At 69.8% G+C, this 115,343-nt stretch carries 95 protein-coding genes and 1 pseudogene (1 of these 96 running past the window's edge); 44 read left to right on the forward strand and 52 right to left on the reverse strand.

What is annotated here, in order from left to right:
• Positions 1-466, reverse strand: a 466-nt coding sequence (locus V1634_RS35530) for a TetR/AcrR family transcriptional regulator (RefSeq protein WP_407951857.1), incomplete at its 3' end; no start/stop codon positions are given.
• On the opposite strand from V1634_RS35530, the gene V1634_RS26325 reads away from it, so the two are divergent.
• From V1634_RS26325 to V1634_RS26350, 6 genes are all read left to right on the forward strand, one after another.
• On the forward strand, positions 363-1,676 hold the full coding sequence (locus V1634_RS26325; protein ID WP_331210581.1) for a glycosyltransferase: 1,314 nt from the start codon (positions 363-365) through the stop codon (positions 1,674-1,676). The genes V1634_RS35530 and V1634_RS26325 overlap by 104 nt on opposite strands.
• Before the next feature lie 171 nt (positions 1,677-1,847).
• Positions 1,848-2,561, forward strand: coding sequence for a hypothetical protein (locus V1634_RS26330; RefSeq protein WP_331210582.1), 714 nt, complete (start codon positions 1,848-1,850; stop codon positions 2,559-2,561).
• A 522-nt stretch (positions 2,562-3,083) separates the two neighbouring features.
• Positions 3,084-5,387 carry a sensor histidine kinase gene (locus tag V1634_RS26335; protein WP_331210583.1) on the forward strand — a complete coding sequence of 768 codons (2,304 nt, stop codon included), beginning with the start codon at positions 3,084-3,086 and terminating at the stop codon, positions 5,385-5,387.
• Positions 5,384-5,815 carry a roadblock/LC7 domain-containing protein gene (locus V1634_RS26340; RefSeq protein ID WP_331210584.1) on the forward strand — a complete coding sequence of 144 codons (432 nt, stop codon included), beginning with the start codon at positions 5,384-5,386 and terminating at the stop codon, positions 5,813-5,815. The genes V1634_RS26335 and V1634_RS26340 overlap by 4 nt, the downstream gene beginning before the upstream one ends.
• Positions 5,808-6,170, forward strand: coding sequence for a DUF742 domain-containing protein (locus V1634_RS26345; RefSeq protein WP_331210585.1), 363 nt, complete (start codon positions 5,808-5,810; stop codon positions 6,168-6,170). Before V1634_RS26340 ends, V1634_RS26345 begins: the two co-directional genes overlap by 8 nt.
• Positions 6,167-6,745, forward strand: coding sequence for a GTP-binding protein (locus V1634_RS26350; RefSeq protein ID WP_407951858.1), 579 nt, complete (start codon positions 6,167-6,169; stop codon positions 6,743-6,745). Before V1634_RS26345 ends, V1634_RS26350 begins: the two co-directional genes overlap by 4 nt.
• 154 nt (positions 6,746-6,899) lie before the next feature.
• On the opposite strand, the gene V1634_RS26355 is transcribed toward V1634_RS26350, so the two are convergent.
• From V1634_RS26355 to V1634_RS26385, 7 genes are all read right to left on the reverse strand, one after another.
• Positions 6,900-8,261, reverse strand: a complete 1,362-nt coding sequence (locus tag V1634_RS26355; RefSeq protein WP_331210587.1) for an FAD-dependent oxidoreductase — start codon at positions 8,259-8,261, stop codon at positions 6,900-6,902.
• A gap of 394 nt (positions 8,262-8,655) precedes the next feature.
• Entirely contained in the window at positions 8,656-10,560 is a 1,905-nt protein-coding gene (locus tag V1634_RS26360) for an Hsp70 family protein (protein WP_331210588.1), read from the reverse strand.
• 256 nt (positions 10,561-10,816) lie between these two features.
• Positions 10,817-11,236, reverse strand: coding sequence for a peptidase inhibitor family I36 protein (locus V1634_RS26365; protein ID WP_331210589.1), 420 nt, complete (start codon positions 11,234-11,236; stop codon positions 10,817-10,819).
• Between the two features lie 358 nt (positions 11,237-11,594).
• The gene (locus V1634_RS26370) at positions 11,595-12,563 is read right to left on the reverse strand and encodes an SLAC1 family transporter (RefSeq protein WP_331210590.1); all 969 of its coding nucleotides are present in this window, start codon (positions 12,561-12,563) and stop codon (positions 11,595-11,597) included.
• 344 nt (positions 12,564-12,907) lie between these two features.
• Positions 12,908-13,156, reverse strand: coding sequence for a zinc-ribbon domain-containing protein (locus V1634_RS26375; RefSeq protein WP_331210591.1), 249 nt, complete (start codon positions 13,154-13,156; stop codon positions 12,908-12,910).
• 383 nt (positions 13,157-13,539) lie between these two features.
• The gene (locus V1634_RS26380; protein WP_331210592.1) at positions 13,540-14,832 is read right to left on the reverse strand and encodes a serpin family protein; all 1,293 of its coding nucleotides are present in this window, start codon (positions 14,830-14,832) and stop codon (positions 13,540-13,542) included.
• Positions 14,833-15,178: 346 nt separating this feature from the next.
• The gene (locus tag V1634_RS26385; protein ID WP_331210593.1) at positions 15,179-15,781 is read right to left on the reverse strand and encodes a hypothetical protein; all 603 of its coding nucleotides are present in this window, start codon (positions 15,779-15,781) and stop codon (positions 15,179-15,181) included.
• Between the two features lie 311 nt (positions 15,782-16,092).
• Between V1634_RS26385 and V1634_RS26390 the strand changes: the two genes are divergently transcribed.
• A complete protein-coding gene (locus V1634_RS26390) occupies positions 16,093-17,469 on the forward strand; it encodes a CoA transferase (RefSeq protein WP_331210594.1) in 1,377 nt (458 codons plus the stop codon).
• Between the two features lie 223 nt (positions 17,470-17,692).
• Here V1634_RS26390 and V1634_RS26395 read toward each other — a convergent pair whose 3' ends face one another.
• Positions 17,693-18,040 carry a VOC family protein gene (locus tag V1634_RS26395; RefSeq protein WP_331210595.1) on the reverse strand — a complete coding sequence of 116 codons (348 nt, stop codon included), beginning with the start codon at positions 18,038-18,040 and terminating at the stop codon, positions 17,693-17,695.
• Between the two features lie 444 nt (positions 18,041-18,484).
• Between V1634_RS26395 and V1634_RS26400 the strand changes: the two genes are divergently transcribed.
• Together V1634_RS26400 and V1634_RS26405 are read left to right on the forward strand one after the other, a co-directional pair.
• Positions 18,485-19,144 (forward strand): GOLPH3/VPS74 family protein, encoded by a 660-nt coding sequence (locus tag V1634_RS26400; protein ID WP_331210596.1) that lies wholly within the window; start codon positions 18,485-18,487, stop codon positions 19,142-19,144.
• 180 nt (positions 19,145-19,324) lie between these two features.
• Positions 19,325-19,819 (forward strand): DinB family protein, encoded by a 495-nt coding sequence (locus V1634_RS26405; protein WP_331210597.1) that lies wholly within the window; start codon positions 19,325-19,327, stop codon positions 19,817-19,819.
• A gap of 241 nt (positions 19,820-20,060) precedes the next feature.
• Here V1634_RS26405 and V1634_RS26410 read toward each other — a convergent pair whose 3' ends face one another.
• Positions 20,061-20,930, reverse strand: a complete 870-nt coding sequence (locus tag V1634_RS26410) for a LysR family transcriptional regulator (RefSeq protein WP_331210598.1) — start codon at positions 20,928-20,930, stop codon at positions 20,061-20,063.
• Between the two features lie 79 nt (positions 20,931-21,009).
• Between V1634_RS26410 and V1634_RS26415 the strand changes: the two genes are divergently transcribed.
• The 5 genes from V1634_RS26415 to V1634_RS26435 all read left to right on the forward strand — a co-directional run bounded on the left by V1634_RS26415 (position 21,010) and on the right by V1634_RS26435 (position 27,225).
• The gene (locus tag V1634_RS26415) at positions 21,010-21,999 is read left to right on the forward strand and encodes an EamA family transporter (RefSeq protein ID WP_331210599.1); all 990 of its coding nucleotides are present in this window, start codon (positions 21,010-21,012) and stop codon (positions 21,997-21,999) included.
• A gap of 94 nt (positions 22,000-22,093) precedes the next feature.
• Positions 22,094-23,026 (forward strand): DMT family transporter, encoded by a 933-nt coding sequence (locus V1634_RS26420; protein ID WP_331210600.1) that lies wholly within the window; start codon positions 22,094-22,096, stop codon positions 23,024-23,026.
• A 133-nt stretch (positions 23,027-23,159) separates the two neighbouring features.
• Entirely contained in the window at positions 23,160-23,744 is a 585-nt protein-coding gene (locus V1634_RS26425; RefSeq protein ID WP_331210601.1) for a PadR family transcriptional regulator, read from the forward strand.
• Positions 23,741-24,457, forward strand: a complete 717-nt coding sequence (locus V1634_RS26430; protein WP_331210602.1) for an ABC transporter ATP-binding protein — start codon at positions 23,741-23,743, stop codon at positions 24,455-24,457. The genes V1634_RS26425 and V1634_RS26430 overlap by 4 nt, the downstream gene beginning before the upstream one ends.
• Positions 24,451-27,225, forward strand: coding sequence for an FtsX-like permease family protein (locus tag V1634_RS26435; RefSeq protein WP_331210603.1), 2,775 nt, complete (start codon positions 24,451-24,453; stop codon positions 27,223-27,225). Before V1634_RS26430 ends, V1634_RS26435 begins: the two co-directional genes overlap by 7 nt.
• Before the next feature lie 75 nt (positions 27,226-27,300).
• Here the strand turns inward: V1634_RS26435 and V1634_RS26440 are convergent, their stop codons facing one another.
• Positions 27,301-31,023 (reverse strand): rhamnogalacturonan lyase family protein, encoded by a 3,723-nt coding sequence (locus tag V1634_RS26440; RefSeq protein ID WP_331210604.1) that lies wholly within the window; start codon positions 31,021-31,023, stop codon positions 27,301-27,303.
• Positions 31,024-31,575: 552 nt separating this feature from the next.
• On the opposite strand from V1634_RS26440, the gene V1634_RS26445 reads away from it, so the two are divergent.
• The 3 genes from V1634_RS26445 to V1634_RS26455 all read left to right on the forward strand — a co-directional run bounded on the left by V1634_RS26445 (position 31,576) and on the right by V1634_RS26455 (position 34,744).
• Positions 31,576-32,832, forward strand: coding sequence for an ABC transporter substrate-binding protein (locus V1634_RS26445; RefSeq protein ID WP_331210605.1), 1,257 nt, complete (start codon positions 31,576-31,578; stop codon positions 32,830-32,832).
• Between the two features lie 62 nt (positions 32,833-32,894).
• The gene (locus V1634_RS26450; protein ID WP_331210606.1) at positions 32,895-33,857 is read left to right on the forward strand and encodes a carbohydrate ABC transporter permease; all 963 of its coding nucleotides are present in this window, start codon (positions 32,895-32,897) and stop codon (positions 33,855-33,857) included.
• Positions 33,854-34,744, forward strand: a complete 891-nt coding sequence (locus V1634_RS26455; RefSeq protein ID WP_331210607.1) for a carbohydrate ABC transporter permease — start codon at positions 33,854-33,856, stop codon at positions 34,742-34,744. The genes V1634_RS26450 and V1634_RS26455 overlap by 4 nt, the downstream gene beginning before the upstream one ends.
• Before the next feature lie 209 nt (positions 34,745-34,953).
• Here the strand turns inward: V1634_RS26455 and V1634_RS26460 are convergent, their stop codons facing one another.
• The 8 genes from V1634_RS26460 to V1634_RS26495 all read right to left on the reverse strand — a co-directional run bounded on the left by V1634_RS26460 (position 34,954) and on the right by V1634_RS26495 (position 46,801).
• Positions 34,954-36,297, reverse strand: coding sequence for a glycoside hydrolase family 43 protein (locus tag V1634_RS26460; protein WP_331210608.1), 1,344 nt, complete (start codon positions 36,295-36,297; stop codon positions 34,954-34,956).
• A 297-nt stretch (positions 36,298-36,594) separates the two neighbouring features.
• Positions 36,595-38,079, reverse strand: coding sequence for an endo-1,4-beta-xylanase (locus tag V1634_RS26465; protein WP_407951859.1), 1,485 nt, complete (start codon positions 38,077-38,079; stop codon positions 36,595-36,597).
• Between the two features lie 449 nt (positions 38,080-38,528).
• On the reverse strand, positions 38,529-40,922 hold the full coding sequence (locus tag V1634_RS26470) for an RICIN domain-containing protein (protein ID WP_331210609.1): 2,394 nt from the start codon (positions 40,920-40,922) through the stop codon (positions 38,529-38,531).
• A 297-nt stretch (positions 40,923-41,219) separates the two neighbouring features.
• Entirely contained in the window at positions 41,220-42,071 is an 852-nt protein-coding gene (locus V1634_RS26475; RefSeq protein WP_331210610.1) for a sugar phosphate isomerase/epimerase family protein, read from the reverse strand.
• 6 nt (positions 42,072-42,077) lie between these two features.
• Complete coding sequence (locus V1634_RS26480) at positions 42,078-43,262, reverse strand: substrate-binding domain-containing protein (protein ID WP_331210611.1); 1,185 nt, start codon at positions 43,260-43,262, stop codon at positions 42,078-42,080.
• Between the two features lie 11 nt (positions 43,263-43,273).
• Entirely contained in the window at positions 43,274-44,257 is a 984-nt protein-coding gene (locus tag V1634_RS26485; protein ID WP_331210612.1) for an ABC transporter permease, read from the reverse strand.
• A gap of 2 nt (positions 44,258-44,259) precedes the next feature.
• Complete coding sequence (locus V1634_RS26490; protein ID WP_331210613.1) at positions 44,260-45,234, reverse strand: ABC transporter permease; 975 nt, start codon at positions 45,232-45,234, stop codon at positions 44,260-44,262.
• A gap of 55 nt (positions 45,235-45,289) precedes the next feature.
• Positions 45,290-46,801, reverse strand: coding sequence for a sugar ABC transporter ATP-binding protein (locus V1634_RS26495; RefSeq protein ID WP_331210614.1), 1,512 nt, complete (start codon positions 46,799-46,801; stop codon positions 45,290-45,292).
• Between the two features lie 516 nt (positions 46,802-47,317).
• Here V1634_RS26495 and V1634_RS26500 point away from each other — a divergent pair.
• Entirely contained in the window at positions 47,318-50,866 is a 3,549-nt protein-coding gene (locus V1634_RS26500) for a ThuA domain-containing protein (RefSeq protein WP_331210615.1), read from the forward strand.
• A gap of 105 nt (positions 50,867-50,971) precedes the next feature.
• On the opposite strand, the gene V1634_RS26505 is transcribed toward V1634_RS26500, so the two are convergent.
• The 6 genes from V1634_RS26505 to V1634_RS26530 form a co-directional block, all read right to left on the reverse strand.
• A complete protein-coding gene (locus V1634_RS26505; RefSeq protein WP_331210616.1) occupies positions 50,972-51,733 on the reverse strand; it encodes an SDR family oxidoreductase in 762 nt (253 codons plus the stop codon).
• The gene (locus V1634_RS26510) at positions 51,730-52,755 is read right to left on the reverse strand and encodes a zinc-dependent alcohol dehydrogenase (RefSeq protein ID WP_331210617.1); all 1,026 of its coding nucleotides are present in this window, start codon (positions 52,753-52,755) and stop codon (positions 51,730-51,732) included. Before V1634_RS26510 ends, V1634_RS26505 begins: the two co-directional genes overlap by 4 nt.
• Positions 52,756-52,945: 190 nt before the next feature.
• Positions 52,946-54,169, reverse strand: a complete 1,224-nt coding sequence (locus V1634_RS26515) for a mandelate racemase/muconate lactonizing enzyme family protein (RefSeq protein ID WP_331210618.1) — start codon at positions 54,167-54,169, stop codon at positions 52,946-52,948.
• Between the two features lies 1 nt (position 54,170).
• Positions 54,171-54,998, reverse strand: coding sequence for a carbohydrate ABC transporter permease (locus V1634_RS26520; protein ID WP_331210619.1), 828 nt, complete (start codon positions 54,996-54,998; stop codon positions 54,171-54,173).
• Positions 54,998-55,972: a carbohydrate ABC transporter permease gene (locus V1634_RS26525; protein WP_331210620.1), complete on the reverse strand. Its 975-nt coding sequence runs from the start codon at positions 55,970-55,972 to the stop codon at positions 54,998-55,000. The genes V1634_RS26520 and V1634_RS26525 overlap by 1 nt, the downstream gene beginning before the upstream one ends.
• A gap of 100 nt (positions 55,973-56,072) precedes the next feature.
• Entirely contained in the window at positions 56,073-57,338 is a 1,266-nt protein-coding gene (locus V1634_RS26530) for an ABC transporter substrate-binding protein (RefSeq protein ID WP_331210621.1), read from the reverse strand.
• Between the two features lie 183 nt (positions 57,339-57,521).
• On the opposite strand from V1634_RS26530, the gene V1634_RS26535 reads away from it, so the two are divergent.
• Positions 57,522-58,268, forward strand: a complete 747-nt coding sequence (locus V1634_RS26535; protein WP_331210622.1) for a FadR/GntR family transcriptional regulator — start codon at positions 57,522-57,524, stop codon at positions 58,266-58,268.
• A gap of 90 nt (positions 58,269-58,358) precedes the next feature.
• Here V1634_RS26535 and V1634_RS26540 read toward each other — a convergent pair whose 3' ends face one another.
• The 6 genes from V1634_RS26540 to V1634_RS26565 all read right to left on the reverse strand — a co-directional run bounded on the left by V1634_RS26540 (position 58,359) and on the right by V1634_RS26565 (position 64,323).
• Complete coding sequence (locus V1634_RS26540; RefSeq protein WP_331210623.1) at positions 58,359-59,741, reverse strand: RICIN domain-containing protein; 1,383 nt, start codon at positions 59,739-59,741, stop codon at positions 58,359-58,361.
• A gap of 143 nt (positions 59,742-59,884) precedes the next feature.
• A complete protein-coding gene (locus V1634_RS26545) occupies positions 59,885-60,853 on the reverse strand; it encodes a branched-chain amino acid ABC transporter permease (protein ID WP_331210624.1) in 969 nt (322 codons plus the stop codon).
• The gene (locus tag V1634_RS26550; protein WP_331210625.1) at positions 60,853-61,713 is read right to left on the reverse strand and encodes a branched-chain amino acid ABC transporter permease; all 861 of its coding nucleotides are present in this window, start codon (positions 61,711-61,713) and stop codon (positions 60,853-60,855) included. The genes V1634_RS26545 and V1634_RS26550 overlap by 1 nt, the downstream gene beginning before the upstream one ends.
• On the reverse strand, positions 61,710-62,366 hold the full coding sequence (locus V1634_RS26555; RefSeq protein ID WP_331210626.1) for an ABC transporter ATP-binding protein: 657 nt from the start codon (positions 62,364-62,366) through the stop codon (positions 61,710-61,712). Before V1634_RS26555 ends, V1634_RS26550 begins: the two co-directional genes overlap by 4 nt.
• Positions 62,363-63,136 (reverse strand): ABC transporter ATP-binding protein, encoded by a 774-nt coding sequence (locus V1634_RS26560; RefSeq protein WP_331210627.1) that lies wholly within the window; start codon positions 63,134-63,136, stop codon positions 62,363-62,365. The genes V1634_RS26555 and V1634_RS26560 overlap by 4 nt, the downstream gene beginning before the upstream one ends.
• A complete protein-coding gene (locus V1634_RS26565) occupies positions 63,133-64,323 on the reverse strand; it encodes an ABC transporter substrate-binding protein (RefSeq protein ID WP_331210628.1) in 1,191 nt (396 codons plus the stop codon). The genes V1634_RS26560 and V1634_RS26565 overlap by 4 nt, the downstream gene beginning before the upstream one ends.
• Before the next feature lie 195 nt (positions 64,324-64,518).
• On the opposite strand from V1634_RS26565, the gene V1634_RS26570 reads away from it, so the two are divergent.
• The 6 genes from V1634_RS26570 to V1634_RS26595 all read left to right on the forward strand — a co-directional run bounded on the left by V1634_RS26570 (position 64,519) and on the right by V1634_RS26595 (position 70,613).
• Complete coding sequence (locus V1634_RS26570) at positions 64,519-65,433, forward strand: PaaX family transcriptional regulator (protein WP_331210629.1); 915 nt, start codon at positions 64,519-64,521, stop codon at positions 65,431-65,433.
• Between the two features lie 136 nt (positions 65,434-65,569).
• Positions 65,570-65,980: an acyl-CoA thioesterase gene (locus V1634_RS26575; RefSeq protein WP_331210630.1), complete on the forward strand. Its 411-nt coding sequence runs from the start codon at positions 65,570-65,572 to the stop codon at positions 65,978-65,980.
• A gap of 24 nt (positions 65,981-66,004) precedes the next feature.
• On the forward strand, positions 66,005-67,621 hold the full coding sequence (locus tag V1634_RS26580; protein WP_331210631.1) for a long-chain-fatty-acid--CoA ligase: 1,617 nt from the start codon (positions 66,005-66,007) through the stop codon (positions 67,619-67,621).
• Positions 67,622-67,768: 147 nt separating this feature from the next.
• Positions 67,769-68,596: an SDR family NAD(P)-dependent oxidoreductase gene (locus V1634_RS26585; RefSeq protein ID WP_331210632.1), complete on the forward strand. Its 828-nt coding sequence runs from the start codon at positions 67,769-67,771 to the stop codon at positions 68,594-68,596.
• A 44-nt stretch (positions 68,597-68,640) separates the two neighbouring features.
• Positions 68,641-69,819, forward strand: a complete 1,179-nt coding sequence (locus V1634_RS26590) for a thiolase family protein (protein ID WP_331210633.1) — start codon at positions 68,641-68,643, stop codon at positions 69,817-69,819.
• Entirely contained in the window at positions 69,819-70,613 is a 795-nt protein-coding gene (locus V1634_RS26595; RefSeq protein WP_331210634.1) for a MaoC/PaaZ C-terminal domain-containing protein, read from the forward strand. The genes V1634_RS26590 and V1634_RS26595 overlap by 1 nt, the downstream gene beginning before the upstream one ends.
• 33 nt (positions 70,614-70,646) lie before the next feature.
• On the opposite strand, the gene V1634_RS26600 is transcribed toward V1634_RS26595, so the two are convergent.
• Positions 70,647-72,017 (reverse strand): extracellular catalytic domain type 1 short-chain-length polyhydroxyalkanoate depolymerase, encoded by a 1,371-nt coding sequence (locus tag V1634_RS26600; RefSeq protein ID WP_331210715.1) that lies wholly within the window; start codon positions 72,015-72,017, stop codon positions 70,647-70,649.
• 846 nt (positions 72,018-72,863) lie between these two features.
• Between V1634_RS26600 and V1634_RS26605 the strand changes: the two genes are divergently transcribed.
• From V1634_RS26605 to V1634_RS26615, 3 genes are all read left to right on the forward strand, one after another.
• Positions 72,864-74,147, forward strand: coding sequence for a cellulose binding domain-containing protein (locus V1634_RS26605; RefSeq protein WP_407951862.1), 1,284 nt, complete (start codon positions 72,864-72,866; stop codon positions 74,145-74,147).
• A 232-nt stretch (positions 74,148-74,379) separates the two neighbouring features.
• Positions 74,380-74,601: a hypothetical protein gene (locus V1634_RS26610; protein ID WP_331210636.1), complete on the forward strand. Its 222-nt coding sequence runs from the start codon at positions 74,380-74,382 to the stop codon at positions 74,599-74,601.
• A gap of 79 nt (positions 74,602-74,680) precedes the next feature.
• On the forward strand, positions 74,681-75,406 hold the full coding sequence (locus V1634_RS26615; RefSeq protein WP_331210637.1) for a hypothetical protein: 726 nt from the start codon (positions 74,681-74,683) through the stop codon (positions 75,404-75,406).
• A gap of 259 nt (positions 75,407-75,665) precedes the next feature.
• On the opposite strand, the gene V1634_RS26620 is transcribed toward V1634_RS26615, so the two are convergent.
• Both V1634_RS26620 and V1634_RS26625 read right to left on the reverse strand, forming a co-directional pair.
• Positions 75,666-77,147, reverse strand: a complete 1,482-nt coding sequence (locus V1634_RS26620; protein WP_331210638.1) for a gluconokinase — start codon at positions 77,145-77,147, stop codon at positions 75,666-75,668.
• Positions 77,148-77,241: 94 nt separating this feature from the next.
• Positions 77,242-78,195: a cyclase family protein gene (locus tag V1634_RS26625; protein ID WP_331210639.1), complete on the reverse strand. Its 954-nt coding sequence runs from the start codon at positions 78,193-78,195 to the stop codon at positions 77,242-77,244.
• Between the two features lie 431 nt (positions 78,196-78,626).
• Here V1634_RS26625 and V1634_RS26630 point away from each other — a divergent pair, with 431 nt between their 5' ends.
• Both V1634_RS26630 and V1634_RS26635 read left to right on the forward strand, forming a co-directional pair.
• Positions 78,627-79,595: a fibronectin type III domain-containing protein gene (locus V1634_RS26630; RefSeq protein WP_331210640.1), complete on the forward strand. Its 969-nt coding sequence runs from the start codon at positions 78,627-78,629 to the stop codon at positions 79,593-79,595.
• Between the two features lie 455 nt (positions 79,596-80,050).
• Positions 80,051-80,722 carry a hypothetical protein gene (locus tag V1634_RS26635; protein WP_331210641.1) on the forward strand — a complete coding sequence of 224 codons (672 nt, stop codon included), beginning with the start codon at positions 80,051-80,053 and terminating at the stop codon, positions 80,720-80,722.
• Between the two features lie 369 nt (positions 80,723-81,091).
• Here V1634_RS26635 and V1634_RS26640 read toward each other — a convergent pair whose 3' ends face one another.
• Together V1634_RS26640 and V1634_RS26645 are read right to left on the reverse strand one after the other, a co-directional pair.
• Complete coding sequence (locus V1634_RS26640) at positions 81,092-81,646, reverse strand: RBBP9/YdeN family alpha/beta hydrolase (RefSeq protein WP_331210642.1); 555 nt, start codon at positions 81,644-81,646, stop codon at positions 81,092-81,094.
• A 189-nt stretch (positions 81,647-81,835) separates the two neighbouring features.
• Positions 81,836-82,009 carry a hypothetical protein gene (locus tag V1634_RS26645; protein WP_331210643.1) on the reverse strand — a complete coding sequence of 58 codons (174 nt, stop codon included), beginning with the start codon at positions 82,007-82,009 and terminating at the stop codon, positions 81,836-81,838.
• A gap of 454 nt (positions 82,010-82,463) precedes the next feature.
• Between V1634_RS26645 and V1634_RS26650 the strand changes: the two genes are divergently transcribed.
• The 4 genes from V1634_RS26650 to V1634_RS26665 all read left to right on the forward strand — a co-directional run bounded on the left by V1634_RS26650 (position 82,464) and on the right by V1634_RS26665 (position 85,958).
• Entirely contained in the window at positions 82,464-83,180 is a 717-nt protein-coding gene (locus V1634_RS26650; protein ID WP_331210644.1) for a hypothetical protein, read from the forward strand.
• A complete protein-coding gene (locus V1634_RS26655) occupies positions 83,168-83,539 on the forward strand; it encodes a transcriptional regulator (protein WP_407951860.1) in 372 nt (123 codons plus the stop codon). Before V1634_RS26650 ends, V1634_RS26655 begins: the two co-directional genes overlap by 13 nt.
• On the forward strand, positions 83,536-84,717 hold the full coding sequence (locus V1634_RS26660) for an alpha/beta hydrolase family protein (protein ID WP_331210646.1): 1,182 nt from the start codon (positions 83,536-83,538) through the stop codon (positions 84,715-84,717). The genes V1634_RS26655 and V1634_RS26660 overlap by 4 nt, the downstream gene beginning before the upstream one ends.
• A gap of 710 nt (positions 84,718-85,427) precedes the next feature.
• Positions 85,428-85,958 carry a pyridoxamine 5'-phosphate oxidase family protein gene (locus V1634_RS26665; protein WP_331210647.1) on the forward strand — a complete coding sequence of 177 codons (531 nt, stop codon included), beginning with the start codon at positions 85,428-85,430 and terminating at the stop codon, positions 85,956-85,958.
• Here the strand turns inward: V1634_RS26665 and V1634_RS26670 are convergent.
• Positions 85,913-86,197, reverse strand: coding sequence for a hypothetical protein (locus V1634_RS26670; RefSeq protein WP_331210648.1), 285 nt, complete (start codon positions 86,195-86,197; stop codon positions 85,913-85,915). The genes V1634_RS26665 and V1634_RS26670 overlap by 46 nt on opposite strands.
• Before the next feature lie 217 nt (positions 86,198-86,414).
• On the opposite strand from V1634_RS26670, the gene V1634_RS26675 reads away from it, so the two are divergent.
• Positions 86,415-87,017 carry a YdeI/OmpD-associated family protein gene (locus tag V1634_RS26675; RefSeq protein ID WP_331210649.1) on the forward strand — a complete coding sequence of 201 codons (603 nt, stop codon included), beginning with the start codon at positions 86,415-86,417 and terminating at the stop codon, positions 87,015-87,017.
• A gap of 760 nt (positions 87,018-87,777) precedes the next feature.
• Here V1634_RS26675 and V1634_RS26680 read toward each other — a convergent pair.
• Both V1634_RS26680 and V1634_RS26685 read right to left on the reverse strand, forming a co-directional pair.
• A complete protein-coding gene (locus V1634_RS26680) occupies positions 87,778-88,584 on the reverse strand; it encodes an SAM-dependent methyltransferase (RefSeq protein ID WP_331210650.1) in 807 nt (268 codons plus the stop codon).
• A gap of 143 nt (positions 88,585-88,727) precedes the next feature.
• Positions 88,728-89,447 carry a VOC family protein gene (locus V1634_RS26685; RefSeq protein ID WP_331210651.1) on the reverse strand — a complete coding sequence of 240 codons (720 nt, stop codon included), beginning with the start codon at positions 89,445-89,447 and terminating at the stop codon, positions 88,728-88,730.
• A 474-nt stretch (positions 89,448-89,921) separates the two neighbouring features.
• Between V1634_RS26685 and V1634_RS26690 the strand changes: the two genes are divergently transcribed.
• Positions 89,922-90,533: an alpha/beta hydrolase gene (locus V1634_RS26690; RefSeq protein WP_331210652.1), complete on the forward strand. Its 612-nt coding sequence runs from the start codon at positions 89,922-89,924 to the stop codon at positions 90,531-90,533.
• A gap of 114 nt (positions 90,534-90,647) precedes the next feature.
• Here the strand turns inward: V1634_RS26690 and V1634_RS26695 are convergent, their stop codons facing one another.
• Positions 90,648-91,073: an integrase gene (locus V1634_RS26695; RefSeq protein ID WP_331210653.1), complete on the reverse strand. Its 426-nt coding sequence runs from the start codon at positions 91,071-91,073 to the stop codon at positions 90,648-90,650.
• Between the two features lie 608 nt (positions 91,074-91,681).
• On the reverse strand, positions 91,682-91,867 hold the full coding sequence (locus tag V1634_RS26700) for a hypothetical protein (RefSeq protein ID WP_331210654.1): 186 nt from the start codon (positions 91,865-91,867) through the stop codon (positions 91,682-91,684).
• 271 nt (positions 91,868-92,138) lie between these two features.
• Between V1634_RS26700 and V1634_RS26705 the strand changes: the two genes are divergently transcribed.
• Together V1634_RS26705 and V1634_RS26710 are read left to right on the forward strand one after the other, a co-directional pair.
• The gene (locus V1634_RS26705) at positions 92,139-92,810 is read left to right on the forward strand and encodes a hypothetical protein (protein ID WP_331210655.1); all 672 of its coding nucleotides are present in this window, start codon (positions 92,139-92,141) and stop codon (positions 92,808-92,810) included.
• Between the two features lie 89 nt (positions 92,811-92,899).
• Complete coding sequence (locus tag V1634_RS26710; protein ID WP_331210656.1) at positions 92,900-93,418, forward strand: HAD domain-containing protein; 519 nt, start codon at positions 92,900-92,902, stop codon at positions 93,416-93,418.
• Positions 93,419-93,550: 132 nt separating this feature from the next.
• On the opposite strand, the gene V1634_RS26715 is transcribed toward V1634_RS26710, so the two are convergent.
• The gene (locus tag V1634_RS26715) at positions 93,551-93,898 is read right to left on the reverse strand and encodes a cupin domain-containing protein (RefSeq protein WP_331210657.1); all 348 of its coding nucleotides are present in this window, start codon (positions 93,896-93,898) and stop codon (positions 93,551-93,553) included.
• Between the two features lie 417 nt (positions 93,899-94,315).
• Positions 94,316-95,374 (reverse strand): LacI family DNA-binding transcriptional regulator, encoded by a 1,059-nt coding sequence (locus V1634_RS26720; RefSeq protein WP_331210658.1) that lies wholly within the window; start codon positions 95,372-95,374, stop codon positions 94,316-94,318.
• A gap of 334 nt (positions 95,375-95,708) precedes the next feature.
• Here V1634_RS26720 and V1634_RS26725 point away from each other — a divergent pair, with 334 nt between their 5' ends.
• The gene (locus tag V1634_RS26725) at positions 95,709-97,862 is read left to right on the forward strand and encodes a carbohydrate-binding protein (protein WP_331210659.1); all 2,154 of its coding nucleotides are present in this window, start codon (positions 95,709-95,711) and stop codon (positions 97,860-97,862) included.
• A gap of 184 nt (positions 97,863-98,046) precedes the next feature.
• Here V1634_RS26725 and V1634_RS26730 read toward each other — a convergent pair whose 3' ends face one another.
• On the reverse strand, positions 98,047-99,411 hold the full coding sequence (locus tag V1634_RS26730; protein WP_331210660.1) for a beta-xylosidase: 1,365 nt from the start codon (positions 99,409-99,411) through the stop codon (positions 98,047-98,049).
• A gap of 545 nt (positions 99,412-99,956) precedes the next feature.
• On the opposite strand from V1634_RS26730, the gene V1634_RS26735 reads away from it, so the two are divergent.
• Positions 99,957-100,976, forward strand: coding sequence for a LacI family DNA-binding transcriptional regulator (locus V1634_RS26735; protein WP_331210661.1), 1,020 nt, complete (start codon positions 99,957-99,959; stop codon positions 100,974-100,976).
• 91 nt (positions 100,977-101,067) lie between these two features.
• Positions 101,068-101,196, forward strand: a pseudogene (locus tag V1634_RS26740) (LacI family DNA-binding transcriptional regulator); the annotation flags it as partial.
• A 174-nt stretch (positions 101,197-101,370) separates the two neighbouring features.
• On the opposite strand, the gene V1634_RS26745 reads toward V1634_RS26740, so the two are convergent.
• Genes V1634_RS26745 through V1634_RS26765 form a run of 5 tightly spaced genes read right to left on the reverse strand, consistent with a single transcriptional unit; the run spans position 101,371 to position 106,785 of the window.
• Complete coding sequence (locus tag V1634_RS26745; protein WP_331210662.1) at positions 101,371-102,201, reverse strand: carbohydrate ABC transporter permease; 831 nt, start codon at positions 102,199-102,201, stop codon at positions 101,371-101,373.
• Complete coding sequence (locus V1634_RS26750; protein WP_331210663.1) at positions 102,198-103,148, reverse strand: carbohydrate ABC transporter permease; 951 nt, start codon at positions 103,146-103,148, stop codon at positions 102,198-102,200. The genes V1634_RS26745 and V1634_RS26750 overlap by 4 nt, the downstream gene beginning before the upstream one ends.
• Complete coding sequence (locus V1634_RS26755) at positions 103,148-104,455, reverse strand: ABC transporter substrate-binding protein (protein ID WP_331210664.1); 1,308 nt, start codon at positions 104,453-104,455, stop codon at positions 103,148-103,150. The genes V1634_RS26750 and V1634_RS26755 overlap by 1 nt, the downstream gene beginning before the upstream one ends.
• Before the next feature lie 5 nt (positions 104,456-104,460).
• Complete coding sequence (locus V1634_RS26760; protein ID WP_331210665.1) at positions 104,461-106,554, reverse strand: glycoside hydrolase family 36 protein; 2,094 nt, start codon at positions 106,552-106,554, stop codon at positions 104,461-104,463.
• Positions 106,555-106,563: 9 nt separating this feature from the next.
• Positions 106,564-106,785 carry a hypothetical protein gene (locus V1634_RS26765; protein WP_331210666.1) on the reverse strand — a complete coding sequence of 74 codons (222 nt, stop codon included), beginning with the start codon at positions 106,783-106,785 and terminating at the stop codon, positions 106,564-106,566.
• Between the two features lie 434 nt (positions 106,786-107,219).
• Between V1634_RS26765 and V1634_RS26770 the strand changes: the two genes are divergently transcribed.
• Positions 107,220-108,005: a GH12 family glycosyl hydrolase domain-containing protein gene (locus V1634_RS26770; protein ID WP_331210667.1), complete on the forward strand. Its 786-nt coding sequence runs from the start codon at positions 107,220-107,222 to the stop codon at positions 108,003-108,005.
• A gap of 446 nt (positions 108,006-108,451) precedes the next feature.
• Here the strand turns inward: V1634_RS26770 and V1634_RS26775 are convergent, their stop codons facing one another.
• Together V1634_RS26775 and V1634_RS26780 are read right to left on the reverse strand one after the other, a co-directional pair.
• Positions 108,452-109,759 (reverse strand): pectate lyase family protein, encoded by a 1,308-nt coding sequence (locus tag V1634_RS26775; protein ID WP_331210668.1) that lies wholly within the window; start codon positions 109,757-109,759, stop codon positions 108,452-108,454.
• A 153-nt stretch (positions 109,760-109,912) separates the two neighbouring features.
• A complete protein-coding gene (locus V1634_RS26780; RefSeq protein ID WP_331210669.1) occupies positions 109,913-110,494 on the reverse strand; it encodes a hypothetical protein in 582 nt (193 codons plus the stop codon).
• 178 nt (positions 110,495-110,672) lie between these two features.
• On the opposite strand from V1634_RS26780, the gene V1634_RS26785 reads away from it, so the two are divergent.
• Positions 110,673-113,765, forward strand: a complete 3,093-nt coding sequence (locus V1634_RS26785; RefSeq protein ID WP_331210670.1) for an ATP-binding protein — start codon at positions 110,673-110,675, stop codon at positions 113,763-113,765.
• Between the two features lie 170 nt (positions 113,766-113,935).
• Here V1634_RS26785 and V1634_RS26790 read toward each other — a convergent pair whose 3' ends face one another.
• Positions 113,936-114,502 carry an AAA family ATPase gene (locus tag V1634_RS26790; protein WP_331210671.1) on the reverse strand — a complete coding sequence of 189 codons (567 nt, stop codon included), beginning with the start codon at positions 114,500-114,502 and terminating at the stop codon, positions 113,936-113,938.
• A 250-nt stretch (positions 114,503-114,752) separates the two neighbouring features.
• On the opposite strand from V1634_RS26790, the gene V1634_RS26795 reads away from it, so the two are divergent.
• A protein-coding gene (locus V1634_RS26795; RefSeq protein WP_331210672.1) for an AfsR/SARP family transcriptional regulator crosses the window boundary here: on the forward strand, positions 114,753-115,343 show its 5' end (the start). It continues 2,262 nt past the right edge of the window; only the first 591 of its 2,853 coding nucleotides appear in the window; its start codon is at positions 114,753-114,755; its stop codon lies beyond the right edge, outside the window.

A 115,343-nucleotide genomic window follows, 5' to 3' on the forward strand; every position in this document is an offset into this window, starting at 1 on the left:
CCGGGGGGGGGGGGGTCAGGGGGGGGGCCCGCCTTACACACCGCGCCCCCCCCCCCTCGACCGCGGCCCACATGATCGCCGCCTTCGGACCGTGCCTGCGCACCGTCTCGACGGAGACGCCGGCCCGCCTCGCGATCTGCGCGAAGGTGGCGGCCTGGTAGCCGTGCTGACCGAACACCTCGATGGCGGCCTCGACGACGCGCCGCCTAGTCTCCGCCGCCTGCCGATCCCGTAGCTCCGACCGGTAGGTACGGGTACGGCCGTCAGCAGCCGTCATATTGACTACCACGCCATGAAGATGAATACTGCTCCATGGTTCCCAATAGTATCCTCCACCCTGGAGCCCAGAGCGGGGTGCCGCCATGGCGTCGATCATCATCGCCACGATGCCCATCCACGGGCACGTCACACCGCTGCTCGCGGTCGCGCGGCACTTCGCCGGGCGGGGAGACCGGGTCCGGTTCATCACCGGAGCCAGATTCGCCGAGACCGTCCAGGCCACCGGCGCCACCCACCTGCCACTGCCGGCCGAGGCCGACTTCGACGACCGGCAGGACTGGAACGAAACCTTTCCCGAGCGCGCCGCCCTGCGGGGCACCAAGGCGCTCGCCCACGACATCGAGCACATCTTCGTACGCCCCGGGTTGCCCCAGCACGACGCCGTGATGGCGGCGCACGCCGCCGAGCCAGCCGACGCGGTGCTGGCCGACCCGGCCTTCGTGGGCGGGGCGTTCCTGCTCGGCCACCCCCTCGGCGTACGGCCGCCGGTCGTGATGTGCGGCATCTGTCCACTGATGATCTCCAGCCGTGACACCGCGCCGTTCGGCACCGGGCTCACCCCGCTGCGCGGCCCGCTGGGCCGACTCCGCGACGCCACCCTGGCCACCGTGACCCGCAGGGTCGTGTTCCCGCCGTTCGAACGGATCGCCGAGCAGATCTTCCAGCGGTTGCACGGGCGTTCGATCCCGTTCCCGGTGCTCGACTGGCCGCGCCACGCCGAGGCGATCGTGCAGTTCACCGTGCCCGAGTTCGAGTACCCCCGGTCCGACGCCCCCGCCACCCTGCACTTCACCGGACCGATCTCCGCCTCCGGGTCGCGGGCGCCGCTTCCGCCCTGGTGGCCGGAGCTGGACGGCGCGCGCCCCGTCGTCCACCTCACCCAGGGCACGATCGCGAACAGCGACTACGGACAACTCATCGGGCCGGCGCTCGACGGTCTCGCCGACGAGAACGTGCTGATTGCCGTGGCGACCGGTGGACGCCCGGTCGATTCGCTGCCGCCGCTGCCCGCGAACGCCCGGGCGGCCGAGTTCCTGCCCTACGACGATCTCCTGCCGAGGACCGACGTCTACGTGACGAATGGCGGATACGGCGGTGTGCAGTACGCCCTGCGCTACGGGGTGCCGATCGTCGCCGCCGGCAGCCACGAGGACAAGCCCGAGGTCATCGCCCGGGTCGCCTGGGCCGGTGTCGGCCGCCGTCTCAGGACCGAGACCCCGACACCGTCCGCCATCCGCCGTGCCGTCCGCGCCGTGCTCGACGACCACCGGTACCGAGACGCCGCGCGGCGGATCGCCGACCGGATGGCCAGCACTCGGGGGGTGCACCGACTCGCCGAGATCGTCGACGACGTGATCGAGGAAAGCCGGCGGAGCAGCCTCCCGGGACAACGATGAATGCCCGGCGCCCGGGCCGGAACCAGATTCCAGTTCGGAATCGAATCACCCGGAACCCACCCTCGCGTGACCGAACTGGGACAGCTGCGGCAATGATCGGTGCGGCGTACCGGCCGATCGGTTGGTCCTTTCCGCGACCGGCCGAACGCCATGGATTGATCATGCAAGCCGATGCGACGATTCCTCCGCACTGCTACTGCGGAGGTTCTGATGTCGGCGAGCGAACGGGCGCAGGCTGAGGCGTTCGAGGCCCAACGCGGCTGGGCCGCGATGAATGCATTGGTCGAAATGGTGAACAGAGGCAATCGTCCACGACCGATCAGGCCGACCATCATGACCCGGCCGGGCGAGTCACAGTTCGCCGCGCTCACGGTCGACGTCAGCATATTCCACGGAATGGACGTCGAGTACACCACCGGCGGTTACGGATTCCACGGCGGCCTGCTGTTCGTCGCGGCGGGAATGGCGGTCGGTGCCGCCAGCGACGCGCGGAAGCGGCGACGTGCGGAGGAACAGGCGAGGCCGCAGTGGCGCTTCATGGGCAGGGCGCCGGCGGTGGTCACCGACCAACGGCTCCTCGTGATGATCGACAACAAGTGGAACTCCCTCCACCTGGGCTCGCTGGTCTCCATCCACCCCGATCTGCGCAGCTGGGCGCTGGTCATGCAGTTCGAGGGCGCACCGCCGCTGATGCTGCGCGGTCCGTGGGTGCCCTGGCTGACCGTGCTCATCTCGGCCGTGATGTTCGGTCAGCCGTTCCCGCCGGGATGTCAACCGCCGATGGCGGGCCGCCCACAGGTGCAGGGGCCGCCGCAGCAACACCGGGCCGTCGCGCCGTCGCAGGCGCCTGCCGCGCTGCCGCCGGGATCCACGGACCGGCAGTGACCGTGCATCCCGTGGCCCTGCGGCCGGTCTCGCGGTCCGGGTCCGAAACGGACTGACGCGCCTCGCCTGAACGGCCGGCACGGCGGGCGATTCCGATACCGCCCGCAGGCGCGAAACCGACGCCGCCGTCCGCTTTGGAGCGTCGCCGGGCACCGAACCGATGGTGGCCGCCGACACGTCGCGCCGGCACCGGTCCGGGAGTACCCGGCAGAAGCCCCGGCCGTCCGGTCGTCCAGCCGTAGCGCCGTCCAGCCGAGACGTGCCGACGGTCTGACGCAGCCTCTTGCACGTCCGTCCGGGCGGCTGTGGGCAACCGTCCTTCGTAGGCGTTAGGCAGGGTTGCGCCCGCATCGGCGTTGGTCGTAACGTTCGCCCTGCTGGTCCCATTGAGCCATGATTGGATGAAAGTTGACGCATTCACAGGCCGACCGTGCGGGTGGGCCGGAGACCCGTGGTCAGTCAACGACGTCGGCTCGACGCCGTGGCGGGCAGAAGTCCATCAGGCGGCACGTCATTCGACTGGTGCTCGCCCCCAGCATCGTCGTCGTGGTCCTCTGGCTCGTGGCGTCCGGGTACCTCGTCTTCCAGGGCTTCTATACCAGAGCGGTCGCCGACTCGGTTCGGAGCGTGTCGATCCCGGCAGTTTCCGCGTTGACCTCGATCATGCAGGAGCGGCGGCTGAGCATCACCCACCTGGCACAGCGGTCCGGTGATCTGCAACCCCTCGTCGACCAGCGGAAACTGACCGACGATCGGCTCTCCGAGCTGCGCGCCGTGGCGACTGAAGCGCTCGGCAACGCCCCCGACTCTATCGTGACGCGGTGGCAGGCGCTGACCGAGTTCCTCGACCAGCTGCCGAGCGTACGCAGCACAGTGGACTCCCGTTCGATCGACGGGCAGCGGGCCTTCAGCTTCTACAACAACCTGCTCGATGCCGCGACCACCCTCTTCGACACCCAGGCCCGGGTCGTCCCGGACGTGACCGCGACGCAGGGCGGCATCACGGCCACCGATGCGTTCCGGGCCAGCGACCTGATGTCCCGGGCGGCATCGAGGATGGATGGCGCGTTCGGCGCGCGGGCCCTCGGCCAGCAGGACTATCTGGAGTTCGTCAGCCTGGTCGGCTCGTACCACGCCGGCCTGACCACCGTCACCCCGCACCTGCGGCCGGGCCCGGGTGAGCGCCTTGAGCAGCTCACGGGCAGCGACGTGTGGCGGGATCTGGTGGCCGCAGAGCAAGCGATCATCACGGGCGGTGCGTGGCAGGACGGCGTCCCCCGCAGCCTCGCCGCCACCAGGTCGCGCTGGGAGGCGCTGACCGGGCAGGTCTCGGAGCGGCTGATCGAGATGACCGTCCAGCAGGCCGACGAGGTCTCCGCAGAGGCCCTGCGCACCGGCAACAACCAGTTGCTGATGGCGTCGCTGGCGAGCCTGGTCGCGGCGTCCATCGCGGGCGCCGCGATCCTCTGGGCGTGGCGGAAGTCGCGTGAGCTGCCGGTACGGCTGGCGAACCTGGGCGACGACGCCGCGACAATGGTGGACCAGCGGCTGCCGGCGATGATGGAGCGGCTGCGCCGGCACGAAAAGGTCGATCCCGAGGCCGAGCTGTCGTTCCGGGACTACGGCAGCGACGAGATCGGCCAACTGGCCGAGGTCATCAACAGGTCGTTGCGGGCCGCGGCGGCTGCGGCGATCGACGAGGCGACGACCCGGGCCGCCAGTACCGCGATGCTGATGGGGGTCGCGCGCCGTCCGCAGCGGCCGCTGCAACGGGGCCTGAAGGTCATCGAGGGAGTTCAGCACCGGGTCGGCGACGAGAAGCTGTTGAGTGAGCTGTTCGACATCAACCACCAGCTGACGCAGGCCCGGCGGTTCCTGGAAAACCTCCTCATCCTGGCCGGTGGCCAGATCGGCCGACGCTTCCAGAGTCCGGTACCGGTCCGTCGGGTGCTGCTGGCGGCGTTCGCGGAGGCACAGCACTACCAGCGCATCACCCTGCGCGGAGCGCCCGACGTGGCGATCGTCGGTCAGGCGGTCGCCGGCACCATCCACCTGCTCTCCGAACTCCTGGACAACGCGCTCGCGTTCAGCCCGCCCGGCACCACCGTCTGGGTGACCGCCAACGAGGTCGCGAACGGCCTCGCCGTGGAGGTCGAGGACTCCGGGGTCGGGATGCGCTCCGACGCCCTGGACCGGGCCAACGAGCTGCTCAGGACCGCACCCACACCGGACGTGACGGCCCTCAAGGACGGCGCGCAGATCGGTCTGCACGTGGTCACGGAGCTGGCCAAGCGGCACGGCATCCAGGTGACCCTGCGCCCCTCGGCGTACGGAGGGCTGCTGGCGGTCGTACTCCTGCCGAAGCGGGTCATCGCCGTCGGTGACGCCGCCGACCGTCCCGAGCCGACCGCCCAGTCACCGGCCACGGCCGGCCCGGCGGCCCCGAAGCCGGAGAAGGTGACCCGGCGCGAGCCGCGTCCCGCCGCGTCCCCCGCGCCCGCCCCGGTCGCGGCGTCGCCGAACGGTACCGCCCGGTCGGGTTCCGGTGCCGGACCGGGCGCACCGCCCGTGCCCAGCGGGGTCGGTGGCGGCTCGCCGGGCCCACAGGCGGCCAGCCGGCCGCCGCTGCCGCAGCGGGATCCACAACAGCACATCGCGCCCGGACTGCGCGCCGACCCCACCTCCGCCGCCGCACCGAGGGCGGCCGGGCCCGCGCGCCCGGCCGAGCAGGCTCGGGACCGGCTCGCCGGCTACCAACGAGGGTGGGCCGCCGGCCGGGCCGCGGGGATCCAGAAGCCCAATGACGATCAAGGCAGGAAAGCGTGACCAACTCGACCTCACAGGACCTGACCTGGATGTTGGACGACCTGTTGAAGGTCCCCAACGTCATCGACGCCCTGGTGCTGTCGACCGACGGGCTGACGATCCAGCGATCGGCGTCGCTGCCGCAGGACGGCGCGGAGCTGCTGGCTGCCGGCGCCTCGTCGCTGTACAGCGTCGCCGCGGGCATGGGCCGACGCTTCGACAGTGGGTACGTACAGCAGGTCATCGTCGAATACGACAATCAGACGTTGTTCGTCGCCGCCGCCGGGCAGAACGCCCGGCTGGCCGTACTCTGCGACCAGGCCGTCGACATGGGCACGGTCGCCTACGAGATGGGCCGCCTGGTGACGCGCATCGGCGAGCATCTCAGCACCGAGACGCGACCCGCCCCGATGCGACCAACCGGTGGCCCAGGCACAGGCCATGGCTGAGTCCTGGACCGGCGGCGACGACGAGGCCGAAGAGAGCGGGCTTGTTCCGCTCTACGTCCTGGTGCGCGGACGGACACGTCCCCGCAACAGCGACCTGGACCTGGCGACCCAGGTCATCGCGGTGCCGGTCAACACCCGGTTGGATCCGGAGTTGCAGGACATCATCAACCAGTGCACGGACTGGATGTCGGTGGCCGAGATCGGCGCCCACCTGCACCGGCCGCTCACCATCGTCAAGGTGATGGTCGACGTGCTGGTGGAGCAGCGGCTCCTTAAGATCGGCTCTCCGGCGCAGCAGAGGGTCACCGACATGCGACTGCTGGAAGCGGTACTCGCCGGCCTCGAACGACTATGAAAAAGGGACTGGGCAACGTGGATCGTAGATCGGTCAAGCTCGTCGTGGCCGGTGGGTTCGGCGTCGGCAAAACCACCTTCGTCGGTTCGGTCAGCGAGATCGCGCCGTTGACCACAGAGGAGGTTCTGACCCAGGCCGGCGCCGGTGTCGACGACGTCACCGGCGTGGACAACAAGACGCGTACCACGGTCGCGCTGGACTTCGGGCGCATCACCATCGCGTCCGAAGTCGTGCTCTACCTGTTCGGCACGCCTGGACAGGACCGGTTCTGGTTCATGTGGGACGAGTTGGCGCAGGGTGCGATCGGCGCCATCGTGCTGGTGGACACCAGGAGGCTCAACAGCAGCTTCCCCGCCATCGACTACTTCGAGCGACGGCAGATTCCCTTCGTCGCCGCCGTCAACCGCTTCTTCGGGGAGTGTCTCTACACGGAGCGGGAGATCCGCGCGGCGTTGAAACTCCCGCCGACCGTCCCGCTGCTGTGGTGCGACGCGAGGGATCGCGAGTCCAGCAAGCAGGCCCTGATCCAGCTCGTCCGGCATGCCATGACGCTCCTGCCGGTCGGCGGCGGCTGAGCCGAAAACGCCGACCGCGGCCCGGCCACACCGAGAACCTCGAGTGTGGCCGGGCCACACCGCCTCCGGCCGCACGCCGCCACGTGCGGCCGGAGGACCGACCGCTACCGCACGGACAGGGTGGCCGGCACCGCCGACGGTCAGGTCCGGGCTCCTACCCGGCGCGGCGACGGGTAGGAGCCTGGACCGCCCGCCGTGCTCGGGCCCGACGGGTTCCCCGGAACACCCTGACGAGGTGTCCCGGTGCCACCATCGCGGTGGCGGGCGCCAACATCTGCGCGACTCCGAGGAACGTCCTGGCGAGCGTGGGATCTACGGTGGCGGCCAGCCGGTACCGGTCCAGATAGCGGGCCAGCATCCGATCGACTGCGCTGCGGTGCCCGGCGATCTCGGGGAACCTCAGATCACCGCCGACCGAGAGCGCCCACGCCGCGTCGATGGCCTTCGCCGCCGCCCGGTAGAACCGACCCGGCAGTCCGGCGGTACCGGCTCGGGTCAGGTCGCGGAGGATCAGCGCCTCCATCGCCGCGACGGACATCCCCTGTCCGTAGGTCGGGTTGAAGCTGCACAGCGCGTCACCCACCACGACGAAGCCGTCGGGGCGGCGACGCGCCTTCTCGAAGTGCCAACGTTCGCTCGCCGGGTACCGCATCTTGACCGGGTCGTCGAGCGGCTTCGCCTCGCGTAGCAGGTCGGCCAGATCAGGGACCGGCAGCGACTCCGCGAACGCCAGCATGCCTTCGTCGTCCACCGGTGGGGTGTCGCCGGCCAGTCCGAAGAGGGCCACCACCCAACGGTCGCCCTCCACGTGCACGGCGGCGCCGCCACGGGGGGTGCCGGGCATCGGGACGATGAGCAGACCGTGCCGTCCGTCGAGATGACCCGGCTCCCAGCGGTAACTTCTCGTCACGTACACGACATCGACATCGACCCGGGAGCTGTCCGGCTCCGCGACTCCCACCTCACGCAGCCAGGCCAGCGCCCGTGACCCACGGCCTGCGGCGTCCACGACGAGGTCGGCGGGCTCGGGAGTGTCGCTACCGGTGGTCCGTACCCCGGTCACCGCCGCGCCGTCCGGGCCGGTGAGCAGTCCCACCGCCTCGACGCCGGGCCGCACCACCACGTTCGGGAGCCGCTCCACGCGTTGCCGCACGTGGTACTCCACCAGCGGTCGGGTCACGCCGAGCACGGAGAAGCCGGACGGTGCCGATGCGATGGCCCGGCCGTCGAGATAGTACGTGGTTTCCACCTGGGGATCGAGGCGAAGGGCTCCAGCCGCGACCAGGTCGTCCGTGACTCCGGGGAAGAACTCCTCGAGGATCTGCGCCCCCCGGGTGAGCAGGACGTGCAGTTGGCGGCTCTGAGGTACGCCCCGGCGAGGCGTCGGCTGATCCGGCAGGTCATCGCGGTCCAGGACGGTCACCCGGTCGTAGGCTTCGCTCAGAGCGCGCGCGGCCAACAGACCGGCAATGCTCGCACCGATGACGACAGCATGCCCGTTACCCTTGGCGTCCATGGTCGGAGATCATTCCAGACAATAGGTCGGCTCGAAAGATCGACCGGAGAGTCAGCGGCATGCGCTCGATAGCCACTACCGCTGATTCCGCCGAGCCGAGGCGAGCCCTCAGTACCACCCCGGGTGGCCTCCGTAAAGGGTGCGTCCTTGGCGGGTTGATAACGGCAGAGCCGCCGCGCCGTCATTTCTCGCTGCACACTCCAACCGCGACCTTGCGATTGTGGTGGCGACCACAATGCCGATGACCCAGGCCCGGTCTAAATTGCACGAGTCCCGGGCGGGAGTGACACCATCGGTCAGGCCGGATGCGATGGCACCGCCGGTTCGCCCGGGCCGCACCGATGCGCGGCCGGCTCTCCGGAGCCCCCGACCCGGTGCCGTCCTACCGGCAGTCCTACCGGGCCGGACGCCCGGCGAGCGCCGCGGCGGGCCAGGCCAGCAACAGCACGAAGGGGTACGCGAACAGCGTGTCGACCACCAGCCGGGAGGACTCCGGTCGGTACTCCCAGTCGAAGATCCAGAGCAGTAGCAGGTTCGGCAGCATCCCGGCAGCGGAGACGGCGGCGACGGCCAGGCCACGGTTGCCGAGCCGCGCGGTCGCGGCGAGGGCCACTTCGAGAATGAGCCCGGCGACGAGGCAACCGCCGACCAGGGTCAGGAACCAGACGTCAGGATGGTGGTCCCAGTAGTAGAACTCGACCGGAATGCCCCACGGCAGGCGGAAGATGTTCCGGCCGGCCTGTACCACCAGGAGCCCGACGAGCCCGGCGACGACACCGGAGACCGCCTGCGCCGCGAACGCGACTCCACGGCGGCGAGCCCAGGTCCCGGCCAGCAGGCCCGCAACGGGTATGAGCTGCCAGGCGTACCGGTCCGTCCAGTACGGCATCGGACCGTCGTATCCGGCCAGCACCGGGTAGGCGGTCATCGCCGCGCCGACCACCGCGCCGAGCAGCACCGCGACGGCGAAGGCGGCGGCTGCCGGACGCGGTGACGCGGCCGGCTCGCCCGGGATCGGCCGTTGCGCGAGCGGACCGGCCGCACTCGTCGGCGTCGGTGCCGCTGTCGATGTCGGTGTGGGTGCCGGGGGTGCCGGGGGTGTGGGTGCCGCTGGTGTGGGTGCCGGGGGTGCCGGGGGTGTGGGTGCCGCTGGTGTGGGTGCCGGTGTTGGCGGTGGTGTGACGGCCTGTGTCGGGCGGGCCCGGACCGGTGGTGCCGGGTCGGCCGGGACCTGTCCGCCGGACGGCGGTGCGTGCAGAGTGCCGTGGGCGACGACCAGCTCCGGCTGGTCGATGACCGTCGGCGCCACGCCGAGCGCCCGGTGCAGCATGGTGGCGACCAGCGGGATCCGGCTGGACCCACCGACCAGGAAGACCCCGGCCAGCCGGTCGGCGGTGACCCCGCCGGCGAACAGCGTCGACGTGGTCAGCACTGCCGTCCGCTCCAGTAACGGCCGGGCCAGCTCGTCGAACTCCGTACGGGTGAGATGGACCTCGCGGTCCAGCCCGGGCAGGACGATCGGCGCCGTGACGAAGCGGCTGAGCTGTTCCTTGGCCGCCCGCGCCTCCTGCTGCGCCTGCTGCCGGTGACGCCCTTCGACGAGGCCGACCCGCGCCCCGGTGGCGTCGGCACCGGCGTGGCTCACCGTCCAGTCGACGATCGCGGCGTCGATGTCCACTCCACCCACGTCGTCCAACCCCGCGGTAGCGCGTACCTCCCAGCCGCCGTCGGACCGCCGCCGGACCGCGCTGATGTCGAAGGTGCCGCCCCCGAGGTCGTACACCACGAGCGTCCCGCCCGGCTCCACCCGGTGGCCGAGCACCTCGGTGAAGTAGAACGCGGCCGCGACCGGCTCGGCCATCAGCCGGACCGCGCCCAGCCCAGCGCCGGCCGCAGCCCGCGCCAGTACCGCGCGCCGCTGGGCGCCCCAACTGGCCGGATGGGTCAGCACCACCGGGGTGGGTGTGGTGCCGAGCGCGCGCCGCGCGGTCTGGGCCACCCGGGACAGTACCGCCCGTACCGCCTCTTCCACCGATGTCTCGACATCGCCGAGCAGCAGCGTCCCGTCGGTCATGTGGCGCTTCGGATTGGGTTCGCAGCGGCCGGGATCGAGCCGGGAACTGCGGAGTGCGTCGTGCCCCACCAGCAGTTGACCAGTTGCCGGCGCGAACACCGCGGAGGGCAGCAGCGGCGACGCGTCGAACAACAGCGACTCGGTCCGGCCGCTCGGCATGCGTACTGCGGCGACGGTGTGCGAGGTGCCGAAGTCGACGCCGAGGAGGGCTGGCGTGGTGAGCACGGAACGGACCGTATCAATGGTCGTCGAGCTTCAGGGTCCGTCGCCGGCGCACCCCGGTACCGGCGGTCGGAGCAGGGCCCTACCGGCCCCGACCCGGAAGTAGCCCACTGGGTCGGAAGCGGAAGGTCCGTTGAGCGCTGGCGACGACCGGGTGATGGGAACTGCCACCCCGAGTCGCGAGAGCCGGGAGGGGTGTCCCCTCCCGGCTACCTGGCAGACGGGATCCTCGCCGCCGCCGTGACTCGCCGACGAGGGGTCAGAGGAACTTGTGCGAGGCGTTGTCGAGCAGGAGGGTGCTGTTGAGGTTGCGACCCGCGCCCGGTGCGAAGGCGTCGTAGGGGCCACCGTAGTCGCTGTTGTAGTGGACGCGGACCGTCACGCTGCTGCGATTCCAGGCCGACGCCGCGTTGTTCTTGATGCACTGGTACCGCCCGGTGCCCGCTGACTTGAATTCGAAGCAGGTCGGCTGCGTCGTTCCGTAGTTGTTTTCCGAGGCCGTGAAGTCGGACAGTGAGCCCGTACGGTTGAAGCCCCAGTAGTAGCAGAACTCCCCACTCTCGCAGACCCCGTTCCGCGCGGTAGCCGCCGAGGCGGTTGTCGAGCCGGCCGCCAGGAACATTGCCGCCCCGACGGTGGCGAGCAGCGCATGAACAATGAGCTTTCTGGGCGTGACCATGGTGTGGTCCTTTCTGGATGGATCGTGCATGAGATGTCACGGTGTCTTGAACCGCTGCGCTTCCTACTCTCGGGGTACCTCCGATCATTTCCGGCAGGCTCGCCAAGAGTCATCTGTCAGATTTCTGCCGGTTGGCTTGTGGTCTCGCCCCAGCAACAGGCGCCGCCTCTGCTCATGGCTCGGCGGCAGCAGATCAGGGTGTCCTCGGCACACTGCGGCGAACTCGAACGGGACATCCGTTCGGATTCGTACGGCAGTTGTTCGAACCGGCTCTGCGTACTCTCACCCGGGCGGCTCGGCGAGCCGGGCGCCGGAGTAATCGGATGGCCGGCCGGATCGGGTGGTGATGAGGTCCGCCTCAGGGCGTCGCCGGTGGGGCCGGCGGCGGCAGGAAGCGTCCGCGCGCCGCGGCCACGATCGACCGTACGGCGATTCCGCCGATCAGGGCCGAGATGGCCGCCAGTACGAGGTACGTGTAGACGCGGTGACCCGGGGGTTCCCCCTCGGCGACCCAATGCAGGGCGGCCGTCGCCACCGCCGACCAGGAGAACGTGAATGCCCAGAAGCTGGGGGCGAAGCGCAGCCGCAGGTAGAGCGGAAGCAGACGGATCTGGGCGAGGACCAGCAGCAGCCCGTACCCGGAGACCAGCGTCACCCAGACGTCGAGCCGGCCGCCGTTGAGGGCGAAGAGCGCGATCCCGGCCACGGCGGAGGGGGCCACCTCGATCGCGAGGGTCGGTATGAGCGGCGTCGGCAGCGGCGGCCGCACGAAGAGGCGGCTCAGGATCAGCGAGCCGAGGACCAGCCAGCAGACGAGGCCGAGCCCGAGCATGATCTCCGCCAGGGTGCGCTGCCCGACCGCGGAGGCGGCGGCCGAGGCGATGAACCCGCCGGCCACGGTGGGCAGGAAGTAGCCGGGGTGGATCTGGTCGATGTCGATCCTGCCGTAGATCCACTGCCCTGTTATCCATCCGCCGAAGAGGAGCGTGAGGACCAGGAACACGTCGACGAGGATCCGCCCGACGTGCAGGTTGTGCGGGGCGACGCCCTGCGCGACGAGCAACATGGGCGTGATGACGGCGAGCGAGACGAACGGGCCGGTGACCGGATCCACCGAGTCGCCGACGAGGGTACTCGGCCGGGGCAGCGCGTAGCCGGCGTACGCCGCCACCACGGCGAGCCAGGTCAGCGCGGCGAGCGCCAGCAGGCCGTTGCCGATCCAGGTCGGTACGTCGCCGCCGCGTCCGGCCACCATCCAGGTGTTGCCCAGGCCGGCGAGGCCGAAGGGGATGCCGAAGAGGCTCGGCGGAATCCGGACGGCGACCACCTGACACCTCCCGTGACGGGGCGGTCCCCCTCGGTTGATCCGGTTACATCCTGCCCAGAGACGATCCGTCGCGTGGCCGAAACGGTCAATCGCCGAGGCGAATCAGGCGGATTCGCGGCGAGCCGGTCAGGCCGATCTCCGCTCCGGCGTCGAGCGACGAGTCCGGGCACCGGTGATGGTGCGGGAATCGAGTTGGCCCTCACCTTCCGACGCGTCAAACGCGAAGAAGCCCATCGCCTCGCCCGCCCCCCGTGCGGAACGTGTCGCCGGTCCCTCGCCCCGCGCGGACTGTCGCGGCCCTCGTCCTGGCTCTGGCCGGCCGGGGTGGGCCGCCGCGTAGCCGGTCAGCGCGGCGCTGCGGCAAGCAGCCGGCGCGCCTCGCCCGCTCCGATGTCGGTACGCGCGCCGCAGAGCGGGTTGGTGCAGTAGAGCACGTGCTTCGTCCGGACCCGGAACAGCGGTACGAAGAAGAGGCTGAACCGGGTTGTCTCACGCACCAGCAGCATGCTGCCGGACTGCCCGCAGACCCGGCAGGCCGTCGGGACCAGCCCCAGCCGCTCCGACTTGGTACGCAGACCGAAGATCAGAAACATGCGGTACCCCTGTTCGCCTGGATCGCGTCCGGTGTGGGTCGCCGAACTCTTCCACCCTGATACCCCGATGACAGCCGGCTCAGCCCCGGATCGTGATCCGGGTCGCTCGGATGATGTTGGGCGTATCCGGTGGACGTGAGGTTCGTTCTGTCCGAGAGTGTCTCTGACGGGCTGCTGTGCGGGATCCTGTTCGTTCTCGGTCCGCGATTCGTGGGTGCACCTGGCGGAAGAGTTAGGAGTTCTTGGGTCCAGGCACTGGAAGATGGGACCGATGACCGAGGTCAGGGGCAGGGATCTGTCGCGATCCCCTCACCACGCAATCCTACGATCCTTTCCCGGCTCACAGTGCGATCAACCGAAGATCTCGGCTTGTCCCGGTCCGGTCAGGCTGGGTCGGTGATCAGCGGGTCGTGGACCCGGCCGAGGAACAACGGTACGCCAGTGAGCTGGTCGTGGATGACATATAGGAATGGCCGGTTGACGAAGAACTGCGGCCCGTGCGGGACCGACGGCGGCGGGATGATGACGGCCGACGCGGCTGCGGCCTCGGTACCCTTCTCGTCCACCGCGATGAACGTCTCGTGTACCACGTCGTCGATGTACAGGGCCGGCTCGGTGCTCATGGCGGTGAAGTCGGCCTGCGACGTGAACGCCGTGGGCATGCCGAGGCTGCTCAGCGTGGCACCCAGCTCGGCCGGCAGGCGGAACGTCCACCGGGGCAGGCGCAGTTGGACATCGACGAACCGGAACCCGGTCAACAACGCGCCCAGCCACGTCACGTCTAGATTCGCCTCGACCGCAGCGAGATCGTCCCGGGTCGGCATGACGATGGCCATGGCCAGCGCGTCGCCCGCGTAAGGCACGTCGACCGCACGCCACCCGTCCCCCTCCAGGTAGCCCATCCTGTCGAACGGCCCGCGCATCATCGGGACGTCGACGACGCTGCCGTCATCCCGGGTGAACGGCTCCACGGCCGTGGCGGTCGCCTTGAACGGGTACCGCCAGGCCGCCATGAGGTAGGTCGTGTTGGTGAGGATCAAGCTGGTGTCGGGGCTCACGGTGCCGGACTGCAACAGCTCCGGGATCTTCGCGTTGGTCCGGTCCGACACCCAGGTGTTGATCTCCTGACGGGCCGCCTCCGGGGCGCCACGGAAGTCGACCGGGTGCGGCGCGGCACCGTAGTAGCCGGCCAGGGTGTCCCGGAATCCTGCTCGCAGGCCCAGATCGGACCGTGTCCACACGGCGTTGGCCGTGGTCAGCCGAGGCTTCCTGGTTCCGTCGCCGTCCTGGTATCGGCCGGCGAGCATCTGGTCAACGGTGTTGAACCCGCTGTGGAGCGCGCCGGGTCGCGGATGCGGTGCGTGGAGCACGGCATCCATCTCGTCCGCCGTGGTCGAGCCGGCGCCCGCCCTGGTCATCGCGAGCGCGAGCCCCACCGAGTACGGCGCGCACACCACGTTGCCGCCTGCACGGGTCGACGCCAGGGTGCGGTAGAGGTCGGCCGTGAAGCCCCGTACCGCGGTCGCGGCGGCCTCCGCCGTAGCCGGGTCAGGAGGTACGCGCGCCGGGTCCGACGACGTGGACGACCCGCCGAGCCAACGGGGATGGCCTGGGGCGGTGGTGAGGGCAGCCGCCGCCAGCGGCACCGCCCGCAGGACCGATCGACGCGAGACCATGCAGCGACGGTAGAGCAGGCTCGCCCAGACGCGCCAGGCACCCGGCCCCAAATTCATCGAAGTTGAACGATTCCCGACGCCCTCCGCGACTGTCTCAGCGGTCGGTTCGGCGCGCGGACACCGTCCCGGCTCGGAGGGCACCACTCGGCCGTCACCCGAAGCATTCGATCATGACCTGCGCCGATAGCTCGTCCGCAAGTGCCGCTGTCCGTGCGCGTTGACTGCCACAACGGGTACGCTCGCGCTTCCTTGACCTCGCCACCGGGAAGCATGCCCAATCGGCGAGCATCGGTACCGGCCGGAGCAGGTGTGCCTGCTCCGTGGCGCGGCTCCACGCGGTGAAGCGTTACGTAGCCACGGCGACAACGAGGCCCAGCACCACAGCCGCGTAGCCCGTGAAGGCCGCCCACCCCGCGAGCACGGCGAGGAACGGGTGGGCCACGCGGAACGGCACGGGCAAGCCCGGGATCGTCGCGCGGACGCCGTCGAGGGTGGTCTCCAGGGGCAGCCCGAACACCCGGACCAGCCCTCCGAAGAACCTGGTCGTACGGTCGACATCCCATCGCGGTTCCCACAGAGACAGTGCGACCGCACCGTCCCGCCCCATGACGATGACAACCCAGGCGGGCACCCCGGCCGGACCGTCGAACGAGAGGACATGGACCGCCCTGATCTCCGTCCGCGGGATCACGGTACGCCGCCGCCATACGTTCACGTGCACCAGGCAATGGTCGTCGAACTCGAGCCGGAGGTTGCACCGGCGCACCGCGGCATAGATCCATCCGGCCAAGGCAGGCGGCCATATGATCGTCAGCACCCCCACGGCGGCCGGAAACCCGACGGTGAGGGCGACCACAATCGCAACCGGAACGCTGAACGCGAGAATCATCGGCTCGGCCACCTGGCCCAGATCGGCCGGACGGGGGCGCAACGTGGCGGTGGCGGTCACCCGACCATTGCAGCCGAACGATGCAACCTGATCGGACACGTGTCAGTGCCGGTTGAATAACCTGGTCAGCCGATGCTGCTGCTGGCCGATCGTAATCGGCCGGTCTGGCGATAGCGTGCCAGACGTCGGGTCATGACGATGATCATGGCCCTCCTCTGCGGTACAGGACCTGGAATCCAATCGGACCAATCACTTTCTGTGACGTTCCTCTACGGCCCTTCCGGCGTTTCCTCTTGCTCCCGCCCGGCGGGTGAGCAACGGCACCCCCAGTAGGTCAATCCGGGCCAGCAGGGGTCGGAAAGGATGTCTGCATGGCGACTCTGTTGGACGGCGTACTGGCAGACCTGGGGTTGCTGGATATCGCCGGGCTCCGGCTGACCGGAGATCCGCAGCCGGCGGTGCTGACGTCACCGCTCGCAGTCGCCGAGTGCGCAATCGTGTCCGTGGCCACCAGTCTCGCCGCTGCCGCTGATCTGGCTTCTGCGCGCACCGGTCGGCGGCCCGACATTGCGCTCGACACGGCGCATGTGGCGGCGGCGATGCGCAGCGAGGTCTGGCTTCGTGACGCAGACGGGCGAGGCATCGACGGCTTCGCTCCACTGTCTCGCTTGTGGCGGGCTGCGGACGGTTGGGTGCGCACCCACGCGAACTATCCGTGGCATCGGACGGCTCTGCTGGCGTCCCTCGGCGTTCCCGACGGTCGAGACACCGAAGTTCAGGCGTTGTTGGCCGACGCCATAGCCGCGCGCCCGGCGTTGGAGGTCGAGCGCGTCGTGTACGCCGCAGGAGGGCTAGCCGTGGCGGCTCGCAGGCAGGCCCAGTGGGAAGCCGACAGCGGATGCAGCGCGGTGGGAACATCGCCGCTCGTGGGCATGGTGCCGCTCAGCCGTGGCTCGCTGCCGCTAGCCGAACTGGGCCCGCTTCCGGCGTCGGGGGTGAAGGTGCTCGATTTGACACGAGTCATCGCCGGCCCCGTTGGTACCCGGATGCTGGGCGCGCTCGGTGCCGACGTGCTACGAGTCGACGATCCGCATCGCCCGGAGTTGGCGCTGCATGCCGTCGACGGAGTGATCGGTAAGGCAAGCACAACCCTGGATGCCAGCACCAAGAACGGTCGTCAAGCTCTGCATCGCCTCGTCGATCAAGCCGACGTTCTCGTGACCGGCTACCGGCCCGGAGCGCTGCGCCGTCACGGTCTGGACCCTGACCAAGTAGCGGACCAGCACCCCGGCACCATCGTCGTCACCCTCTCGGCTTGGGAAACGGACGGAACTTGGGGCACACGGCGCGGGTTCGACAGCCTGGTGCAGATCGCCACCGGCATCGGCTGGGCTACAAGCACGGACGGGATCCAACCCGGCGCGCTGCCCTGTCAGTTACTCGACCACGCCACCGGCTATCTCATCGCTGCTGGTGCACTGGCGGCACTGGGTCGACGCACCCGCAGCGGCGAGGCCACCCACGTCTCTGTATCCCTCGCCAGGACAGCACGATGGCTGCTTGACCAAGGCAGTAGACCAGTCAGGCAGAGCGGGGGCGAGGACCCGAAGCGCCAAGCCGACAGTTACCGGACAGCACTCGGAAACGGGTGGAGCGCGATCAGCCCACCAGGTCGACTCGACGGCCGCCCGCTGAGCTGGCCTCACCTACCACCCGCCTACGCTCAAGCGCCGCCCGGTTGGAGCTGAACTCCCGCGGCCACCCGGCGAGAGGGCTCGAGCTACGCCGTAGCTCCGGCGACGACCGTGAACCGTAAACTGCAGTAACAGCGTCGAGTTCAGGAACGAGGACGCCCGGACGTGCCGACGAGAGTGCCGAACCGCACGCTGCATTGCATCACGATTCGCACGAGTCGCCGGCCCGTCAGACTCGAGGACGCTTGTCGGGGCGTAGCTGCTGGCCCTTTGCCGGTCAGCGGTGACCGACGACGTTTACCACCTTGCCGTCTGGGTCGCGGACGAAAAAGCGCCGGACGCCCCACTGCTCGTCGGTGATCGGATGCACGATCTCCGCACCCGTAGCGCGTACCGCCTCGTAGGCGGCGTCGACGTCATCAACCTCCACGCTGAGGTCCGGGTTCACGGGGGCCGCCGCGTCTTTGGTGATGAGGATGACCTGGGCGGTGGGGTTGGCGGGTGAGACCAGGTTGACCACCCAGCCCAGATTCATCCCCACCCGGAAGCCCAAGAGCTGGTAGAAGTCGCTGCTCGCGACCGGGTCGGTGGTGGTGATATCGGGCACGGCACGGCGAATCGTCATGCCGGATTCTGGCACCCGAAGTGGTGGCTGGTACGGGTAGTTGACATCGCTAACCAGGCGCGCCTGGACGAAAGCTGCGGAGGCACTCGACCGATGGCGTGCCGCGGCATCCGAATCTGTCCGACAGCCCGAACGACTTCGCGCTGGTCACCACGCTCGGCCTCCTCGGCCTGCGGATCTTCGAAGCCTGCGGCGCCGACATCGCCGACATCGGCGAGGAACACGGCCATCGCGTCCTGCGGGTTCCCGGCAGGGGCGGCAAGGGTCGTCCTCGTCCCGCTACCGTCAGCGGTAGCCAGGGTCATAGACCGGGCGGTCGACGGCCGCCGGCTCAAGCACCTGGTCGCCAGCGCCCGGATTCGGATGCCGAGCCGGAACCTGACGACCACGACAAGGGGACAGCTCAGTGCGCGGGTTGTTGACGGCCCTGGCTACGGTTCAGTCATGGCCGACGTGTCACTTGCCGAGCTGATCGCTTTGCTTGCCTACGACAACGACGGCGTGGCCAGAGGCACCGACGCGAACCTCGACTACGGCCTGGCCGGCGCGCTGCTCATGGATCTGGCCCTGGCGGGGCGCATCGACGTTGTGGGTAAGTACGTCGTCGTCACCAACCCGGAGCCGACCGATGTACGGCTGACGGACTTCGCGCTGCACCACCTGCAGCGCGACCGCAGGGCCCGCGAGCCCAGAGACTGGATCATCCGGTTCACCAAGGACGTACGCGCGGCCGTGCTGAGCCAACTCATCGACGCAGGCACACTCCGGCCCGAGACCGACAAGGTGCTGAAGGTGGTTCCCCGTACCCGATACCCCACCCAGGACGGCTCGGAACCACCAGCCAAGACCGAGGCCCGCCAACAGATACGCTCTGCCGCGACGCGTTCGGATCGCGTTGATGCGCGGACGGCCGCACTGTGCGGCCTGGTCAGTGCACTGGACTGGGAACGGCACCTCCTGTCGGATCTACCGACCATGCAGGTGCGCAACCGCTTCGCCGAGTTCCGACGATCGGTGTGGGCGGCAAACGCGGTCCAAAGGATCATCGACGACGCCCGGACAGCCTCAGCAGCGGCGGCAGCCGCCGCCGGCGCGGCAGGCTGACGCGTCTTCCGCGCCAGCCTCCGTCCGCGCGCGCCGCCGCCAGCCGGCGCTGTCACGCTTCGTGGGCGGCCCGCAGTGCAGGCCGGCTTCCCGAACTGCCGATGGGCGGGCGTCTGGCCGGTACGCTCGGATTACATTCCCGCCTGCCTCTCCCGGATGACAGGAACGTAAGGTCGGGGCATGATCGAATCCCAACGCGAAGCCGTGCCACGCAACGACGGTGGCGAACTCGACACCACCCTCGCCTTCTTGTCCTTCGCTCGATCATGCGTGTTGAAGAAGGTCGCCGGCTTGAACGAGGAGCAGCTGCGGCGCCGCTTGGTCGTCTCGGACACCACGCTGCTGGGCCTGGTCCAGCACCTGACCGATGCCGAACGGTACTGGTTCGGCTACACGTTCGCCGGCGACCGGCGCTACGCCGACGTCGACCTCGACATGGTGGTCCAGCCGGACCGGTCCCCGGATCAGATCATCGCCGGTTACCGGACCGCGATCGCCGACAGCGACGCCCACATCAGCGCAGCCGCTGGCCCCGACGTCCTCACCGCGCAGCCGGTCGATGACGCGCCTCGTACGCTTCGCTGGGTGCTCGCCCACATGACGAGCGAGACCGTCCGGCATGCCGGTCACGCCGACATCCTGCGAGAGCTTGTCGACGGTGCCACCGGCCGGTAGCAGATCGAGGCTCGGAGTCGTACCCCACGCAGTGCTACGCAGCCTCGTCGATCGCTCGGAGGCGCAGGGCGGTGTGGTGCCAGTCGTCCAGCCGCAGTACCCGCGGTAGGTCGCTCGGGACGAGTTGCGCAGCTCGGCTTCGATGCCGAGCATCAGCTCACGGTGTTCCGGTACGAGCAGCCGGAACACATCAGGTAGCTGTGGACGCTAGGCAGAAGTCGGCCGAGACGGGGCGAGGAGGCTAGTGCCCCGCCAGCCGGGCGATGAACGCGTTTGCCGCCGGGGTCGGTCCCAGTCGGCTCCAGACCAGGTGCTCCAGGCGGTACGACGTGTTCACGACGGGTACCACGGTGACACCGGGCAGCCGCACCGCATAGGTGGAGGCGAGGAGGGCGACGCCGAGACCTTCGGCCACGAGCCGCGCCATGATGTGCGGGTCGGTGATCTCGAAGGCGACGGTACGTTCCAGACCGGCTGCGGCGAACGCCCGGTCGGCCTGGACGCGTCCGGTGGTCTCGGCGGGGAAGTCGACGAACTCCTCGGCGCAGATCGCCTCCAGCCGGATGCGTTTGCGGCCGGCGAGCCGATGGTCCGGAGCCAGCAACGCGGCCAGCGGGTCGCGGGCGAGCTGCCGGCTGTTGAGGTCCGGGATCTCGACGTCCTCGGCCAGGCCCACGAACGCGATGTCGAGCGCACCGGCCCGGACCCGGTCGGCCAGGTCGTCGCTGCCGGCTGTCAGCAGGCTGATCCGCACCTGCGGGTACTCCTGATGGAAGATCCGCAGCGCGGCCGGCACGTCGACGGCCGCCGCCGTCGGGATCATGCCGACAGCGAGCCGGCCGCGGATCTCGCCGGTCGCCGCGAAGACCTCCGCCTGCGCGCGCTCCGCCGCCGCGAGGCACTCGCGGGCGGCCGGCAGCAGGGCCGCGCCGGCCGGCGTCAACGCCACCGACCTGCTGGTGCGGTGGAAGAGCCGGGCACCCAACTCCTGCTCCAGCTTCGCGATCTGGTGACTCAACGCCGACTGTACGACGAAGCACCGCTCGGCGGCCCGGGTGAAGTTGCCGAGCTCGGCCACCGCGACGACGTACCTGAGTTGCTGAAGGTTCACCCGGCAATCGTTATTCACGATCGAACGCATGACAACAATGCGTTGGACTCATGACTGCGCACACCGCAGGCTGATGGCCATGGCAACCTCCACCGGCGCACGGACACTCGTCACGGCTCTCGCGCCGGCGGTGTGGGGCACGACCTACGTCGTGACGACCGAACTCCTGCCCGCCGGGCATCCGCTCTTCGCCGGCCTGGTCCGATCGCTGCCGGCCGGACTCGTCGTGCTGACGGTGCTCCGCGTGCTACCCCGTGGCGTGTGGTGGTGGCGATCGCTGCTGCTCGGCGCCCTCAACATCGGGTTCTTCTTCCCCCTGCTCTTCGTCTCGGCCGAGCGGCTGCCCGGCGGTGTCGCGGCCACGCTCGGCGCGACCCAGCCGCTGGTCGTGGCAGGCCTGGCGGTCGGCATCCTGCGGGAGCCGCCGTCCTGGTGGCGCATCGGCTGGGGCATCGCCGGAGCTGCTGGAGTCGGTCTCGTCGTCCTCGGCCCGCAGGCGGGTCTCGACCCGGTCGGCCTCCTCGCCGGACTCGCGGGCGCGTTGTCGATGGCCCTCGGTGTGACGCTCACCAAGCACTGGCGTACCGACGAGGTGAGCCCGGTCGTCTTCGCCGGCTGGCAGTTGGCCGCCGGTGGGCTGGTCCTGCTCCCCCTGACCGTGGTGTTCGAAGGTCGCCCTCCCGCCATCGACCTTCCCGGGCTGGGCGGCTACGTATGGCTCGGACTGGTCGGCGGGCTCGCGGCGTACGTCGTGTGGTTCCGCGGCATCGCCACGCTGCCCGTGGCCGCGGTCGCGCTACTCGGATTGATCTCGCCGCTCGTCGCCGCCGCCCTCGGCGCCGTAATCCTCGACCAGAGCTTCGGCCCGATCCAGGCGCTCGGCTTCGGCCTGGCACTCACCGCGCTGGCAGCAGGGCAGGTGTCGGCCGGAGGCAGCGGATCGGGCAGCGCGGATACTCGATCGGCGACGGCGGACGGCGGCGGGTCGCACCATGCCTCCCCGGCCGGGTCCGCAGACCCGACCATCCGCAGCCGAGAAGGGCATGATGAGCGCTGCCTACACCCTTGACGTTCAGGAATTGAGCTATCGGCCCGCCCGGCATGCCTGACCCGCCACACACCCCGCCCCGTCGTCGTCGGCCGGGTTCGCACCAGGAGGAAGAATGACCAACGCAACCCTGGCCCGGTTCGTACTGCTCGCGCTGCTCTGGGGCGCCAGTTTCACCTTCATCAAGGTGTCCCTGGAGGGGCTCACCCCGGCGCAGGTCGTACTCAGCCGGCTCATCCTCGGCGCCCTCGTGCTGCTGGCCATCGCCGCCGTCCGTAAGGTCGCCCTCCCCCGGGGTGGCATGGGCGTCTGGGGACACCTCGCGGGTGCGGCCCTGTTCGGCAACGTCATCCCGTTCCTGTTGTTGTCCTACGGCGAGCAGGGCACCGGCGCGGGTATCGCGGGCGTTCTGGTCGGCAGCACTCCGCTGCTGACCCTGGCCCTGGCTTCGGCCGCACTGCCCAGCGAACGCGCCACCGCGCGCAAGGTCGTCGGCCTGGTCGGCGGGTTCGTCGGTGTCGTGCTCCTGGTCGGACCGTGGCACTCCGAACTCGGCACGCTCAGCGGGCGGCTGGCCTGCCTGGGCGCCGCGGTGAGCTACGCGATCGGCTTCGTCTACGTCCGCAGGTTCCTGTCCCCACGTGGCCTCGCACCGCTGTCGCTGGCCACGGCACAGTTGCTCGCCGCCGCCGTATTGCAGGGCCTGGCCACCCCGTTCCTGGCCTGGCAGACCCCGGAGATCACCGGTCGGGTCGCGGGCAGCGTCCTGTTCCTCGGCCTGTTCAGCACCGGGCTGGCCTACGTACTGTACTTCCGGCTCATCGGCGATGCCGGGGCCACCGCCGCGTCCGCGGTCAACTACCTGGTTCCGGTGTTCGCCGTGCTGATCGGCGCCGTGCTGCTCGGCGAGGCGGTCACCTGGAACCTCATCGTCGGCGGCCTGGTGGTCCTGGTCAGCGTGGCCTACGCGGAGAACCGCATCCGGCCCCGCACCCCGTCACCTGAGCAGACAGGTCAACCCCGACGCCGGCCAGCACGGCGCGGGTGAGCGCAGCCGTCACCGGACCGGGGTGTGCCGACGACGCCGGCGGCCGGCCCGACGGCCTCGGCTTCAGGCAGGAGCACCAGACCCGTCGACAGCGGATTGCCAACAGCATACTGAGTATGCATACTCGGTAGCCATGTCGATTCGCCATGGCCTGCTCGCGTTGCTGGAACGCGGCCCGATGCACGGCTACCAGTTGCGCGCCGCCTTCGAGGAGTCCACGGGGGCCACCTGGCCGCTGAACATCGGGCAGGTCTACACCACACTGTCCAGACTGGAGCGCGACGGCCTCGTACGTCCGCTTCCGGAGAGTGACGGCGGGCAGCAGCCGTACGAGATCACGGAGGTCGGCCGGACGCAGCTGGGCGACTGGTTCGTCACCCCGATCAGCCGGGCCGATCGCCCGCGCGACGAACTGTCCATCAAGCTGGCGTTGGCCATCACCACGCCGGGGGTCGACATCCAGGTCGTACTACAGGCCCAGCGCACCGCGACGATGCGCTCGTTGCAGGAGTACACCCGGCTCAAGGCCCGTGGCTCCGAGCCCAAGCCCGCCGACCTGGCGTGGCGGCTGGTGCTCGACGCGATGATCTTTCAGGCCGAGGCCGAGCTGCGCTGGCTCGACCACTGCGAGTCCAGCCTGGTCCGCCACAACGTCGCCCCGGTGCCACGGTCCAGCACGCCGAACCCGGCGCCCGAGCGCAGCGCGGTGACGTCGTGAGCGTGCTGGAGATACGCGACGCGTACCGGACCCACGGTGCCGGGGAGGCCGCGGTCCACGCACTGCGCGGAGTCACCCTGACCGTTCGGCCCGGTGAGCTGGTCGCCGTGATGGGACCGTCCGGTTCCGGCAAGTCGACCCTGCTGAACCTCGCCGGCGGCCTGGACCGGCCCACCCGGGGTGAGGTGTACGTCGAAGGCCAGCAGCTCCGCAAGCTGTCCAGGCGCCAGTTGGCCGCGCTACGGCGACGATCGATCGGGTACGTCTTCCAGGATCTCAACCTGCTGCCGAGCCTCACCGCCGCGGAGAACGTCGCACTGCCCCTCGAACTGGACGGCACCGGGGTACGACAGGCCCGTCGGCTCGCCGTGGCCGCCCTGAACGACGTGGGGCTGGCCGAACTCGGGCCGCGCTTCCCCGACGAGATGTCCGGGGGCCAGCAGCAGCGGGTCGCGATCGCCCGGGCACTCGTCGGCGAACGTCGGCTCGTGCTGGCGGACGAACCGACCGGGGCGCTCGACTCGCAGACCGGCGAGTCCGTCCTGCGACTGCTGCGCATCCGGGTCGACGCGGGCGCCGCCGGCGTGCTGGTGACCCACGAGGCCCGGCACGCCGCCTGGGCCGACCGGGTGGTCTTCCTGCGTGACGGCGTCGTCGCCGACACCTCCGGCCCGCTGGGCGCCGCCGAGCAGCTCCTGGAGCGGGCGTGCTGAGGACCTGGTTGACCGCGCTGCGTATCGCCCGCCGGGAGGCGCGTCGGGCGAGGGGGCGCTCGGTGCTGGTGATCGCGATGCTCGCGTTGCCGGTACTGGCGCTGAGCGCCGCAGCCGCCAGCTACGACATGTTCCGGCTCACCCCCGAGGAGGAGGCCACCCGCCTGCTCGGTGCCGCCGACGCGAGGATCGAATGGGTCGACACCGAGCCGGTCCGACAGGATCCCACCGGAGACGGCCACTCCTCGAACACCTCCTCGCACGCCGCCACCACCACGGCCGAGGAGCTGCTCGCCGCGCTGCCCGACGGCAGCAGGGTGACCCCGGTCCGCAGCGGTACCGTCCAGCTCCGTACCGAAAGCGGGATAGGCGACCTGACGGCGTACGGCATCGACGTGGCTGATCCGATGGTGACCGGCCTCGTGACGCTGCGCGACGGCCGCGCCCCGGCGACCGATGGCGAGGTGGCGCTCACCGAGCAGGCGGCGGAGCGGCTGGGCAGCCAGATCGGCGACACCGTGCGCAACGCCGACCGGACGGCCTCGTGGACAGTCACCGGGATCGTCGAGTTCCCCGCTGACCTGGCCGAGAAGGTGGTGTTCCGGCCGGATCCGACGAGCCGCGGCGGGTCCGGCTACGACTCCCACCAGTGGCTGTGGGACGCGCCCGCACCGGTCGACTGGGCCGGGGTCAATCGACTCAACGAACGCGGCATGGTCGTCGTCTCGCGGGCGGTCCTGCTGGATCCGCCCGCGCTCGACCCCTCGGACCCGTACTACCGGGACAGCGCCGACGATGTCGACCTGCGAGCCGTCGCCGCCGGTGGGCTCGTCGTCGGGCTGGGCGTGCTCGAGGCGGTGCTGCTCGCCGGGCCGGCGTTCGCGGTCGGCGCCCGCCGCCGCCAGCGCGACCTCGGGCTGGTCGCCGCCAACGGAGGCACACCCGCACACCTGCGTCGCATCGTGCTGGCCGACGGCGTCGTGCTCGGCGTGCTCGGCACCGTCCCGGGGCTGGTACTCGGTGTAATGGCCGCGTTCGCGTTCCGTCCCCTGGTCGAGATGCACCTCGCGCAGCAGCGGGCCGGCGGGTACCGGGTGTTCCCCCTCGCGCTGGCCGCCATCGCCGGTCTCGCCGTCGGCACCGGGGTCCTCGCCGCGCTGCTGCCCGCGTTCGCCGCGGCCCGCAACGACGTCGTCACCGCCCTGACCGGGCGGCGTGGTGTCCGCCGATCCCACCGGGGATGGCTGGTTCTCGGCCTGACCCTCGTCGGCACCGGGAGCGTCGCAGCCGCTTACGGCGCCTGGCAGGTTTCCTCGAACATCCTGCTCACCGGCCTGGTCCTCGCCGAGGTGGGCCTGGTGCTGTGTACGCCCGCGCTGGTGGGCCTGGTCGCCCGGCTCGGCCCGCTACTGCCGCTGGCGCCGCGGATGGCACTGCGCGACACCGCCCGGAACCGGGCCGCGGCCGTGGCCGCCGTGGCGGCGGTCATGGCGGCGGTGGCCGGCAGCGTAGCGCTCGGGGTGGTACTCACCGCCGAGGCGGCCAGGGCAGAGACGCGGTACCGGCCCGGTCTTCCCGACGGACATGCGCTCGTGATCAACAATCCGCTGCCCGGACCGCTCGGCGGCGAGCGGAAGTCCAGCGTCCCGATGCAGCGGGTGGCGGCCGTCGTGCGGAGCACGCTGCCGGCGACCGAGGTCGTCCCGGTCGGCGAGGTGACCTGCCCCGACAGCGACAGGTCACCCAGATCGGTCAAGGCGGGTCGGCCGGTACTGCCGCACTGTGCCCTGCAACCCCAGATCCCGCAGGGCCGGCAGTGCCCCTACGACCCCTTCAGCGGTGTGGTGCTGAGCCGGACCCAGCAGCGGGCGGCGAACGCCGATCCACGGTGCGAGATCGAGCCCCTGCCCAGCAGGACCGGATACGGGGCCCTGGTCGCCGGACCGGCGGCGGTGACCGCGCTGACCAGGGCCTCCGGCGAGGATCTGGACCGGGCCCGTGAGACGCTGGCCGCGGGCGGCGTACTCGTCGGTGACGCGCGGTTCGTGGTCGACGGCCGGGTGACGCTGCAGGCGTACAACGAGGCGATCCAGGGACCGATCACGCCCGAGAAGCTGACCCGAGCACCGACCGTGACCGTTCCCGGATACGCGCCCAGCACCGGCACCCGGTTGTCCGGCACGATCTACTCGGCGGGTGCGGTCAGGGCCGCGAAGCTGGGTGAGCGACCGTACGGACTCGTCGTGGCGACCGACCGGATACCCACCCAGGCCGAGCAGGACCGGCTCTCCGCCGCGCTGCGCGACCTGACCGACGAGGGCGGGTTGGGTGCGACGATCGAACGGCGACCGGCGACCCCGTACGACCCGACCCTGCTGATCCTGGCCGCCGTCGCGGGCCTCGTCACGCTCGGAGCGGCTGGCGTCGCCACCGGCCTCGCCGCCGCCGACGGCCATGCCGACCTGGCCACCCTCTCCGCCGTCGGCGCCAGCCCGGGAGTACGCCGCCAGCTGTCACTGAGCCAGTCCGGCGTGATCGCCGGCCTGGGCACGGCGTTGGGGCTGCTCGCCGGGCTCGGCGCCTCCACCGCGGTGCTGTTCGCCTACAACCGGGCACTCATGTACCAGTGGCCGCGCGAGGCGGCGTACCCGATAACCATGCCGTGGGAGACGCTGGCGGTGATGGTCGCGGTACCGCTGGTGGCGATGCTCGCCACCGGCCTGCTGACCCGGTCACGCCTGCCCGTCGAACGCCGCCGCCTCAGCTGACCCACCAATCGAGGAGGGCCGGCCCCTGCGGACCGGCCCTCCCCTGTCGTCACCTGTCAGTGGTTGCCGAGGTTGTCAGTACGTGCCGAGGTCCTGCCACGGGCCGTTGGGATCGCCCGGCTGCTGGTTGCGGGTCCACCACCTGGCCTTCCAGGTGTGGCCGTTGTGCGCGACCGTCTCGCCGCCGGTGTAGACCCAGGACGGGGTCCAGGCCCGGACGCCGGCCCCGGCCGCCGGGACGAGGACGCCCTGCTCCCGCCACGCGCCGGTCGTGGTGCTACCCGGCTTCTCGTTCTGCGTCCACCACTGGGCGATGTAGATCGCCCCGTTGTAGGACACCTGGTCGCCGCTGTCGTACACCTTCTTCGGGTCCCAGGCCGGAGCGGCCGGCTTCGGCTCGACCAGCGTGAAGGTCACGGTCGTGACATTGCCCGCCACGTCGTACACCCTCAGCTCGTTCGCCCCGAGCGCCGCCCCGAACACACCGGGCTTCACCCCGTTGAGATCGGAGTAGGTGTTGTCGGTCAGGTCCTTCTCCACCCCGTTCAGGGTGAGCCTGTCGACCCGGCCGGCGTCGAAGAGCTTGAACGACACCAGCTCGTACCCGGCCGCAGGCGTACCGACCGTCTCGGTGGCGCCGTCCTTCACCGTCACCGTCGGGCCCGTGACATCCAGTACGAAGGTCAGCGTCGTGACATTGCCCGCCACGTCGTACACCCTCAGCTCGTTGCTGCCGGCCCTGCCGCCGAACCTGCCCGGCTCGACCCCGTTGAGGTCGGAGTAGGTGTCGTCGGTCAGGTCCTTCTCGACTCCGTTCAGGGTGAGCCTGTCGACCTTGCCGGCGTCGAAGAGCTTGAACGAGACGTTGCGGTAGATCCCGTCCCGACCCTTCGACTCCGGCTTCACCGTGATCGTCGGAGCGGTCGTGTCGGGCGCGGCCGGGATGGAGATGTCGGTCCGCATCGGGGGCAGTCCGGCCTCGTCACCCAGATAGAAGCTGGCGAAGCCGAACTGGTCGTAGCCGGTGTTCTTGTTCGCCACCCCGACGCGGTACATCGGGTCGTGCATCAGCGTACGGATGCCGTACTCGGTCGGCGCCAGGGTCGTGACGATGGCCAGCCGGTTGCCGGACGCGCGGAGCACCAGCTCCTCACGCCAGTCGCCCAGCAGGTCGGCCTTGAGCGTGGGAGTGCTCTTGTTGCCCGTCGACGTCAGGCCGGTCGCGAGATAGGGAGAGATCGCGAAGGTCGAATCGTCGACCGTGCTGATGGTCGCGTTGCTGGCGGCCATCGCCGTCAACCCACCGCCGAACCAGATGGCGTACTGGCCGCTGCTCAGGTTGTGGCTGCCGTTCAGGAGTTCGCCGGTGACCATGCTCCGGGCACCGTTCTGCGAGTGTCCCTGCGCGCCGGGCCAGCGGTTGGAGAAGTTGCCGGCTACCGCTCCCTCGGCGTCGGTACCGGCGTAGACGCCGAAGACCATGGAGTTCTCGTGGACGACCTCGCCCCGGTCGTTGCGCCGCTTGCCCTTCATCGGGTCGTGGGCCTCCGGGCCGGGCATCCAGCCGTGTTGCCTACCGGTGCGGATGTCGTCCAGCAGGTTCTCCTCGCTGCCGGACCACATGCGGACGTTGTTGTCCTTGTCGACCGGGAGCAGTGCGTTGCGGTCGCCGTGCCGGAGCGGAGCCCAGGTGTTCAGCGGGTTGTTCCGGACCGCGTCGGTGGCGAACTCGAAGCTGCCGGCAACCGGAGGAACGCTGTTCTGTCCCTCGATCGTGGGCATGGTGTCGCCGTTGATCACCTCGGGCAAGATCTTGGTCCCGTCGGCGTTCAGGTCGAGGACCATGGCCTTCATCACGATCTCATCCCGGCCGTCGCCGTCGAGGTCGCCGGAATCGGTGTGATGGTTGCCGCGGTTCTGGTAGTCGTACGCGGTGCCGCCCAGGGACCAGTACTGCGGGTCGTTCGAGTCGAAGCTGGCCTGGAGGACGACCTTGCCGTCGACGATCCGGAAGGCGGCCATGGTCGTCCGTACGTAGTAGCCGCGCTGCGAGACCGCATAGTTGTGCTTGCCGTCCAGCGCGGCGACGACACCGACGTAGCGGTTGCCGCGGTTGCCCTGCGCGTCGCCCCAGACCGCCGCCTTCCAGGGGTGCTCGAGCCAGTAGGCCTCCGAGGGGGCCATCATCTGCGACTTGTAGTCACCGGGGCCGCTGCCGGCACCGGGGCCGGGGTAGGCCAGGTAGGAGAAGTTGCCGCGCTGGGTGGCCGGCGTCATGGCCCAGTTGTCGCCGTCCACGCTGCCCTCGTAGGGGTGCGGATATTTGGCGCTGTCCAGGAGTACGCCCTTGCCGGCGTCGGCGTCCCACTTGAAGGCCGAGAAGAACTCCTGGTCGTCCTTTGCGGGGCCGATCGGGCCGACGTGGTAGGTCTTGATCCACCGCTTGAGGGCCGGGTCGTTGACTCCGTCGTTGCCACCTCCGGCCACCGGGCTGCGGTAGCTGATGGTGAAGCTGTTGAGCAGCGACCAGTAGGTGTCCAGAGCCGCGGTGTCGCCGCTGGCGAAGTACTCCTGGAACCTGTCCGTGGTGGTCTTCAGGCCGTCCTGGCCGCCCACGACGGTGTCGAGGGTGTTCGGATACACGACGGACTGCGACGCCTCGTCCCAGTTGCCGATGCGGGTGCCCAGCCCGGTCTTGAGCATCAGCTCAGCCTTGCCGTCACCGTCGAAGTCCTCGCTGAACAGGGTGGTCTCGTGGTCGTTGGCCGCTCTCACGTTGTAGCCCATGTCGACGCGGAACAGCATGGTGCCGTCGAGCTTGTACACGTCGATGTACTCGGGTGCGGTGGTGGTGTTGCTGCCGCCGAAGATCGGCTCGGAATACATGGGATCCTGCTGCGTGCTGCGCCACTTGACGACGATCTCGTACTCGCCGTCGCCGTCGAAGTCGCCCACCGTCATGTCGTGGGTGGTGTAGGCGCTGCTCTGCGAGGTGTGTATCGCGCCGGTGCCGGTCTTCGCGTAGGGAAGCGAGGTGCCGGAGTCCAGGTTCTGCACGTACTTGATGAACTCGGCTTCCAGCTCGTCGTAGAGCGCCTTTGTGATCTTGCCGTTCACCAGGGAGTTCGTCAGCGGCCGAGGGGTGGTGTAGGTGGCGACGCCGAGAGCGTTGGGCGTCATGTTGCGCTCGTTGAGCGCGGCGACCCAACCGTCCAGCTGCTCCTGGGTCACGGTCGCCTGGTCGTCGTACGCCACCCGGAACGCGCGCAGCAGATCCATGTCGACGACGTACCAGTTCTGGTTCTCGGTACCCGGGATGACCATGTTGGCCGCGTTCAGGTTGGTACCCGGGCCGAACCGCTGGTTGCGGTAGGTGAAGTGGGCGAGCGGCACGGGGGCCGGCGCGGGCTTGAGCGGGATGTAGGTCGCCGCACCCCGGTTGGCCTGGCCGTCCTGGCCGGCCAGGGCTGACAGCATGGGCACGCTCATGCCCTGCCGCTCACCCTCGACGCCGTTGACGACCGGCGCGACCTCATAGGTGGAGCTGAGAACTCCGTCCGGGTCGGTGTAGTTGGACGGGGTGACGTCTTCCTTGACGATGCCGGGGTTGGTCGCGTAGTCGCTCTCGGGCTGGACATCCCTGGGCGCGATCGTGGTTATCTTTACGAAGTCGGCATTGCCGTCTTTGCGGTAGACGTTCCAGGAGATGCCGTCAGGTTCGTTGCCCAGGAAGCGCCAACTCAGCAATATGCCGTCGGAGGTCTGGGCGGCGACGAGGCCGCGGGTCAGATACTCCATCGGGCGAAGGCTGGGCGCGGGGGCAGCGCTCGCCGCCGGAGAACTGAAGCCGGACAGGGACAGGCTCAGGACCAGCGTCAGGGGCAAGGGTACGAGTGTACGCAATGTCTTTCGCACTTTTTGGTCTCCATCTCGCATCGCCCTACGTTGGGCAAGCGCTTTCCCCGCATCCTGCCCCCTGCCGCCGCATCGCGCAAGATCCAACTCGCCTCGCGGCGGGCGGAGCCACCCACGCCGGGAACCTGTCCGAATAGGTCGGACGCGGCGTCGAACCCGCCGCAGGCAACCTGGATCCAGGCTCCGCACCGACAGGTCGTTGACGAGCTGGGCTGCGGTGAGTACCCTCATACGTCATACGAATGAGATCGAAGTATTTCTAATTTTGGATTCGACTTCGCAGCGAAGTCCCCGCCGGCTGGGCCGTGGCTCGCATCCGAGCCGCAGGTGGAAAAACCCATCCCGCCGCCACACGGTGTGCCGGTCGACATTTGATTCGCCGTGATTCATCGCGGTCAGCCCGGACCGCGGACCGCTCACCGTATGGAGGGCCCTGTGAAGCGCGCCATCACCTCCGCAGCCGTCTTCGCCGCAACCCTGCTGCTGATACCCGGCTGTTCACCAGGATCGGACAGCGACTCGTCGGCCGGGTTCGAGTTCTGGTCGTTCACCGGAATCAACCAGAAGCTCGACGTCGAGAACTACACGAAGAAACATCCGGATGCCCGCATCAAGCTCACCGAGGTCGGCAGCACGACCGAGACGGCCCAGGCCCTCACGGCGGCACTGGCCGGCGGCAAGGTGCCCGACCTCGTGCTGATCCAGGGTGACGACCTGCCGAAGTTCATGCAGTCTCCGGACAACTTCGTTGACCTGACCACGCTCGGCGCCGACAAGATCAAGGGCGACTACCTCGACTGGGTGATGAAGCAGTCGACGACCGGGGACAAGATCGTGGGGATACCGACGGATGTCGGCGGGATGGCGGTCGCGTACCGCACGGACCTGTTCAAGGCCGCCGGTCTGCCCACGGATCGAGAGCAGGTCTCCAAGCTGTGGCCGACCTGGGACGCGTTCACGGAGGTCGGCAAGCAGTACGTCCAGGCCACCGGTAAGCCGTTCCTGGACAACACGCCGACGAGCATCTTCTACCAGGCGGTCAACCAGGGCACGGAACGCTACTACGACGCGGACCATAAGCTGTCGTACGACAAGAACCCGCAGGTCAAAGCGGCATTCGAGCTGACACTAAAGATTTTCGCTGCGGACATCTCCGCCAAGCAGACCTCGTTCTCGACCGGGTGGACCGCGGGCATGAGCAAGGGCGACTTCGCGGTCGTGTCCGCGCCGGCGTGGATGCTCAACTCCATCCGTACCAACGCCCCCGGTACCGCCGGCAAGTGGGACATCGCCACCATCCCCGGCGGCTCGGGGAACTGGGGCGGAAGCTACCTGGCCATCCCCAAGCGGGCGAAGAACCCGAAGGCGGCCTGGAACTACATAGTCGAAATGCAGTCGCCGGCCGGCCAACTGGAGAACTTCCTGGCGAAGGGAAATCTGCCGACGACACCGTCGGTCTACAACGATCCGCAGCTCGTCGGAAGAGCCGAGCCGTTCTTCTCCAACGCACCGATCGGCAAGATCTACACCCAGTCCGTCGTGAACATCAAGCCGTTCTACATCGGCCCAGACGACGCCACGATCGGCAGCGAGCTGCTGAACACCCTGACCAGCGTCGAGCAGGGCAAGGTCGCCCCCGCCGACGCGTGGAACACGGCGCTGAACAACGTCAAGAACGCCCTGGGCGGCTGAACGGACGACTGATGTGCGGCGGCCGGCACCGACCCGGCCGCCGCACGTCGGGAAGGTGACCTGTGACCACCACGCTCAGCCCGGCCCCGACCCCGAAGACCACCGCCCGACCCAGCCGGTACCGGCACATCCACCAGGGCTGGCGCGAGCGGCTGGCGCCGTACGCCTTCGTGGCGCCGTTCTTCCTGCTCTTCCTCGTCTTCGGTCTCTTCCCACTGCTGTTCACGTTCTACGTCGCGCTGTTCGACTGGGACCCGATCGGCGAGCGGCACTTCGTGGGGCTGGCCAACTTCTCCCAGCTCGTGCAGGACCCGAGGTTCTGGGGCGCGCTGCGCAACACGTTCAGCATCTGGGTGCTGTCGACGGTCCCGCAGCTGCTGATCGCGCTCGGCCTGGCGCACCTGCTCAACCACGTACGCCTGCGCGCCGCGACCTTCTTCCGGATGGCGGTACTGGTCCCGTACATCACCTCGGTCGCGGCGACCACGATCGTCTTCGCCCAGCTCTTCGACCGCGACTACGGCATGCTCAACTGGTTCCTGGAGCTGCTGGGCTTCGCGCACGTCGACTTCACCGCGTCGGTCTGGGGCAGCCACTTCATGATCGCTGTGATGGTCGCCTGGCGGTGGACCGGCTACAACACCCTCCTCTACCTGGCCTCGCTCCAGGCGGTTCCCCGCGAGCTGTACGAGGCCGCCGCCGCGGACGGCGCCACCGGCTGGCAGCAGTTCCGGCACATCACCATCCCGTCGCTGCGGCCGATCATCGTGTTCACCGTCGTCACGTCGACGATCGGCGGGTTGCAGATCTTCACCGAGCCGCTGCTGGTCAACCCGGTGGGTGGGCTCACCTGCGGGGCGGCCCGGCAGTGCCAGACGCTCACCCTCTTCCTCTACGAGCAGGGCTTCGGCCGGTTCCACTTCGGCTACGGCGCCGCCATCGCCGTGGCGCTCTTCGTGTTGGTCGTGCTCTTCTCCACGATCAACTACCTGCTGGTCACCCGCGTCCGCCCGGAGCGCCCATGAACCCCACCTCTCCGACCAGCACCGGCTCGCCGACCAGCACCGGGCGGGCGCCCCGCCGCCAACGCGGTGCCACCCGGATCTCGCTCGGGGTGTACACGCTGCTCGGCGCCATGGTGTTCGTCAGCCTCTTCCCGCTGTACTGGATGTTCGTGGTGGCCACCACGGACTCGGCCACCGCGTACAACCTGCCGCCGCGGGTCGTGCCGGGCGACAACTTCTTCTATCTGGCGAACCTGGTCTTCGAGATCGTGCCGTTCGTGCAGGCGCTGGTGAACAGCGTCGTCGTCTCCACCTCGATCGGGGTGGGCCAGGCGGTGCTCTGCGCGCTGGCCGGCTTCGCCTTCGCCAAGCTGCACTTCCGGGGCCGCAACACGCTGTTCCTGATCGTCGTGTTGACCATGACCGTGCCGGCCCAGTTGTCCGTCATCCCGCAGTACCTGATCATGTCGAAGCTGAACTGGGTGGACACCCTGCAAGCCCTGATCATTCCCGGACTGGTGAGCGCGTTCGGCATCTTCTGGATGCGTCAGCACATGGTCGGCACCCTCGACGACGAGTTGCTGCACGCCGCCCGGGTGGACGGCGCGACGACCTGGCAGATCTTCTGGCGGATCGCCTTCCCGCTGGTCCGCCCGGCAGCACTGGTGCTGGGACTGTTCGGCTTCGTCAACGCCTGGAACGACTTCCTGTGGCCGTTCATCGTGCTGAAGTCACCGGAGAAGTACACCGTGCAGATCGCCATCAAGGCGTTGCAGAACAGCCGGGACATCGACCTCGGCCTAGCGATGTCCGGTTCGTTCCTGGCCACGCTGCCGCTGCTGGTGCTCTTCGTCTTCGTCGGGCGGCGCCTGGTGCAGGGCATCATGGAAGGTGCGTTCAAAGGCTGACCAGCGCCAGCGGGCCGGTCCGGTGGCGGCGACGGGCCCCGGCACGGCACCCTCCCGGGTACGCCCTCGTGACGCCCCGGACTGCGGTGCCGGCCGCCGTCGGCACGTCAACGACGTGACCGCGACGGCCGGCCCTGGAGGTCGACGGTGCGTCGGTGGTGTTCACGGGTGGCGTTGTGGCCCGTACCGCCGTGGTCGGCGGAAATCCACTACCGCGGTTGGAACTGCCACCAGTCGACGTTGAACAGGTAGCCGCTGCCACCGGCGAACCGCAGGTACAGGTCGTGGGTGCCGGTCGCGCCGTTCGTCGGGCAGCTGACGGTCGTCCAGGTCTGCCAGCCCCCGGTGCCGGGCACGGTGCAGGTACCCACGAGGGTGCCGTTGGTGCCACCCAGGCGCAGCTCGATGCGGCCACCGCTGGTTCCCGAGGCCACTCTGGCGCTGAGGGAACCGGCACCGGCGCCGAAGGCCACGCCCTTGACCTTGATCCAGTCCCCGTTCTCGATCCAGCCGACGTTCATGCCCCCGCCGCTGGCCGGCTCGGTTTCCACACCGGTCTCCCAGGCGATCGTCTCGGCCTCCTGCCGGACGTAGGGGTTCAGGGTGCCGATCTGGGGTGCGCCCGTCGTGGTCATGTTGATGGTCGGGATCGTCCCGTCGGCGTTGTAGTTGAATTTCTCCACTGCCACCGATCGGGTGAAGCCGCCACCGCCGGGCAGGGCACCGTTGTGGTAGAAGAAGTACGAGCCGCCGTTGAAGTCGATGACTCCGGCGTGGTTGGTGAAACTGCCGCCCTGCCGCGGCATGACCGTCCCACGGTAGGTCCACGGCCCGGTCGGCCCGGGGGCCGTCGAGTAGCCGATGAACTCCGAGCAGCACTCCGCCGCGAAGACGTTGTAGTACAGCCCGTTCCGCTTGTAGACCCAGGGTGCCTCTTCGTAGAGGGTCGGGCGACTCGCGTTCCCACTACGGGCGCCGAACCCCGCCGCGGTCAGCGGGATCTGCGTCGCGCCGCCCGAGAACGAGATCATGTCGGCGTTCAGCCGCACGTACCACAGGTTCGGGTTGCCCCAGTACAGGTACGCCTGCCCGTTGTCGTCGATGAAGGCGGCCGGGTCGATCTCACCGTTCTCCACGAGTGGACGGCCGAGCGCGTCCCGGAACGGCCCGGTAGGGCTCTCCGACACACCGACCCCGATGGCCATCCGGCCGGTTGCCCGGTTCACGACCGGCACGTACCAGTAGAACTTGCCGTTGCGGTGGATGGTGTGGCCGGCCCACGCGTCGGCGCTGGCCCAGCTGAAGGTGGCCAGGCTCATCGGAGAGCCGTGGTCGGTCCAGTTCACCATGTCGGCCGACGACCAGACTCGCCACTCGCGCATCGTGAAGTAGGTCGAGCCGTCCTCGTCGTGACCGGTGTAGAGGTACACCCGGCCGTCGTGGACCAGCGGGGCCGGATCGGCCGTGTAGATGGTCTGCACGATGGGGTTGTCCGCCCGGGCCGTCCCCGGCAGCAGCACCGCGAGACACAGCAGCGCGGACATCAGGGCCATGCCGCGTCTACCCGCCGCACGGATAGAAGTTTCCGACCTCATTCTCATCTCCTCGGGCTGACGATCGCATTGAGAACAATCGGTTCGTATGAGGTGGTAGCCGGCCGGGCCGGCGCGGAGTTTGCCCTCTCCGCGCCGGCCCTCCCAGGACACGGCCGGCAGCGACATGTCGGCGTTGATGCCGCTGCCGGCCGTGCCTGGAGACCGCGCCCCGGCTCTGCCCGGTGCAGGTCGGCTACCGGAGTTGCCGTACGGGCTGTGAGGCTTTCCGGCCAGGTGCTCTCCTGGCCGGGCCGCCTATCCGACGCGTACGAGTTGCCATTGCTGGTTGTTGCCGCTCCAGTCGGTGTACTGCACGACGTTTCCGCCGTCGTTGACATCCGCGCCCTGCACCTCCAGGGCCTTGCCGCTGTTGCGGTTGATCAGGCGGGTGTAGCCGCCCCCCGAGTCGGCGGGCCGGAACTGCTGGTTCGTCCCGTTGTGGTCGGTCCACTGCACCACCGCGGCACCATCCGCGGTGGACGCGTTGGCGACGTCGAGCACCTTGCCCGAGTGCCGGGACCTCAGCCGGTAGTAGCCGCCACCGGAGTCCACGAACTGCCACTGCTGCCACGCGCCGTCGTTACGCGCCCACTGGGTGATCCGCGCCCCGTCGTTGGTTGCCGAGTTGTACACGTCCAGTGCCCTGCCGCTGTTGCGGTTGACCAGCACGTACCATGCCGTCGTGTCGACCTGCCCCGGGTTGGGGACGCTGCCGCTGTTGAGGGCGGTGAGCACCGCGTCGTAGGCGGGCTTCTTGTTGCCGTTGCCGTCGAAGAGCAGCGGGTTCTGCCCGGTACGCCAGGAGTCGGTGTCGCGGATGCCCCAGACCGTGATGCCGGTGCAGCGGGCGACGGCGAGGCAGGCGCGGGTGACGGTGCCGTAGACGCTCGCCTGGTTGGAGCCGGAGATGTCCAGCTCGGTGATCTGCACGTCGACCCCGAGGTCGGCGAAGCGTTGCAGGTTGGCCTGGTAGTCACCGGGCACCGAGTTGCTCAGGTGCGACTGGAACCCGACGCAGTCGATCGGTACACCGCGCGCCTTGAAGTCGCGCACCATGTTGTAGATGCCGGTCGACTTCGCGTTGATCCCGTCGGTGTTGTAGTCGTTGTAGCAGAGTTTGGCGCCCGGGTCGGCGGCGTCGGCGGCCCGGAAGGCGGCCTCGATCCAGTCGTTGCCGGTACGTTGCAGGTTCGAGTCTCGCCGCCCGCCACCGCCGCCGTCGGCGAACGCCTCGTTCACCACGTCCCAGGTGTGGATCTTCCCCCGGTAGTAGCTGGCGACCTGGGTGACATGGTTGATCGCCGCGTTGCGCAGCGCGCCGCCGGACATGCCCTGCGCCCAACCCGGTTGCTGCGCGTGCCACAACAGGGTGTGCCCCCGCACGGACATGCCCCGCGACCGGGCGTGGTTGACGATTCGGTCCGCGTTCGTGTAGCTGAACCGGCCCTGCTGCGGCTCGGTCGCGTCCCACTTCATCTCGTTCTCGGCGGTGACGCTGTTGAACTCGCGGTTCAGGATCGTCATGTACGTGTTGTCGCCCATCCTGCCTGCCGCGACGGCGGCGCCGAAGTAGCGGCCCTTCTCCGCCGCCGAGGCACCCAACGTGGTGCCGGCGCTGGCGGGACTGGCGGCCTGGACCGCCATGCCGGCCCCGAGCAGCCCGGTCGCCAGCAGCGCCAGGACCGTTCTGCTCCACCACCGACGCCGGGGAGGTCTGCTTGGGTATTCGCGCTCGTTCATGGGTCAATAACCTCTCGACACTGATCGGGCAGAGTCCTCTGCCCTATGAATGAAGGCGCACCCCCGTCGGCCCTTCACGTGGACTTGGGCGCCGCTCTGTGAGCGCTAACACCTGAGCAGTACCTAGTCCAGGATCGTGATCCCATAGCCTAGGAGAACGCTAACATCGACATATGGAGATTGCCAGATCGTTTCGGTGCCTTCAAGGGGTGTCGGCGCGGACACCTACACGAAATCCGACGAGCAGGACGCACTCCGCCCTGCTGACTTTCGACGAACGCAGTCGATAACACTTTTCGAGGCGGCACGAAATAGCCGAGGCACAGAACCACGGCAGCTTTCTGTTATGGAAACCGGCGACGGATGGTCCCGAACTGCACACCCACTCGGGCCACCGGATCGGTCCGGTTGGCGGACCGATCCGGCCCGGCCCCTCCCACCCCCCGAGGTCAGCTGGTCACGTTCCACTGCTGGTTGGTGCCACCGTGGCAGGCCCAGAGGTGGACCTTCGTGCCGTTCGCGGTGCCCTGGCCGCTCACGTCGAGGCACAGCCCGGACTGCACGCCGGTGATGGTGCCGTTCGCGTTGACGTTCCACTGCTGGTTGGCCTGGCCGTTGCAGTCCCAGATGATCGCCAGGGTGCCGTTGGTGGCACTCTGGCCGGAGGCGTCGAGGCACTTGTCGCCGTAGACGGTCAGTTGCCGTCCCGAGGTGTACGTCCACCGCTGGTTCGTCCCGCCGGAGCAGTCCCAGAGCTGCGCCTGGGTGCCGTTGGTGGTGACCGACCCGCCGATCTCGAGGCAGCGGCCGGACTGGCCCCCGACGATCTGCACGTTCTGCTGGCCACCGCCGCTCTGCGGCCCGGCGGCCGCCATCACGGCCTGGGCGCCCGCGGGCCAGTTGCCGCCCGTCACCGTGACGTTGCCGGAGACGACGTTGCCCCGGTCGCCGTTGGTGACGTTGGTGCTGCCATTGGTCGACCAGTTGTTGGTGACGGTGAAGTTGCCCATGTTCTCGGCGAACCAGTAGTTCGCGGTGGCCCAGGTGCCGGTGTTCGCGAGGACGTTGTTCCGGGCGGTCCAGTACCGTGAGCCCTCGTCGAAGTAGATCCCGAAGTAGCCGTTGGTCCGCAGGCAGTAGTTGTCGCTGATCAACCCGCCCTGGTTCGCCGACAGCGTGTAGACGCATCCGCCGTCGTTCATCTGCTGCATCACGTCGTGCACGTAGTTGCCGACGAGCCGGTTGTTCGACGCGGTCGTCGGCGTCGAGTACCGCGGCTGGTAGTTGTACAGCCCCCGGTCGGCGTAGTGGTTGCTCCCACCGGCGTCGTTGGCACCCCACCCGTACCCCATCGACATCCCGGTGTACGGCATGTTGTAGACCTCGTTGTACGAGACCGTGGCGTTGGTGACGTAGGTGGTCAGCACCGACACGATGCCCCGGTGCTCCACACCGAGGTCGTGCAACCGGTTGTTGCTGATGGTGATGTCCCGGTTGACCATCCGCTGGTCGCTGGGATGGTGCGCGTCCGCGCGCACGCCGCCGACGACGATGCCGCCGGCCGAGTTGCGGGCGATCTCGGACCTGGTGATGGTGATGTTGCTGGCGCCCAGGCCGACCCCGCTGGCGTGGGCGCTGACGTCGTTGCCGATGCCGATCGCCGTCTGCCCCAGGTTGACGAACCGCGAGTCGGTGAAGGTGACGTTGTTGGCGGCGGAGATCTGCACGGCGGCGGGCGACTGGAGCCAGTTCGGTCGGGCGGCCTCGAACTGCGGGCAGCCGTTGTGGCAGGAGGTGAAGCCGGGCCAGCTCCAGTTGCCCGCGATGTAGGCACCGGTCTGCTGGTCCGGATAGCCCTGGTTGCCGCTGGGCCCGAGCCAGCTGGTGCCGGTGAAGGTGATCCCGCTGAAGGTGAGGTGGTGCGCGGGTGCGTCGTAGCTGCCGCCGAGGTTCACCAGGGACTGGAGTACCGGCAGTTCCACACTGACGTTGCCCAGGTTCTGGCCGCCGAGCGGGATGTAGGACAGGGCGCCGGTCGACGGGTCGAGATACCACTCCCCCGGAGCGTCGAGGAACTCGTACGCGTTGCTGAGGTAGAGCGGACCTGCCCGGTGCGGGCTGGTGAAGGTGTCGTACCCGAAGTTGTTGTTGCTCCAACCGGGCTGCTGCATCGTGATCAGGTTGCCGTTGATGCTCTGCACCGAGACGTACCGGTCGGTGAACGAGCCCACGCTCTCCATCTGGATCCGGCTCTCGTTGGCCAGGTTGTTCAGGTAGCCCAGGGCGCTGTTGGTGAACCTCATCCCGGTGCTGTCCGCGGTGAAGTCGGCCCGGTTGACCTGGGTGCGGGCCCGGGTGGCGATGGCGCCGTCGACGTAGAGCTGCCGGCTGTCGAGCCCGGCGCCGACGTTGGCCCGCCAGATGTTCCTGCCGGAGTCGACGAGGGACCAGCCGGTGACGGCCCGGGCGCCGCTGAGCACCGGACGGGCCGACGGGGCGGCCTGCCACATCACCCGGTAGCCGTTCGTGCCGGAGTCGGCGGCCGTGAGCCGGAGCGGGGAGGTGAGCCGGTAGACCCCGTCGGCCAACTGGACGACGATGTCGCCGGACATCGAGCCGGCGCGGGAGCGGACCGCGGTCTGCGCGCCGGTCACCGAACACGGCGCGGCGGCGGTGCACGCGGTGCCACTGCCCGAGGGGGCGGCGTAGAGGGTGGTGGTCGCCGCGTACGCCGGGGCGGTCGAGGTGGCCACCACTGCCGCGGTGGCCACGGTGGTCAACGCCGCCGCGGCGGCTCCGAGCAGCACCCGCCGCCGGGCAGCGGGAACTGGGGGTACGGACACGGGGGTCTCCTTGCCTGGATGGGGGTGGTGTGGTGTGGCCGACGATCCAGGTGCGACCGGTCGACGCCGCGCGGTTGCCGGCGCTGAGCGTGGGCCGGCAGCGGGCGCGCCCTGGGAGCCCGCCGGAACGAAACGCGGCGCTGCGGCGGCGGCGCCGATGACTCGACTACGAAGAGTTCATCATACGAATGATGTATTTGCAAGGATCGATCGACCGCCCGGGAGCGGTTGTCCCCGATGGACGTACGCCGGACCCTGCCGAGCACGGTCGGATCGACGAACACAGGAGCCGGCGCCTCAGCGGAGGATCCGCCGGAGATAGGCCAGTCCGTCCTGGGCGAGCCGATCCTGCGACGGGGCGAGCGGACGCCAGATCGACGCGGCGGTGGCGATGGTCTCGTTCTCGGCGGTGAACGACTCGATGCAGACCGCGCCCCGGTAACCGGTGGCGTCCAACGCGGCGAAGAAGCGGGGCCAGTCGAAATGGTCCGCACCGGGAGCACCCCGGTTGGTGCCGCTGACCTGGACATGCTTGATGTACGGCCCGGCCAGGGCGAGCGCGGAGTACGGGTCGGCCTCCTCGATGTTCATGTGGTAGGTGTCGATCATGATGCCGACGTTCGGCGGCAGGCCGTCGAGCAACTCCAGCGTCTGCTCGACGGTGTTGGCGACACTCGTCTCGTAGCGGTTGAGCGGCTCCACGCCGATGGAGACGCCCCGCTCCCCGGCGTGGTCGGCGACCGGCGCCAGCGCCCGCCGGAAGTCCGCGTAACATGCCGCGCGGGCCGTCCCGGTCATCCGCCACGTCCGGCCCACGGCGGCATAGACCGGACCCCCGACGCACGGCGCGCCTACCACCGCCGCGCTGTCCACACAGCCTTTCAGGTACGCCACGGTCTCCTCGACGACGGCCGGGGCGGCCTCCACGAGGTCACGCCCGGGTGGGGTGACCGCGCAGACGCCGGCCGCGGTCAGTCCGTGTGCCGCCAGCAGGTCCCGGGTGCGGACCGGATCCCAGTCGCCGGGTTGCTCGATCGGCAACTCGACCGCGTCGAAGCCGAAGGCGGCGATCCGTGGGAGCAGCTCGGCCAGCGCCTCGTCGTCGACCGGGGAGGCCCAGACCCAGGGATTGACACCGATGGTGCGCAACGTCGGCTACTTCCAGCGCTGCGGATAGCCGGGCAGGTCGGTGCAGCCACACATGGCGTAGTGCAGCGGCGGCATGTCCGGGTCGAGGTAGCTGTCCAGGTTATCCCGGGTGATCGTCGGCTGTGGCAGCTTCCACGGGTTGGCGACCTGCTGGCCGTCGAGGATCCGCAGCGCGGCGATGATCGGCGTACGCCACTGGTAGGTCGGGTAGGTCGGCGCGATCGCGGTGAGGTTCCGGTCCTTCCAGATCTTCAGGAAGTCGAGCTGGTCCTCGCCGTTGATCGGCGGCACCGGCTTGCCCGCGTCCTGGAACGCCTCGACTGCCGCCACCGCGACCGCACCGGCGTCCATCCAGACGCCGTCGATCGTGCCGTGCCGCTGGAGGTAGTCGTCGACGATCTTCTTGGTCTTGGCCGGGTCGCCGTCGGTGAACTCGACGCCGACGACGTCGACCTTCGCCCTGTCGAAGGCGACCTTCGCGGCGGACCAGCGGGTCTCCAGCACGTCGACACCGGGCAGGATCCGCAGGGCGAGCAGCTTGCCGCCGGGCTTCATCCGCTGGCTGACGAACTCGGCCCCGACGTGGCCGAACCCGTACCCACCGATGGGGTTGATGAAGGTCACCGGGCACTTCGTGTCCACGCCACGGTCGAAGACGACGACGGGCAGGCCGGCCCGGCAGGCCGCCTCGACCGCCGGGGTGAGCGTGGCGGTGGTGTTCGGCGAGACGATGAGCGCATCGCAGCTCTTGCCGAGCAGGTCGTTGATGTCCGCGATCTGCTTCTGGTCCTTGCCCTCGGCGTCGACGTGGACGAACTCCTTGATCCGGCTCCGTTGCGCCTCGACCTCGGCCTGCATGACCTTGAACCCGACCTGCCGCCACGGGTTGTTCAGGGCGGCGTTGGAGAAGCAGATCTTGTACGGGCCGGTCTTCCTGAACTTCGCGGTCTCCACCATCGTCGGGTTGAGCGCCTGCTCCCACGGCTTGTCGGCCGGCCCGGTCGCAGTGGCGGCGAGCAGCGAGAGTTCGTTGTCGTAGTCGGCCTGCACGAAAAACTTCGACTGCTCCCCCGTGCCCGCCCCCGCGGCCCCGGTGGAGGTACCCGACGGGGTCGCGGCCGGCTCGTCGGTGGCGCAGCCGACGAGCGACAGCAGGGTGACCGCGGCCAGGGCCGCCATGCGACGTCTCACTATGAATCCCCTTATCTGGATGAGAAACGCAGAGCCGAGACCGCCACGGCGCACAGGATGATCGCGCCCTGGACAGTCGATCTGAGGGCGCCGGAGACGCCGTAGAAGTTCATGAGGGCGAAGAGCAGCTCCAGGGTCAACGCGCCGAGCATCGCGCCGACCACCGAACCGCGACCGCCGCCCAGCGCGACGCCGCCGAGAACGACCGCGGTGATCGCCCCGAACTCCAGACCCGCGCCGGCCTGGAACGAGACGCCGCTGTAGCCGCCGAGCAGGATCGCCGCGACCGCCGCCGCGAGTCCGCTGAGGATGAACGCGCCGGTCCGGGTACGCCAGACCCGTACCCCGCTCAGCTCGGCCGTGCGCGGGTTGTCGCCGACGGCGACCAGCGTGCGACCGAAGTCGGAACGCATCAGCAGCACGGCCAACGCCGCGAGAACCAACAGCACCACCAGGGCGTACGGGAGACGACCGAGCAGCGGCACGTCCTCGAACGCGCGCCGGCCGAACTGGCGGAACTCCTCGGAGAGCCCGCCCTTGGGCGCGCCGTCGGACCATAGGTACACCGCGCCGACGAGGATCAGGAACATCCCCAGGGTGGTGATGAACGAGGGCACCCGCAGCCGGGTCGTGACCAGACCGTTGACCAGCCCGACGAGCGCCCCTCCGGCGAGCAGCACCAGTACCACCGGCCAGGTTCGGGACGGATCGCTGTCGATGAGCCGGGCGGCGACGACGACCTGGGCGGTGACCAGGGAACCGACGGAGAGGTCGAACTCGCCGGAGACGATCACGAAGTACTGGCCGGCGGCGAGCAGGATGACCGGCGCCGAGCGGCCGAGGAACGACATCAGCGACGGCGGCGCGAGGAAGTCGGGCTGCCGGACGGCGACGAGCACCAGCAGCACCGCGAGGATCACGAGGATCGGCAGGACACCACCGGCGCGGAACCGCAGGACGCGCAGCGGGAGCGGAGGGCGTTGGACGGTCTGCATGGCTAGGAGTCCGCCTTCCGCAGCGCCCGGCGTGCGTAGACGGCGACCGCGGCGATGATGACGGCGCCCCGGATCACCTGCTTGAAGAAGGCGTCCACCTCGAGCTGGTTGAAGATGGCGTCGATGCTGGCGAGCAGCAGCACCCCGCCGAGGGTGCCGACGACACCGCCGCGTCCGCCGGCGAGGGCGGTGCCACCGATCACCACCGCGGCGATCGACTCCAGGTCGTAGAGACCCTCGGTGCCGACCCGGGGCGCCCCCGAACCGAGCCGGCTGGCGAGGTAGATGCCGGCGAGCCCGGCGCAGAGCCCGCAGAGCACGTGCGCGGTGACGAGAACCCGGTCGGTGCGGACGCCGGAGAGCCGGGCGACCTCCGGGTCACCGCCGACCGCGACGAGGTGGTGGCCGAACCTGGTCCGCGAGAGCGCGAACCAGGCCACCCCGGTCACGGCGACCAGCAGCAGGAAGGACAGCGGTACCGGACCGATGCGCTGGTATCCGAGGCTCCGCACCAGCGCGGGTGCGGTGCTGCCGGCGGGGCCGTCGTAACCGTTGTCGAGGTACCCCTTGAGCAGCAGCCCGACGCCGAGGGTCGCGATGAACGCGTTGATCCGTAGTTTGGTGACGAGCAGCCCGTTGAGCAGCCCGACGCCGGCGCTCACGGTGAGCGCCAGGCCGACCGCCGGCAGCAGCGCGCCGTCGCGGCCCTCCATCGCCTCGGCCGCGACCAGGGTACTGAGGCTGATCACGTACGCCACCGACAGGTCGAGCGAGCCGCCGAGGATGACCAGGGTCTGACCCACGGCGACGAGCCCCAGCCCGGCGGCGACGTGCAGCAGGCTCACCGTCGTCGACTGGTTGAACAGTTGGCCGCCGTCGATGGTCACGACCAACCACCCGATCGCGAGGACGAGGGTCAGGGCCACGAAGACGCCCGGTACGGGCCGTCGGGCCGGCACGAGTGAAAGACCACTCACCGGACCGCCTCTGTTCGCGACTGCGGGGCTCGCAAAACCGGCTCACTCCTCACCCTCACCGGACCGCCTCCGGTACGGTCCCGAGTGCCAGGGCGATGACGTCCTCCTCGGTCGCGTCGGCGGGCAACTCGCCCGCGATCCGGCCGTCGCGCATGACGACGATCCGGTCACTCATGCCCAGCAGCTCCGGCAGGTCGGACGAGATCATCAGAACCGCCGCACCGTCACGGGCGAGGCGGCGGACGAGATCGTGGATCGCCGCCTTCGCTCCCACGTCGATGCCCCGGGTCGGCTCGTCGAAGAGCAGGATCCGCGGGTTGACCGCGAGCCACCGGGCCAGCACCACCTTCTGCTGGTTGCCGCCGGAGAGGAAGCGGATCTCCTGGTCGTCGGCGGCGGCCCGGACGTCGACCGCGGCGAGCAGTTCGCGGACCCGCACGGTACGGGCGGCGCGGCCGGACCGGGCCGCGAAGACGGCTCGGCTGGCGAGCAGCGCGTTGTCCAGTACGGACTGCCGGGCGACGATGCCTTCGCCCTTGCGGTCCTCGGTGACGTAGGCGACGCCGGCCCGCATCGCGGCGCGCGGCGAGCGCAGCCGGATCGGCGTGCCGTCGAGCGTGACCTTGCCGGTCGTGAACGGGGCCGCTCCGAAGAGCGCACGGGCCAACGCGGACCGCCCGGCACCCTGGAGGCCACCGACGCCGAGCACCTCACCCGCGTGCAGTTCCAGGTCCACCCCGCGCAGCTTCCGGTTTCCCCCGCCGCGGACGGTGAGCCGGACCGGACCGCGGTCCTCGGGACCGGCCCGGTCCGGGTAGTAGCTGGACAGTTCCCGGCCGACCATGTGTCGCACCAGTTCGTCGGCGGTGGTGTCCACGGTGTCCACGGTGGTCACCCGGCGGCCGTCCTTCAGGACCGTGATCCGGCCGGACAGGTCGAAGACCTCGGCGAGCCGGTGCGAGACGTACAGCAGGCCGATGCCCCGCTCCTGGAGCCGGCGTACCAGGCCGTACAGCAACTCGACCTCGTGGTCGGCCAGCGCCGCGGTGGGCTCGTCCATGATGAGCAGCCGCGCGTCGAGGGCCAGCGCCTTGGCGATCTCGACGACCTGTTGCTGCGCGACGCCGAGATGTCCCACCCGGGCGTCGGGCGGCAGGGCGGTCTCCCCGATCGAGCCGAGCAGTCGGCCGGTGCGGCCGAGCATCTCCCGGCGGTCGACGAGCCCTCGGCGTACCGGTTCATGGCCCAGGTACACGTTCTCCGCGACGGTGCGCTCCGGCAGCAGGTTGAACTCCTGGTGGATGATGCCGATGCCGGCCCGCTGCGCGTCGCGCGGACCGCGGAACGCGCGGGGTTCACCCGCGAATTCGATGGTGCCCTCGTCCGGGCCGTGTCCGCCCGAGACGATCTTCATGAGGGTGGACTTCCCGGCACCGTTCTCACCGACGACGGCGTGCACCTCGCCCGGCCCGACGTCGAGGTCGACACCGTCGAGGACGCGTACCCCGAGGAAGGACTTTCCGATGCCCCGCAGGGCGAGCAGCGGCGCCGTTCGTGGATCTGACATCGCGGAAGCCCTTACAGGTAGTAGTCAGCGAGGGGTTCTTCGCCGGGCCCGGTTTCGTTCTGTTCGGGCAGCGACGAACTTTCGGGCGCAACGCGGAGGCTTACGTTCTTCCGTCACAAACATTCGCTTGACACGAGCGAAACATCACACGTATGAAGATAGATGTTTGGATGCGGCTCCGCAATCCTCGACTTGAGGCGACTACCGGGCCCGCCACTCGATCGGCAGCGGCGCCGGACCGAGGGGCCAGACATGGCCGCCCACACCTCGGGTCGACGTGAAACGCAAGCGCAGCCATCGATGGTCTTTGATGCGAAGCCCATCCCGACACCCAGCAGGCCATGGGACGAGGAGCACACCTACGTCACGGTCTGTGACGTCCTACGGGGCTGACTGCCGTTGCGGCGAACGGCACGACGCGACCGGCACTCGCGCCCGCAGGCGTGCCCAGGCACAACCTGGCGCGCCGCGGGCCCGTGGCCGCAATCCCGTTGCCCGCCCGAACTAGGAGACGGCATGCGCCGCAACACACTGATCATCGGACTGCTCGCCGGCCTGTTACTGTCGCTCGCGCTCGTACCACCGGCGTCGGCGGCACCCGCCTTCCGCGCCCTGCTCTTCACCAAGACCACCGGCTACCGGCACGACTCGATCCCCGCCGGGATCTCGATGTTCCAGCAACAGGCGGCGGCGAACAACTTCGAGCTGGTGCACAGCGAGGACGCGAACGTCTTCACCCCGGCCAACCTCGCGACCTTCGATGTCCTCATCATGTTCCAGACCTCGGGCATGGTGTGGACCTCGGCGGCCCAGCGCCAGGCGGTGGAGGGCTTCGTCGCCGGTGGCAAGGGCATCGTCGCCGTACACAACGCCACGGACATGGGCATCGAGGGCGAGTACCCGTGGTGGGACCAGACCGTGAACGCCGGTGCGCACATGCCGGAGCACTCCCCCGGGGTGCTGCCCGGCACCGCCATCGTGGCCGACAGGAAGCATCCCTCGACGGCCAGCCTTCCGGACCGGTGGAACCGCAGCGAGGAGTGGTACAACTTCGACAAGAACCCGCGCGGCGACGTACACGTCCTGGTGACCGCCGACGAGCGCACGTACAACCCGGGCTCCCGGGCGATGGGCCCGGACCATCCGATCTCCTGGTGCCGCAACGTCAGCGGCGGCCGGGTCTGGGCGACCGCGATGGGGCACGCCGCCGAGTCCTACAGCGAGACCAACTTCCGCAACCACGTCCTCGGCGGCGTCCGGTGGGCCGCCGGCAACGAGCCCGGCGACTGCGGCGGCACCGTCTGGGGCAACTTCGAGAAGCGCACCCTCGACGACAACACCGTCGACCCAATGGCGCTGGCGGTGGCACCCGACGGTCGGGTGCTCTACGTCCAGCGGGGCGGCCAACTGAAGGTCTTCAAGCCGTCGACCAACACCACCGTCACCGCCGGCACGCTCAGCGTCTACACCGGCGGCGAGGACGGCCTCACCGGGATGGCGCTGGACCCGAACTTCGCCAGCAACGGCCACGTGTACCTGTACCACTCGCCGGCGGGCAGCACGACCGACGTCAACCGGGTCTCCCGGTACACCCTCAGCGGTGACACGCTGAACCTCTCCAGCGAGGTCCGGATCATCGACATCCCCGCGTACCGGGACCGTACGTTCCCCGAGCCCGGCCACACCGGCGGGTACATCGAGTTCGGCCCGGACGGGAACCTCTACATCGGCACCGGCGACGACACGCCGCCGAACCTCGACCCCAACTGGCAGGGCTACGCCCCGCTGGACTGGCGGTCCGGCAAGGCCAACCTCGACGCCGCCCGAACCGCCGGCAACACCAACGACCTGCGCGGGAAGCTGCTGCGCATCCGCCCTTCGGCCAGCGGCGGCTACACCGTGCCGACCGGCAACCTCTACCCGCAGGGGACCGCGCAGACCCGGCCCGAGATCTACGCGATGGGCTTCCGCAACCCGTTCCGCTTCTCGATCGACCCGGCCAACGGCTGGGTCTACCTGGCCGACTACGGGCCCGACCGGAATCCGCCGACCACCAACCGCGGCCCGGAGGGACTCGTCGAACTCAACGTGATCAAGTCCCCGGGCAACTACGGCTGGCCGTTCTGCCACGGCGACAACCAGCCGTACGCGCCGTACAACCCGGACACGGGTGCGGTCGGCGCGAAGTTCAACTGTGCCGCGCCGGTCAACAACTCGCCCAACAACACCGGCCTGACCAGCCTCCGGCCGGTCGTCGCACCCCAGATCTGGTACGGCTACGGCACCTCGCCGACCTTCCCGGAACTCGGCTCCGGCGGCTCGGCGCCGATGGGCGGGCCGGTCTACCGGTACGACCCGGCGAACCCCTCCGCGACGAAGTTCCCGCCGTACTACGACGGGGTGCACTTCTTCTACGAGTGGTCCCGCAACTACGTCAAGGAGGTCCACTTCGACTCGGCCACCACGGTCACCCGGACCAACCCGTTCCTGCCGGCCGGCAACTTCAACAAGCCGATGGACCTGGAGTTCGGCCGGGACGGCTCGCTCTACCTGTTGGAGTGGGGCACCAACTTCGGTGGCGGGAACAGCGACTCCGGGCTCTACCGGATCGACTACATCCAGGGCGGGCGCTCGCCGATCGTCAAGGCGACCGGTACGCCCACCAGCGGCAACGCGCCGCTCACCGTCCAGTTCAGCAGCGCCGGTACAACCGACCCCGATCCCGGCGACACGCTGAGCTACCAGTGGACGTTCGGTGACGGCAGCAGCTCGACCGCCGCCAACCCGTCGCACGTCTACACCGGCAACGGCAACTACACGGCGCAGTTGAAGGTCACCGACAGCTCCGGCAAGAGCAGCTTCGGCAACGTCGGAATCACCGTCGGCAACACCGCCCCGGTGGTCACCATCACGACTCCGCCCAACGGCGGCATGCTCACCTTCGGTGACAAGGTCTCGTACCAGATCAGCGTCTCCGACCCGGGCGGCGCGGCGGTCGACTGCACCAGGGTGGTCCTCAACCCGGCCCTCGGGCACGACGACCACGCGCACGAGACCACCGACTACCCCGGCTGCTCCGGCACGATCTCCACCGACCTGCTCGGCGGACACCCGGACGGCGCCAACCTGTTCTACGTGCTCAACGCGCACTACACCGACAACGGCGGCGCCGGCGGAGCGGCCCCGCTCACCGGCCGCGCGCAGGCGATCCTCCAGCCCAGGCACAAGCAGGCCGAGTACTACAGCAGCCAGTCCGGTACCCGGGTCGTCGACCAGGCCGGCGCGGAGAGTGGCAGACGGGTCGGGGACATCTCCAACAACGACTGGATCGCCTTCACCCCGATGAGCCTGTCCGGCATCACCAGCGTCAGCTACCGGCTGTCGTCGCCGTCCGGCGGTGGCACCATCGAGCTGCGCGCCGACTCGCCGACCGGCACGCTGCTGGCCACCACCCCGGTGCCCAGCACGGGCGGCTGGGACAACTACCAGTCCACCCCGCCGGTGAACGTCGGCGCGCTCGCCGGAACCCACACCCTCTACCTGGTCTTCAAGGGCAGCGCGAACAACTGGTTCGATCTCGACTCGCACACCTTCGGCGGCAACGGCGTCGGCGTACCGAACGCCGACGGCGGCATAGCGGGCCGGACCTGGACGCTCACCGCGCAGCACAGCGGAAAGCTGATGGACGTCAGCGGCGTCTCCACCGCCGACGGCGCCCAGCTCCACCAGTGGGCAGCCACCGGCGGCAACAACCAGAAATGGCAGGCCGTCGACGCCGGTGGCGGCGCGGTCTATCTGAAGGCGGTGCACAGCGGCAAGTGCGTCGAGGTGACCGGTGGCTCCACCGCGCCGGGGGCCTTCCTCCAGCAGGCCACCTGCAACAACGGCAGCCAGCAGAAGTTCACCGCCACCCCGACCGGCACCTCCGGGGTGTACACGGTGAAAAGCGTGCTCAGCGGGCACTGCGTGGACGTCGACGGCGCCGCCACCGCCGACGGCGCCCGGCTGTTGCAGTGGAACTGCCAGAACAGCACCAACCAGCAGTGGCGGTTCACCCTGGCGTGACGCCGACCGCGGCTGCCCCGGGCAGCCGGTGACGGTCCGGTCGGGACCGGTGTCCGGGAAGACGGCACCGGTCCCGACCGGGAGGTCGGTCGCCCAGGGCGTCCGTCATCGGCCCAGCCAGCCGCCGTCGACGGGCAGCACGATCCCGTTGACGTAGTCCGACGCCGCCGACGCCAGGAACACCGTGGCGCCGCCGAGGTCGTCGGCGCGGCCCCACCGGCCCGCCGGGATACGGGCGAGGATGGCCCGGTCGCGATCGGGGTCGTCACGCAACGCCCGGGTGTTGTCGGTGGCGATGTAACCGGGTGCGATGGCGTTGACGTTCACCCCACGGGACGCCCACTCGTTCGCCAGTGCCTTGGTCAGGCCGGCCACGCCGGCCTTCGACGCGGCGTAACCGGGGACGGTGACACCGCCCTGGAAACTCAGTAGCGACGCGGTGAAGATGATTTTCCCTCGACCGCGTTCGACCATCGTCCGGCCGATCTCCCGGCTCAGCACGAACTGGCTGCTCAGGTTCACCTCGATGACGTGGTCCCACATCTCGTCCGGGTGCTCGGCGGCCGGGGTACGGGCGATCGTGCCGCCGTTGTTCACCAGGATGTCGATCGGCCCGAGCGCGGTGAGGTCCCGGGCCAACCGGTGCACGGCGGCCCGGTCGGCGAGGTCGGCCCGCAGCGCGGTGAACCGGCGGCCGGCCGCCCGTACCCGGTGTTCCACCTCGCTTCCGGCCGGTTCCAACTCGGCGGAGACGCCGACGACGTCGGCACCGGCCACGGCCAGGGCCTCGGCCATGGCCAGGCCGATGCCGCGCCGGGCGCCGGTCACCACGGCGGTCCGGCCGGAGAGGTCGAACAGGTCGGTCACCGGTCGTCCTCCCGCCAGTCGACGAGTACCTTCAGCACGCCGCCGCCCTCGAGGGCCGAGAACGCGGCATTCACTGCTTCGACGGGCTCGACCCGGGAGATGAGCCGCCCGACCGGGATCGCGCCGGACGCGACCAACCGGACCGCCTCCGCCATGTCGGCCCGCTGGTACAGGCGGGCGCCGAGCAGCTCCAGTTCGCGCCAGAAGAACCGGTGCAGGTTGACCTCCCGGGGCCGGGGGTGGATCGCCACCATCACCAGCCGGCCGCGGGTGGTCAGCACGTCCACCGCCGTGGTGACGCCGGCCGCCGAGCCGGAGACCTCGAAGGCGATGTCGGCACCCGCGCCGTCGGTACGGTCGTCCACCAGCGTCACCACGTCGGTCGTCCCAGGGTCGACGGCCTCGATCCCCATCCCGTGCACGGCCGCCCGCCGGAACGGGTCCGGCTCGACGAGGAGCACCCGCGCGCCGCAGCCCTTCGCGACGGTGGCGATGAGTACCCCGATCGGCCCGCCGCCGACCACGACCACCTGGTCGTCGGCGGTCACGTTCCCCCGCCGGACGTCGTGCACCGCGACCGCGACCGGTTCGACGAGCGCCGCGTGGTCGAGCGGCAGGTCGTCGGGGAGCGGCAGGACCAGGTCCGCCGGGACGTTCCAGGACGACTGCATGGCGCCCGGCGAGTCGATGCCGAGGAAGTCCATGGCATGGCAGACGTGGGAGTTGCCGCGCCGGCAGGCGGCGCACTCCCCGCACGAGCGGGTCGGCATCACGGTGACGGCCCGGCCGACGGACCAGCCGGTGGTCTCCGCCCCGACGGCCGCGATCCGACCGGACATCTCGTGCCCGATGATCGCCGAGGCGCCGACCCGGGCATCCATGTCCCCGTGGTAGATGTGCAGGTCGGTACCGCAGATCCCGGTGTAGGCCACCGCGATCCGCAGCTGGCCGGGACCGGGCGGTTCCGGGTCACGTTCCTCGACCGCGAGGTGCCGCGCCCCCCGGTAGACGACTGCCTTCATCGATCCTCCGTCTCGGTGGTCGGTACGTCGTTCCTGCCGGCCGGGCACGACCGTGGGTACACCGCCGTGGCGGAGCAGCCACGGTCTCCTGCTCCGGCGGCCAGGAGCCTGGCGAGGGCCGTGGGTCGTCTGAACTGTCTGTGCGAGGAGGGCACCCGGATGTCCTTTCGGTGCGCAGAGGCGGTCTGGGTCAATGGCGTGCGGTGGGCGACACGTCGTTGTGGGAGTGCAGCGGTGCGCCGGAGAACCGCCGTACCGGAGCGACGCCGTCGACCCCGGCCAGCAGTCGCCGTCCGGCCCGCTCCGGCCGGACGTGGGGGCCCTCGGAGGTCTGCGCCTGCGGGCGCCGGGTGGTCGCCCGGATCCGGTCCTCGTCGACCCGGACCCCCAGACCGGGCGAGTCACCGAGCACGAAGGCACCGTCCTCGACGTGCAGGTCGACGGAGATGCCGACCGGTGGCGTCAGGTCCTGCAACTCGCTGGTCAGGTGGTTCGGCACCGAGGTCGCGGCGTGCAGCAGCCCGACCGGGCTGTTACCGATCGGGCTGACCGGCAGGTCATGACCGTGGGCCAGCGCGGACGCCCGCAGGAAATGGGTGACCCCCCAGACGGCGGCCATCTGCACGATGTCGACGGCACCGGCGGCGATCAGTGGACGGTACTGCTCCAGCCCGGTGAGGTTCTCCCCGGTCGCGACCGACGCGCGGATTCCCCGGCCGACGGTGGCGAGACCCTCGGCGTCCCAGCGCCGGACCGGCTCCTCGATCCAGATGAGGTCGAGGGTGCGTTCGAGTTCGCAGACGTGCCGGACGGCCTGCTTGCGGGTCCATGCCTCGTTCACGTCGAGCATCAGGCCCGGCCGCAGCCCGTGCCCGGCCTCGGTCAGCACATCCCTGACCAGGCAGAGGCGATGCCGGTCGCGCTCGATGTCGAGGCCGCCCTTGAGCTTGGCCGCCCGCAGGCCGTACCGGGCGTAGACCTCGTAGGCCGAGACGAGTTCGTCGTCGGACAGCCCGATGTCCAGGCCGGATGCGTAGGCGGGGACCCGGCGGTCGCGTCCGCCCAACAACCGCCACAGTGGCTCGCCGGCCGCCTGTGCCTTGATGTCCCACAGCGCGGTGTCGAGTGCGCCGATGGTGCCGAACACCGGGCCGGCGTGCCCCGCCTTGAAGGTGTGCCGCAGCATGCGGTCGTAGAGGGTCGTCACGGCGCGTGGGTCTTCGCCGTCGATGGCCGCGAAGATCCGCTCGATTTCCACGTGCGGCCCGATGCCGACCCCCGAGATGCCCTCATCGGTCTCGACGACGACGATCGACACCGGAACCACCCCGTCGGCGAAGACACCGTTGGCGTCACCGACGGGCCGCCCCCACTCCTGCACCGTGGTGAGTGTCCGATATCCAGTGATCCGCATGTCAGCCCTTCGTGGAACCGGCGGCGACGCCGTCGGCGATCTGGCGCTGGAGGAACAGGTAGACCACCAGGACGGGAAGAGCGGCGATCAGGACCCCGGAGGCGAAGGTGGGAATGTCGTCGGAGTACTGGCCCCGCAACGAGGTCACGCCGACCATGAGGGTGCGGTGGTCGGCCGACGGCATCATCACCAGCGACATGAGGACGTCGTTCCAGCAGAACAGGGCGTTGAGGATGCCGACCGACAGCAGCGCCGGGGTGCCCAACGGCAGCATGATCCGGCGGTACACCCCGTAGACGTTGTTGCCGTCGATCCGGGCCGCGTCGATGATCTCGGTCGGGATGGTCCGGTAGTAGCTCGTCATCAGGAAGACGGTGAAGGGCAGGAACTGGGCCACGTAGACGAGGATCAGCCCGGGGTAGGTGTCGATGAGACCGTTGTCTGCCATGATCCGGGCGAGCGGCACCATGATCACCTGGAATGGCACGAACAGTCCCGCGAGGCAGCCCAGGAAGAGCGCCCTCGAACCCCGGAACCGCAACCGGCTCAGGGCGAAACCGGCCATCGAGCCGAAGAGCAGCAGCAGGACCACCGACGACGTCACCACGAGCAGGGAGTTGACGAAGTACCGGCCCATGCCGACGCTGCTCCACGCCGTGCCGATGTTCTCCCAGCGCAGGGCGTCGGTCAGGGAGAACCGGTCGAGGATGTAGTCACGCCGGGTCTTCATCGCGACGTTGGCGGTGAAGAGCAGGGGGTAGATCGTCGCGAGCGCGAGCAGCGCCATCGGGATGGCGACCAGCCACCGGCCCAGACGGATCCGAGTCATCAGTCCTCCCTCCCCGCCCGCTCGAGCAGCTTGATCTGGAGTAGCCCGACGACGAGCATGATCACGAAGAGCACCGTCGACGCGGCCGACGCCAGGGCCGGGCGGCTCAGCTGTCCCTGCTGGATCCAGATGTAGTACTCCGGCAGGTACGTCGACCCCTCCGGACCACCGTTCGTCATGACGTAGAGCAGGCCGAACATGGAGGTCAGCATCCCGATCATCGTGGTCACGAAGACGAACTGGATGGTGCGCGACAGCGCTGGGACGATCACGTGCCAGATCACCTGGGGTAGCGACGCCCCGTCCACCCGGGCCGCGTCCAGCAGCGCGGCGTCCAGGGTGGCGAACCCGGCGAGGAACACCACCAGGGCCATTCCGAAGGTCGCCCAGACATGCACGCCGACCACCACGAACATCGCGACGTCCGGGTCCCCGAGCCAGTCCACCGGACCGACGCCGACCGACCCGAGAACGGCGTTGAGCGGGCCGTCGAAGGCAAGCAGCAGGTTGAAGATCGCGCCGACGATGACCGGGGAGAGCACCGCGGGGAAGAAGTAGACGCCGCGGTAGAGCCGGTGACCGGGCACCCGGAGGTAGATGAACGTCGCCAGCAGCCCGGGGACCGCCACCGCCGCCGGAAGCAGCAGCACCAGCAGTCCCACGTTGCCCAGCGCGGTCCGGAACAGCGGATCGCGGAACAGCTCCAGGTAGTTGTCGAGGCCGACCGCCACCCCGTTCCGCTCACCGTCGCCGGTGAAGGAGAAGTTGACCCCGAGCAGCAGCGGGTAGAGCCGCAGCAGCACGATGATCAGGACGGCCGGGGCCACCAGGACGTACGGGGCGAAGCGCTCGGCCCGTACGCCGCCGGCACGCCGGGAACGGGCGCTGCGACGGCGGGTGGCGGACCCCGCGGCCCCGGCGGGGCGCCCCGGGCGGGGCGGCCGGACCGACGGCGGCACAATTACGCTCGGCACGGGGCGGTGCGCGGGGGGGGGGGGCCCCCCGGGGCCCGGGGGGGCCGCGGGGGGGGGGCGGGCCGCCCCCACGGCTGCACATTTCCGATCGGCACGGGGTTCAACCCGCCTGGTCGGAAGCGGCCAGCTGCTTCACCACCTCGTCGACGCTGATCGAGCCACTGAGCAACTGCTGGGAGAGCCGACCCATCAGATCCAGCGTCTTCGAGGAGAGCGCCACGTGCAGGGCCGGCTTGCCGCCCTTGAGCTCGGAGACGATCGTGGCGACGGCCGGACCGCCCTGCGACACGTCGATCGTGGTGTCGGCGGCGATCGCGCCGGCGTCGGCGTAGAAGGCCTTCAGCGCGTCGGTCGAGGTCAGCGCCCGTACCAGGTCGGCGGCCACCTTCGGGTCCTTGGTCCACCGGGCGACCCCGTAGCCGATACCGCCGTCGTAGGGCAGGCTCGGGGTGGTCCCGGCGGTGACGACCGGGGCGTCCATGACACCGAGTTCGTCGGTCGTCAGGAACTCGGTGAAGTCCTTCCAGTGCCCCACGTCCGACATCAGCCCGATCACGTGGGCGGCCTTGCCGGACTGGAAGAGCGCGAAGGAGTCGTTGAACATCGCGGTCGAGTTGGCCCCGTCGTTGTTCAGACCCGCGTCGCCGGCCTCCTTCCAGAGTTGGAAGACCCGCTTGACGTTCGGCGAGGTCCAGTCGCGCTTGCCGGCGATCCAGTTGTCGTACTCCTGGGCGGTGAGGATGCCCGACGCCAGCCCCGAGAGCCAGAACTGGATCCCGACGCCCTCCTTGTTGCCGAGGGCGAAGCACTTGGCACCGGCCTTGGCGATGGCGGCGCAGTCGGCGACGAACTCGCTCCATGTGGTGGCCGGGCCCGCCGGATCGAGTCCGGCCTTCCGGTAGAGCGCCTTGTTGTAGTAGATGGGGTGGCCCTGGAGCGTGACCGGACCCGCGTAGATCTTGCCTTCCGCGGTGAACGCCTCCCAGCCGGCCAGCCGCTGCCTGTCCGCGGCGACGTACTCGTCCAGCGGCACCAGCGCGTCCACCCGGTCACGGATCTGACCGCCCCCGTTGAAGAGGATGACGTCCGGGCCCTTGCCGGACTGGATCGCCGCGCCGAGCAGCGTGTAGTACTGGTCGAAGGGCTGGGCGACGAACTCGACCGTCACGCCCGGATGCTTCTTCGCGAAGTCCGCCTTCGCCTTCTCGATGTAGGGTGCGGCGGAGGGCTCGCCGGACTTCCAGTCCCAGACCACGAGTCTGCCCTCCGAACCACCCGGCGAGGAGTCCGATCCGGTGGCACTTCCACAGCCGGCCAGCGCCAGTCCCACAACGAGGACGGCCGACCACATTGCTCGTTGTTTCATCGTTGTCACCCTTTGAACGTGGGTGGTCGGCGCACCGACCGTCCGGGCATCACCATTGCGCGGAAACGTAACTCGTATGATGTCTGTCGTCAACGGTCCACCCGTACACTGGCCCTCGGGCACCGGGCTACCGGCGCGGTGGGCCACCCGGAGGGGGACATGACGCCATCGCAGGAAACCGCCTTGAATACTTCAGCGCCCCCGGCCTGGACACGCCGACCGGCCAACCTCGCCCGGGCCGTCACCGCTGAACTGGTGGAGCGGATCGTCCGGGGGACGCACCCGTCCGGGACGTCGCTTCCCCCCGAGCCGGTGCTCTGCGAGACCTTCTCCGTGAGCCGGACCGTCGTCCGGGAGGCAGTCAAGATCCTTCAGGAGAAGGGATTGGTGCAGGTCCGCCAGGGCGCCGGCACCATGGTCACCCCGCAGTCGTCGTGGGACATGCTCGACGAACTCGTACTCGGGGCCACCATCGCCGAGGACGACAGCCTCGCCATCCTCGACGACCTCGTCGTCACCCGCCGGGTGCTGGAGTCCGACATGGCGAACGTCGCCGCCCGGCTGGCCGACCAGGAGACGATCGAGCGGTTGGGCGCACTGGTCAAGCGGATGGACGAGCTCGTCGACGACACCGTCGCCTATCACGAGCACGACCGCGCCTTCCACGACACGATCATGCAGGCGTCCGGCAACCGCATCGCCCGCGGTGTCGTACGGGCGCTGGAGAGTCAGGTCGTCAACACGGCCCGGTACATGGGCCGGACCGAACGTTCGCTGTGCGTGGCGTCCAACCGAGGGCACCGGCGCATCTACGAACGCATCGCCGCCCACGATCCGGACGCCGCCGCGGAGGCGATGTTCACCCACATCACCGAGGCCTGGCTCGTCCGCCGCAGCGGAACGGCCAGTCCCAGTCGTCTCCAGCGGTGACATACCGCCGGAAGGACGGGCTCCTGGCCCACAACGGATGCCGGCACCCCTGCTCGCCACGAACCCGCCCGTCCGGTCGTCCGACCTGTCTCAGGAGAACTGCGCGAAGAACCGCCAGATCTCACCCTTGGTCCAGGTGGTGATCCCACTCTCGGCGTAGCTCCCGTCCACCGGCCCGGGCATGTGACCGTTGTCGAACGCGGCCCACTGCACGGGGTAGCCGGACCGACAGCCCGAGTAGCTCGTGGTGACGTGCGTCCGGCTGCCCGCCCCCGGCTCCGGCGGACTCTGGGCGGTGCAACCGTTGTTGCGGACGAAGGTGTCCCGCAGCGACCGGCCCTGCGAGATGTTGAGGACGTTGTCCGAGATGCCGTGCAGCCCGAAGTACGCGATCGGCTGGGTACCGCCGCTACATCCGCTGATCTGGGCCCCGGCGATGACCGCGACGGCCCGGAACACGGTGGCCCGCGCGCAGGCGAGCGCGTAGCTCATCCCGCCGCCCCAGCTGAAACCGAGGGCGAAGCGCTGCCTCGGGTTGACGCAGAGGTCACTCTCGATTCGCTGGATCATGTCGTCGACGAAGGTCACGTCCTCGCCGCCGGAATTGCCCCAGCCGTTGCCGAGCCCCTGCGGCGCGACCAGGATCGCGCTGTCGTTGGACTGCTCCTGCTGGCCGTAGTAGGACCAGGCCGCCCCGCTGGTGCCGCCCGAGGAGATCTCCTGCATGGTGCCGCCCCGCCAGTGGAAGGCGAAGATCAACCGGTACGGGTTGGTGTTGTTGTAGTTGGCGGGCATCCGCAGGATGAAGGAGCGGCTCTTGCCGTTGCTCTGGATCGTGTGCGTGCCGCTGGACAGCGTCGGGGCCCTGCCGCAGCCGGTGCCGCCCGTCGGCGGGTTGCCGCCGTCGACCCGGGCGAGTTGCCACTGCTGGTTCGCGCCGTTCCAGTCGGAGTACTGCACGACGTTCCCGCCGTCCGCCGAGGATGCGCCCTGCACCTCGACGACCTTGCCGCTGTGCCGGCTGATCAACCGCACGTAGCCGGAGTCGGAGTCGGCGAGCCGGAACTGCTGGTTCGTCGCGTTGAGGTCCGACCACTGCACGATCGCACCGCCGTCGGCGGTCGACCGGTCGTACACGTCGAGCACCTTGCCGGAGTGTCGGGACTTCAGTCGGTAGTAGCCACCGCCCGAGTCCACGAACTGCCACTGCTGGTTCGCGCCGTTGTTCCGGGTCCACTGGCTGATCCGCGCGCCGTCGTTGGTGGCCGAGGCGTACAGGTCCAACGCCTTGCCGCTGTTCCTGTTCACCAGGACGTACCAGGCGTTGGTGTCCACCGTCGCCGCCGACGCGGGCGTGGGGTTCACCGCGACCAGCGTGCCGGCCGCGACGACCGCCGCCGCCGCGACGGCCAGCCCTGAGCGCCAGCGACGTCTCGGTGCAGAGGCGGGACGAGCCGCACCGGTGGCCTTCATGATTCCGCTCCTTCGGTCGGGGCGCGGGCGAGCAGAACGGACGCGTACGCCCGAGGTATAGAAGTTAGCGCTCACATCGTCATACGTCAAACGACTGCTGTCTATCCCTCCGTACCGGAATCCGGGAGCCGGGAGCGGCCCGGCTACCCCGTTCCGCCCGCCGCCCTGCGGGTCAACCGGTCGCGTACCGCCGGCACGATGCCGTGCGGCAGGAACATCACGACCAGCACGAGCAGGACCGCGTAGACGGCGTAGGAGAGCACGCTCGGTGCGTAGCCGGGCATGCCGGGCTGGGTGCCGAGCGTGTTGAGCACCTGGACGAGCAGGATGATCGCGGTGGCGCCGACGAGGGCGCCCCACAGGGTGCCGAGCCCGCCGACGACGGCCATCACCACGTACTCGATGGAGAGCAGCACCGGAAACGAGCCCGGCGCGAGGTAGCCGAGATAGAAGGCGTAGATGCCGCCGGCCAGCCCGGCGAACGCGGCGGAGAGCGCGAAGACGGTGAGCCGGTAGCGCCCCACCGGCACACCGCAGGCCGCCGCGGCGGTCTCGCCGCTGGCCAGGGCGTGCAGGCCACGGCCGGGCCGGGAGGCGACGATGTTGCGGGCCACCAGCAGGGTGAGCGCGACGGCGGCCCAGACCAGATAGGCGTAGGAGAGGTCGTCGGCGAACTCGTAGCCGCCCACCGACAGCCGCGGGATGCCCTGCAGGCCGATGGCACCGCCCGCCCAGTCCGCCCGGGCGACCAGGGAGAGCAGGATCAGTTGCATGGCGAGGGTGGCGAAGGCGAGGTGGTGACCCCGCAGCCGCAGCAGCGGCACCCCCACGACGACCGCGAACGCGGCGGAGACCAGTGGCGCGGCGAGCAGGCCGAGCACCGGTGGCAGGCTGTGCACACTGAGCAGACCGGCCGTGTAGCCGCCGATCGCGTAGAAGGAGGCCTGCCCGAGGGAGATCTGCCCGGCGTACCCCATCAGCAGCGACAGCCCGACGGTGACCATCACGGCAAGGCCGAGCAGGATGTAGACGGTCAGGTGGCTGCCGGACAGCAGCGGCGGCAGGGCGAGCGTGCCCGCCGCCACCGCCGCCGCCGGCGCCCACCGCGCCATCAGGCCGGCTCCTGCTCGGCCACCGGCGTCCGCGCGGCCTGCCTCAGCATCACGGCGAGCAACAACACCAGCGCCACCTCCATCTGGTACGCGGCATTGCCGTAACCGGCCACGAAGGACTGGGCCACGCCCAGCAGCAATCCACCGACCAGGGTGTGCAACGGCCGCGTCAACCCGCCGAAGACGGCGGCGGCGAAGCCACCGATGATCAGCGTGACGTCGTAGTCGAAGGTGACGAGCTGGATCGGCGTGACGAGCACTCCGGCGAGCCCGCCGAGCGCACCGCCGATGCCGAAGGCCAGCAGCCCCATCCGGACGACGTCGATGCCGACGACCCTCGCGGCGTACGGGTTGGAGGCGCACGCCGACAGTGCCCGGCCGATGTCGGTACGCGCGAACAGCGCCGCCGTGCCGGCGAAGACGACGGCCGTCGCACCGATGATGAGCAGGTAGTGGGCCTGGAAGCGGACACCGGCGATCTCGACCGCACCGGGTACCCCGGCGAACGACCGGGGCTGGTCACCCCAGAGCAGCACCTCGACCGCGTACGCGAAGACGGCCAGCCCGAGCGTGATGATCAGCGACGCGCCGGGTGGCGTACCCGGCCTGCCGATCGCGACCAGCCCGACGAGCAGCCCGGCACCGGCACCGACCGCCACGGCGGAGACCTCGGCCAGGCCGTGCGGAAGCCCGCTGGCCAGCAGCGTCGACGCGGTCAGTGCCGCGATCACCGCGAACGAGCCCTGGGCGAAGTTGACCACCCGGGTGACCCGGTGGACGACGACGAGGCCGCTGCCGACGAGCGCGAAGGCGCATCCGCCACCGACGCCGGTGATCAGGTACTGGAGGAACTCCGTCACCCGGCCACTCCCAGATAGGCGTCGGCGACCCGTGGGCTGGCGGCCAGTTCCGCCGCGGTCCCGGCGGCGACGACCCGCCCCGCCTCCAGCACGTATCCCCGGCCGCAGAGGTCGAGGGCGAGCCGGGCGTTCTGCTCGATGAGGAGCACGGCGAGACCGCGTTCGGCGTTCAGCTCCCGCAGGTGCCGCACCAGGTCGGCGACGACGAGCGGGGCGAGGCCGAGGGAGAGTTCGTCGATCGCCAGCACGTCCGGCCGGCCCATCAGCGCCCGACCGACCGCCACCATCTGCTGTTCCCCACCGGAGAGCTGACCGGCGCGGCGGCGCCGCAACGGGGCCAGCCCGGGCAGGATCTCGTAGATCGGGCCGGTGTCGCGGTTGCGGACACGCCAACCGCCGAGCCGGAGGTTGTCGTCGACGGTCAGGTCGGGAAAGACCTGGCGTCCCTCCGGTACGTGGGCCAGCCGGCCGGAGATCGTCACCGTGCCACCGGCCGGCCGTCGAATCCCGGAGAGCGTGTCGACCAGGGTGGACTTCCCCGCGCCGTTCGGGCCGATCAGCGCCACCATCTCCCCGGCCGCCACGGTGAGACTGACCTCGTGCAGCGCGACCGCGACGCCGTACCGGACGGTGAGGTCGACGACGTCGATCACGCGGACACCCCCGTTCCGAGGTACGCGGCGACAACCGCCGGATCGGCCCGGATCGCCGCGGGAGTGCCCTCGGCGATCACCCGGCCGAGGTCGAGTACGGTGACCCGGTCGGCCAGCCGGGTCACGAAGGCGACATCGTGCTCGACGACCACCATCGTCAGGCCGCCCGCCCTCAACTCCTCGAAGAGTCCGGCCAGCGCGTCCCGCTCGGCCGCGCGCAGCCCGGCCGCGGGCTCGTCGAGCAGGAGCAGGCGGGGGCGGCCGCAGAGCGCGCGGGCCACCTGGAGAGCCCGCTGCTGCCCCAGCGGCAGCGACTCCGCCGGCCGGTCCGCCCAGCCGGCGAGGCCGACCCGGTCCAACGCCTCCCGGGCGCTCTGCCGGATCTCCCGCTCCTCCCGACGGTGCACCGGCAGCCGGAAGACCGCGCCGGCAAAGCCTCCTCGGGTGACGGCGTGCGCGCCGACCATCGCGTTCTCCAGCGCCGTCATGCCGCGGAAGATCCGGGCGCCCTGGAAGACGACACCGATCCCGAGCCGGGCCCGGCGGTGGGCCGGCAGCCGGTCCACCCGGGTACCGGCGAGCGCGATCGCGCCGGTACGCAGGGCCAACTGGCCACCGACCAGGTTGAACAGGGTGGACTTGCCGGCGCCGTTCGGCCCGATGACGGCACGCAGTTCCCCGTGCGCGACGTCGATGTCGACCTCCCGCACCGCGTACACGCCGCCGAAGGCGTGCGAGACACCGGCGACCCGCAGCAGCGGCTCGGTCACCTCCCCGCCACCGCAGCGAGCTGCTCCCGCGCCCAGTCGGTGGGGACGAACGCGCCGCCCCGCACCGTGTTGACCGAGATGTAGTCGGCCTTGAGGCCGGCGTGGTCGGTGGCGCTGTAGGTGTAGGTGCCGTTCGGGGTGGTCACCGTCAGCCCTTCCAGGGCGTCCCGGATCTTTTCCCGGTCGGTGCCGCCGGCCTTCTCGATCGCGGCGACGAGCAGCCGTACCCCGCTGTAGCCGTCCTGGGCGAACTGGGGTGGCGGGTACCCGTGCTTGCCGCGGAACGCACCGGCCAGTTCGTCGATCGCCCGCTTCTGCTCGCCGTCCGGGAGGGTGTCACCGACCACGCCGATCGAGCTGGCCACCAGCGCGCCCTCGGCGGCCGGGCCGACCGGGTCCAGCCAGAGCCTGCTGGCCTGCGCCCCGGTGAAGACCACCGGCACGTCGAGCCCGGCGGTGGCGTACTGCTTGGCCAGCGCCACCCCGGGAGCGCCGGTGGCCCAGACGACGAGCGCCTGCGCCCCCGAGGAGCGGACCTGGTTGAAGACGGCCGAGAACTCGGTGGTGGTGGTCTGGAACTCCGGGCTGGCGGTGAGGGTGACGCCGTGGCCGGGCGCCTTTTCCCGGGTACCGTCGAAGCCGGCCTTGGCGTAGGAGCTGCGACCGTCGTAGGCGACGGCGATCCTGGTGATGTCCTGCGCCTTGAGGTACTGCAGGATCCGGTCCGCATAGGTCGCCGAGGTGGCCGGCACGACGAAGACGTACGGGTGCACCGGGTCGACCTGCTCGTCGGCCGGGGTGAGCGAGATGTACGGGATCTTCTCCCGGTCGACCAGCGGGATGGTGGCCAGGGCGGAGTTGGAGAAGGGCGAGCCGATCACGGCGGCGACGTCGCGGCCGCGGAGGTCGTTGAAGGCGAGCACCGACTGGTCGGGCTGGCTCTTGTCGTCGCGGACGATCAGCTCCACCGTGCGGCCGAGCACCCCGCCGGCCGCGTTGATCTGCTCGACCGCGAGCGCCACGGACTTCTCGTTCTCGGTGCCGAGTGGTGCGTAGTTGCCGGTCAGGGAGACGATCTGGCCGACCCTGATCGGGCCGGCACCGCCTCCGGTGGACGATTCGCCGCCGCAGCCGGTCGTGGCGACCGCCACGACGAGCGCGACGGCGGATACGGCGGTACGTCGCACGGTTGCCTCCCACGACGAGGGAAAGCCACGAGGCAAAGCTCTGTCACGGAGACGCTAGACATCTATCGCACGCCGGTCAACATTCATGCCTAACGTTCTCGTTCCGAGACGGCGGTCTCTCGGCTCCGCCGGCCCGCGTCGGCCGCCCCGGGCCGACCGGCTGCCGGACGACCCCGAATCTGTAGAGTCGGCCGCATGTCGATGCAGTCCGCGTCGCCCCCGGCCGACCTGCCCCGCGTGCAGGCCGGCGGCAGCCCGCAACACCTGCTGCTGACGTTGCTCGGCGACTACTGGTACGGCCAGCGCGCCCCGCTCCCCTCGGCGGCCCTGGTCGCACTGCTCGGCGAGTTCGGCATCACCGAGGTCAGCGCCCGGGCCGCGCTGAGCAGGCTGGCCCGGCGCGGGTTGCTGGAGCAGTCGAAGTCCGGCCGGCGCACCTCGTACGCCCTCAGCGAGCGGGCCGCCGGGGTGCTCGCCGAGGGGCGGGGCCACATCCTGTCGTTCGGCACCGAGCGGACGTCGTGGAGCGGTCGGTGGACCGTGGCCGCGTTCTCGGTACCCGAGGACGACAGGTCCCGGCGGCACGCCCTGCGTACCCGGCTCGGCTGGCACGGCTTCGCTCCGCTCTACGACGGGCTCTGGGTCTCGCCGCACGAACGGGTCACCGAGGTGACGACGATCCTGTCCGAGCTCGACATCGACCGGGCCACCGTCTTCACGGCCGAGCTTGCCGACGGCGGGCCGACCGGCGGCCATCCGATCCACGCCTGGGACCTGGCCGCCCTGCGCGCCGAATACGAGCGGATCCTCGCCGCGTACGAGCCGGTCCGGCGGCGGTGGCGCACCGGCCGGATCGGCACCGCCGAGGCCCTCGTCGCGCGGACCGCCCTGATGGACGACTGGCGCACCATGCCGAGCCTCGACCCGGAACTGCCGACCGAACTGCTGCCGGCGCGCTGGCCCCGGGCGGCGGCCCGGGCGCTCTTCGTCGAGCTGTACGACGGTCTGACCGGTCTGGCCGAACAACGCGTGGTCCAGGTGGTCGCCGGCCACGACCCCGACCTCGCCGCACTGGTGCGTACCCACACCAGTCGGACCGGCGATGCGTGACACTAGTCTTGACGCTAGGCACGTAGATAGTCAGACTCGGTCCAGGCCCGAGGACGTCGCTCGGTCCGGGCCCGAGTACCTCGGGCCATGTGTTCACACCGGACGACACCAGCTACAGGACCAGCGGGGAGACCGGATGGCCGAGCCAGCGTCGATCGTCGTGCGCCGTCGCCTCGAGTGGTCGGACACCGACCCGGCGGACCGGTGGCACTACGGGGTGGTCCTGCGGTTCGTGGAGAGCGCCGAGAAGGAACTCCAGGACCAGCTCGGCGTCACGGCGGCGGACGCCCGCTGGATGCCCCGGGTGAACCTCACGATCGACTACCTGGCGGCCCTGCACTTCGGCGAGATCGCCGAGACCACCCTGGCGGTGGAGCACGTGGGGCGCGCCTCGCTGCGCTACGCCTTCACGGTGGCCCGGGACGGCACGACACTGGCCCGGGGAACGCTGACGGTGGTGTGGATCGATGCCGACACGGGCCAGAGCAGTCCGTGGCCGGACCGGCTCCGCGCGCTGCTGACCGGGACCGGGGCGGCGGAGGGCTGACGGGTGCGAAGCACCATGGGCTCGATGCCACTCTCCGTCGGGATGATGCTGCGCCGGGCCGCCGCGATGGGCCCGCACGCCCGACTGGTCGGATACACCGAGGCCGGTCGGGCGGAGTGCGGCTGGCCCGAGCTGGCCGGTCGGGCACACCGGCTGGCCAACGCGCTCGCCGCGCTCGGCGTCCGCCCCGGCGACCGGGTCGGCACGTACGCCTGCAACGGGCTGCCGCACCTGGAGCTGTGTTACGGCGTGCCACTGGCCGCAGCGGTGCTGCAACCGCTGAACACCCGCCTGCACCCGGATCAGGTGGCGGCGATCGCCACGCACGCCGAGGACCGGGTGATCTTCGTGACGGCGTCCCTGACCGGACAGTTCGCGCCGATCCGGAGCCGGCTGCCCGGCGTACGGCACTATGTCGTGCTGCCGGACGGCACCGCGGCACACCCGGACTTCGCCGACGCGATCGACTACGAGCGGCTCCTGGCGAGCGCGCCGGAGGACGAGCCGGCGGAGGTGGACGAGTGGAGCGCGGCCTGCCTCTGCTACACCGGCGGCACCACCGGCCGTCCGAAGGGCGTGGTCTACTCGCACCGGTCGCTGACCCTGCACGCGATGAGCGGGCTCTTCGTCGACTCGTTCGCCATCCGGGAACGCGACGTCGTGCTCCCGCTGACCCCACTCTTCCACGCCCTGTCCTGGGGCATGCCGTACTCCGCGGCGCTGGCCGGGGCCGGCCTGGTCCTCGCCGGCGCCGACACCAGCCCGGCCACCGTCGTACGCCTCGTCCGGGAGGAGCGGGTGACGGTCGCGGCGGGGGTGCCGACCTTCTGGCTCGCCGTCGACCAGCTCGGACCGGGCCCGGACGAGCTGGCCAGCCTGGACCGGATCCTCTGTGGCGGCTCGGCGATCCCGCTCGAGCTGATCCAGCGCTATCAGCGGCGCGGTGTCGCCATGCGGCAGGGCTGGGGCATGACCGAGATGTCGCCGTCCGGCAACCTGACCATGGTCCGACGGCATCTGGAGGACCGGCCGGAAGAGTACCGGCAGGCACTGCACGCCACCCAGGGCGTGCCGACCGCCGGGGTGGAGCTGCGGGTGGTCGACCCGGACGGCGTGGTGCTGCCGCACGACGGGCGCTCCGCCGGTGAGATCGAGGTACGCGGGCCGTGGGTCACCGAGTCGTACCACCAGCCGGAGGACGACGCCAACACCGTCCGCTTCCGGGACGGCTGGCTGCGTACCGGCGACATCGGCACCGTCGACGGCGACGGCTATCTTCACCTGCTCGACCGCGCCAAGGATCTGATCAAGTCGGGCGGCGAGTGGATCAGCTCGATCGATCTGGAGAACCATCTCATGGACCATCCGGCGGTGGCCCAGGCCATGGTCATCGCCGTACCGCATCCGATCTGGGGCGAACGGCCCGCCGCGCTCGTCGTCGCCTGCGCCGAGGTCTCCGCCGACACGCTCGCCGCGCACCTGCGGCCCCGGGTGGCGAGCTGGTGGATGCCCGACATCGTCCGGTTCGTCGACGCGCTGCCGACGACGGCGACCGGCAAGTTCGACAAGAGGGCGGCCCGCCGGACCTGGCAGGACGTGTTGGCGGCCGAGTTCGCCTCGACGACGGAAGGACAGCCTTGAGCGAGCGAATCAGCCAGCTCAGTGCAGCGGTGCCGCATCGCGGCACGGAGCGAAGCGGAGTGCCGGCATGAGCGAGCGGAGCGAGCGAATCAGCCAGCTCAGTGCGAATGAGCCTCATGGCGGCACGGAGCGAAGCGGAGTGCCGGCATGAGCGGACTGTTGACGGACCGGGTCGCGGTGGTCACCGGAGCGGCGCGCGGGATCGGCAGGGCGACCGCCGAGCTGCTGGCCGAGCACGGTGCCCGGGTGGTCTGCGCCGACCTGGACGGCGAGGCCCTCGCCCGCACCGTCGGGTCGCTCGACGGTCGCGGGGTCGCGGTCCCGGCCGACCTGACCGTGCCGACGGCGCCGGCCGAGGTCGTCGCCCGCGCGGTCGACGAGTACGGGCGGCTCGACATCGTGGTCAACAACGCCGGCTACACCTGGGACGGCATCTTCCACAAGATGACCGACGAGCAGCTGACCGCCATGCTCGACATCCACCTCACGGCGCCGTTCCGGCTGCTCCGCGCCGCCGCGCCGGTACTGCGCGAGGCCGCCAAGCGCGACGCTGCCGAGGGCCGCGAGATCTTCCGCAAGGTGGTCAACGTGACCTCGATCGCCGGCACCATGGGCAACGTCGGCCAGGCCAACTACGCCGCCGCCAAGGCGGCCCTGATCGGCCTCACCAGGACGCTCGCCAAGGAGTGGGGCCCGCTGAGGATCAACGTCAACGCGGTGGCGTTCGGCTTCGTGCAGACCCGGTTGACCGCCGACGCCAGCGAGGCCGGCACCTTCGACCACGGCGACCACCGGATCCCGCTGGGCATCCCCGGCGCCGTCCGGGAACAGGCCGCGGCGCGCATCCCGCTGGGCCGGCCCGCCACCCCGGCGGAGGCGGCCGGCGGCATCTTCCTGCTCTGCTCGCCGTGGTCGAATTTCGTCCACGGCCAGGTGCTCACCGTCGCCGGTGGGCAGGCCGAAGGGATGACCTGAATGCGATCTGCCAGGCAGCCCGCCGGCCTCGCCAGGAGCCGGTGATGCGGCTCTCCGACGTGGCGATCCCGGTCAACCTGGTCTGGTCCTCGCCGTTCTGCCGCTGGCAGGGTCCGCTCGCCGAGATGTCCAGTGTGGACCTCGCGGTCGACGTGACCGGCCGGGCGCTGGACAGGGGCGGCATCCCGACCTCCGAGATCAGCCAGGTCGTCTTCGGCAGCACCGTGCCACAGCCGGCATCCTTCTACGGCGCCACCACCATCACCCCCCGGCTCGGGCTCGACACCGTCACCGGTCCGACCATCGCCCAAGCCTGCGCGACCTCGGTGGCGGTGGTGCAGGCCGCCGCCGTCCAGGTCGAACTCGGCGCCCACCGCACCGTACTCGCGCTGGCGTCCGACCGGACCAGCAACGGGCCGCTGCTGGTCTGGTCGGCCCAGCGCAGCCCGGGCGCGGCGCCACTAACCGAGCACTGGGTACTGGACCCGATGCGGCACGACCCGAACACCGGTCAGTCCATGCTCGACACCGCCGAGCACGTCGCCGCCGAGGAGGGCTACTCCCGTGCCGAGCTCGACGCCCTCACGCTGCTGCGCCACGAGCAGTACCGGTCATCCGCCGCCCTGCGCCCCGGCCACCTGGTGGAGGTGCACGTGCCCGGCCGACGCGGCAGCGTCGTGGTCGACGACGACCACGGCGTGCACGACACCACGGCCGACGGCCTCGCCGCGCTCTCCCCGGTCAGGCCGGACGGCGTCGTGACGTACGGGTCGCAGACCCATCCCGGCGACGGTACCGCCGCGGCGCTGCTCAGTACGGTCGACCGGGCCCGCGAACTCGGCGGCGGTACCGGCGTCGCCCGACTGCTCGCGATCGGTTTCGCCCGTACCGACCGGGCCCGGATGCCCAGGGCGCCACTGCCGGCGGCCCGCGCCGCGCTCACCGACGCCGGCCTCGACATCACCGGCATCGACGTGGTGACCACGCACAACCCGTTCGCCGTCAACGACCTCTACTTCGCCCGGCAGACCGGCTTCGCGCTGGACCGGATGAACCCGTACGGCTGCAGCCTGGTCTACGGGCACCCGCAGGGGCCGACCGGCCTGCGTGCGATCACCGAACTCGTCGCCGCGCTGCGCGCCCGGGGCGGCGGGCGCGGCCTCTTCACCGGGTGCGCGGCCGGCGACACCGCCGCCGCCGTGGTACTGGAGGTGACCGACTGATGTCGTTCGACGGCTCCGTCGTCGGCCGCTGGAGCGAGCCACGCCCGTTCGATGTCACCCCGGCCGGCGTGGCTGCCTACGCCGACGCCGTCGGCGGACCTTCCCCGGTCTACGCCGTGGTCCCCGCCATGGATCTGGTCTTCGCGGTCGCGGGCACCGCCGCCCCGCCCGAGCTGCGCGCCAGGGTCGTGCACGGCCAGCAGGACATCCTCTTCCACCGCCGGCTTCCGGTCGGCGAGACGGTCACCGTCCGCGCCGCCGTGCTAGGGCTGCACGGCAAGCGCAGCGGCACAGTCGCCACCATCGGGGTGCAGACGTACGACGGCCACGGCGTGCTCCTGAACGAGCAGTACGTCACCGAGTTCTACCGGGGCGTCCCGACCGACCTGCGACTGGGCACCCCCTCCCCCACCCTGCCGGCCGATGCGCACGGCGGCCCGCCGCTGCGTACCGGGACCGCACCCCTGCCGCTCGACCTGCCACGCCGCTACGCCGAGGCCTCCGGTGACCACAACCCGATCCACCTCGACGACGAGTTCGCCCGTGCCGCCGGGCTGCCCGGCGTCATCGTGCACGGTCTGGCCAGTCTCGCCATCGCCAGCCACACCGTGCTCGCCGACGGCGCCGAGCCGGCGCGGCTGAGCTGCCGCTTCACCCGGCCGATCGCACCCGGCGACAATCTCACCACCCGGGTCTGGGCAGACGGTGCCGGATACCGGTTCGAGAGCGTGGACCAGGCCGGTGCCGTGGTACTCGGCACCGGCCTGGTCGAACTCGCTCGACCCGTCATCTGACAGTGGGGGTTGCCGTCGATGCCGCGTGTGCGGTCATTGACTGCACGCCGCTCCGTTGAGGGTGAACTGACTCGGCGCCTGGTTCGCTCCGCTGTAGGTGCCCTGGACGCCGAACGTGACGCTCGCCGCGGCCCCGATCGTGCCGTTGTACGAGACGTTGCGAGCCGTCACCTGCGCCCCGGACTGGTTGACCGTGGCGTTCCAGGCGTTGGTCACCTGCTGGTTGCCGGGCCAGCTCCACTGCACGGTCCAGCCGTTGACGGCGGTGCTCGAAGTGTTGGTGACCGTCACGCTGGCGGTGAAGCCGCCGGTCCAGCTGTTGGCCGTGTAGCCGACCCGGCAGGCCCCTGTCGACGGTGGCGGGGTGGTCGTCGACGGTGGCGGGGTGGTCGTCGGTGGCACGGTCGGCGGGGTCGTGGGCGTACCGGTGGTCGGGTTCGGGGTCGGCGTGCCACCGGCGAGGCCGAAGAACTGCACCGCCGCCTGCGCCATCCCGCTCATCGGCAGGCTGTGACCGGCGCCGTTGACACTGATCGCCTCGATCAGCGTGACGCCGCCGCTGGTCCAGCGCCGCCTGTTCCAGTTCGCCTGCGGCGTGTCCGTGGAGGTCGGGGTGAGGCTCAGACCGTGCACGTTGGTCCACTGGTCGACCGCCTCCTGGAGCAGCTGGAACGGCACGAGGGTGTCGTTCGTGCCGTGCCACAACTGGATACGCGGGCGGGCACCGTTGTAACCGGGGTACGCCTGGCGGACGGCGTCACCCCACTGCTGGGGTGTACGGTCCATCCGCCCGTTGACGCACTGGCTGTTCTGCGGTGGGAAGTCGGCAGCGTTCGCGAAGCAGTTGAACGGCACGCCCATGAACGCCGCGCCCGCCTTGAAGACGTCCGGATAGAGCGCGAGCATGGCGTTCGTCATCATGCCGCCCGAGGAACTGCCCGTCGCGAAGACGCGGTTCGGGTCACCGCCGTACTGCCGTTGGACGTACGTCACCATCGACATGATCGACACCGGGTCGCTACCGCCGCCCCGGCGCTTGGACGCCGCCGACCAGACGTCGAAGCAGTTGCCGAAGCCCGCCTGCTGGGTCGCGGTCGGGTAGATCACGATGAACCCGTACCGATCGGCCTGCGAGGCGAACTCGCTGCCGGAGTAGAAGCCCGGACCCGAACCGCCGCAGCCGTGCATCGCCACCACGATCGCCGGATTGGCGGGACGGGAGTCCGGGACGTAGACGTGCATCCGCATGCCGCCCGGGTTGTCACCGAAGCTGCCCACCTCGACCAGGGAGGCCGCCCTGGCCGGTGGAGCGAGCATGATCCCGGCGGTCGCCGCCAGCGCCGTGGAAGCCAACGCGACGAGTGCCACCCGGACTCGGCGGCGAACCCTTTCATTGATAGACATCATTGCAGCAAGCTAGCAACTTGGCTGACGGTCGTCAATAAAATGTCTTGGAGTGATGCTCGACCGGTCCGCGGCCACCCCCGAGCGGGACGGCGGACACCGGCACTTCACCTGCCCGCCCGCGCTGAGGCTGCCCCGACGTGCGGCCGACACCCCGGGCAGGCACCGCCCGGGGTGGGATCGGGTACCCGAGAGCAGGTGCCACCAACCCGCTCCACGCGGTCTCGCGGCGAAGGGAGCCCGTCGGAGAGCGGCCCGGCGCCGCCGAGCACGGTTCGGCCGGGGCGGTGGGGCTGGTAGGCGGCGGTCAGACTCCGCAGCGGCGACGCCGTGGCGAGCGCGCCACCGGACCGGAAACGAACCGCAGCCGACGACATCGCGCCGACGGTTGGGCAGACGACCGGGCTCGTCCGGCTGATCCGGAACGTTGGATCACTTTGCCAGCCTCGCCGGAGCCAGCGGCTGGGTTTCGGTCTCCACTGCCCATATCCAAACGCTCAACATATCGATTGACGACCGTCACGATGGCTCCTATATTGACAAGAGTCACTGTTAGTGGACACGTGGCAGGTGGGGACGACGGGGTCGGTGCATGCCGACCCCGTCGCGCAGAAGGCGGCCGTTGGCGGTCACGCGCCGGCGACCCCGGCCACTTCGCCGCAACGGGCGCTCACCGAGGCGACCGATCCGCTCGTGACCGTACGGCCGCGGCGACCGGTACGCACCCCACGGCCGCACTGGCCCCGGTCAGTCGACGTGCCCGCGCGCCGCCACGGTGAGAATGCAACTGGAGGAGGAAGTGTGTTTGAGAGAGCAGCTCGCCGAGGTCGCTCGACAATCTTGTCGCTGTCGGGGGCCGTGGCCGCCGCAGGCGTCGCGGTACTGGTAGCGACCGCGCTGCCGTCGGGTGCGGCCGCGCCCAGAGCGGCGGAGGGAGCCGCGCCGGACACCGGCGTCGGCGTCCTCGCGGCCACCGCCGGGTGCGGTCGGGCACCGACGCTGACCAACGGCACCCATTCGATACAGAGCGGCGGGAAGACCCGCAGTTTCGTCCTGAGGATCCCCGACAACTACGACAACAACCGCCCCTACCGGCTGGTGTTCGGATTCCACTGGTTGAACGGCAACGCCAACTCCGTCGTCAGCCAGGGCTACTACGGACTGCTGCCGCTGTCGAACAACAGCACCATCTTCGTCGCCCCGGAAGGCCTCAACAACGGCTGGGCCAACTCCGGCGGCGAGGACGTGACCTTCACCGACAACATGATCCAGACGATCGGAAACGCTCTCTGCGTCGACACGACCCAGCTGTTCTCCCTGGGATTCAGCTACGGCGGCGGGATGAGCTACGCCCTGGCCTGTGCCCGGGCAGAGACCTTCCGCGCGGTCGCGATCTACTCGGGTGGCGTGATCAGCGGGTGCAACGGCGGGAACCAGCCCATCGCCTACCTTCAGGCGCACGGGCTCAGTGACAACGTACTCAGCATCTCCGGCGGACGAGCGATGCGTGACAGGTTCGTCAGGAACAACGGCTGCACGGCGGCAAGTCCGCCCGAGCCGGCGCAGGGCAGCGGGAGGCACACCGAATACCACTACTCCGGCTGCTCGGCCGGGCACCCGGTCGCCTGGTACGCGTTCGACGGCGGTCACACCCCCACACCGCAGGACGCCGGCTCCAACACGGCCTGGCTCCCCCAGGAGACGTGGGCGTTCTTCACACAGTTCCAGGGGACGCCGACGCCGGGACCGACCACTCCGACATCGGGGCCGACCCCACCGACACCGGGACCGACCACCCCGACGCCCTCCACCGGCGCCTGCCGAGTCACCAGCACCGTGAACGCGTGGAGCACAGGCCTGACCGCGAGCATCACCATCACCAACACCGGCACGAGCGTGGTCGACGGCTGGTCCCTCGTCTTCACCCTACCGAGCGGCCAGACGATCACCTCCAGCTGGAACGCCAGCTACTCGCCGGCCTCCGGCCAGGTGACGGCCAGGAACGTCTCCTACAACGCCACGATCGCGCGCGACGCGTCGGTCAGCTTCGGCTTCCAAGCCACCCACACCGGCAACACGGCCAGACCGACCTCGTTCACCCTCAACGGCGCGGCCTGCGCCCTCGCCTGACCGTCTCCGGCAGACCTGGGGGTGGAGCCTCGACCCGGCTCCGCCCCCGGGCCCTGCCACCCGCCGCGGATCCGCAGAGCCGGCAGGCCGGCACGAGGTGCTGGCCGACGGCGTACCGCAGGTGGCCTGGGATCTGTCGATGGGTGCGCGGCGGGCAAGCTGGGGTGGCAATCAGGCTCGTCGCGCCCGGTGATGGCGCGACCGGTGACGGCGCGACCGGTATTCTCCCCGGATGGCTGGCAGCTCGCTCATCGCCTGGCTGGTCGACTCCGACCCGGCCCTGCGCTGGCAGGTCGAGCGGGACCTCCTCCGCCTGCCGGCAGAGGTGTGGGCGGCCACCAGGGCGCGGGTCGCGACCCATGGGTACGGCGCGCGGCTGCTCGCGCTCCAGGACCCCGACGGGCAGTGGGCGGGGGGCGTTCTTCCCCGGCGGCTTCGACTTCGACGACCCTGAGGCGCAGCAGGGCGCCCAGCCGTGGACAGCGACCACATGGACGCTGAATTCACTGCGCGAGTGGGGGCTCGACGCGGGTGTGCTCGCCGACACGGCGTCGCGGCTCGCGGCAAACAGTCGTTGGGAGTACGACGGCCTGCCCTACTGGGGCGGCGAGGTGGACTGTTGCATCAACTCGTGGACGCTGTCCAACGGGCTCTGGCTCGGCGCCGATGTCGACGGCCTCGTCGACTGGTTCCTCGCCCACCGGCTGGCCGACGGCGGGTGGAACTGCGAGTGGGTGCAGGGCGCGACGAGGTCCTCGTTCCACTCCACTCTGAACGTCCTGAAGGGGTTACTGGATTACGAGCGGGTCACCGGCGACAGTGCGCGGGCGAGTGACGCGCGACGCGGCGGGGAGGAGTATCTGCTCACGCGCGGGCTGTACCGCAGGCTGTCGACAGGCGAGCCGGTCGGCCCTTGGGCGCTGCGATTGGCGTACCCGTTCCTCTGGTTCTACAGCGTACTGAACGCTGCGGACTACTTTCGCGCTGCCGCGCTCCACGACGGCACCGCCCCCGACGAACGCATGGCGGAGGCGATTGCGCGGCTCCGTGTTGCCCGCCAGCCCGACGGCACGTGGTTGCAGGAACGGCGGCATCCGGGCCAGGTGTGGTTCGAGGTCGATGTCCCGGCAGGGCAGCCGTCGAAGTGGCTGACATTCTTCGCGGCCAGAGTGCTCGGGTGGTGGGACGACCTCGGGCCCGCCGGTCCCGGTCCGGCCGAGCACGATTCCGTCCGGGAGCCGAACACGGAGCCGGCCTGAATCCACCGATCTGCTCGGTGGGTGTCGTCGCCCGTGTTTCGGACAGGCAGGTGCGGCCGCAGCGCCGATCGTCGCCGTGGCCGGGAGGTGTGCCGCCACGCGTTCAACGCGGCGGCGAATGGGGCCACGGCGGCGACGTCCTCGGCTGAACCGTGGTGGCCATTGGCACGCAGGACACGTTCAGGCGCATGACCGGTATCGCAGCGCCGGCAGGACGACCTGGCTCCGTGCCGGGCGCGAGGAAAGGGCACCGGGTCCCTCAGCCGCGCACGAGCGCGTCGTACGCCTTGGCGAACCGCGCCCGCCGTCCCGCGTAGTGCTCGCCGTACGCGGGCCGAGGCTCGTAGGTCGCCCCGGTGGCCCGGGGCGCGCGCGGGACGTCCGGTGCCAGCACGTCGAGCGCGAGCAGCGCCGTGCCACGCTGCGTGGCGCGCCGCCGGGTCACGTGCGTGACGGGCCGGCCGAGCACGTCCGCGAGGATCTGGAGCCATTCGGGGTGGTCGTTGCTGACCCGTCCCGCCGCCGCGACCTCCAGGACCTGCGGGGCGGCCAGGTGCAGTTCGTCGGCGACGCGCGCGTAGGTCATGGCCACGCCCTCGACGATCCCCCGGAACAGGGAGTCCGCATCCGTGGCCGCCGACACCCCGTCGAGCACGGCGCGCGCCCCGCCGACCCAGCCCGGCGCACGCTCACCGGTGAGGTACGGCAGCACCAGCGGCGTGGCATCGCTCGGCGGCGCGGTGAGGGCGGGCGCGAGCGCCGGGCCGAGGCGCAACGTGCTCTGTGCCCAACTGACGGCACGACCGACATCGTTGATCGCCCCGCCGAGCAGCGTGTGTCCCGCGTCGACCCGGTAGTTCCACAGCCCGAACGGTAGCGGATCGGCCGGGCCGTCGAGCAGCACCCGCAGCGCACCGCTGGTGGCTGTCGACGCGGTGAGCACCGTGGCGTCGGTCGCCCCCGACCCGATGTTGCTGGCGAGGCCGTCGGTGATGACGGGGAACCACGCGGCCCGCGCGAGGGCGGGCCAGCGCGCCGACGACACCGAAGTTGCCGGCTCGGTCATGTCGCGCGGCGGGGAAAGCTGCTCGGGGCCGATACCCGCGGCAGCGAGCAGTTCGGCGTCGAACTCGCCGGTGTGACGGTCGAGCAGGCCGGTCCAGGCCACGGTGGACGTTCCGGCGAGCGGGTGCCCGACCAGCCGAGCCAGGACGTACTCGCCCAGCGACCACCAGACCGCGGCCCCTGCGACGACGCGCGGCTGCGCGGCCGCGAGCCAACGCAGGCGCGGGGCGTGGTAGCTCGTGTGCAGGCGGGTGCCGGTGCGCTGCTGTACTGCCTGCTCGTCGAGCTCGTTCCGCAACACCGCGACCGCGTCGGCGCTGCGGGAGTCGGCGTAGGTCAGGCACGGCGTCAGCGCGCGTCCGGCCGCGTCGACCGCGATCAGCGAGGCGGCGAAGGTGTCCATCGCGACCCCGGCGATGCGGGTCCCCAGCCGCGGATCCCCGGTTACCGCGTCGAGAACCTGCTCGATTTCTGTGGTCACCTGGTCGGGGTCGATGACCGAGGTGCCGTCAGGCGCGACAGTGAAGGCGTGCGGCACCTTGTGCTGCAGGCCGTGGACCCGCCGGCCCGACGCGTCCTGCACGCCACCACGGGTGGCGGTGGACCCGACGTCCAGCGCGAGCACCAGCGGGTCCGACGCCGAGTCGAGGGCGACGTCATCGTCGGTACGGGTCATCGCAGTCCTCGTCACTGGCGGCGCGGTCTCCGGCGAGCCTAGCCAACCCTAGCCTGGACGCCCAGCGTGGCCGGGCACGACCTGCCCGCCGTGGTCAGAATGTGGCGATCGGGTTGACCGGGCTGCCGGACGTACCGGCGAAACGGACCGGCGCGACCGTCAGGTGGAAGTCCCACTGGGCGAGTTCGGCAGCCGTCGCCGCGCACGCCTCCAGGTCGCAGTTGTCGAGCAGCCACAGACCCATCGCAACGAGACTCACGGCGTGCACCGGCATCAACACGTCCTCGTACCCCGACGGCTGAACGTCCTGAGGGGTGTCGGCACCGATCAGCGCGACCTCCCGGTCATGCAACCACGGCAGGCAGGACGCGTGCCAGCCAGCCTGCGTGAGACCGCCGGCCGCACCGGCCTCGTGCCGAGCCCGGCCATAGCCGGTCCGCAGGAGTACCGCATCGCCGGACCGCACCCGCACACCCTGACGACGCTCAGCCTCCTCAAGATCGTCAGGAGACACACCCTGCCCCGGTTCCAACCACGGCACACCGCGGACCCTCGCAACGTCCAGCAGGACACCACGCGTGATGATCCCGTCCGCCGCCGCCGTTACGGCCCCCCACGCCGATCCCGCTGTCGCGTCGACCAACGAGTGCGACCGCCCGTTGTACATCGTGCCGTCCCAGAAAATGTGACACGGCGAGTCGACGTGCGTGAGGGTGTTGCCGTGAAACGAGATACCGAGCCGCTCGGACGAGAACCCCCAGCGCCGATCGGCGTGGAAGGCGGTCGGCATGTTCTCGGCACCCGGCATGTCGGCGGCGCACGGGCACGTCGTCGTCGACCGCTCCATGTCCTCCGGTGCGGCAACCTCCCATGCGCACGACACGCTCCTGCCATGCCGCACGGCCCGCGCCGCCGCCAGCCGGACGTCGTCGGTGATGTGGTTCAGAGTCCCGCGCTCGTCGTCGTCACCCCACCGTCCCCAGTTCGACAACGCGTCGAAATACCCGAGCACGTCGTCCCGGGTGGGCATCGGGCGCCCTGCGGTCATTCCCGCATCGACTCCTCCGGTCACGCGGTTCCAGGCACCGCAGGAAGATATCGCGCACTCTTCCCATGCCAGGCCCCGCTGAAATGGCCTGACACTACATCAGGCAGCAGCAGTCAACCGGTCAGAAGGTTGACTACGGCGTTCCCGCAGGTCAAACGTTTTCTGATCTTGCTCGCCCAAGGGATTCGAGCCGCTGACCTTCTGATCCGTAGTGGGCCGCGGGACAAGCGGCAGGTGACTCCACTAACCGTGACCGCCCACCCGGCGGGACAGGACCGCCTCCGCCAGGATCACCGTGGCCGGAACGGCGGCTTGGCGTCCAGCACCCGCTGCGGTGGTTCCTGAAATCTGGGTGGAGACTTGATCACGACGAGTCGTGGCCGACCGGCACGTCCATTGACAGTCATCACTGACCGACGGAGCATGTCGGAATGGGCCACAGGCATCTGCTCGGCGTCACGCTCGCCTTCGCGTTGGCGACCTCCGGACCGGCGCCCGCACAGGCGAACGCACCGGTGACCCCGCCCGGCGCGCCGCGGGCCGCCGGCACGCAGTTCCTCTCCGCCACCACCGTCGACCTCGCCTGGATGCCGGCCACCACGGGCACCAACCCAATCGCGGTGTACGAGGTCTACGCCCGCCGGCTGGGCTGGATCCACCCGGACCAGCTGGTCACCACCGCGACCGGCGCGTGGGTCTTCGTGCCGATCGGCGGGTTGCGCCCGGCCACGACCTACGAGCTGTTCGTGCGGGCACGGGACACCAACGACCTCCGCGGGCCGGCCTCGGCCCCCGTGACCATCACGACCCTGTCGAGCGAAGTCACGCCCGGCCCGCCGGTGGCGACCGACATCACCGCCACCACCGCCACGGTCTCCTGGCGACCACCGGGCGTCGCCACTGAACGGATCGCCGGCTACGACCTGATCGCCCCGCCCGCAACCCCGACCCAACCGATCCAGATCCGGGCGAGCACGGGCCCGTCGACGACCAGCGTCCAGCTCACCGGGCTCAGGCCAGGCACGAGCTACACGTTCCTCGTCGTCGCCCGCTACACCGACGGCACGCCGCGCTCGACCCCGTCCGCCCGCGGCACCGTCACCACCGTCCCGTCGGTGCCGCCGTCCCCGCCGTCCGACCCGACCGTCACCACGCTCACCCCGACCTCCGCGACACTGTCATGGACGGCCCCGGCACCAGGCGACTTCCCGATCTCCCGGTACGTCACGTACGTCAACGGCGGCGCCCTCGGCCTCTCGAGCCCCGCCACGGACGTACGGACCGTCACGTTCACCGTCTCCGCCGGCAACATGCACGAGGTCTACGTACGCGCGGTCGACGAAGCGGGCATCTACTCCGCCCCCTCCGGAACGGTGACCTTCACCGCCCCCAGCCAGTAGGTCAGCAGCCCGGCAAGCAAGTTGATGCCGCCAGGACGCCGAGGTCGAAACCGAGGATGCTGCGGTCACGCCGCTCCGGCCCGCCGGCACGCCGGCCCGCGCTGCCGGCCCTGACCACGGTTCCGACGCAACCGGTACCGCAGCCCGAGACCGTACGGCGCGGTGCAGACCAGTAACACCAGGACCGCCGTGCCACCACCGATGCAGCCCCCGGGACGACCACATCCAGGAAGACGGCGGGAAGGACAAGTCCCGGCCCGGCGACGACCAGCTCCAGAGGACGGATTACGATCCGGGCTGCCCGGTCTCAGCGCCGAGGGCGCGGTAGCGGAAGGAGTACCTCGATGGGAACTCGCCGACATGCCTCAATGGCGCTGACGGCGGTCGTCGTCTCACTCGCACTAGCCCTCAACGGCTGTGGGCGCTGGGGCAGGGCCGACGGCGACGGGCGACCCATGCCCGTCGAGACCACCTTGAGGCAGCTCACCCCACTGGAGAAGCTGGCGGAGTCGGCGGCGCGGATGAACGCTACGACCATCGGGGTCTCGATGCGTGCGCCGGGAATGACTTCGGAGGCCAGGCTGGATCCGGTCGGCCGGAAGGGCACCATGCGGATGGAACTGGGCCAGAGCGACGGCAAGACCTTGGTGGTCGAGCTGATCCGGGCGGAACAGGACCACTACATGAAGTTGTCCGGCCTGCCGGGACTGCCACGGAAGTGGCTGCGGATCCCGGCTGGGGGTGTCGCGAAGGGTAGTGCGCTGGATTTCATGCCGGAGGACGACCCGAGCGGTGCCTTCACCCTGGTGAAGAGCATCGTTGACGCGAAGCGGGACGGCGGGCACACCTTTCTCGGCACCATCGACATGACCAGGTCGAGACGTGCCGGCGGGCGGGCGCTCAACGAGTTCACCGAGCGGTTGACCGCGGTTCCGTTCGAGGTCTTCACCGAACCGCAGGGCCGATGGAGCTGGATCGAGATCGACGTGCCGAGCGTCGTGCCGGAGCTGGGCATGGTCAGGTTCAGTTACCACAGTTGGGGAGAGCCGGTGACCGTCCAAGCGCCGCAGCCCGGGGAGGTCGACGACGCCCCACGGGCGCTTCTCGAGGACCTCGTCGAGGCGTGACCTGGCCCGCTGCCGCCGGTCGGCGCGCATCGCCGTGACGGCCCCGGGTGTCGGCAGCCGGGAGGAGACGCCGATGTCCGCGTCGACTCCTGTTCGGTCACCGGGCTGATTTCGACAGTCGGGCGTCCACCACCGACTACGGCTACGCCAGCCGATCCGACCTCGACAAAGGAGTGAACTTCTTCACCGCGTAGGCGGGCGCGCAGACAGCTCCATGACATGATCAGATACGCGCTCATGCCGCGATTCGAGCGTCACGTTGTGTGACGGGTGTCGAGTGTCGGTCGATCGCTTGGTCGTGCCGAAGAGTGCACGTTGTGCAGTCGGTGACGGTGATCGGACGGAGCCACGCTCGCAGTGGCGTCAGCGTTATTCCTGCTGCGCAGGCTGGCTCAATGATCGGACCAGGCGCTGGCCGTCGGGCCACTCGCCGAACCCGGTTTTGGAGTCCAGGTGTCCGACCGCGCCTGCGTCGAACAGTTCCGAGCCCCAGTCGCGCGCGTACGCTTCGAATTGCGCGAACGTGGCATGTGGGTCGTTGTGACTGGCGACCAGGATCGAGCGGAAGGGCAGTGGCTCGCGTGGCACATGGTCGATGACGACATCGTCGGTTTCCTGAGGGCCGGGAGTCCAGTCCGGATCCAGGTACGGCGGCGTGACCAGCAGGGCGGCACGGACGGGACCGACGTGCTGGCTGGCCCAGACGGCGACGGTCAGGCATCCGGCGCTGTGCGCCACAAGGATCGCCGGCTCACTGCGGGCGCTTATCGCAGCGTGCAGCGCGGCGACCCGCTCGGCGGCGACGTACGGCGGTCCGGGCGGTTCGGGCGCCCATTCGTACTCCGGGTAATCCCTGACCCAACTGCGCGACCAGTGGTCGGGGCGCGGCACTCCCCTACCGGGCACGACCAGGTAACGCGTCATGCCCGGTAGCGTAACGCGACGATGCCTCGGACTCGTGCAGGGTCACGGGTATCCGACCCCGGAGCGGTGGGCATGCTGGCCCGAGTCGTCATGGCCGACGGGTGGAGGCCCGCAAGCTCCGCCGAACCCGTTCGAGGCGCGTCAGGTGATGGCGAGGAGCACCGCCTGGCCGGCCCCAGGCAGACCCGGTCAGCAGGTAGTGGACGGCGTGCCAGGACCTACCCAGACCAGCTCGGGCTCGGGCATCTCCGCGTCGTCATCGTCCAGATCGCCGTAGAGCAGGGTAGTGACAGCCCCCGGGTCATCCAACACCGCTCGCAACTCGTCGCTCGACAGCCGACGACCGATCAACTCCATACCCACATGTACTTCCTTCCCTGCGACCGACGTGCTGGCGGGGAGACGAGCAGCTGACACGGTAGCCCCGACCGCCGTTCCGGCCACCAGGGCATCCGGACCTACCGCCGGTCGTGCGCGTCGCGCACCGGCGCCTCGTCACTCTCCCCGCCCTGCGGCGACGCCCGGGACTGCGCAGGCCAGATGAGAGCCACACGACCAGCGTGGGCAGCCGAAAAGTGAGCGACAGCCCGGGCGCGTCGACCGAAGCCGGGCCGGACCACGGTCACAGGTCAGTGAAACAAGTAGTCGATGAGCGGACGCCTGATCGTGGTTCCGGTGTCGGTGTGCGACGACTGAGGTGGCGCCTTGTTGCGCGGAGCCGCGAGCCGCGCGGGGCTGGTACCGCTCCAGGCTGGTGGTGCGGCAATCATCAAAACTTGTACTAGCGGAAATAGGTTTGCCGTGGAAACCTATTGGCATGACCACTCATTCGGTACCCGCCGGCGGCGATCCCCGCCGGCTGCTGTCCGACGTGCGCACCCTCGCCCACCGGGTGCGTCTCGACCAGCGGGTGACCTGGGTCGCGCTGCTGGTGTTGGCCGCGGTGACGTTGGCGGCGATCCCGGTCGGCTGGCTCTTCCTATACGCCGACTGCGGGCGCGCGTTCGCCGAGAGCGGCAGGGGGGCGTGCCGCCTCCGGGGTCTGGACAGGGGGTTCTACTGGCTGCCGGCGCTGCTGCTGGCGTACACGGCGATCGCCCTGTACGCCGTGCGGGTCACCCGGGCGCGAGGGCTCGGCGCCCGGGTGCTGCCGTACGTGCTCACCGGGGTCGCGCTGGCGGTCCTGTCCGCCGTCGTGTGGCTGCTGGCGTTCGTGTACTGGCAGAGCCAGCCGCTGCCGACCGGGCCGCCGACCGAACCGTTGCCGTCCTGGGTGATGCTGCTGGACCGCCTGGTCGCACCGGTCGGCACGATCGGGGTGGCGCTGCTGGTGCTGGCCTGGCTGGAGCGGCACGTCGCGCTGCTGCTGTTCACCCTCGGATATCTGGCGCTGGTGCTGGTGCCGATCGACACCTTCAGAATTCCCCGCTTCCTGGGACACCACCCGGACCTGCTGCTGCCGCAGCTCATCGGCGGCGCCGCGCTGCTAGTGGGCGCGGTCGGTTTCGCGGTCGCCCGCCGGTGGCAGCGGTGACCGCCGAGGCCGACATCCCCCACCCGCAGGTGCCGTCCACCCATCCGGTCAACGGCCTGGACGACGTGGTGCACCAGCGCGTCCGGCTGGGCATCCTCACCATCGCGCACGAGGCCCGCCGGGTCGAGTTCGGTTACCTGCGCACCCAACTGGAACTGACCGCCGGCAACCTCTCCAAACACCTCGGCGTGCTCGAGAACGCCGGCCTGATCACCGTGGAGAAGGGGTACGAGGGCCGGCGCGGCCGTACCTGGATCACCCTCACCCCCGCCGGCAGCACCGCCCTCGCCGAAGAGATCGCGCGGCTCAAGCTGCTCATCACCCGCGTCGAGACCACCGACACCCCGGAGGACCGATGACCATCGCCCTGACCCGCCGACACCTGCTCACAGCCGCGCTCGCCACCGGTGTCGCCGTGCCGCTCGGCGGCGCCGGCCGCGGGTGGGCGGCGCCGGCCGCGCCCGGCCCGGCACGGCTCACGCTGCCCCCGCCCACCGGGCCGCACCAGGTCGGCACCGTGTCGCTGCACCTCGTCGACACATCCCGCCCGGACCCCGTCGCCGGCCCGGGGCACTACCGCGAACTCATGGCCAGCGTCTGGTACCCCGCCACCCACGACGCCCGGCGTCACCCGGTAGCGCCGTGGCTGCCCGCCGCGCCGATGCGCGCGCTGCTCGCGTCCGCCGGTTTCGACGCCGACGCCGCGGCGGCACCCCTCACGGCCGGCCACCTGGGAGCGCCGGTACTGCGCACACCCGGACGGCGGCCCGTGATCGTGTACTCCCCCGGCAACGACAGTCACCGTGCCGAGGCCACCATCGTGGTCCAGGAACTCGTCAGCCACGGCTACGTCGTAGTCACGGTGGATCACACGTACGACGGATTCAGCGAATTCCCCGACGGCCGGCTCACCGTCCCCCTTGGCCAGTCGTTCACACCGTGGGACTCCTGCTACGACGTCCGGTTCGTCCTCGACCGTGTCGAGGAGCTGGCCGCCGGCCGCAACCCCGACGCCGGGTGCCGTCCGTTGCCGGCCGGCCTGGGCGCCGCGCTCGACCTGCGCCGCGTCGGCATGTTCGGCTGGTCGAAGGGTGCGACCGCGACCGCCCTCGTGATGAACCAGGACCAGCGCGTCCGAGCCGGGCTCAGCCTCGACGGCCCGATGCAGTCGAACCCACCGGTCACCGCCATCGACCGGCCGTTCATGCTGATGACCGGGCAGTACACCCGGGCCGCCGAGCCGAGCGTCGAGGAGATCTGGTCCTACTACCTGCACGGATGGCGGCTCAACGTGCACGCCGACGGCGCCACCCACTACTCGTACATCGACCACCAGTGGCTGCTCCCGCAACTGGCGACGATCACCGGAATGAGTGACGACGAACTCGCCAGCTGGATCGGCACCCTCCACCCGGTCCGGGCGGTACGGATCCAGCAGGCATACCCGCTCGCGTTCTTCGACCTGCATCTACGCCACCGGGGACACCTGCTGCGCGGCCCGAATCCGGCATTCCCGGAAGTGCAGTTCATTCCCTGACCGGCCATCGAGCGGCTCGCATGAGCCGCCCGCAGCAGCCAACTCCGGCGCCACCGCAACCCGTTGCGGTGGCGCCGCTCTCGTGGACGATCCCGCAGCACCCGCCCACGCCGACCAGCGGCCGATCGCGCAGCCGGCAGGCACCCTCGACCCGACCCCCTCGACCCGACCCCCTCGACCCGACCCCCTCGACCCGACCCCCTCGACCCGACCCCCTCGACAGGCGCGGCCGACGGAACATCGGCGACCGCGCGAGCACCGGGCCGGGCGGCAGCAGACCAGGTGACCGCGCACCAGCGTGCAGAGCACCGCAAAGCTAACGGCCCAAGATCGAACGCACTCTTTGCCGCGGTCCGCGCGCGCCGCCCTGCAGCTCCGCCGGACTCACCCGTGCGCAGCGGAGACCACCCCCATCCACCCATATCGAGCTCCGCCACGCGCAGAGGTGCCACCCTGACTCGCACCGACCCACCTCCGCCGACCGCTTCACCCGCACATGCCGCCACTCGTGCGCGTCGCCCAGCCGGGAGCCGTCACGTCGCGCCGCCGGCCGCTCGCGCCGGCTGCCGTGCGGCCCGCTGGCGTCCGCAAGTCAGTTGAAGAAATATGACGCAAGGTGTCAGGTTTTGGGTGGAGCATAGTTTCAGCGGTCGGCGCCGGCGCTAGGCGCGAACCGGCGGCACAGATAGATACGGAAGACAAGGATCTCCATGCGCGAAACCCCAGAAGATCTCGAAAAACTCCAGGCCCTCCTTGACGCCTCCCTCGCCCGCTCCACCTCCCACCTCCGCTCGATCATCAATACCGCGCGCACACTGAACGCGGAGCAGCTCACCCAGGTCCTCACCGGCATGTGCACCCTCGCTCTGTCCAGCGTGACGGCGAAGGGTGAGCCGCGGATCAGCGGTGTGGACGGGCACTTCCTGCGAGGCAAGTGGTACTTCGGCACGGCGCGCGACGCGGCCAAGGCGCGCCACCTCGCGGCGCGGCCCGCTGCCAGCGCCGCGCATATGCGCGGTGAGGACCTCGGCGTCTTCACGCACGGCAAGGTGGAGATCCTCAACCCCCAGAACGGAGATCAGGCCACGGACTGGCCGGACGTGCTTGCGTACTTGAAGGACTTCTACGGCGACGACCTTTTCGACTGGGACAACGAAGTGGTCTACTACCGGCTGCATCCGCACTGGATGACCGTCTATGCCCCCGACATCGCAAAGCTCACCGTGGCGGCCCAGCCCTGATCCGCATACGGGCCAACCGATGCGTGTCCAAGGCCGACGATGACGTCCCAGCCTTCGGGAAGGACCCGGGCCGGCTCGGGATCCTGTTGTGGCCTGGAGCGGCATCCGATCCGTCTGCGCGGGCTCTGACCCGGCTCGTGGACTGGGCGATAGCCGACCACCTGCGCACCGAGCTGATCCTCGACGCCGTCGGGATGGCCATCCAGCACCGTCGACCCGCCCGCGACCAGGTCATCCACCACTCGGATCGTGGGACGCGGGGTGAACGTGGTTCGAGTTCGGCCGCACCCTTCGCTCCTGCGGCGTCCTGGCCCGGGGCACCGAGGGCAGCCACCGCCGGGTATCGAGGTCCTGCCCGGGCGGTCCGATGAGCGACCGGCGTGCCGGCAGCTCGGCGCGGTCGGGCTGGCCAACAGGCAGAGGCTGCGGCCACGGCGCAGCCGTTACCCTGCCGTCATGAGCGCCGAGCTGGATGAGTTGATCGTCGCGGACGCCGACGCACTGCGGGCGTGGTTGTTAACCAACCACGCCACGTCGCCCGGCGTGTGGCTCGCCCTGACCAAGAAGGGCGGCACCATCACCACGCTGACCTGGCAGCAGGCGGTCGACGAGGCCCTGTGCTTCGGCTGGATCGACGGGCAGGCCCGTAAACGGGATCAGGAAAGCTCCTGGATCCGGTTCACCCCCCGCAGGCCCCGCAGTTCCTGGTCACAGCGCAACGTCGCCCACGTGGCCCGGCTGGAGGAGCAGGGGCGAATGCTGCCCCCGGGCCGCGCCGCGGTCGAAGCCGCGCAAGCGGACGGGCGGTGGGCGGCCGCCTACGCCCCGCCGTCGGAAGCCGAGGTGCCGGCCGACCTCCTCACGGCCATTGCCGCCGACCCCGCCGCTCAGGCGATGTTCGACGTACTCACCAAGGCCAACCGGTTCGCTCTCATCTACCGCGTCAATGCCGTAAAACGGGCGCAGACCCGTGAGCGGAAGATCGGCGAGTTCGTCGCCATGCTGGCCCGCCACGAGACGATCTACCCACAGAAGGCCAAACCTGCTGAATCGCCGTAATCGACAGACGTCATGATCAGGCGCACTCATCTGCCGCCGGCGAGGCCGCCAAGGCAGGGGTCGCCGAGGCCGTACGCACGCCTTTGGGGACCGATTCAGCGAGCTCAGCGGCGATGGCGTCCACGACGCGCACGAAATCGTGCCACGAAAAACTACCGATGGAATCCACGACGCCGGCCGGCTCTCGGGCCGGCTGTTGGAGGCGGACGCCTTCGTAGAGCGTCACACCTGCTCACAGCGCGGTGTCCAACCGACCGATGGCCGCGACGGGGCCGACACGACCGGACTGCTGGGCGTCGCGCCTCCATGTGTATCCGGATCGGCCGCTGAGCGGGCGCGCCCGGCGGCCAGCACCTCCGTCACTCTCCGTACTCGTCGTTCAACTTGTCGGACGCACGTCGCTGCCGATGGCGGATGCCGTGAGGCGCGGCTGCCGATGGTTGCTGTCCACGAACGCGCCGCCGTGGTGGCGTTTGCGGCCGGTAGGTTTGCGGCACTCGCGTCGGCTCCGGACGCCGTCATCTAGATACGGTCATGCAGGCACTCAACTGACGCGGCAACGCCTGCCGACCTGGCCCTTGTCGGTGGCTTATCAGCAAGTGTGGCTGCCCGGTTGCTCACCCAACATGGCGGATTCCTCGATGGAGGTCACTGCGGGCCCGTCGCGGCGAGAAGGGACCGTGACCGCTGATCCAGCGGTCACCCCCCGTACCCGTGAACTGGTTGCCCTCGTGGCGTGACCGGCGTCGAGAGGCTCAGCTCAGCCGATGCGGCCGACGCCGCCGAACAGGTAGACCTCCGGCTCGTCGGACCCCGGGTCGGGACGCCAGCGCGAGCACGTAACGACCCCGGGCTCCAGCAGATCCAACCCGTCGAAGAAGCGTTCGAGCTCCACCTTCGTCCTGGCACGGATCGGCGTACCGCCGCGCTCGGTGGTCTCCCGCATCACGCGCAGCATCGGCTCGCCGTGGATCTCCGCAGTGGAGTGGGTGAGCACCAGGTAGCTACCGGCGGGCATCGCCCGCACCAGCTGCGCGACGCAGCCGTAGGCCACGTCGTCGTCCATGAGGTGGTTGACGACGCCGAGGAGCATGAGCCCGATCGGCTGTGAGAAGTCGAGCGTCTGCCGCGCCGACGCGAGTATCGTGTCCGGCTGCCGCAGATCGGCCTCGGCATAGTCGCAGATGCCTTCCGGCGTGCTGGTCAGGAGCGCACGCGCATGCACCATGACGAGCGGGTCGTTGTCGACGTAGACCACCCGACAGCGCGGGTCGAGGGACTGCGCGACCTCGTGGGTGTTGTCCGCCGAGGGGAGCCCGGTGCCGACGTCGAGGAACTGCCGGATGCCGACATCCTCGACGAGGAACCTGACCACGCGCTTGAGGAACGCACGCTCGGACTTCGCCCCGATGGGGATGTCCGGGATGTGTGCGATCACCTCATCGCCGACGGCCCGGTCGACCGCGAAGTGATCCTTGCCGCCGAGCCAGTAGTTCCAGATCCGCGCCGAGTGCGGGACCGTGGTGTCCAGTTTGGAGTCTGAGGGGAGCACCCGGTCCTCGGTCATGAGGGCATTCTTCCGCACCGAGGGGGCGGTGACGCAAGTGGGGCGGCGGTCCGGCGGCACGGCGAGCTCCAACTGGGTGCCCTGCCGGGACCATGTGCCACGAGTACCCGCTGCGACAGCTGAGGGAGGCGTTCGATGGTGAATCACCGCAGTGCCGCTGCGAGTTCGGCGGCGTTGTCGAACGCGGATGCCGCACGATCAGTTTCCTCTTCGGTGAGCACGACGGACTGGACATGGGCCAGCATCTCGGATGCGGTCTTTGGGTCGTGCAGCACCATCGCGAGTTCGGCGCGGTAGACCAGCACCTCTACCTGCTCGACCGGGTCGTCGTCGGCTCGCGGGCGGGCCAACGCGCTGTCGAGGATCCGAACGGCCTGTCCGACGCTACCCCTGGAATCGGCCTGCACGACAGCATTCGCCAGGGCCTTGGCCAGCCGCCCGGCAGGCGTGGTGGCCGGCATGGGGGCGGTGGCGGCGTTCCGAAAGACGCGGATCCAGTTGCCGCCCGGGTCGATGACGCTGAACCCGCCCAACCCGTCGGCGTTCTTCCGCGCCCTGGGTCGGGTCATCCGCGGCGTTCCGGACACCAGCACCTTGCCGTACGCGGCGCGCATGCCGGCGGCGAACGCCCGGTGCAGTCCCTCGATGTCCGCGGTGAGTACGAGACAGGAGCCATAGGACTGTTCCGGGTCAAATCCGACGATTTCGAAGAACTGCAGATGCAGGTCTTCCCGCTGCACGCCCACACACGCGTTGGGCTTGCGCTGCTTGTACGTGGTGCGGAAACCGAGAACTCCGTAGAAGGTTTCGATGTCGTCAATGGACGCGCACGGCAGCAGGGGAACGGTCACCTCGTTGGTCATGCCTCCTTCCTAAGCGTCGCAGGGCGCCCGTCGCACATGGAAATAGCCGATCGTCGCCTTCGGTCATCTGATCGGCTGATACCCAGGACGCGTCGGCGCCGAGCCGAGCCATCGGCGGCGCCTTCCCGCCTGCCATACGGTTCGCCAAGATCAAACGCCCGGATCTGGCCGCAGGTAGTGCGCGCCAGCGCTGGGACCTCCGTCACCTTCGGTAGCCGCCGACCACGGCGTGGATAGCTGCGAGGACGTCCGGACGTGCCGATGAGCGCGCGGTGACCGTGATGCGTGAGCGTGCGGATCTACGGGTGCCCGTGTTCGCCGTTGGCGTGACGGATGGGGTGGCGGCCAGCAGGCGACGTCAGGCACGGTGAACCGGTGGATGCCGCAATTGTTCTTGTGCACAGCCCATCGGTGGGTCCTCTGACTTGGGCGCCTGTGACGACGAGGCTGAAGGCCTCGGGTGCGGTTACGTTGGTGCCTTCGCTGCTCGGCGTCGCGGATGCAGGACCGCCGTTCTGGCCGTCCGTCGCAGAGACCGTCGGCAGATCCACCGGCCAATTGCCGCTGGACATCCCGGTCGTCTTGGTCGCGCACAGCAACGCCGGTCTCTTTGTCCCGGTCATCGTCGAGGCTGCCCGGCGTCCGGTGGCCGGCTGTTTGTTCGTCGACGCGGCGTTGCCCGCTCGCAGCGGGCCGACGGCGGTGGCACCGCCTGAGCTGCTGGATTTTCTGCGGCCCAAAGCGACCGGTGGCAGGCTGCCGCAATGGACGGCGTGGTGGGACGAGTCCGATGTCGCGCCGATGTTTCCGGATCCGCAGACCCGGCGTGTTGTCTCGGCTGAGCAGCCGCGCCTGCCGTTGAGCTACTACGAGGAGAAGGTTCCCGTTCCGGACGGCTGGGACAACGCGGCATGTGGGTATCTGCTGTTCGGTCCGCCGTACGAACAAGCCGCGCAGGACGCGCGGGAACGCGGCTGGGACTTCGACCATGTTCCAGGGCGCTACCTGCATCAACTTGTGGATCCGGATACGGTGACCGCTCGCATCATCGCCATGGCCGATGGATGGTGCTCGCCAGCCGGCTGACCACGCACGCTCATGCCGCCGACCGTGCGCGGCACCCCATCCGGAGCCGTCACGTTTCGTGCGCAGCGTTCGGCGCCGGTGGGGCGCGCGGAACTGCCGATGAGCGGTAGCCCATCAGCCTCGTTGCTGAGCCTCGTAGGCGCGGATCACTCGGGCCGTGGGGTCCGCGCTCTCCAGCGTGAGCAAGCGGTCGGTCAGCAGAAAGCCGGGCAAGGAGAACCGGGCTGCGTGCTCGTGCTCGGACAGCACGAACGTTCCACCCCGCAGTTCTGGCTGCCACCCGTGTTCAAGGGCATAGCTGATGAGCGCCCGCACGTCGGCGGGGGCCGGGTAGGCGCCGTCCGTTGCACATGCTCCCCACGGTGCCGGCCAGGCCAGCGAGAGCAGATCCGCCTGGAGAGCCTGGCTGGTCTTGCCTGCGCCCCAGACGCGAACGCGGATGCACCGGTGGCAATCGCCGCTGCCTTGCACGTGATGAATCTCCGCACGCCAGACCAAGGTCCGCGCGTTGACTCGTATCTGCCGCAACCGCGTCCGCACGTGAGTCACCCCTGATGGATCTTCCCACCCCCCGGGGAGTCCGCCAACGTCTTTATGGACGCAGCCGCGACCGGGCCGCGTGATGTGCGCGCTCATAGCCGCGATTCGGGCGTCACGGTGCCTAACGAGCGGCCCTGTCAGCGACACCTGGACCTGCCGAACAACGGGCTCCGGATCGGGCCGGAGGCCCTACAACCCGGAGCCGCTCAGGTACACACGTCTGCGCCGGCCTTCGACCGCCGACTCAGCTATCGGCTGCCCGGCTTGGTCTGGAACCAAAGGATCACGGTCGCGGCGAAGAACAGCAACACAAAGAACACGCACGGGCACAGCAGGATCCATGCCACTCCTTCCATGGTGCACAGCCTAGGCTCGCCGCACGCCGAGCTCAGCAACCCGCACACAGTCACGGTAGTCCTCGCTCGGGTCGGCTCTGGCGAGCATCCGCATCTGCCGCAGACCAGGCGCGCGACGCGCCGATGGTCCGTCATTAGCCGTACGTTGTCGTGCAACCGGTCGGAAATCGCCCGTACCGCTGGGACTGCGCCAGCCTCCATCCTGCCGCACCAACAGTTGGGCTGCTGTCAGGGGAGGGTCAGCGGCCGGGGCTATCGTGCCGTGCGTTTCGGGGCGCGGATGGCGGCCTCCAACCGTAGGCCGGTCCCGACGAGGACGAGCAGCCAGGCGAGCGTGAATGGACGGTCGGTGGTCGTGCCGAGGGTGAACAGGGCGATGAGCAGTCCGACCACGATTGCGGCGGTGCCGACGTTCCGGAGGGTGATGGTGGTCAACACGCGGCTGAGTGTGCCAGGGCACCTGGCCATGCGTCATCCGGACGCACTGATCTGCCGCCGACCGTGCGCGGCACCCCATCCGGAGCCGTCACGTTTCGTGCGCAGCGTTCGGCGCCGGTGGGGCGCGCGGAACTGTCGATGTGCGCGCACCCGATCACGGCAACGGTGAACGGGACCGAGAGATCATCTTGTGGATGCAGCGACCGCCACCGGCTCGTCGATGCTGTGTCATCATGCTGCCGTGGGGGCGGAGCGGGCTGAACTAAGCAACATGGTCGACGACATCGTACGGGCCTGCCAGGTGGAGGAGTACTGGTGGCCGGACCCCGACATGTGGGCGTCGCTGCACGGCTTGGCCGCTGACGATCCGCAGTCCGTCACGGTGGGCCTGTCGTATCTGTGGGCCTCGTTTATCGAGTATCCGAACGTATTCGAGCCGGCGGTGCCGGCCGTCAGGTACGTGCTGGCGCTGCTGGATCGCAAGGTGGGTGGCGATACGGTGATCCGGAGCCCGGACGGCCGACTCCGGCCGTTGCGAGGTCACCTGCTGACCTGGTTGTCGGAGGTGGCCGATGCGGTCGGTGACCTCCGTGTCCGCGAGTTCGTCGAGCTCGCCGGATACTCGCCGCTGGAGTCCCCGACTTCGGCGTGGCACACGGTCCGGCAGCTCCGTTCCCAGATGTACGATGCCGCCGCCGCATTTCTGGACGACCCGCACCCCGGTGTTCGGCAGGAGGCGATCACCGCGGCGGTGGTGCTCGTGCGAGTTCCGGAGCTGGCCGTGCACCGTCAGCACATCGCCGCCGCGGCGCGAGCATTCCTGGTTGCCTGCACCGACCCGGTGCGCACGCGATGGGCGGATGAAGCATTCCATGAGTTCAGCCCGAGGTACGTCGCCGACGAACCGGTACGGACGCAGTCGAAACCCGATCGGATGCACTGATCTGCCGCGCTCCGCGCGTCGCTGAGCGCCACCGTCAACGGAGTCAGGCGGGTCCGTGCGCGCCGCGGACGAAGGGGTACGGTTCCGGCGTGCTTCCCGGCGTCGCGCGACCGCTGATCTTTGTCGACATCGACGGTGTGCTCATCCCGTTCCGATCCCGGTCTGCCGGCACACACCGTTCGGACAGCGAGGTGACGGACGTTGCCGACGGCTTCGGCAATCCGCTGCTGGATCGACTCGACCCGAAAGACGGCGGGCGCCTGCTCGCCCTGCCCGGCGAACTGGTTTGGGCGAGCACCTGGATGGCGGAGGCGAACGAGGTTGTCGCGCCCCGGCTCGGCCTTCCGATGCTGCCGGTCGTCGACTGGCCGGACGACGACGAACCGCAGCGCGGTCTGCACTGGAAGACAGCGCCCCTCGCGCGTTGGGCGGCCGGACGCCCGTTCGTTTGGCTGGACGACGAGACCACAGAAGCCGACCGGTGCTGGATCGCCGTGCATCACTCTCAGCCGGCGTTGCTACGCCGCGTCGATCCGTACCAAGGACTTAGCGATGCCGACCTTGCGGCGGTACGCGGGTGGCTCGAACAACGCGGAGAGGCCAGTTGATCGGCTGCACGCTCATGCCGCCGCCCGTGCGCCGGTGGCTGCCGGGGAGCCACCGGCGCAGTGGAGGGTGCTCTATCCGCTCACCGTGCCGAGCGCGGAGTTGTGCCCTGCCGCCGGCTTTCCCTGACCGACTCAGCGATCGACCGGCGCTAACGCGGAGTTGTAGCGTTCCCAGACAGTGGCCCGCTCCTCGTCTGTGGCTGCGGCGTGCAGCGCCGTCACCAGCTGGTCGACCTCGGGAGTCATGACGGCAATGACGTCGGCACCCTCGATGTCGACGGTGGCGAAGGTGTGTGTCGTGCCGGCGGGGATGGTCACGTGATCGCCTTGCTGAAGGATTCTCCGTTCGGCACCGACCAGGACCTCCAGACGACCTCGAAGCACGACGAATCCCTCGTCGGAGCGGTCGTGTCGATGAGGTGGGGCCTGGTCTCCCGGGTAGTGGGCCAGAACCCATCGCCGCATCACGAAGTCGCTCACGGAGTGAACCCTACCCAACCGGCCGGCCGGCCATGGTCGACAGAAGCGCATGCTGGGGCGACGACCGCCCCGTGCGCGAATTGGCGGCCTCGTTCCCGCTGACCGAGGCGTGGCTGTGGGAGGAGGACTCCCGGCCGTCGGAGGAGATCCAGCCGCTACTCGATCCCGTCTTCGACCATGGATCGATCGTGCTCGGCACGGATGGCTGTGGGAGGTACTGGCATCTCATCGTGAGCGGCCCGCACCGCGGGCACATCTGGAATATCAGCGGCGGGGCGCGATGCCCTTCGGAGCGGAGTTCGGCCACACCACCCGGGCGTCGGGGTTCGTCGGGTGGGTCCGGCACTGGGCGGCCGGCAGGCCACACCTATGTGATCGCCCTGGTGGGTGCTCGGTAACGTTGTTACCAACGATTGCTCAGCGGTTCCGAGGCGGCGCGGTCGACTCGCGTACCACCAGGCGGGGTGGAGCCAGCGGGGCATCGGGCCGGGCGGCGCCGGTCACTTCGGCCACGACGGCGGCCAGGCAGGCCCGACCCAGAGCCACGAAGTCCATCCGTACGGTGGTAAGCGCCGGCGTCCAGTACGCCGCCCCTGGTACGTCATCGAAGCCGACCACGCTGACGTCCCCGGGCACGTCCCGGCCCGCCTCGTATAGCGCCCTGCGTACGGCCAGGGCGGTGTCGTCGTTGCCGCACAGGATCGCGCTGACCGCCGGGTCCGCCGCCAGCCGCTGCCCGGCCAGGTACGCCGACCGCGGCTCCCAGCCCGCGTGCAGCACCCTGGGTACCGGCGCGCCGGCAGCCCGCAGGACACCCCGCCACCCGGCCTGGCGCGCGCTCGTGCCCGTCTCGGAGGGGATCGCCACGTGGTGCACGGTTCGGTGGCCAAGGTCGAGCAGATGCCGCGTCGCCTCGGCGGCGGCCTGCCGCTCGTCCAGGAAGAGCATCGTCCGCGGCGAGTCCGCCAGTCCGCCGGCCTCGGTGGCGGCCACGGCAGGTACACCGACGGGCAGGGCCCGTAACACCCCGGCACCGGCGGCGTCGAAGGCGATCACGACCACGCTGCCGGCACTCGGATCGCTTACGTATTCGACCGCCTGGCGCACGTCGGTGGCCTGGTCCGACTCGACCACCCGTACGCCCACCGCCAGCCCTTGCGACCGCGCGGCCTCCTCGATGCCACGCAGCGTAGAGGCGTACCCGTACAACGTGGTGTCCGCGGTGACCACGGTGACCGCGCTCGCCCTGCCGGACCCGAGCGCCCGCGCCGCCCGGTTGGGCCGGTAGTCCAGCTGCCCGATCACCTCCAGCACGAGCCGGCGGGTGTCCGGGCTGACCTTCGGCGAGTCGTTCAGCACCCGCGACACCGTCTGATACGAAACCCCCGCGGCCGCCGCCACGTCGCGGATGCTGGGCGCGCTTTCGCGCCGTCGCCGAGCCGGGCTTCCGAAGGAGGATCGCATCACGCTACCCATCGTGGGCCCTCAGGCGACGCGGTCAAAGACCCGACTCGGCGTTTCCCCAGCCGCCATTCGATGACCGCTCTGTCGAGGTCCGCAGCCGACCGGCCCACCGTTGGATGGGCCGGATGTGGGCGGATCCCTTCGCGGCGCGACGGGTCGGGACGCGTTCGTAACGAAATGGCAACAGCCTCTGTTGTGGCTGTATGTGACCGGTCACACTATTCCCCATGTGATCGGTCACATCGATATCGATCTCTTCATTTGGCTTGCTGATCTACGAGCCGCTTCAGGCGCCCGAGTTCCCGTCCGATCCCAGGAGGTACTGACTGCCATGAGAAGGACCCCCGTGAAAGTAGGTGGAACCATCCTGCTGGCGGTGGCGCTGTTGGCGACGCTGCCAGCGGCAACGGCTGGCGCAGCGCCGTCGCAACTGACCGTCGACCTGTCGGTGAACACAGGCGCACTGCGCTACGGCGCGACCGGGTTTCTCTACGGGCTCGGCGACGAAGGCATCCCGAACGAGACGATGCTGGCCGCGCTGCGGCCCCAGGTCGCCGCACAGAAAGCGCCGGACGGACTGCAACACCCCAACGGCGACGCGCTACGGGTCGCGCCGATGTTCAAGCGGGCCGGGGGCCGGCACATCGAAATCTACATGCAGGACATCTATCCCAACTGGCCCTATGACAACCTCGGCCTGGGCGACTACCTCGGCAAGGTCGACACGATCGTCCGCAAGGTGGTCGCCGACCCCAACCGCAGCTTCTTCGTCTACGTGCCGTTCAACGAGCCCGACTGGATCTGGTACAGCGGCCAGCTCACTGGCCGGTTCCTCAACGACTGGCGCACCGTGCACCAGCGGATCAAGTCCATCGACCCGAGTGCGCGCATCGCCGGTCCCGGTTTCTCGAGCTACCGCTCGAACGAACTGCGCACGTTCCTCACCTTCGGCCGGGACAACAACGTGCTGCCCGACATGGTGAACTGGCACGAGCTCGGCAACGACTTCTTCACCGACTGGAACAACCACCTCAACGACTTCCGGTCGATCGAGCGCAGCCTCGGGATCAGCGCCCGGCCGATCACGATCGACGAGTACGGCCGGCAGAACGGTGACCTCGGCGTGCCCGGCAACCTCGTGCAGTACGTCGCCAGGTTCGAGGCCAGCAAGGTCGACGCGTGCCTGGCCTACTGGACCACCGCGGGCGGGCTCAACGACCTGGTCACCCGGAACAACCAGGCCACCGGCGGCTGGTGGCTGTACAAGTGGTACGGCGAGCTGACCGGCAACACAGTGGCCGTCACGCCGCCATCACCCGGTGGCTCGTTGCAGGGACTGGCCGCCCTCGACCCGGCCAAGCAGCAGGCCAGGGTCATCTTCGGCGGTAACAACCCGGTCTCCGGCAGCTACGACACCAATCTCGTCGTGCGCGGGCTGGGCGCGGCGGCATTCCTCGGCAGCACCGTGCACGCCACCGTGTGGGGCGTCGACTCCTCCGGACTCAACCCCTCGGGTGGGCCGTTCGTGGTGGGCGAGGGTGACTACACCAGCAGCGGCGGGCAGGTCACGATCCCGTTGACCGGGCTGCGGGGCTCGGCGGCGTATCAGGTGATCATTACGCCGAACAAGGACCTGGCGTCGGTGGGGCCGGCAACTCGGTACCAGGCCGAGTACGCGCGGGTCGACGGCGGCGCCCGCCTCACGTACGGCACCAACACCGGCTATTCCGGCACGTACTTCGTCGAGGGATACGGTGCCAGCACCACTGCCAGCACCAAATTCGTGGTCACCGTTCCGTCGGACGGCTACTACAACGTCGGTCTGCGTTACTCGGCCGGCCCGCTGCCGGCAGCCCCGACCGGCCGGTCAATCCGGCTGCGGCTCAACGGCTCCGACCTCACAGACGTCAGTCTTCCGGGCACGGCCGACTGGAACACCTGGAACACCGCGACCACCAAGGTATTCCTGCCGGCCGGGATCAGCCGGCTGGAGGTGAACGCGTACGCCGCGGACGACCGCGACGCCATCAACATTGACCACCTCGAGATCGCCGCCGCCACCGGCACTGTCACCAGCTACGAAGCCGAGGCCGGGGCGAACACGTTGTCCGGTACCGCGGCCAGGGCCAGCAACTCCGGCGCCTCCGGCGGCCAGTACGTCGGATTCATCGGAGCGGGTTCCGGCAACACCCTGCGGTTCAACAACGTCTCGGTTCCGAGTACCGGCCGGTACCGGATGGTCGTCGCCTACGCCAACGCGGAGGTGGTGGGCGATCATCAGTACAACAACAACATCGTCGACCGGGGCGCGGACATCAGCGTCAACGGCGGCGCCGCTCGCCGGGTCTATTTCCGCAACACGCTGAGCTGGTCGACATTCCGGACCACGGTGGTCGACGTGGACCTGGTCGCCGGCGCCAACACCATCACATTCGGCAACTCCTCCAGCGGGTACGGGCCGAACATCGACCTGATCCGGATAGCCGCCCCGATCGGCTGACGCCTCCGGTGGCTGCCGCCGCCCGCCGGGCGGCGGCAGCCACCAGCTATCCACGCGCAGCACCACGGGGGTGCACGGCCGCCGTTGATCGGCCCCGGACGAGTTGTAGAACCGATCGTGCGGCCCGTTGCCGGCAGCATGCCCGGAACCGGAGGCTGGCTCCGGGCATGCCGGGCGGTGCGGCTCAGGGAGTCAACGTCACCGCGTAGGCGTCGTCGGCATTGGTCCAGTTGATAGTGACGAGGATCGAGTTGCCGCTTACGGTGGCGCGTGTGGTGGACACGGTCGTCGGGGCGCTGACGTACGCGTTTGTTGACGGCATGCGCTCCACGCGAACGTTCACCGAGCCGTTGGCGACCAGCCAGGACGGGATGTTGTTGTAGCGAACGTCGATGGCGCCGGTCGCGGCCCCGGTTCTGGCGCCGAGTACGGCGATCGAACGGCGTGCGCCGGAGTCCTGGAAGACCGTGCCGTCGTGGGACGAGCCTGCGGTGATCTGGGTGCGCTGGCCGGTCTGGTCGGCGTAGCGCTTGTACACCCACCACTGACCCATCGGCTGACCGGCGTTGGCCGTGGTGAGCCACCCGAGCGTGTCGTGCAGCGAGGGTGTCTGACCCACCATGCCCCAGTTGGCTCGGGCACCGTCACAGCCGCAGCGTTCGAGTCGGGCGATGTACCAGGCTGAGGGACCGGGTTGCTGTTCGGCGCCGAACGCACCGTACTCGTTGACCGAGAAGCCCTGGACCGAGATGCCGCGCGAAGAGAGCTTGCTGTTGATGGTTCCTCGGTCGGCCGCCGGGTCCCCGGGCAGGTTGTGCCAACTGATGATGTCGGGCACGACGTTGTTCGCCCGCACGTAGTCGAGGTAGGTGTCCCACCAGCTGTTGCCAGGCCCGCCGGCAGTGCTGGGACCCACGATCACCGCTCCCGGGATCGCCGCCCGGATCAGCTGGGTGCCACGGCGGATCATCTCCAGGTACTGGGCCTGCGAACGACCCCAGAAGAAGATGTTCGGCTCGTTCCACAGATCCCAGCGCAGGTTCGATCCAGTCATCCCCGCCGCGCGGACGTCGGCGATGATCCGGTTGACGAAGTTGGTGTAGTCCGTCCAGTTGCCGTTGTCGCCAGGCCATCGCGGCACGTTGCACACGCCGTCCGATCCCCACAGCGGCGCGACGATCATCTCCATCCGCGCGCCCGTACGCTGCGCCCGGTTGTAGTAGTTCCGCACCCAGTTCCAGCGGCGATCGTACTGGCCGTTGACCCAACCGCCGTTCGGGCAGCCGAGCTGCGACCCGCCACCACGCATCACTTTGACCTTGATCTGGTCGGTGGTGGAGACCGGCGGGCTCGACGCGTTTTCCGACACGCCGTAGATGAAGCCGGACGCCCGGTAGGTGGGGGTTCCGCCGTAGCTCGCCATGTTGATGGTCATGCTGTCGACCGCCGCGGCGGCGGGGCCTGGTGGTTGTAGGACGGATGCCACCACCCCCAGCGCAACGCAACTCGCTACGGTGATGCCGATTCTTCGGGTCTTTCGCACGAGCATGATGAGTCTCCTTCGTCGGGAATGCATGCACGGGATGACCATGTGTGGGCCCCTCAGGGCAGGATCTGTCGAACCGGTTCGCTAACCGTGCGTCTCGCTTCGGTGGGGGCGCGTCGCCGGGCGGGTTGCGGCCCGCCGGGAGTGGCGGGAAGGACAGTGGCAGCCGATCCGGTCGGTATTTGGTGAGGCTGCGGTCGGGAGGCGGCGATGACGTGCCGGTGACCGCACCACGGCACACCGGGGCTGTCCGCACCGAGCCACGGGAGGGGCACGGGGACGGCCGTTCCCGCCGGGACCGCATCGGCCGGTGCGCCGTTGGTGACGCCGCTGGCCCAGGTCCCTGCGGTCGCTCATGGCGGTCTCTCCTGCATTCCTGTGAACGTTAACAACCGCGCGGAAAATTTTCCGAGGCATCGGTGTCCGTTGAGAAGAGCAAGTCGGTTTATCGACAAGTTTCGAGTAGGTTACGAGGTATCTGAGACATCCGTCAACATTGCTCCGACGGTCCATTTGAGGCAAACGTTTTCTGCGGTTACGGTGTCGATGTGGCAGGCAAGCGGCCCCGCGTGGGCATCGTCGACGTGGCCCGGCGGGCCGGCGTTTCGGTCGGCACCGTGTCGAAGGCCCTCAACGGCCGGGGCCAACTGCGCGCCGAAACCCGTGACCGGGTGCACGCCGCCGCGCAGGAACTCGGCTTCGTGCCCAGCGCGGTCGCCGCCAGCCTGCACACGGGCCGGACGTACACGGTGGGTCTGATCATGACCGACCACCACGGACGCTTCAGCCTGCCGATCCTGCACGGGGCCGAGGACGCGCTCGGCTGGGACGAGACGCTCGCGTTCGTCTGCGACACCCGCGACGACCCGATCCGCGAGCAGCACTACGTGCGCAGCCTCGCCCGCCGCCGAGTCGACGGCATCATCGTGGCCGGCCGCCGCACCGAACCCCGCCCGCCCCTCGCGGGGCCGGTCACCGTCCCGGTCGTGTACGCGTTCGCCCGCTCGGCGAGCCCCGCCGACTGCAGCGTCGTCGTCGACGAGGAAGGCGGCGCCGCCCTGGCCGTGCAGCACCTACTCCGTACCGGCCGTCGGCGGATCGCCCACGTCACCGGCCCGCACGGCCACACCTCGGTACGCGCCCGCGTCGACGGCACCGTCCGGGCGCTGCACGATGCCGGGGTGGAGCTGGTCGGCGAGCCCTGGTACGGCGGCTGGAGCGAGGTGTGGGGCCGCTTCGCCGCCGCCGCACTGGTCCGCGAACACCCCGAGGTCGACGCCATCTTCTGCGGCAGCGACGCTATCGGCCGCGGCGTCGCCGACGGCCTGCGCGACAGCGGGCACCGGGTGCCCGAGGACATCGCACTGGTCGGTGTCGACAACTGGCTGCCCACGGCCGAGGGCTGCCGGCCCGCGCTGACCAGCGTCGACCCCAACCTGCAACAGGTCGGACGCACCGCCGGCCAGTTGCTGTTGAAAGCCATCCAACGCGGCACCATCGAGTCCGGTACCCATGCCGTTCCCTGCCGCCTCGTCGTCCGCGCATCGTCCGGCCCCCGCGATGGGTAGCGGTGCCACGGACCTCCCGCGTGCCGACGTAAGGCGGATTGTCGCGGACGACAGTGCGGCTTCCGAACCCGTTCGACAGCTGAGGGCGGAGATGGCAACGATCGGGGACCTGACGCGGGCGGCTGTCGTCAGCCGCAGCACCGCGTCGTACGCGTTGTCCGGCAAGCGGGCCATCTCCGACGCGGTGCGTCAGCGGGTGGTCGAAGCCGCTCGGGCGCTCGGGTACACGCCGATCGGCCGGTACTCGGACGAGTTCGCGGCCACGTTCTCGCTGCCGTACTCGTCGATCGGGAGTGCCACGGACCGGCCTCGGTGGCATGGCGGGGTAGCACTGCGGCACCTCGCTAGAAGCGGTGATTGTCTGGACGGCGGCGCGCCTTTACCGGAGAGCTTCCTACTTCACCGCGCCGTTGGTGATCCCGGAGATGATTTTGCGTTGGGCGACCGCGATGACGGCGACCAGCGGCAGGCTCATCAGGATCACGTACGCGAAGATGAGGTGCCAGTTGTTGAGGTAGAGGCCGGCGCTCGCGACGCGGAAGAGGTTGAGCGGCAGGGTGTCAAGGCGGCCGCCAACGACGAAGAACGCGTAGAAGACGTCGTTCCACACGTACAGGCAGATGAGGATCGTGGCGGTGGCGAGCACCGGGCGGAGCATGGGCAGGACCACCCGCCAGAAGACGGTGATGGGGCTGGCACCATCGATCTGGGCTGCCTCCTCCAGCGACTCGGGAATGGTCCGGACGAAGCCGGTGACGAAGAAGACCACCGTGGACAGGTAGATACCCATGTAGACGCCGATCATCCCGACTGCGGTGCCGGCAAGGCCGAGCTGGCGTAGCAGCAGCACCACGGTGACCACTGCCGGGGGCAGCACGATCCCGCTTATCGCGAGGGCGTAGAGGACGGCGTTGAGCCGGGTGGCCCTGCGGGCGAGAACCCAGGCTGCCATCGACCCGAAGGTGAGTACGCCGGCGACCGTGGGAACGACGATCAGCAGGCTGCCGAAGAACGCGGCTGGCACGTCGCCGCCCGCCCACACCGAGCGCAGGTTGGCCCAGAACTGCCAGTCCGACGGCAGCGACAGGTCGGGGTCGAGCGCCTCCCCCTGCGACTTCCCCGCGGTCACCGCGACAAGCCACAGTGGAACTCCGATCAGCATCCCCACGAGCAGAACGGTCACGACCGGCTGGAGCCGCCGCCAGATGGGTGCGTCACTGTTCACAGCACGCGCTCCCTTCGCCGCAGAAGGTAGATCACCGGGAACGCCATCAGGGCGACCAGCAGGAACAGGATCAGGCTCATCGTGGTGGCCTGGGCGAACAGCCCTTGGCCGAACGTGCGGTAGATGAAGATGTTGAGGATCTCCGTGGTGCGGGCCGGGCCGCCGCCGGTGGTGGCCTGGACGATGTCGAAGCCGTTCATCGAGCCGAGCAGCGCGGTGGCGACGTTGAAGGTGACCGCCGGCGCCAGCAGCGGTGTGCGGACCCGCCAGAACGTCTGCCATCGGGAGGCGCCGTCGATGCGGGCCGCTTCCATCAGGTCTTCCGGGATCGTCTTGAGGCCGGCGAGGTAGATGAGCATGGAAAGGCCCATCCACTTCCAGGCGTGTATCGCCGCGACGACGACGATGGTCCAGGTGGTGTCTCCCAGCCACGCGTAGTCGAACTGCTGCCGAGTCGCCGTCTCGATGAGCTGGTTGAGGCTGCCTTGGGGTTTGAGCAGTGCCTGGAAGATGTAGCCGACCGCGAGCGCGGACATCAGCACCGGGATGAGGAGAAGGATCCGGGCCAGTCGGTTGAGCCAGGTGTCCTGTTCGAGCAGGACGGCGAAGGCGAAGCCGAAGAGGTTCTGGAAGGCGGCGACCAGCACCGCATACAGGATGGTGGTGCGCAGCGCGCGGAAGAGTGTGCCGCTGGAGGCGAGTTCTTCGAAGTTGTCCAGTCCGACCGGGTTGATCTGGGCCTTGAAGCCGGACCAGTCGGTGAACGCGTACACGAAGTTGTAGACGGTCGGGAGGAGGAAGAAGACCAGCAGGATCGCCAGCGCCGGGGCGAGGAACCAGATCGGGTGCGTCCGCCGGTTGATGGTGGCACGGCGTGGGGCCCGCGACGACGCCGATGGCGCCGCCGCGAGCCGTTGGGCGGCCGGGGTGCGGGTTGCCGTGGCCATCAGAATCCGGGTGCCCCGGCCGCCTTGGCCAGCTGGGCGAACTGGTCCTGTGTCGCCTTGGCGACCTGCTCCGGTGACATCGTTCCGGTGATCATGTCGGCGAGGTTGAGGTAGAGGTCGGGGTTGGCGACGGCGAGGGCCTGCATCGACCCGACCGAGGTGGGCAGCGCGGCGTGCACGTCGAGCAGCGCCTTGGGTACCCCGGGCGGGTTGGGCACGTCAGTTCGCAGCGAGACGGTGTCGCGGTCGGTGACGAAGTCGGCGTAGCCGGGGCCCATCCAGTAGGCAAGCAGCTGCCGGGCGGCGGCTTCCCGCTTGGCATCGGCGGTTTTGAACGCGACCAGTGCGTTGGACTGGTCCGGGATGAACGTGCCGACGTTGCCCGACGGCGAGATCGGGAAGAAGCCGATCTTCCTGTCCAGTGTGGCGGTGTCGGCCTTGGCCTGGAGCTGACCGAAGAACGAGTTGACCTGCACCACCATTGCGGCCTCGCCGGCCAGCAGCGCCGCGCTCTGGTCTTCGAACCTGGCCGTCCTGATGTTGGCGTTGAACAGCCCTTCGTCGATCAGCGACTTGTACGTCTTGATCGCGTCGAGCACCACCGGGCTGTGGAACGTCTCCTCGCCCGTGTTGACTCTGTCCCAGAAGCCGTCCTTCGCCGCGTCGGCGAGCTGCACCTGTACCCACCACTGGGTGGCCCACCGGTCGGCGGCCATCTCGTAGAACGGCGTCACACCTCTGCCCTTGAGTGTGCGGGCCAGCGAGACCATCTCGTCGAAGTTCTTCGGAGTCGTGGTGATCCCGTTCTTCTCGAAGACCTCCTTGTTGTAGTACACGCCCTCGACGGCGGGACTGGTGATCAGCGCGGCGTAGCGGGTGCCGTCCAGGATGCCGGTGATGTCTTTCAGGTCGGGCGAGAGCTTGGGCAGCCACGGCGCGTCGTTCAGCGACTGGAGGTTGCTCTTGGCGTTGATCGCGGTGAGCATCGACGCGGTCGGCTGCCAGAAGGCGATGTCTGGCTTGTCGCCGGTGGCGACCTTCGTCTGGATGCCCTGTTCGTACGGGTCGGGGATGGTGACGACCTCGACCGTGGCGCCGGTCGCCGCCTGGAACCCTTCGACGACCGCCTTCGGGGCGGTGTTGCTGTTCTGCGCCGCCCAGATGGTGAGCTTGACCCCGTCGAGCTTTGCGGTCGGGTCGGCCCAGGTGGTGGCGGTGTCGGTGGAGGTCTCCGCCGCCGGGTCGCTGCACGCGGCGACACCGAGTGTGAGCGCTGCGGCGGCGGCCAGGCTGGTCCAATTCTTCATCGCGTTCATCCTTCGGTGATCCTGTACAGCCGGGCCGCGGGTTCCGCACCCGTGGGGATGACCGTTAGTGATCCAGCGGCCCAGTCGCATCGCCAGTTGGGCAGGTCGCGCGGGTACAACAGGTCGATCTTGACGTCGCCGCCGCGAAGATGCGGCAGGGCGAGCGTCGCGGGCGCGGTGACGCCCCCGCGCCGCCACACCGCCAGATAGGTGATGTCCGGGGTACGCAGGGCGAGGCTCAGCCACGGGTCGTCCCACCCGGGCAGGCCCAGCGGCCACACGGGTACCGCGACGGCGAGTTCGGCGCGGATGGACCTGTACACCCGAACCGCCTCCCGTACGGCAGCCCGCTGGTCCGGTGACATGAGGTCGATCCGACCGGACAGGTAGAGCCGACCGAGCATGCCGGTACACATCGCGTACCCGACCTGTTCGGCGGTCATGTCCGGCTGCGGGTACGCCCAGCTGGCCGACTGTTCGGGCAGCACCGACATCGGCGCGGCGACCGCGATCGGCGGGTACCGCAGGAAGTCCTGCTGGTCGCTGGTCGACTGCAACTGCATCCGGGACAGCAGCGCGTAGTCCATCCGCATGGCGCCCGACGCGCAGTTCTCCAGGATCAGTCCGGGGTGCCGGTCCAGCAGCCGGTCCAGCCAGGCCAGATGGGCTCGGTTGTGGCCGAGCAGCCCGGCGCCGACGCTGTCCGCGTCCCGGTCGGTGCCCGGGCCGGGGTCGATGTTGTAGTCGAGCTTGAGGTAGCCGACGCCGAGTTGCTCGACCAGTCGGTCCACCACCTCGTCCAGGTGCGCGACCGCGCGTGGGTGGCGCAGGTCCAGGTGGTACCGGTCGTGCTCGACCAGCCGTACACCGCCGCGCTGCAGGAACGCCTCGGGCGGGAGCTTGTCGGCCATCGGGCTGCGCACCCCGATCACCTCGGGCTCAAGCCACAGCCCCGGCACCATGCCCCGGCCGCGGATGCGGGCGAGGACCTCCTCGATGCCGCACGGGAAGCGGGTCTGCGACGGCTGCCACTCCCCCACGCTGTCCCACCAGGCGGTGCCGTTGTCGTACCAGCCGGCGTCGACGCAGAAGACCTCGGCGCCCGCGGCCGCGGCCGCGTCGATCAGCGGCAGCAGCTTGGCGGTGGTGGGGTCGCCCATCAGCGTGTTCATGTAGTCGTTGAACACCACCGGCAGCGCCGCCCGGTCCGGGTGCGGGCGCAGCAGCGCGCGCCGGTGGGTGGTCAGCGCCGCGACCGCGCCGTCCAGCCCGTCACCGGACACGGCGATCGACACGGGTACCGACGTGAACGACTCACCCGGCGCGAGGCGGTGTACCCACTGGTGGTCGCCGTCGGTGGGCCCGAGCAGCGCGACGTACGCGCCCTCGCGCCGCTCCCCCACCTCCCACCGCCAGGGTCCGTTGTGCTCGATCTGCCACAGCCAGGCCGCCCCGCCCACCCGGTCGACGAGGCCACCGGTCGGCAGGTGCGTACCGGTGGACCAGGTGCCCTGGCTGGTGACCGCGATCCGGCCCCGGCCGTCCTGGCCGTGCAGGCCCAGGTTCAGGTCGGGTACCGCGTCACGCAGTGGGCGCCTGCTCCACCGGCTTTCGCCGAGCCATTCGCTGTCCGCCCGAACCACGTCCAGGTCGCCGACCGGCCGGCCGCCGAACCCGGCCGCGAACGAGGTCAGACCCAGCAGCCGCACCGGCTCGGTGCCGCGGTTGGTGAGCCGGGTGCGGATCTGACAGCCGCTGACCCCGTCATGCGACCTGACCAGCAGCTCGGCGGTCAGACCGGTCCGGCGGTCCCGCAATTCGACAGTCAGTTCGCGCCACGCACCGTCGCGTCGTTGGGCGCTGCCGGCGTACGCCAGCCGCCGCCCGATCGCGGTCTCGGAGAAGCGCTGGGAGACCTGCACCCGGCCCTCGCCGGCGACCAGCACCTCCACGAGCGGCTGCGCCGCCGGGGAGGTTTGCCGCGTGGCTCGGTCCGAGAGCGTCCGCAGGACCACCGGCCCGTCCGGGGAGACGTCGACGACGAGCGTCAGCGCCGAGTGTCCCCAGACGAGGCTGGTGACGGGTTCGAACGAGGTCACGTACTGCTCCTAGCCGATCGGTGCGGCGATCTGGATGAGATCGGGGTTGGGGGCGTGGCCGGTGGGGGCGTTGGCGAACGTGATGCTGTTCGCGCGCCGGCCGCCAGGTCGACGTCGACGACCGTCGTGCGGCAGGTCGACCAGCCCAGCGTGTTGCGGAAGTGGTTGCGCCGCGCGGAGACAGCCGCCGCGAGCACCGCAACCGTCGCGCAGCCGCAGCTTTTGCCTCATTGAGCCTCCCACTCATCGATGTGATCGGTCACACGCCCCGGCGACGCCAGTGTGATCGGTCACATGACCGAGCGAAAAGGGCCCGTTACCTTGTTGTTACCAACAATTTCTGAGGACCGCCGTGGCGGCGCGGTCGACCCGCACCACCAGCCGGGCGCCGCCAGCGCGGGCCGGGCGCGTCCCGCCCCACCCCAACCGCAGTCGGGCAGGCCCGAGCCAGCGCGCCGACGTCCGGCCGCACCATGGTCAGCGTCGGCGTTCAGTACGCCGCCCGGCGACCGGGACTGAGTACATCCATAAGTACCGATATTGCGGGGTCGCCGCGACAGCTCTAACATCGGGACAATATCGCATTGACGTTCGTGAGCGGCTGAAATGTCATCGAAGCGCTTCGACGATCGTCGTGCGGTGCGGACCTCCACGATTGGACGGACATGCGAAGACGGAATCTCGCCCTCTCCCTGGTCGCTACGGCGGCCATCACGATGGGAGCCGGCGTCCCCACCGCGCTCCCGGCCGGCGCGGCCACCGGTGCCGCCAGCGGCCCGATCGCACCGCCGACCAACAGCATCCCGGCGGACGCGGTGTGGGTCGCCTCCGGCCAGTGGGACAACTGGACCAGCGGCAGCTACACGCTCTACAACAACCTGTGGGGCAACGGCGCCGGCTCGCAGACGATCTGGGCACGCAGTTACCAGAACTGGGGCGTGGAGGCCAACCATCCGCGCACCAGCGGCGTCAAGACGTACCCAAACGTGAGCCGGACCCTCAACCGCACGCTGAGTTCGCTGAGCTCGGTAACCAGCTCGTTCAGCACCACCGTCCCGGCGGACGGTGACTTCGCGGCGACATACGACATCTGGGCCAACAACCACGCGTACGAGGTCATGATCTGGACCAACTTCCAGGGCGCGGTGGGTCCGATCGCGGAGTCCTACGACGCCAACGGTGCGGTGCCCAACTACCGGAACCAGAACATCGGCGGCCACACCTGGAACGTCTACCGTGGCTCGAACGGCGCCAACGCGGTCTTCTCGTTCCTGCGCACCGGCGACACCAACTCCGGCAACATCAACCTGCTGGCGATCATGAACTGGCTGCGCACCACCGGCTGGTGGGCCGACGTGACCGTCGGCGAACTCCAGTACGGCTTCGAAATCTCCGGCACTGCCGGCCGCTCCGATTTCGTTGTCAACAACTACACGCTCAACGTCCGCTAGGGCCTTGACCGAGAGCCTTGAGATGTTGGGGCCAGACTGCCCGGGTGGCGGGCTGGCCCCAGCGTCGTGGTCGTCGGCCACGGATGCGGGCGCGTCCCCGCCGGAGAGGGCGGCCATCGGCCGGTCGGCGGGGTCGTCCAGCGCGCACCGGAGCAGGGCCTCCGCGACGATCCGCTGGTCGTCGGCGCCCACACCGCCGAGCGTGGACTGGTGCGGTACCCGGCCCGGCGCGACCAGGCCGGTGACGGTGTGTTCGAGGTCGGTTGGGGTGTCCTGGGTGAGTACGGCGACGGTTTGACGGCTGCGGGGTCGGCAGGTGTAGGGGCCCGTACAGCTGGGGTATTGGCCGCTGTCGCCGATTCCGAAAGTTGGTTCGGCAAGTAGGCTCTCGTCGGCTGCTACCCCGGCTGGTCCTGCCGGGCCGGGACCGGCCGTGCCGGGAACGGTCAGCGGGCCAGGCTGTTCAGGTACCGCTCGACGTTGGTGTAACCGTCCGCGCCGTAGTCGTCGCCGTCGGCGGCGTTCGCCGGGTTGAGCCCGGCGGACCGCTCCCAGGCGTCCGGCATGCCGTCCCGGTCGCCGTCGGCCGGGGCGGTGCCGCCGGACAGCGTCCCGAACCCGCCCACGGCGGCGGGGTCGGTGATGATCGCACCCGTCTGGCGGGTCAGTTCGGCGATCAGCCGACGGTCGACGGCGTCCCGGCGCAGGGCGGCACCGGCCTGCTCGACGACCGCCGCGTGCGCCGCTGCCGCCGAGGACGCCGGTACGGCCGGGAACGCGAACGGTACCGGCTCCACCACGACGGTGCCGAGGTCCGCCGTGGTCGTGGCCCGGCCGTCCAGGATGCCGTCCTTGTCCTCGTCGTAGTAGTTGCCGGCGGCGTAGATGTGGAAGTTCAGGTTGCCCCGGGTGAACGGGCCGCCGGAGCCGGTCGACGGGCCCTTGACGAAGTAGTTGCCGATGACGTTGGCGTCGCTGCGGCCGGCCGAGTCCCCCTCGATGTACGCGTCGGAACCCCAGTTGTAGACGACGTTGTTGACGAACTGGTTGCGGCCCTTGACCTTGGGGTTCCGGGTCTTGTTGTGTGCGTACAGGTTGCGGTAGAGGGTCACACCGTCGCTCTGGATCAGCCCGCCGCAGGAGTGCGGGTCGAGCCCCTCGGAAATGATCGAGTTCTGCACGGTGATGTTCGTGCTGCTGTTGATGGAGAAGTTCTCGTCCCGCCCCCAGGACACCGATACGTGGTCGAAGATCTGGTTGCTGCCCTCGTTGATGGTGATGCCGTCGCGATTCTGGTTCGGCGTCAACCCGTGCCGGAACCGCATGTACCGGACGATCACGTTGTCCGCGTTGGAGAGCGACACCTGGTATCCGCGGGTCGCGACGCCGTCGCCCGGCGCGGTCTGCCCGGCCACGGTGATGTTGCTCTTGATGCTCAGCGGCGAGGCGAGGTCGATGTACCCACCGACGTCGAACACCACGATCCGGGGGCCCTGGCTGACCGCGTCCCGGAACGAGCCGGCGCCGGAGTCGTTGAGGTTCGTCACGTGGTAGACCGCGCCACCCCGGCCACCGGTCGCGGCGGCACCGAACCCGACCGCGTCGGGGAAGGCCGGCGCCTCCGCCAGCGTCCCGGGCTGCTCGACCGGTGCGGCGGTGGGCGGGGCGGCGGCCGACGACACCGGAGTGGCGGCCAGCACCACCGCTGTCCCGTAGCACACGACCAGGGTGCGGGTGCGGGCTCCTCGCGACACGGCACTCTCCAGGGCAGACGTCGAAGACTTTCGATATTGAAAGGTATCAACTTTCCTTCCGGCAGGTCAACGCCCCGGAACTCCACCGACGTCCGGACAGGGTGCGGGTCGGACCGGTGCCGTCGCCGCGACACCGGTCCGACCCGTCGGTGTTCAGACCCAGACGTCGACCGCGACCGTCCACTGCTGGTTACAGGTCCGGCCCCACGCGCCCTGGTCGCAGCCCTCCACCATGATCTGGTGCCAGCCGAGCGCGGCCGGCGCCCAGGTCTGTCCCCCGCTCGTCCGGGTGCAGAGCAGGAACGGCCCCGGCGCGCACTCCCGCTGCCCGGTGTAGACACCGTTCAGACTGGTGCGGATCAACCACATGTCGTAGTGGTACGGGTCGGAGAGACCCCAGCCGAAGTAGACGCCGAACTGCGTGCTGCTTCCGTCCCAGTAGGTGTACCGCATGATCGAGACGACCATGTTCGTACCCTGCATCGGCGAGGTCCTGATCTGGCCGTTGGCGAAGTTCTGCCCCCACCCGTTGTTGTAGGTCTGGTACTCCGCCGAGGTGGCGCAGCCGTACCCGTTGGGGTCCTGGTTCCACCGGTTGACGAACCGCCAGGACGTCGGCTGGCAGGCGACCGCCGCGCCCGCTCCGGCCGCCGCCGGAACAGGCGACGCGACCACCAGCCCCGTCACCGTCAGTGCGAGGGTGGCCATCGCCACCAGAGTCTTCCTGATCATCATTTCCCCCTCCGTGGCACCCGAACCCCTGCGGGTCGGATGCCGCCGTCGAATCGATGCAGCCCATTGCAGCCGCCCGACCGACAACCCCACCACCGGCGCCGAAGAACCGAACGATTACGGGTACCCGACCACTACGGTGGACGGTGGAGGCCGCGTCCGGCGGGGTGAGGAGGCGGACATGGCGTACCCGGACTCCGACGACCAGCTCCGCCGCCAACTGCGTACCCTGCAACGGGTCGTCGGTGCCCCCACCGACGCGACGCTGGCCCGACGCAGCGGCATGGCCGCCGCCACGTTCTCTGAGGCGATGTCCGGAAAACGGGGCCTGCGGCCGGAGTTCGTCAGCAAGGTCATCTCCGGTTGCCTCTCCGCCGCCCGCGCCAGCGGACGAACCGGACTCGACGAACGGCACGTACTGGACGCACTCCGGCTGCCGGGCCACACCGCCGCCGACAACGGCATCCTGGAACGCGACGGGGACCTGGACGCGTGCTCGTCGGTGCTGGAGAACGTCCGGGCCCGGGCCGGCGCGACGATCGTGATCGAGGGTGCCGCCGGAATCGGCAAGTCCGAACTGCTCGCCCGGATCCGCGCGGAGAGCGCCGTCCGCGGCATCACCCCGCTGACCGTACGGGGCAACCAGCGCGACCAGACGATGGCCTTCGGTGCCGTCCGGACGATGCTCGGGCGCTGGGTGGCCGACCACGACCCGCGCCGGCAACGGGCGCTCTTCGCCGGCGCCGCGGCGTTCGCCCGGATTCCCCTCGGCCTGCCGCACCGGCAACAGGGCATCGCCGGAGGCATGATCGGCTTCACCGAGGCGCTCTACTGGCTCGTGGTCAACGCCACCGACGCCGCCGGGCCGGACCAGGCACTGATGTTGGCGGTCGACGACGCGCACTGGCTCGACCAGGAGTCGCTGGACTGGCTGGAGTTCCTCGCCGAACGACTGGCTGGCCTGCCGGTGGTGCTGGTGCTCGCCCTCCGGCCCGACGAGCCGACGTCCGGCCCGGCGCTCACGCGGATCGCACTGCGCGCCACCCGGGTCGTCCGGCCCCGACCGCTCAGTCTCGACGCCGTGCGTACCATCGTCGGCCGTGGTCCGGGCCGCCGGGCGGACGACGCCGACGAGACGTTCTGCGCGGCGTTGCTGCGGCACAGCGGTGGTAACCCCTTCTACCTCCGGTGGATGCTCGACCTGGCCCGCGAGCGCGGCCTCGCGCCGACGGCCGGGTCCGCGACCGAGGTCGCCCGGCTCACCCCCCGACAGGTCGTGATCCATCTCAACGAACGACTGCGCGGGCTCGGCCCGGCGGCGCAGCGGCTGGCCCGGACGATCGCGGTACTCGGCCCCGGAACCCCGCTCGACCGGGCCAGCCGGCTCGCCGGGCTCTCCGCCGACGACGGCAAGCGGGAGTACGACCGGCTGTGCCGGGCCGCGATCCTGACCGAGAGGTACACGGTGGACTTCCGCCATCCGATCATCCGAGGCGCGGTGTACGACGACATCGAACCCTCGCAGCGCAGCGACACCCACCTCGCGGCGGCCCGGCTGCTGCACGACGAGGACGCCGACTCCGGCGTGGTGGCCGCACACCTGCTCCGGGCCCGCACCTCCGGCGACCCGTGGGTGGTCGACCGGCTGTGCGCCGCGGCCGACGAGGCGATGGCCTCCGGGCTCGCCGGCACCGCCGCCCGGTACCTCGGCCGCGCGGTCCAGGAACCACCGCCGGCCGGGCGGCGCTGCCGGATCCGGCTGCGGCACGGTCAGGCGCTGGCGCTGGGTGAGGTGGGAGCCGCCCTGCCCGAACTGCTCGCCGCCTACCGACAGGCCCCCGACGACGCCCTACGTACCGAGGTCGCGATCGCGCTCGCCAAGACCTACGCGTACGCCAACCGGCTCGGCGACGCCGTCCGACTCCTCGACCGGGCCATCCGGGGCTGCCGGGACGACCGGTTACGCGAGCAACTGCGGGCCGAGCAACTGCTCTGGGCGACCTGGTGGGCCGACGACCCGCGCCGGCCCGACCGGATGCGGCAGCTCGACCGGATCGCTCCACCGCAGCCCGGGGTCGACCACGTGCGGCGGCTGCTGACCACCGTGCACGCCTGGAGCCTGGTGCTGCGGGGCGAGCCCCGGACCGAGGCGGCGCGGGCCATCAGGCCGGTGCTGCGACAGGGCGTGACCTTCGCCGATCTCGACGCGGGCATGGAGGTGGCGACCATGACCGCGTTCGTCCACCTCTACTCCGACCGGCTCTCCGTCGCGGCCGGCATCTTCGACCAGGCGGACGAGGAGTTCGACCGGAACGGCTGGCGGGGCACCCATCTCGCCTTCACCCGGACCCATCAGGCCACCCTGGCGCTGCGGCACGGCCGGCCGGCGGACGCGATCGCCGACGCCGAGATCGCGCTGCGGCTGGCCGACCGTACCGGGCCGGAGACCCCCGCCGAGCAGTTCGCCATCGGTACCCTCATCGAGTCGCTGCTCGCCCGGGGCGACCTCGACCGCGCGGTGGCCGTCCGGGCCGCCCGCGACTACGGCACTCCTCGGCGGGACGCCCTGGCGCTGCCGGTGCCGCAGGCGGTGCGGGGAGCCCTCGAACTCGCCCAGGGCCAGCATGGCAGAGCCGCCGCCACACTGCGCCGCACCGGGCAGTGGCTGGAGAGCGCGCACCTGCTGAATCCGTCGCTCTGCCCGTGGCGCTTCGATCTCGCCCGCGCGTTGCGACACTCCGCTCCGGACGAGGCGTGGGAGATCGCGACCGTCGGGCGGGACCGGGCCGAACGGTTCGGCGCCCCGCTCGCCCGTGGCCGGGCCCTGCGCACCCTCGCCACCCTGCGACCGGGCTCGGCGGTGGAGTTGCTGGAGGAGGCCGCCCGGATCCTCTCCGAGACGCCGATCCGCCTGGAGTACGCGCAGACCCTCGCGGACCTCGGCGCCGCGCTGGCCCGTACCGGACGCGACGCCCGGGCGCCGCTGTCCGCCGCTCTGACCCTGGCCGACGAGCACGGCGCGCTGGCCCTGCGCGACAGCCTCGTACGCCGGCTGGCGGCCGTCGGCGCCCCGGCCGAGTTGCGTCCGCGCCGGGCGGACGCCCTCGATCCGGGTCAGCGCCGGGTCGCCCGGCTCGCCGCCGACGGGCACTCCGACGCCGAGATCGCCCACGCGACGGTCCTGCACCTGGACACCGTCGGCACGCTGCTCCGGGAGGCCCATCGTCGGCTCGGCACCACCACTGCGGCCGAGTTGCGCCGCGCGCTGGGCTGACCAGGCGGGTGGTGCGGGGAGGACGACGGCGTCGCCGATGGGGTGGTCTGCAATCTTCCGCTCGCCGAAGCCGTAGACGGTGAGGCCGGATTCGCGGATCCGGGAGGCCGGGCGAGTGAAGTCGCTGTCGCTGGATTCTCTGAACCAATGGTGATCATCGACCCGAGGGGTTATCCGGTCTTGAGGGCTCCTGCGATCTGCAGGGCGGCTTGGGGGGGCGTGAGGTGCGTGGTGTCGACGACCTCGGCCTCGGCGTGTAGCCATGTGCGGGCTGCCTCGGCGTAAGGCTTGAGGTATTGGAGGCGGAACGGGGAGGGGACGGGATGTTGCCCCTCGATGCGCCGGCGGAGGGTGTCTTGGTCGGCGTGGAGGACGAAGTGCCTGACCGGGATGGCATGCTGGTCGAGGCCCGCGCTGATCTCGTGCCAGTACTGCTCGACCAGGACCGTCATGGGGATCACCAGAGTGCCGCCGGCGTAGTCGAGGACGCGGTGGGCGGTCTCGACGACGAGTGGCCGCCACGGCGGCCAGTGCTGGAAGTTGTCCGTCTCGGGCAGCCCCGGCGTGATGTCCATGAGTGTCTCGCCGACCTTCTCGGCGTCGAACACCCGTGAACCCGGGATCAGCTGCTGCACCAGTGCACTGGTGGTTGTCTTGCCTACTCCGTGCGTGCCGTTGACCCATACGATCACGGGACCCGATGCTAGCGTCGCGTCGGCCACGCGGAAAAGCAGCACGGCGGAATCCGCTGCGGCTTCGGCATTTCCTCCACCTGGAAGTCACAAATCCGCCGGGCGCGTTGGCATGCCGATAGCGGTGGGTTCGTCGCGGGTTCGCCTGTCGATCTGGGCCAGGTTGAGTGGTTCCAGGCCCATGTAGCGGCGGGTCTCGGTCCAGCATCTACGAACACCTATTGTTATCGAAGTGGCCCGAGATGGTGGAAGGCCTCATCACATGGCGGGGCCGTTCGTGTAACGGAGGGCGCGGGTGACGGGGGAGCTGAATGTCCGCGTACTTGGACCGATGCGGGCCGAGCGGGCCGACTGCCCGATCCGGCTCAGTCCACGGCAGACCGTGCTGATGTCAATACTGCTGATCGAGCACGGCCGGGTGGTGTCGGCGGACCGGTTGGTGGATCGGCTCTGGGGTCCGTCCGCCCCTGCTGGTGCCGCGGCGACGCTGCGTAGCCACATCTCGAACCTCCGCCGCGCGCTGTCATCGCCGGACGAAAACGGCAGTTCGGTGCTGGTTACCACAGGTACCGGCGGCGGAGCCGGTTACCAGCTGCGGATGCCGTCCGAGTGCGTTGACGCACACCGCTTCGAGGACAGTTACCGAACCGCCCGCGAACTGGTACTCGCGGGCGAGGCGGGCGCCGCCGTTGCGACGATCGACACGGCCCTGGCTCTGTGGCGAGGCCCCGCCTACGCCGACGTGTCCGACCGGCCGTTCGCGCTCGCTGAGGTGGCCCGGCTCGACGGATTGCGGCGGGCCGCCCGCCGCACCTATACGGAGGCGCTCACCGCGCTGGGCCGGCACGCGGAGGTGATCGGCGAGTTGACCAGCGCGATCATGGCG

It is taken from the genome of Plantactinospora veratri (assembly GCF_036421995.1).
GTDB lineage: Bacteria > Actinomycetota > Actinomycetes > Mycobacteriales > Micromonosporaceae > Plantactinospora > Plantactinospora veratri.

Bases quoted from the DNA above. Each gene is read 5' to 3' on its own strand.
- V1634_RS26390 (WP_331210594.1), top strand. From the start codon at position 16,093: ATGGCGACTCTGTTGGACGGCGTACTGGCAGACCTGGGGTTGCTGGAT.
- V1634_RS26345 (WP_331210585.1), top strand. From the start codon at position 5,808: ATGGCTGAGTCCTGGACCGGCGGCGACGACGAGGCCGAAGAGAGCGGG.
- V1634_RS26660 (WP_331210646.1), top strand. From the start codon at position 83,536: ATGACCATCGCCCTGACCCGCCGACACCTGCTCACAGCCGCGCTCGCC.
- V1634_RS26495 (WP_331210614.1), bottom strand. From the start codon at position 46,801: ATGTCAGATCCACGAACGGCGCCGCTGCTCGCCCTGCGGGGCATCGGA.
- V1634_RS26455 (WP_331210607.1), top strand. From the start codon at position 33,854: ATGAACCCCACCTCTCCGACCAGCACCGGCTCGCCGACCAGCACCGGG.
- V1634_RS26620 (WP_331210638.1), bottom strand. From the start codon at position 77,147: ATGACCCGTACCGACGATGACGTCGCCCTCGACTCGGCGTCGGACCCG.
- V1634_RS26355 (WP_331210587.1), bottom strand. From the start codon at position 8,261: ATGGACGCCAAGGGTAACGGGCATGCTGTCGTCATCGGTGCGAGCATT.
- V1634_RS26520 (WP_331210619.1), bottom strand. From the start codon at position 54,998: ATGACTCGGATCCGTCTGGGCCGGTGGCTGGTCGCCATCCCGATGGCG.
- V1634_RS26665 (WP_331210647.1), top strand. From the start codon at position 85,428: ATGCGCGAAACCCCAGAAGATCTCGAAAAACTCCAGGCCCTCCTTGAC.
- V1634_RS26460 (WP_331210608.1), bottom strand. From the start codon at position 36,297: ATGGCCCTGATGTCCGCGCTGCTGTGTCTCGCGGTGCTGCTGCCGGGG.
- V1634_RS26485 (WP_331210612.1), bottom strand. From the start codon at position 44,257: ATGCAGACCGTCCAACGCCCTCCGCTCCCGCTGCGCGTCCTGCGGTTC.
- V1634_RS26420 (WP_331210600.1), top strand. From the start codon at position 22,094: ATGACCAACGCAACCCTGGCCCGGTTCGTACTGCTCGCGCTGCTCTGG.
- V1634_RS26465 (WP_407951859.1), bottom strand. From the start codon at position 38,079: ATGAACGAGCGCGAATACCCAAGCAGACCTCCCCGGCGTCGGTGGTGG.
- V1634_RS26750 (WP_331210663.1), bottom strand. From the start codon at position 103,148: ATGGCCACGGCAACCCGCACCCCGGCCGCCCAACGGCTCGCGGCGGCG.
- V1634_RS26625 (WP_331210639.1), bottom strand. From the start codon at position 78,195: ATGACCGCAGGGCGCCCGATGCCCACCCGGGACGACGTGCTCGGGTAT.
- V1634_RS26330 (WP_331210582.1), top strand. From the start codon at position 1,848: ATGCGACGATTCCTCCGCACTGCTACTGCGGAGGTTCTGATGTCGGCG.
- V1634_RS26405 (WP_331210597.1), top strand. From the start codon at position 19,325: ATGATCGAATCCCAACGCGAAGCCGTGCCACGCAACGACGGTGGCGAA.
- V1634_RS26540 (WP_331210623.1), bottom strand. From the start codon at position 59,741: ATGAAGGCCACCGGTGCGGCTCGTCCCGCCTCTGCACCGAGACGTCGC.
- V1634_RS26685 (WP_331210651.1), bottom strand. From the start codon at position 89,447: ATGACCAACGAGGTGACCGTTCCCCTGCTGCCGTGCGCGTCCATTGAC.
- V1634_RS26400 (WP_331210596.1), top strand. From the start codon at position 18,485: ATGGCCGACGTGTCACTTGCCGAGCTGATCGCTTTGCTTGCCTACGAC.
- V1634_RS26705 (WP_331210655.1), top strand. From the start codon at position 92,139: ATGGTCGACGACATCGTACGGGCCTGCCAGGTGGAGGAGTACTGGTGG.
- V1634_RS26590 (WP_331210633.1), top strand. From the start codon at position 68,641: ATGCGGCTCTCCGACGTGGCGATCCCGGTCAACCTGGTCTGGTCCTCG.
- V1634_RS26395 (WP_331210595.1), bottom strand. From the start codon at position 18,040: ATGACGATTCGCCGTGCCGTGCCCGATATCACCACCACCGACCCGGTC.
- V1634_RS26530 (WP_331210621.1), bottom strand. From the start codon at position 57,338: ATGAAACAACGAGCAATGTGGTCGGCCGTCCTCGTTGTGGGACTGGCG.
- V1634_RS26630 (WP_331210640.1), top strand. From the start codon at position 78,627: ATGGGCCACAGGCATCTGCTCGGCGTCACGCTCGCCTTCGCGTTGGCG.
- V1634_RS26415 (WP_331210599.1), top strand. From the start codon at position 21,010: ATGGCAACCTCCACCGGCGCACGGACACTCGTCACGGCTCTCGCGCCG.
- V1634_RS26365 (WP_331210589.1), bottom strand. From the start codon at position 11,236: ATGGTCACGCCCAGAAAGCTCATTGTTCATGCGCTGCTCGCCACCGTC.
- V1634_RS26570 (WP_331210629.1), top strand. From the start codon at position 64,519: ATGTCGATGCAGTCCGCGTCGCCCCCGGCCGACCTGCCCCGCGTGCAG.
- V1634_RS26785 (WP_331210670.1), top strand. From the start codon at position 110,673: ATGGCGTACCCGGACTCCGACGACCAGCTCCGCCGCCAACTGCGTACC.
- V1634_RS26610 (WP_331210636.1), top strand. From the start codon at position 74,380: ATGGCTGGCAGCTCGCTCATCGCCTGGCTGGTCGACTCCGACCCGGCC.
- V1634_RS26350 (WP_407951858.1), top strand. From the start codon at position 6,167: ATGAAAAAGGGACTGGGCAACGTGGATCGTAGATCGGTCAAGCTCGTC.
- V1634_RS26780 (WP_331210669.1), bottom strand. From the start codon at position 110,494: ATGATGATCAGGAAGACTCTGGTGGCGATGGCCACCCTCGCACTGACG.
- V1634_RS26380 (WP_331210592.1), bottom strand. From the start codon at position 14,832: ATGGTCTCGCGTCGATCGGTCCTGCGGGCGGTGCCGCTGGCGGCGGCT.
- V1634_RS26500 (WP_331210615.1), top strand. From the start codon at position 47,318: ATGCGCCGCAACACACTGATCATCGGACTGCTCGCCGGCCTGTTACTG.
- V1634_RS26325 (WP_331210581.1), top strand. From the start codon at position 363: ATGGCGTCGATCATCATCGCCACGATGCCCATCCACGGGCACGTCACA.
- V1634_RS26575 (WP_331210630.1), top strand. From the start codon at position 65,570: ATGGCCGAGCCAGCGTCGATCGTCGTGCGCCGTCGCCTCGAGTGGTCG.
- V1634_RS26510 (WP_331210617.1), bottom strand. From the start codon at position 52,755: ATGAAGGCAGTCGTCTACCGGGGGGCGCGGCACCTCGCGGTCGAGGAA.
- V1634_RS26600 (WP_331210715.1), bottom strand. From the start codon at position 72,017: ATGTCTATCAATGAAAGGGTTCGCCGCCGAGTCCGGGTGGCACTCGTC.
- V1634_RS26545 (WP_331210624.1), bottom strand. From the start codon at position 60,853: ATGGCGCGGTGGGCGCCGGCGGCGGCGGTGGCGGCGGGCACGCTCGCC.
- V1634_RS26650 (WP_331210644.1), top strand. From the start codon at position 82,464: ATGACCACTCATTCGGTACCCGCCGGCGGCGATCCCCGCCGGCTGCTG.
- V1634_RS26680 (WP_331210650.1), bottom strand. From the start codon at position 88,584: ATGACCGAGGACCGGGTGCTCCCCTCAGACTCCAAACTGGACACCACG.
- V1634_RS26595 (WP_331210634.1), top strand. From the start codon at position 69,819: ATGTCGTTCGACGGCTCCGTCGTCGGCCGCTGGAGCGAGCCACGCCCG.
- V1634_RS26585 (WP_331210632.1), top strand. From the start codon at position 67,769: ATGAGCGGACTGTTGACGGACCGGGTCGCGGTGGTCACCGGAGCGGCG.
- V1634_RS26515 (WP_331210618.1), bottom strand. From the start codon at position 54,169: ATGCGGATCACTGGATATCGGACACTCACCACGGTGCAGGAGTGGGGG.
- V1634_RS26425 (WP_331210601.1), top strand. From the start codon at position 23,160: ATGTCGATTCGCCATGGCCTGCTCGCGTTGCTGGAACGCGGCCCGATG.
- V1634_RS26440 (WP_331210604.1), bottom strand. From the start codon at position 31,023: ATGGAGTATCTGACCCGCGGCCTCGTCGCCGCCCAGACCTCCGACGGC.
- V1634_RS26770 (WP_331210667.1), top strand. From the start codon at position 107,220: ATGCGAAGACGGAATCTCGCCCTCTCCCTGGTCGCTACGGCGGCCATC.
- V1634_RS26640 (WP_331210642.1), bottom strand. From the start codon at position 81,646: ATGACGCGTTACCTGGTCGTGCCCGGTAGGGGAGTGCCGCGCCCCGAC.
- V1634_RS26580 (WP_331210631.1), top strand. From the start codon at position 66,005: ATGCCACTCTCCGTCGGGATGATGCTGCGCCGGGCCGCCGCGATGGGC.
- V1634_RS26730 (WP_331210660.1), bottom strand. From the start codon at position 99,411: ATGCTCGTGCGAAAGACCCGAAGAATCGGCATCACCGTAGCGAGTTGC.
- V1634_RS26675 (WP_331210649.1), top strand. From the start codon at position 86,415: ATGAGCGCCGAGCTGGATGAGTTGATCGTCGCGGACGCCGACGCACTG.
- V1634_RS26375 (WP_331210591.1), bottom strand. From the start codon at position 13,156: ATGTTTCTGATCTTCGGTCTGCGTACCAAGTCGGAGCGGCTGGGGCTG.
- V1634_RS26755 (WP_331210664.1), bottom strand. From the start codon at position 104,455: ATGAAGAATTGGACCAGCCTGGCCGCCGCCGCAGCGCTCACACTCGGT.
- V1634_RS26635 (WP_331210641.1), top strand. From the start codon at position 80,051: ATGCCCGTCGAGACCACCTTGAGGCAGCTCACCCCACTGGAGAAGCTG.
- V1634_RS26765 (WP_331210666.1), bottom strand. From the start codon at position 106,785: ATGAGGCAAAAGCTGCGGCTGCGCGACGGTTGCGGTGCTCGCGGCGGC.
- V1634_RS26720 (WP_331210658.1), bottom strand. From the start codon at position 95,374: ATGGGTAGCGTGATGCGATCCTCCTTCGGAAGCCCGGCTCGGCGACGG.